The following is a 115343-nucleotide window of genomic DNA, read 5'->3' on the forward strand; positions in this document are numbered from 1 at the left end:
GCTGTGCCACTTACCTCCGGGATTACGGCATGGTGGTCGCCATACTCACAAGACTTCACAATTTTCACGGTCATGGTGCTGCCCAAGATGCTTTCAATAGTGATTTCTTCATTTTCGTTTAATTCTCCTTTTGCATAGTGAATGGCTGCCCTGGCACTTACTCCTGATCCTGTTGGCGAACGATCGACTTCGCCTTCGGCAAAAATGCAGACATTGCGAGAGTGATGCTTTGGACCCTTGGCTTTACCAATGAAAATGGTACCGTACAGGAAGCTTAGATCTTCTTCGAATGGGTGTTTCACGTCGAACTGATCCATAACCGCATATTTAATTTTACGCCCAGATTCAATTAGTTTATTATAATCCGATTCATCCAGATTTAAACCCAAATCTTCTGCTTGCACATAGGCATAAAAAGCGCCGCCATAAGCCAGGTCAAACAGAACTTTGCCTAAGTCGGGGACGTTAACAATTTGATCTTTTAGAGCCATAAAGGAGGGCACATTCTGAAAGGTAACACGCTTTACTTTCCCATTTTTTCTGAAAGCCTGACAGGTGATTTGTCCCGGAGGGGCATCAATTCGGATGATGGGATTGTTTTCTTCACGTACGATCATCCCTGTATCCAGAACCAGTGTAATCAGTGCAATCATGGCATGGCCGCACATGGTGCTGTAACCCTCGTTGTGCAAAAAGAAGGTCCCGAAATCCCCATTTTCAGTGGTGGCTTCAGTAATTATGGCGCCATACATGTCGGCATGTCCCCGGGGCTCCCACATGGTTCCTGTGCGGATGTAATCAAAATTATCGCGAAAGTAGCGATGCTTTTCAAGTATGGTATTGCCTTTGATCTCTGGGAAACCATGTGTGAATACGCGTAAGGGTTCGCCTCCGGTATGCAGGTCGATGGTTTTAATTTTTAACCAGTCTTTTGGGGCTTCCCATTTCCAATCGTCAAGTATGTTCATTGTTTAAGGATAAAGTAAAAAGGTTAAAGTGAGAAGAAGCTGATAACATCTATATCTCTATTTTAGTTCCGATGTTTAAATTGATGGCTTTGCGATATATTTCCCGAGCTATAATCAGGTCAAACAGAGCCATCCCAACTGACTTAAACAGACTCGTTTCTGGTTTGATTTTCTGCTTAGATTTAATCAGTTTACTGATAGGAATGATTTGATTGTCGGTTATCAAGCCATTTTTAAGTGGCGTCGCAATATCTCCAGATTCTTCCTTGGCAAAGGGAGTGTCTACATATAATGTATCCAGAAGAGGGTAGAGTTGTTCAGGAAATTCATGCATGTCGGGTTTGTAGGACCCAATGCCAATAAAATGCTTGCCCTTTAACAGGTCTCTATCTTCAGGGATAACAGCTTGTTTCGATGTGGTGGCTGTAATAATAATTTGACTTTTTTCAACCAATTCCCGATTGCTATTACACGTTTTTAGTTCAACATTAGGCAATTCTATGTGAAGCTTTGCAATGAATTCATTTACTTTCTCTTGTTGCATATCGAATACGTAAAGCGCTTTGATAGGACGAACTTTACAGGCAAAGAGAGCCTGTGTAAAGCCTTGCATGCCCGTGCCAATAATTCCTAATGAGTCTGCACTCTCAGGTGTGGTGTATTTGATTCCAATTCCACCGACTGCTCCTGTTCGGAATGCGGTTAGTGCTGCACCGTTTATTAGAGCTAATGGTTCCCCATTTTGACCATCGTTTAAAATCATACTGCCGTAAATGGAAGGTCGATTTCTTTTTGGATTTTCCGGGTTAACACTAACGAGTTTGGTTCCAAAAAACTGATCGGTAAAACAAGGCATTAAAAGGAGCGTGTTATCCCCGTGGTGTGCATGCATGCGATTGGGCATATGAAAATCCCCAGCCTCAAAAAGCAAAAAAGCTTCTTCTATAGCAGCCAACGCTTCTTCTACGGAAAGTGCTGACCAGATTTCTTTTTGATTTAGTATGAGCATGAGGTTAAGGGTAAAAAAGGATAAAGGGAAAAAGATAGTTGTCAGTTTTCTGTTATTGACAAGCGAAAACTGACAACTAATAATAATTATCTCATAGCTTCGACGTCTGCTATGGTTTTAGGAATTGGTTTTCCCAGTAAACGAGCGCCATTTTTAGTAATTAAGAAATCTTCTTCGTTGCGGCAACCACCAAAGTCTTTGTATTGTTCCACTTTGTCGTAGTTTATAAATTCAGCAAAGCGGTTTTCAGCTTTCCACATATCAATCAGCTCAGGAATAAAATAGATGCCCGGCTCAATGGTCAGAACAAAATTTTCTTCCAATTCACGTCCTAAACGCAAGGATTTAAGGCCGAATTGCGTGCTTTTAGCTTCACCGTTATAACCAACATAAACCTCACCCAGATTTTCCATATCATGTACATCCATACCCATCATATGACCCAATCCACATTGGAAAAATAGTGCATGAGCACCTTGTTGTACTGCTGCGTCCAAATCACCTTTCATAAAGCCCATTTCTTTCATGCCTTCAGCAATTGTTCGACCAGCCTTTAAATGAATATCCTTAAATTTTACTCCCGGAGCTAACATATCAATAGCAGCTTCGTGAGCATTAAGAGCAATCTGATAAATTTCCTTTTGGCGAGCGGTAAATGTTTTGTCTACAGGGAAAGTACTTGACATGTCGCCAGCATAATGCATGCTGTTCTCAGCACCACAGTCGAGCAGTAACATATCGCCACTTTTTAGGGTATTGCCATGATAATGGTTGTGCAGCGTTTGACCGTTGATGGTGGCGATAACCGGAAAGGACAGTTGTCCGCCAGCAGCAATAGCCACTTGTTGAACGGCCGCAGCAATCTCGGATTCTTTCATGCCTGCGCGAGCCATACGCATTGCAGCCAAATGCATTTCAGCAGTAATGTTTACGGCATCCTCAATTAATACAATTTCTTCCTGACTTTTGTAGTTTCTTTGATTTACCACAGCTTTTATAAAGTTGATAGATTGCCCCGCATTGGCTTGAGATGGCATTATACTTAAAAGCTCAAATAGTTTAATTTGATGTTCCGGGCGATAAGGTGGTAAATAATGGATTTGTCTTCCCTTTGCTATTGCAGTCTGAAGGTAATCCTTTAGTTGAGAGGCAGGTTTTGTTTCGTGAATTCCAACATACTCTGATTTTTCCTTAATCGTAGGCTGGCTTCCCATCCAAACAATATGATCTATTGTCAATTCGTCACCAAAAATGATCTCACGATTTTCATCGATATCGATAATGGCATTTAAGCCAGCATAGTCAGATCCGAAAAAATACAGGAAGGTACTATCCTGACGGAAGTGATAGGTGTTGTCGGCATAATTCATGCCTGACTCATCATTCCCCAGAAATAGGAGTATACCAGATTTAACATCAGATTTAAGCTTATTGCGTCTGTTGATATAAGTTTCTTTTGAAAACATATTAGTGGATTTTTGGGTTTGTTTAGACTTGTTATATAGCTTCTTAAGATAAGAATGGTTCAGCTAATTATTGCGTGTTTTGCTCAGTTTATAGAATACAATAGTCCCATGTAAAGAGTATAATCTATTGAATCTTAATGAACAAAATGATGAGATGGTGTGGGGAAGAGTTAACAAATCCAGCATTCGTACAAACCTTTGTACGAACAATTATAGAGAAGTATGAATTCGTTATAGCAAATCATTTAACTGGATGTTAATTGAGGAGTAAATTTATAAAAAATATATTGCTTTTAGCCTTTATATCCTTTAAAATGAGTTTAAACTGATTAAGGTTTAAGCTGGTTCATTTTCAGTATCTTGTTGTTGTGTTTTTATAAAAATTGGAGAATTAGAGGCACAATAACAGGAACTAATATTGTTAATACAATTCCGCTAAAAACAGCAATAATGGCATACTCTTTACCCGAATATTGAACAATAATAGGCATGGTGGTATCCATAGCGGTTGCCCCGCCCGATGCAATGCCGGCAAGTTTTCCAAAATATCTTACAAATAGAGGTGTAGCCAGTAGGGTAAGGATTTCTCGTATAATATTTGATAATAAAGCAATAACGCCCAGGGTTTCACCATGAAATTCTGTTATCATCACTGATGAAAGACTGTAATAGCCAAAACCAGCTCCCACAGCCATTGCTTCGCCAAAATTGATGTTGGATAAAAACACCGATACGGCTGATACACCAATTAATGAGCCTACTATCACCGAAAGGGGGACGAGTATGATTTTAATATTGACTTGCTTAATCACTTTCCATGAATCACGATCGGTCCCGATACCAATTCCAACTAAAAACATAAGAAGGTAAAGGGCATATATACTGAAGTTCCCCTCTAAAAGGGTAGTGGGTAAAAAGCGAGTTAGGCCAAGAATTAAGCCCAAAACAAAAAAACTAAGAATAATTAAACTGCCTTTCATAATTATAATTGACGCTTGTTGATTTCAGATTTTGAGTTGAAATACAGATATTGGATTATTTTCCGGTTTTAAAAAAGAATTTATAGGTTGCCCAGGCACAAATTAATGACCCCAGTATCGCACCTAGTGTCAGGATGAGAGCCTGCAAACCTATAGAATGAAGATTGTTGATTATTTTATCATTCGTACCTACGCCTATCCCTAAGAGAAATAACAAGAGAAAAATAGCGAATGAGGTTAAAATGCCCACAACTTTTATAACTTTTGGGCGGTTTCCAATAAATAGGCCAATTCCTATTCCTAAAATCATAATAGATAGGACAATGATGATGTCGAGTAGCATAATTGAATCAGATATTATCAATCAATAATTGAATTGTTTCGCAAAATAAACAAAATACACTGCAAAGATTTATGTTGCATTGAAAAATATTGAGCGAAGTTAATTAAAACCCCGCTCAATAAGCCAACTACTTACTTATGAAAAAAAAAGCTTGTTTATTCGATCGCATTATTTGAGTTAATTTCACTTTCAGGAATAGGGAAAAAGTGTGTTGCATCGCTAACCCCTGTTCTTCCGTGATCAGCCATTGTTGTGTTAAGTTTGCCCCAACGTCTCAAATCGTGGAAACGTGTTCCTTCCATTGCCAACTCGCAAATCCTTTCATGTTCAATCTGTTTAGTCACATCCGATTTTGATGATCCGGTCATCGCTGGCATTCCTGCACGAGCTCTTACAACATTGATGTGAGGAATTGCAGCTGACGTTTCATCCAATTCGTTAAGGGTTTCAGCATACATAAGTAAAACGTCTGCATACCGAAGCAATGGAATATTATTCCCAATTGCGGTTGAATAAAATTCATCTTCGCTTTTTGGAAGGTATTTTCTAAAACCAGTCTTGTCATAAGGTACACCGTTGTAATCCCACCATTCTTTGTATGTATAACTGTACACACGCGGATTGGCTGCATCATTGAAATATTCATCATCGAAGAATAGAGTCTCGTACAGACGGTGATCAAATCGGCCATCTGTAGCCGTTTTGCCTTCTTTTTTGAATTCTTGAAGAAGGAAATCACTACCGGCAATCTCATCCCATCCACCTAAACCAGCGGGTTTTAACCAACGGTGATATGGAAACTTAAACCAAGAACCATTATCTGTATTGGTTGATAATTGTAGTTCGAATAATGCCTCGTCAGAGTTTTGGTTTGTTCCATCAAACATAGAGATGAATGATGCTTCTAAATTATCTCCTTTTTTTGCAACAACCGGTTCGAATGCCGTTTTTGCAGCTTTGTAATACTTCGCAGCATCAGAATTGCTTTCACTGGCACAGAATAGGTTTGCTTTACCTAAGAAAGCTAAAGCTGTCCATTTTGTTGCACGCCCCATATTTTCAACAGAGTTACTTTCAGGTAGGTGGATTGTTGCGGTTTCAAAATCTTTGATAATGAAATCCCAGCATTCGGCTCTTTCGCTTAGGCCTTTATCTATGCCGGACAGGCCTTTAGGATAGGCATCACGTAGAATAATTTTTTCCCAGTTTAATAGTAACTTGAGATGGTAATAGCCTCTAAGAAAATGAGCCTCTGCAAGAATTCGATCTTTTGCATCAGTACTAATTTGTTCTTCAGTCATTTCACCAACCTTTTCGATAACCTGATTGGCGTAATTAATGCCTTTGTAGTGGATATTCCAATATTGCGTTGTTTGTGTATTACCTGCTGTTGAATTAAAATTGAAAATAGAGAACCAATCTTCATAGTTTAACGCATCGTTACCCAGTTCGATTAAATCTGAGGGGAATAATTCTACCGTAAATTTTATTTCAGCAAAGCCCCAATAACTGGTTGCACATTCAAGTTGAGAATAGGCTGCAGCAAGTCCTGCTTCGGCATCACTTTCGTTTCTCCAAAAACTCTCTCCCGTTAACTGATCGGGAGATTTCACGTCTAGATAATCTTCATTACAAGCACTGAAAGACAGGCCGATGCAGATGAAGAATAAATATATATATCTGTTCATTTTTTTAGTATTTATTAGAATGATAATTGTATTCCTGCAAAGAATGATTTATTGATAGGGTAGAGACTTCTATCAATACCTGTATTAAGAACATTGCTGCGTCCAACTTCAGGATCGATACCTGAGTAATCTGTGATTGTGAAAACATTCTGAGCATTAAAGTAAATTCGACATTTGTTTACACCTAAACGATTGATCATCGATTTTGGTAGGGTGTAGCCGAGTTCAATATTCTTTAAGCGAAGAAATGAGCCATCTTCAAGGTAGCGGTTTGATTCCCTAGTGTTTAAATTTGCATCACCAAGTACGGCTCTAGGAATATTTGTGTTTTTGTTAGTTTCTGTCCAGGCATTTAGTGAAGAAGCTAAGAAATTTTGCCCAGCTGACATATTTTCTAAGTAATAGCGATTTCCATTATACAGTTCGTTTCCCTGAACGCCATAAAACATCATTGAGAAATCAAAACCTTTGTATGATGCATTAAAGTTGATTGAATAAGTGAAATCCGGAATGCCAGAGCCAGAATAGACTTTATCTTTTTCATTCAATTCTCCGTCTCCATTGGTATCTTTAAAACGAATATCACCAGGTTTAGCACTGGCTTGAAGTAAATCACCTTCTGAATTTTTATGAGCATTTACCTCATCCATTGATTGAAATATGCCATCTGTTTGATACAAGAAGAAAGCGCCAATTTCGTAACCAACTTTTGTTTGTGTTGGGAAATGTGAGTCGCCGTATTTTAAGCCTTCACCAAACAAAGCCTGATCTTCGCTAGATAATGTAACGACTTCATTTTTAGTTGTTGTAAATGTCGTGTTGATACTGTATTTGAAATCACCATCTTGCTTGTAGTAGCCTAATTCGAACTCAAGTCCTTTGTTACTGATTTCACCAACATTTAATATTGGGCTGTCAAGACCTGCAGAACCAGGAAGCTGACGATAAATCAACATGTCTTTAGTCGTTGTGTTATAGTAGTTAATGGTACCGTTGAATTGATTGCCAAGCAAGGTGAAATCCAAACCAAGGTTTTTTGAAATGGTTGTTTCCCATTGCAATTCTCTGTTTTCGAGTCCGGTAGCAATAGAGCCAGTCCATGGATTTGCTCCGGAACCACGTACAGCTCCCAGTTCATAATCGTTACCTGTGCTGATAAGAGCTTGATGATCGTAGAAACCAAGAGTTACCTCATTACCTAATTTACCCCAGCTGGCTCTTAGCTTTAAATTGTCGATAAAGTCATAATCAGACATGAAATCTTCTTCAGTCAATCGCCAGCCAAGTGCTACTGAAGGGAAAGTTCCATATCGTGAATCAGAACCGAATTTTGATGATCCGTCACGTCGAGCCGTTACTTGTAAAAGATATTTGCTGTCGAAAGAATAGTTTACACGACCTAAGATTGATGTGCGGGTATACTCATTTCTACTTCCGTAGGCCGCATAAGTACCTCCTTTACCTGCATTTAAAGTCATCCAGCTTGGATCTAGGAATCCAGCCATTTCATCTTTGGTTTTAACTTCATCACCCTCGGCAGAATAAACGGTGTTTTTACCAGTGACATTCGCCCCAATCCAATTGTTAGTTTTTTTAGAAGCTGTATAACCAATTACTGAAGATACAGAATGCTTGCCAAATTCTTTTTGGAAGTTCAGCAGGTGTTCCATAATTTGAGAGCGGTAGTTGTTGCGTTCTTCACCGTAGTAGATCCAATCTTCACTATCCTTAGGAGATCGGTCGAATTTTGTATGATAACTCCATTTATTATCATTACTATTAATCAAACCTAGGTTGACTTGATAGGATAACCAATCGGTGAATTTTAAACGTCCTGTAATATTTGCTGAAAAATATTGAAGGTCTGTTTCACCTTTCATATTTTGATGATTGGCATATGGATTGGCATTAGCTGGCATATCACCAGAAGTTAGTTGCACATCACCATTTTCATCAAACGGATTGATTAAAGGCGTTAGTTTATATGTATCAGATAATGAAAACTTCTGTCCTTCAGAGTTTGTTTCTGCATACGAAATGGTAGCATCTACACTTAAGCGACCTTTGGTCATACCTAATTTAGCACGAAGCGTTTTTTTAAGATAGTCACTACCAATTAAAGTTCCTTCTTCATCGTTCCAACTGCCTGATATGCCATAGTATCCTAGATCGTTACCTCCATTAATACTTAAATTGTAATTTTGTTGAAGAGCTGTGCGTGAAACTTCATCCTGCCAGTTTGTATTTGCAGTGATTGGAGAAGTAACATAATCAGGTAGCGCTTTTTTGTCTGCATCAGCTGCATACATATTGTAATTGTCGTACATCATTTTGTGTACCTTAACATAGCCTTCAGAATCTAACAAGTCCAGCTGGTCTATAGCTTTAGTTTGTCCGATATGCATATTAAAGTCAACATTGATCTTACCCTTTTTACCTTTTTTTGTTGTGATTAAAACCACCCCATTGGCTGCACGAGAACCATAAATAGCAGCTGCAGCACCATCTTTAAGAATTTCAAATGATTCAATATCATCAGGGTTTAGTAGAGACATTGAACCTGGAAGTCCATCGATAATGTATAAAGGTTCGTTGTTCCCAACAGTACCAATACCACGAATTGTAATACTTGATCCAGCACCTGGTGCTCCACCATATTTGGTAATTGTAACACCAGCAACTTTACCTTGCAAAGCGTTTACTGCATTTGACGATGGTGTCTTTTTTAGATCTTCACCTTTCACCGAAGATACAGCACCTGTAAGATCACTCTTTTTCTGAGTGCCGTAACCCACAACGACAACTTCGTCCAGTCCCAGGTTCTCAAATTCTAAAATGATATTTAGACTGTTGCTTTTAACAACCACTTCTTGAGTTGTCATTCCCACAAATGAGAAAATAAGAGTTTGGCCTTCTTCTGCTTGAATAGAGAATTTTCCATCGAAATCGGTACTTGTTCCTATCGCTGTTCCTTTAAGTACAACTGAAACACCTGGGATTGAAAGACCATCATCTGCTGAAGTGACAATACCCGTTACGGTATTTTGTTTTTGTTCAACACCATTGAAACCAGAAGTTTGTGAGGCTTTCACCAGAATAGGTGAAAATAGAATTGCCACGATGCATAGTTTCATGAGCCATGAAACACCGCGTTTTTGCGCATAGTGGAAGGGCGCAAAAGAGTTTGCATTTTTTTTCATAAATTTAGGTTCGTTAAAGTTAATGGCAGTTGTGTTCTTTTTTGCGATGGAAACAACTTAGCCTGTTTAATGTTTGGCAGGGATTGTTGGTAGCTTTCTCTGCCTTTTTTTGCAATTATATTTTGCTGTAGAGCTGATCGTGATGAACAATCGATCTCAATTTTTACGGTTTTCTTAATGGGTGATTTCATCCTGATTTAGGATGTTGTGAGAGATCTCTAGTGTGGTGAATTATTAGAGATAAGAGAGCTTTTTGTCTAGTAAATCCAACATTCATACAAACCCTTGTATGACCTGTTGTGCTGTTTGTAAAATTTTGCTAGTTTAATCATAATTACCAAAACTGAATTTGTTAATAGTAGCTATCTTTAATTTGTTTGATACAAATATATAAAAATACCTACCAGTTCCTACCAGTATGGCAAATAAAAATATTAATTTATAAAAGCGATTTATTTGTTTTAGCTTGTAATACTAGTTTTTACAGAGGTTTTAATGATGAGAAGAAAATGATTATTCTTTTGTGATATCATATGATTCCAGAAATGTATCTCCATTTTCAGAATTTGCAAGTTGTTTAAATTGTTTGGGTGTGTAGTTGTACTCTTTTTTAAAGCACCTTGAAAAATACTTAGGGTCATTAAAGCCCACATTAAATGCAATTTCAGAAATGGTGTAGTTGTGCTTAACCAGAATCATGGCTGCTTTCTTTAATCTCAGACAGCGCATAAAATCAACCAGGGTTTTGTTGGTAATTGATTGAAATCTACGGTATATGTTCGAATAACTCATATTGAGAGCATTCGATAAATCTTCCAGTTTAAAATCAGGATTAATCAGATTTTTCTCAAGTTCAATCAGGATTGATTCTATAAATTTTTCGTCGGGTGATTCAACTTGAGGGGCATCAGTCTGTGTCAGTAATTCTGTTCTGTATTTTTGAATCAGGTTTTTATGTGATTCAAGAATATTATTGACTTTAAAGATCAGCTCTTTCACATTGAATGGCTTGTTGATGTATTCAATGGCTCCATATTTTAAACCCTCAAGTTTTGATTGAGTTGTATTTCGTGCTGTAAGGAGAATGATTGGAATATGTTGAGTCGTTTTTGTATTCTTCAATTCTTTACAAAGAGAAATACCATCCATGATTGGCATCATGATATCGCTAATGATCAGATTAGGCGTTGTTTCTTTCAAAATAGAAAGGGCTTCTTTTCCATTTTCAGCAGTGAATACATTATAATAAGGACTAAAGGTATCTTTTAGTAAAAGCAACATCTCATAATTGTCCTCAACGATTAGGAGTTTAATTTTACTATTAGGATTGATGCTTGGTGTGTAGAGATCTTCCTTATTAGAGTCATCAGTTTGAATCATCTCACTTATATCTGTTTTATTGATGATCTCATCGGCATTTAAATGTTCACATCCTAAAGGAATTTTTATACTAAATTCAGTCCCCTTGTTTACGGATGATACGACATTGATTTCACCCTTGTGCAAAGTAATAAGTTCTTTAGTCAGGGCGAGTCCAATTCCTGTTCCCCCCACTTCTTTTCCTTCCTTTGACTGGTAGAACATGTCAAAAATATGTTTTAGATTTTCTTCATCTATTCCAATACCCGAATCAGATATTTTTAGAAAGAAATCTTTATAGCTGCTTTGAATTTTAAATTGAATATGTCCTTCACGTGGGGTGAATTTAAAGGCATTAGCGAGTAGGTTATAGATCACATGTTCCAGTTTCTCCTTGTCGTACCAAAGCATAATATCATCTTGTTTCGATTCAAAAACAAAGTCAATATGCTTAAATCGTGCTTGTTCTGTAAAAGAAAGTGCTATGTTTTCGCAATGTTTCGAGATATTATTTTCACTTGCGCGTAATTGTAGTTTGCCTAATTCGCGATTTCTTACGGTCATTAACTCAAGTGCAATACGCGACAGGCGTTGGGCGTTATTATGAATAACCTTTAGGCGTTGTTTTAAGAGAAGGTTGCCTTCGGCTCTTTCTATCATATTTTCGATAGGAGCCATGATGAGGGTTAAGGGAGTCTGAATTTCGTGCGACATCTTTGTAAAGAAATTCATTTTCAGAGCATAGAGTTCGTTGTTCTTTTCATTTTGCCATTCTTCCAGCATGAGTTTCTTTTTCAGTCGGGCCCACATAATCGAGTAGCGAATGATAAAAAAGAGAGCAACTATCAGCGCAAAAGTGTAGATTATATATGCCCACCATCTCTGCCAAAGAGGAGGGAGAATCCTGATTTGCATGGCTTGTGGGGCAATATCCCAGTTATTTCTTTTTGTTCCTGCTTTTACTTCGAAGGTATAATCCCCATATGGAATATTGGTGTATGTTGCAATTCGCTTATTTTCAGTAGTGATCCAGTCTTTGTCAAAGCCCTTTAGTCGATAGGCGTAAAAATAATTGGGATCCAAATGATCATTAATCACCGAAAATTGGAAAGAAAATGAAGTTTGCTTGTGATTAAATTCTACCGATTTGATATTTTCTATTCCATCTATCAATTGGTCAGGGATAATCTCGTTAGCATCTCTATTTACGACTTTAAGATGGTTGATTTTCAATCGGAACTTTTTTGTGTTGATTTTCATCTGTGAGGGATCAAAGAAGTTTAAACCTCCAACGCCTCCAAAATAAAGATGATTATTTTGATCTTTACTTGCGCTTCCTGAAAGAAAAGAGTTTTTTAAAGTTCCGTTTTTCCAGCCATAAAAATAGTCTTCGTGTTTTTGCAGATCCAGATGTGAAATTCCATTTGATCTAGACACCCATAGATTTGATGAATCGGTGACAAGGACTGCCGATACCCTGTGAAGATCTTCATTACTAAAGCCCTCTATTGGAATTGTTTTTTTCTCTGAAAGACTAAATTTTATCAATTTGGAATAGGAGTTTATCAGATAGAGATGACCATGAAGGTCTGCAGCACCATGTACAACACTGTTCTCGGATAAATTGTTTGTATTTGCTAATTTATATGTGGTAAATTTAGATTGGTTTAGTGTCTTGTTTTCCTGAAATAAACAGATACCTCCTTCGAACATACCGACCCACAATTGGTCAAATTCATCTTCGATAAATACTTCGGGAACACTCCCTTTTAGTCCATTTTTATTGTGGGGAAAAAATGCAATTTGTTCACCACTTAAAGAGAAAATTGAGATGCCAATATTACTGCCAACCCAGAGTCTGTCTTTTTTGTCGATATGTAAAGATCTGACATCAGTGGCAAGTTGTCCCTTTCCATTTGTTACATCAACGGATTTAAAATAATTTGTCGTTGTATTAAAATACATCAAGCCATTGAGGTATGTTCCGATCCATTTATTATGATTTTTATCTTCGACCATTGCTTGAATGTAATTGCCTTTTAAGCCGTGTGCACTCTTTGTTTTTGCAATGTATTGTTTATTGGTGTTAGCTTTCTTATTTATTTGGGTAATGCCTTCTCCGTCTGTTCCGATCCATAAATCACCATTTTTGCAATTGAGAATAGATAGAACGCGAGTTGGTGAACCTGAAATACTACCGGAATGATAGCCAACTGTTGTTGATTCGTTTGCCAGAATATTAATACTTCCATAGTTTGTAAAAACCCAAATGTCATTATTCTGGGTCTCTCCAATACCAATTACCGTGTTACTTTGAAGTGAGAATTTATTGGTTTTAGAATGGTTGTAGATTTTGATTTGTTTTGTTTTTGGGCTTACCCGGTACAATCCTCCGCCATCAGTTCCAATCCAAATCAGTCCTTTGCTATCTCGAAACATTCGAATAAGCATATTGGTTGGAATAAAATGTGATGTTTGGGCTTGATTATGGAAGTGTTCGTAGGATTGATTTTCTAAATTATAATAGAATAAGCCATAGAGTTCTGTCCCTATCCATAAATTACCATCAAAATCGGTCGTTAAGATTAATTTATTAAATGGGTTGTTGAATGGGCCTTTTAGTTCAGTCAGTTTTTTGTTTGAAAGATCACCCTTAAAAATCCGACCTTTATTTGTACTGAACCAAACGGAGTTGTGCTTTGCCATTGAAATGGACGTAATCGTTTCATTGGAGGAGTGAATATTGAATTCGGTTCGAGTCGAGTCAATTAAAGATAATCCGGTGAGGGTTCCAAAATTACTACCCAACCAAAGTCTGCTTGAATCGATACTGAAGGCTTCAAAATATTGATGTTCCTGAAGGGGGTGAAAATCAGAAAACTGAGCATGAAATTTACCCGATGTCATGAGTTTGGAAATTGAACCCAGTTTGGATACACCCCAAATATGTCCCTTTTGATCTTTTCTTAGTCCCAATGTTGAACTCTGCGGAACCTTTTGACCAAAAACTTCCTGAAATGGGTATTTGCGGTATTCATAACCGTCAAAGCGAAGAATGCCCAGATGAGAGTTTAGCCACAGATAACCTAAAGAATCTTCAATCACATTTGTAGCAATGGTATTCTGACGATCGACTTCAACATCCAGATGAATAAAATTCGTTGATTCTTGTGCTTTGGAAAATAAAAAAGAATGACATATCACTATAAGCAGAATGAGCTTAATCAGTTGTGAATTGTTCTTTGTCATGAGGGGTGGTTTAGGTTGTTACTAACAAAACAAAAATAGAAATCTGGCTGTCGTCTTCCAAGTAAATACCGGTGAATGTCTGCAAAAAAAAACGCTGTATGTGTTTCTGATATAGGCTTGTGGAAAAATGTCTACCAATTAGCCTAAAATGTCCACTTTTTTAATAATGCAATTCTACAATTTTGGAACACTCATCATCAGGCAAGTCGACTAACATGAAATCTTGTGTGGTTGATGATGAAAAAAAAAACCTAATTAAAACAAAAACCTCTATGAAAAACATTTTGTTGACTATTTGTTTGTGTGTGTTGGGGCTTGCCTCGTATGCACAGGACGGAGTCGTTAAAGGAAAAATTTTGGACAGTAGTGGACTACCTCTTCCGGGTGTAAACATCTTGGTAAAGGGAACGACCAATGGAACCTCTACTGATTTTGATGGAAATTATGAGTTGAAATGCGCTATGGGAGATGAGTTGATTTTTTCTTTCATGGGATTTAAAACGCAAACGATTACTGTCGAATCCTGGCTTATCAATCGTACTCTCGAAGATGATGCTGAGATGCTCGATGAGTTGGTTGTTGTTGGTTATGGTGTTCAGAAGAAGTCAAATATGACCGGATCTGTTACCAATATCAAGGCAGATGATCTAAAGTCGGTGACAACACCGAATATTGCCAACATGCTACAAGGGAAAGCAGCCGGGGTATATGTAAGTGCAAATTCAGGTTTGCCAGGAGCGGCACCAAAAATTAGAATTCGAGGTAAATCAACTTTGAGTGGTAGTGTTGACCCTCTTTGGGTTGTTGATGGTGTGATTCAATCTGAAGCTCCGGATTTGAATGCTCAGGATATCGAATCGACAACTGTCTTGAAAGACGCTTCGGCAACGGCACTATATGGTTCACGTGCAGCTAATGGCGTAGTTCTGGTAACAACACGAAGTGCAAAAGAAGGTCAGTCTAAAATCAACGTTTCAGTTAAGACAGGTGTTAGCCAATTATCATTGGGCAATTTCTCTATGATGAATGCTGCTGAAATGACAGATTACATTAAATCTTTTGGAAATGGATATGCTGATCTTGATTGGTTTACTGAGGATGCTCAGGCAATTGATACCGATTGGTTTGATGAAGGTACAAAACTGGGTGTCGTTCAGGATTATGGCATTTCGTTCAGTGGTGGAAATGACAAGATGAAGACTTATATTTCTGGGAACGTATATGATGAGTCAGGTGCCGTAAAGGGCTATGATTATACACGATATTCTGGCAGAATGAATGTTGATTATAAAATTAGAGATTATTTGACTTTACATCCAAAAATGAGTTTTACGTATAAGGATATTTCTGACAAACAACAAGGTGTTGGGGAAATGTTTTTGAATATGCCATACGATCGTCCTCGCGATGATAATGGTGATATCATCAATCCTAAAGATGAAAGTGTCGGTTGGATTGGTCGTGACAGAAGTAATTCTATTTACGATTTGCAGTGGAACTATTCGGAGTCTTCAACTTTAAAACTATCTCCTTATTTAGGTTTTGATGTCAATATTGCTCCGGGTTTAACTTTTGTATCATCGAACAGTTTCGATTATCAGCATCATAATTCAATGTCTTATACCGATCCGATGTCCAATTCAGGGAAAAATGATAAGGGAGCAATATCGAATTATCATTGGAAAAGTATGAATCGTTTTTCGAATCAGTTGTTACGATTTACAAAATCGATAGATGAGCATTTCTTTACCGTGATGGCTGCTTATGAGTACAACGATTATAAATGGTCAACAACAAAAGCTCAGAAAAATGGTATCGTATCGGGTACCAGTATTTTAGATGCAGGTGCTGAGATGAAGAATATTGAAGGATCTCAGGATAAGTATGCCTTTAAATCTTATTTGTTTAATGCCAACTATTCGTATGCATCTCGTTATATGGGACAGTTTTCTTTCCGTCGAGATGGTTCTTCTAAGTTTGGTAAGGATACGCAGTTTGGTAATTTTTATTCGATTAGTGGGGGATGGAACATTCATAATGAAGATTTCTTTGACATCAAAGAGATTAATGTGTTGAAATTTCGTGCCAGCTATGGTGTTTTAGGTAATACTCCTAGCGATTATACGGCTAGTGGTAAAAGTAATTATCATCCAAGTAAGGAGCTTTATTCAATTACGAATCAGTATAATAAATATCCTGTGGTTTCAGCCGATCAGTTAGGCAACGATGATTTAACCTGGGAAAAGACTTATAGTACAAACTTTGCTCTTGATACCCGTTTTCTTGATCGTTTTGATATCAATATGGAATATTACATTAAGGATACTAAGGATCTTCTGTATTATGTGACTTTACCAGCTACAGCAGGATTTAAAGGTTATTGGGAAAATATTGGAGCCGTTAAAAATCAGGGGTTTGAATTCATGTTTGGAGCGGATATTTTTAAAGGAACTGATAATGGTTTTGCTTGGCATATTGATGCCAATATTGGCATTAATACCAATGAAGTTCAGGAATTGTATCAGAATAAAGACTACACATCGGGGAATAAAATCCGACGCGAAGGTGAAGATATCGATACCTGGTACATGCGTAAATGGGCTGGTGTAAATACCGAAGATGGTAAGCCTCAATGGGAAATCGTTGGTGAAGATGGTGAAAAAACATTAACAAGTAACTGGAATGATGGAACTATACAGATGGTAGGATCAGCTACGCCTGATTACTTTGGGGGTTTATCTTCGGTTATGACATACAAAAACTTTAGTTTAAGTATGAATATGGATTTTGTTCAGGGAATTGATATTTATAACTCAAGCCGAGAATTGTATGATAATGACGGTGCTTATGCAAGTTTTAATTCCATGTCATTAAAATCGGGATGGAGCAGATGGACAAAACCTGGTGATAAAGCAACTCATCCTCAAGCGATGAATGGGGGTAATAGTCTTTCCAATAAGACATCATCTCGTTATTTAGAAGATGGTAGTTATATCAAGTTACGCAATGTGACCTTGAATTATTCGTTCGCAGGTTTAAAAACAAAGACTTTTTTGAATAATCTAAGTGTTTACGCTTCAGTTGAAAATGTGTTTACGATTACTGACTTCTCGGGTGTCGATCCTGAAGTAGGTGATGAGAATTCTGAAGGTGAGACTTCTCAGTATGGCGATTATGCAATTCCAAGACGATTTATGTTTGGATTTAACTTCTCGTTCTAGAAGATATAGTTGTTGTAGTCATTATATTTCAAATACCAATTGATATAATATCCTAACCAATAGTGTTTAGACAAATGAAGTTTTTCTTCAATATTTTAATGTCTCTAAGCTTTTGCAGGATACTAAATTTTAAACAAATGAGAAAAATATATAAATATTTTGCTGTTTCACTATTCGCACTTGGTCTGAGTTCTTGTGAACTGGACATGGTGCCGTATGAGACAATTGAAAAGGACGATGTGTATTCATCGGAAAATGCTATTGAAGCATTAACTCTTGGAAACTATGCTATTTTAAAGGGATCTGGAATCGCTGATGGTCAATCATGGGTAAACAATTACTTTCGATTTGGAGAGTACTCCGGAGATAATGTAGCTCTAAGTGGATCGACGACTGACCCATTGTTTTACATCTATAATTTTAAACGTCAAGCAAAGGGGGATAGAAAACAGTCTGTATGGACAGCTGCCTATAAAGCGATTGTTGGTTGTAATATCGTAATCGATAGGGCAGTAGAAGGTGAGAGTGCTGAGATGGACAATGTGATTGGTCAGAACTATTATTTACGTGGAATGCAATATTTCTATCTGACAACACTTTTTGGTCGTCCTTATAATCAAAGTCCTGAGACAAATTTGGGTGTGCCTATTAAGCTGTCTACTGATGTTAACGATCAGCCTTTGCGTTCAACTGTAAAGGAGTGTTACGAGCAAGTAATTGCAGACCTAAAGAAAGCAGAATCGTTAATGCAGTCTGAAAAGTCGGCTAGTTATGCTACAAAGGAAGCGGCACAGGCTTTATTATCACGCGTTTATTTATATATGGGTGATAACGATAATGCTATCGCTTATTCTGATTTAGTAATTAATTCGGGTCGTTATTCTTTGTTATCGAAGGATGATTTAAGGGTTTATCCAACTTTTACACCTGATGAGAATCCTGAGACAATTTTTGCTTTGCGTTTTGTCGATGGAGCTGATAATTCAGGAGAATGGGACGATTGGTATGCCTTTTCAGGTATGTATGCTGCGGTTGATGCTGAAGGGAAAGCTTCATTAGATGGTTCTGGTTGGGGTGAATTGTATGCATCTGTAACTTACAGAGATATTGTTGAGGAATGGCCTGATGATGCGCGTTCAGCCTTTGTAACGTCAATGGTTTTAGACAAAAACTCTGAAGACCTTTGGGGTGTTTGGTATGGTTTAAATTCTTATAAAGATTCGGATTCAGATGAGCAGAAGAAATTGAATGGTCTTTTGTTTCATCAGGATTCAGTAAGTGCTGATCGTACTGTTTTGTATCAAAAATTAGCTTCTGATCAGGGAACTAAAAATATGGAAGTGCCTATTACTACTGTTGTTGATGCAAAAACAGGAGTGACGAATTATTCTGTGATACCGTATCAGATTAATAAAGAAACAGGAGCGACACAGTTGTTAAGTGCTCCGGTTAAGTTACGTATCAATCAGAAGTTGGCGACTCGTCAAACTTATCCTAAATATTTTATTACAAAATGTTCGGGGCAGGAGAATAAAGGTCATTTGTGGTCTCCAATTATCTCTCGTTTGGCTGAAATTTATTTAAATAGGGCAGAAGCTTATGCTAAAAAAGGTGATATTGGTAATGCTCTTGCGGATGTAAATATCGTTAGAACAAGAGCTATAGGACCAGAGGCGGCCTATACACCTGCTGATGTAACAGCTGAAATGAGTCTTCTAGATTTGGTTTTAAAAGAGCGTCGTTTGGAGTTGGCTTATGAAGGCCATCGTAAGTTTGATGTTTTCAGAAACAATAGAAATCTGGATAGAGCTTATCCGGGAACTCACCTTCGTGGTAACGATCCTTTTTTCGAAGTTCGATACGATTCCAATGAAATTATAGAGTATATTCCTGAGGGAGAAATATTAGCTCAACCAGACTTGCAGCAAAACCTGTAAGTTGATTTTTTCAGGAGAGGTTTTAGGACTTCTCCTGAAATTTGATTAGTGGAATGGGGTTATTGAATTGAGGAACCGGAGCGTGAGATGAAATAATTGTGTAATCATAGATACAATGAAGATTAATACATATACAAAACTATTTTTATTGCTGTTGACTCAGTGCCTATGGGCGTGCTCGTCTTGCTCTAAACAGGATTCTTATACGAAAACAAATGATGACATGCTTTTGAGTGAGCTCAAAATAAGTGTCCCATTAACAGGAAATGCATGGTTGGTTGACGATGTTTCTTTAAATGAGAGTATGATTTCGGAGAATGGTTTAATAAACTGGACAAAAGAAAGCTCTCTGATCAGAACCTTTGTTAGAGTAAACCGAAAAGGTCAATTGAGTCTGGGTTTAAAGGCCAAATCTTTGAAAGGGACTTCAGTTGTGAGAGTTACTATCGGAGATGAATTCAAAGAAATTACAATCAAAAATCAAACTTCTGAAATTGTTCCTGTTGGACGATTTAATGTAGCTAAGAAAGGTTACGTCCAGATTGATATACAAGGTGTGTCAAAAACTGATCAGTATTTTGCTGAGGTTTCACACTTGGTTATTGGTGGAGAAGCCACTTTGGATGGAACTGATTTTGTCAAGGATGACTTTTACTGGGGAAGACGTGGACCATCAGTCCATTTATCTTATCAGATTCCGGAAGATGCGGGAGATATTCGTTGGTTTTATAACGAAATTGAAGTGCCTGAAGGAAACGATGTCATTGGTTCGTATTATATGGCCAATGGTTTTGGTGAAGGTTATTTTGGTATTCAGGTCAATTCTGAAATTGAGCGACGTATTTTATTTTCGGTTTGGAGTTCTTATGTGACGGATAATCCGAATGATATTCCCGATGACGAGAAAATTACGTTGTTGAAAAAGGGTTCCGATGTAAAAACCGGTGAATTTGGCAGTGAAGGTTCTGGAGGACAAAGTTATCGAGTATACAATTGGAAAGCAGGGAACAAGTATCGTTTTCTTTTGGGAGCTAAACCCAGTGTCGATAATTCCACTGATTATACAGCCTACTTTTTTGCGCCAGAGATAGGTAAATGGGAATTGATTGCCAGTTTCCGACGACCTAAAACGACAACTTATATTACTAATGCCCATTCATTTCTCGAAAATTTCATGACCGAAATGGGGCAGTTTACCCGTATGGGTACCTATTCCAATCAATGGTTCAGAAACACAGATGGAAAGTGGTTCGAAGTGATTGATGCTAAATTTACAGCGGATGCTACTGCTCGTAAGAATTCGCGTTTGGACTATGCGGGTGGTGCAGAAGGGACTTGTTTCTTTTTAAAAAATTGTGGGTTTTTTAGTGACAAAACAACTATGGATACTTATTTCAAAAGAGATGCTATAGGTGAAGCACCTGTTATTGATTTTAAGAATTTACCATAGACCATGGAAATCATGCAGTGGTTAGTAATTAGAGGAGATGAAACCGAAGAATAGGTTTGGTAGCTTTTGTAAATGGCTTTAGGTTGAGTCTCCTCTTTTTTTTAATATAGATTCAAATAAAGTGAATATAAGCTGATCTTAAAAGGGTCGGCTTTACTCAATTTTTAAAAGAATGACTTTTTTTGTTTAGATTGGTGAGATTAAAAGTAAAAATAATAGGCCTGATTGCGATGCTTGGACTGTTTGCCTTGTATCGCTCAATTGAAAAGTTGGATATCTACACGTCGACTGATTCATATTGTATTAGTTGTCATGTTCATACATCTGCAGATCATTCCTGGGAATTGTCGTCACATTATAGTACAAATTCCATAAAGAGGACTGCCTGTGTTGATTGTCATTTGCCTCCCAAAGAAAGTATAGACTATTGGCCTCAGAAGATAAAAGCCGGAACAAGGGATTTGTATAGCTATTATTTTAAAGATCGCGCTAAGATTAATTGGGCTGAGAAATCGGAAATTGAAAACGCAGTAAGATTTGCCCCAAAAGAATCTTGTATGAACTGTCACGAGAACCTGTTTCCATTTGATTTATCTAAGAAGGGCGAAAAGGCACATTTGTATTATCGTAGAAATGAAGCTGATTTGCATTGTATCAATTGCCACAAAGGAGTTGGTCATGGAGATTCTAAAACCATGTATGAACCCAATACCTTATTTCTAAAACGTCAGGAGAATATCGAGCCTATTCATACAAGGTCAGCAAAAGTAGAGGGGTTTAAAAACTATATTGAAACCATTCCAGGTTCATCTGTTTCTTTTGATATGATTGCTATTCCATCAGGAGAATTTGAGATGAGCATTTATCCTAATAATAAATTCAAACACGCGCCCCTTGTTCGAAAGAAGATTTATTTGTCGTCCTTTTTTATGGCTAAAGTAGAATTGACTTGGGATGCTTATCGGGCTTTTTTAACCGATGTGGAATCAGAAGGACGAGAACAGGCTCAGGTTAACGATTCAATTGAGATTGATGTGATAAGTGGCGCAACACCACCGTGGGGGGATCCTGCTCAGGGATGGGGAATGGGCCATCGTCCTGCCATAAGTATGACCTGGCAGGCAGCTAATATCTATTGTCGGTGGCTTTCAAAAAAAACAGGGAAAACATACCGTTTACCAACTGAAGCAGAGTGGGAATATGCCTGTAGAGCCAATTCTGACTTACAAGATAATTGGACTGATGAGGAGATCGCCAATCGAATAATATTTAGAGACAATTCTAAAGGGAAAACGCACTTGCCCGAAGGCATGAAAGCTAATGCATTTGGTTTGGTTAATATGCTGGGTAATGTTAAAGAATTTTGTTCGGATTGGTATGCTGATAATCCTTTTGAGAATGATTCATTTGTAGTCAATCCTGAAGGTCCGGAAACTGGGACAGAAAGAGTTATTAAGGGTGGATCGTATCGGTCTGGTAAAGAGGATGTTCGTGCTGATTATCGGGAAAGCACACAGCATGATAAATGGTTGAGAACCGATCCCCAAATGCCCAAAAGCATCTGGTGGTATTCCGATTGTCGGGATGTGGGTTTTAGACTGGTTTGTGAATGGGATGGAGACAGTAAAAAAACAATAAATGAATATTAGATCTTTTTGAACGATGAATATAGCTAAAAACGCAAGACGTGAATTTTTGAAAAATGCCAGTACTATAGGCATGTTTTGTGCACTTGGTGCTACAGGTCTTATTCAATGTGAATCTAAAAAAGAGAGGTTTTATACCTATCCACCTTTACTTAATCAGGCTCCTGATGGGCCAGTTTTGAGAGCGGGGCTTATTGGTTGTGGCTACCGGGGAACGGGGGCAGTTCTCAATTTTCTGAATGCCGGACCCAATTTGGAGATCACTGCTCTAGCTGATGTTTTTATCGATAAAATAGAGCTCTGTAATAAGATACTGAAGGAGAAAAAGGGTTTTGAAGTCCCACAAGAATATTGTTTTGTTGGATTTGATGCTTTTGAAAAGGTGCTTGACAGTGGTGTGGATGTGGTGATTCTTGCTACTCCACCTAATTTTAGACCGGAACATTTGGCTGCTTGTGTTAAGGCGCGTAAACACGTGTTTATGGAGAAGCCCATTGCCGTCGATCCGGTTGGGGTTAGGTCAGTTATGATATCGGGAGAAAGGGCGGATGCTTTGGGGCTGTCAATTGTGACGGGTACCATTAAGCGTCATCAAAAAGATTATATTGAAACCTTCAGGCAAGTTGCAAAAGGTGAGATTGGAGATGTTGTATCGGCCAACAGCTATTACAATGTGGGGAAACTATGGCACAAGAAGCCTAAATCAGAATGGACTGAAATGGAAGCCATGATTCGTGATTGGGTGAATTGGTGTTGGCTTTCGGGCGACCATATTGTGGAGCAAAATGTGCATAATCTTGATACCGTAAATTGGTTTGTGGGCAAACATCCAGTAAAAGCAGTGGGCTTTGGGGCTCGTCACCGTCGATTAACAGGCAATCAGTATGATATGTTTAGTGTGGATTTTCTTTACGATAATGATGTGCACTACCATAGCATGTGCCGACAAATAAACGGTTGTGAGAATAATGTGTCGGATCAAATTAGAGGAACGCAGGGGTATACGAATTGTAAAAATACCATTTATAACCACGACTCGAGTATTAAATGGGCATTCGATTATGGCAATAAAGATCAAATGTTACCGATAAGTCCCTATGATCAGGAACATATTGATTGGGTGACCGCCATCAGAACAGGTCAACCTGTGAATGAAACACAAGCTATTGCTGAGTCGACTATGACAGGTATTATGGGACGAATTTCTGCTTACACTGGCAAAGAAACAACTTGGGAGGAGATGATGAACTCTGACATATATCTTTCTCCAAAGCATTATAGCTTTGGAAAAGTTGATGTGGATAAATCTGTTCCTGTACCTGGTTTGTAAATGAGCATAATGTTAAGTTTTTATTGCTGTTCTATGTAATAAACGAATTGGGAGATCAATTGTATAAAAATGTGTATAGGTTTAGTGATGTGGCAATAAACATCCAAATCACATAAGGGACAATTAAAATTGATTTAAACCCGAGAGCTTGTTTGTAATAAACAAAGAAAAATATGATGAGTAGTAATAGTGAAATGATAATCATTAATCCTCCAAGGATATTGTGATAGTAAAAATAAACAGGTGCCCATAGGCTGTTTAAGAGCCATTGTAAACTATATAAAATGATAATCTTTTGAGTCTTTTTTGTGGATTGAAATAAATAGCTCATGTAATAGGCAAAACAGATCATAATAAAAGTCCAAGCTATGCCAAATAACCATCCGGGTGGAGTCCAGGGCGCTTTATTTAAGTGCTGATACCAATTTGAAGGGACACCATCACCTGTGAAAATTCCAGCTATAAATAATGCCGTAAAATTGAGTATGAGGAATAGAGTTAATTTTTTGTTCATATATGATCTTTTATTTGGTTAATTGTTTAAGTAGCCCTCTGAAAATAAAGCCGTGAAAGGGGTAGATGATATACCAATACAATCTGCCAGGTAAACCTTTGGGACGATAAGTTGCAGTTTGAATGAGTCTATTGCCATCAATTTTAAATTCAAGCCAGGCTTCTCCAGGAAGCTTCATTTCTGCAAAAAGGAGTAGGCGCCCTTCCTCTTTATTCGCGTAGAGCACCCGCCAAAAGTCAACAGCATCTCCTGCTGTTAATTTATCTTCGTTTGTACGTCCTCTTCTTAAACCCACGCCACCAACAAGACGATCCAAATAGCCTCTGAATTTCCATAGATGATTTGCATAGTACCAGCCGGTTTTGCCACCAATTCGCCATATTTTATCCAAACAAGCTTGTCTGTCAGCATAAACCCGACTTCGCTGATCGGTTAAGCAACCAAATTTGGGGACGTTAATAAAGTCAGAGATTTTAATATTGAGTCGGCCACTGATTAAGGAATCTTTCCAGCTTGAAACGACCTCATTACTTTCAATTTTTAAAAAAGCTTTTGATAAGGCTTCTTTGTAACTTAGAGGTTTAACATCCAGAATTTGATTGATTTTACTGTCCCTGCAAACGACCTCTATTTTCATACTATTGACTAAGGCGATGGCTAACTTGTAAGAGGTGGTTGTCACAAAATAGAGCCAATAGGATGAGAGTCGAGGTGTCATCACAGGCACAATAATGATTCGGCGTATCAATTTTCGGACCCGGGCATATTCAAGTAACATCTCTTTGTAAGTGAGAATATCCGGGCCTCCAATATCAAAATCGTGATTGTAGGTGTCCGGATTCAGCAGGCTTCTTGACAGGAATGTAATAACGTCCCTAATGGCTATGGGTTGACATTTTGTATTGAGCCATTTGGGGGTGATCATGATGGGGATTTTTTCAACTAAATCCCGAATGATTTCAAAGGAGGCACTACCCGAGCCGATAATGATTCCAGCTCGTAATGTTGTTAAGTTGTATTTGCCTTTTTGTAATTCTAATTCAACATTTCCTCTCGATTTCAGATGTTTTGATAGAACAGATTCATTGATAATACCACTAAGGTAAATCACCTGTTGGGCTTGAGTTTTATTAATCGCTTGTCTGAAATTGATGGCCGACTGTTTTTCTAAAACTTCATAATCGCTTGAAGAAGACATAGAATGAACCAAATAATAAGCCGCAGCGATATCATCAGGAATTTGCCTGAGTGAGGCAGAATCTAAAAGATCAACCTGAATGACTTCGATATAAGGTAAAAGTGATGGAGGAGGATTGAAACGTTTCTTGTCACGAACACAGCAAATAACCTCATGTCCATTCTCAATCAGAATAGGTAGGAGTCTTTTCCCAATATAACCCGTTGCCCCAGTAAGTAGAATTTTCATGTGATTATGTCCTAGTTATAAATAACTTAATTTCAGTATGTTTTGTTCATCTTTAGTATGTCATTCAATATAACACTATTTTGAGGAGTATCCTATAATAGCTGTTTTCAATCTTTTTTATCAGGCTAATAGTTGATTTTTGGATGAAATTATTTATCAATTATAATTTAAACTTATGTAAATTTTGTTTGTGTTTGTGATTTTCATAAATTTGATATTCTTTAGTAAAAAAATGATTTGATGAGGGATAAGAATTTGACCTGACTAATCCCTAAAATAAGGTAAGGCGTAATTTTATAAGTAATATCATGAGTGAACAAACAATTCAAATTGTTGATACCCGAAGCAATGGAATAGGAACTGCAGGTTTTGTATTGGCATTGCTAACACTTTTTTTCGGTTGGATTCCTTTTATTGGCTGGGTAATGTGGCTGTTAGGACTCATTTTTAGTGCCATGGGTATTTCTAAAGCTAAAAAGGTAAATAAAGGAATGGGCTTGTCTGTTGCCGGGTTGATTATTAGTTTGATTGGCGTAATTATGGTTTTCATTATTGCTGGTACTTTAGCGACTATTATAGGTTTGTCAGTTTAAAATATTGGCAGAGCTAATTTTTTATTAATGGAGCATTATTGGATAAATAGTGCTCTTTCGTATTTTTTATGAGTTCATAAACGATTTTAGATTGGATTATCTCTATCAGATGAACTCACAACATGATATTACAACTAGAATGAAGAATTTAATCCTAATCTTGGGTCTGCTAATTACAATTTCCGGTAGTGGACAAGAAGTGAAAAAAGGGAATTGGAATGTCGATTTGGATTTTCTAAAAGTTGAGTTACCAAAGAAGCATAAAGACTTTTACTCAGTAAAGTCTGAAAAAGATTTTCAGTTGGGTATCGATAAAATTTCAGTGCAAATTGATGAGCTGACAAATTTTGATATTGCAGTTAAATTGCAACAACTTGTAGCTGGTTTTGGCGACTCCCATACTCGAATAAGTTGGAATAAATATCTCGATAGAGAGAAGATGCTTCCGTTACATTTGTATTGGTTTAACGATGGCATATTTATATTGCATACAACAAAGAAGAATCAGAAGTTATTGGGGCAGAAAATCACAATGATTAATGATAAACCCATTAAATCAGTTGTTGATTCGTTGAGTACATTAATAACTTTAGATAATGATGCTCTTGTCAAAAGTGTGATGCCTCATTTTCTTATTTCAACTCAGCTTTTGGAATATTTTGGGATTGTAAATAATGAGGGGGTGAAATTGAAGCTCGAGAATCAACAAGGAGAATCCTGGGTTTATAATATACAGCCTGCTCATCTGGATCGGAAGAATAGAGTCACGTTTCAATTTGATTCTTTAGCCCTGTGTCATCGAAATGAAAGAGCTTATTTTTGGGATGAGTATGTGGCCAAGGATAGAATATACTATTTGCAATATAACAAATGTAGGAGTCAGGAAATTGCAAGAAAACAGGGGCATCGTCAAACTGCAAAAAAATTACCTTCATTTAGTAAGTTTAAGAATAGAGTTTTAAAAACCATTAAGGATAAACCCATTGATAAATTGATATTTGACATGCGTTTTAATGGGGGTGGAAGTTCAGTTCAAGGAACTGAATTTATTGAAAAACTTTCTCAAATGAAGGAAATAAACCAAAAAGGGAAGTTGTTTGTTGTTGTTGGAAGAAAAACATTTTCCTCAGCCATTCTCAATGCGATGGATTTTGAAAAGATGACCGATGCTATTTTTGTAGGAGAAGAAACGGGAGGTAAGCCGAATCATTTTGGTGAAGTTAGAAGTTTTAAACTTCCTAATTCAGGTTTAGAAGTCAACTATTCAACTAAATATTTTAAAAAATCTGATAAGTATATCAACACCTTTGCACCTGATTATATTATTAAAGAGAGTTTTATTGATTTGAAAAAAGGGATTGATCCGGTATATAATTGGATAAAGAAGCAATAAATTTATTGTTATTATAAGTTCGCAGTTAAAACTGACAAATGAAATAATCCCGACTCGCATTGCTAGTCGGGATTATTGTTAAAATCTAGTCTGTATTATTTTAATAATAAATGTTGAATTAGATGTCAAAATAAATCATTCAAATTTATTATAGATGTCTTCTAGTTTAAAGGAATTAATCTGGCAACCCAACCACCACCAGGGGCCAATTTAATGGTCAGCTTATCTGTTGCATTAACTGTTTTTACTTCTTTTTTATAATCGATGGCATTACGGTCGGCATTATCACCATCACGATAAAGAATCATTTTATAATTCCCTTCAGCCAAAAAGGATAAGTCAAAGGTTAATTCGCGTTTGTCCCAATCTGTCATAGCACCTATATACCATTCTTTTCCAGTTCTTCGGGCAACAACGATATAGTCTGAGATTTTGGCATTCAGAACTTTGGTTTCATCCCAAACGGATGGCACGGCAGATAGAAATTCCATACATTCAGGCTCTTTCTTGTAGTTCGATGGGGTATCGCAAAGCATTTGTAAAGGGCTTTCGTAAACCACATACATACCCAACTGATGGCATCGGGTTCCCATGCTCATAGGAGTATCAAAAATAGGTTTGTAATCCTTTTTCTGTGCATTATGCATCGCTCCGGGCGTATAATCCATAGGACCAGCTACCATTCTCGTGAAAGGCGTCGTCAGGTTGTGTTCCGGGGTTTGACGCATGCTCCACTTGTATTGCTCACCACCATTCACTCCTTCACGAGTCAACACATTAGGGTATTTTCTTCTGATTCCGCCTGGCTTATAGGAGCCGTGAAAATCAACGAGTAGTTGACGTGCAGCACATTCACGAGCAATTTTATGGTAATAGTTCACCATCCACTGGTCATCTTTATCCATAAAGTCGACTTTAATACCCTTAATGCCCCATTTTTGAAACTGATCAAGGGCCACTTCCAATTGGTCGTCTAGGGTTTTCCAAACCACCCAGAGAATGATACCCACACCTTTTTCTTTAGCGTAAGATGTCAGTTCTTCCATGTCGATTTCAGGAACGATTTTTAATAAATCTCCCAGTTCGTACCAGCCTTCGTCCATAATGATATATTCCAAACCATAGTCTGCGGCAAAATCGATGTAATATTTATAGGTTTCGGTATTGACACCTGCACGGAAATCAACGCCGTAAATATTGTTGGCATTCCACCAATCCCAGGCAATTTTTCCCGGTTTAATCCAGCTGGTGTCATCAATCACACAAGAATCAGCCAGTAACCATGAAAGTTGATTGGTGATTAGGTCGCCGTCATTTTCAGCAATAGCTACATATCGCCATGGGAAAGTCCTGCTACCTTCTGTTTTAGCGATATAATTTTGTCTGCTTCTTACGAATACATCTCTGTCGCCAACCTGCTCAGTTTTATTTGGATAAGCCGGGAATGTTGATACCAGACTGTTACCATTTGCACCATTGAACCACATCCCAGGATAGTCTTCCAGATCGGTTTCACCAATTAATATACTTGGTGCATTTTCCGATGTCATGAGTACGGGTAGAGAACCGAGGTCTTTCGACGAAAGTTCACCCAGTGAGGTGAAATCGTAATACACTTGATTGTTTGAATGGAAGCTTCTTTCCCTGGGCCAGTAAACAAGTTTATTATCAGGGAAATTATACTTGCCAGTTTCCGATTTTACGGTTATTTCACCTGGTAACCGGGTTTCAAAACGGTAAGCAATTCCGTTATCGTAGGCTCTGAATATCAAGTCGAAACTTTGTTTGAAAGACAATTTCAATTCATTGTAATTTTCGATAATGATTTCATTCTTTTCACGCACTTCAGGCCTAAGTTCACGATTAACTGTCGAACTGTTTTTCTTTGTCACAACCGGATTTTCTCCCAGAATAATGCCTCCTTCGAGCTCCATGGCGATTTCTGTTGGGGCAATCAAGGATGTTTGATTGTGTTTGACGGTAAACGTGAGTTTGCTTCCGGTTTGAATGCTGACGCTTATCTTTTTATTGGGCGATTTTAGTTTGTAATCTTTTGCAAATGCCGAGCTTATTAAGAGGCAAAAACTTAATAAGCCAATTAGTTTCTTGTTCATAGGTTCTTCTTATTTATTTAATTCGTATTTTTTACTGGTTTTGCAAGTATGTGTCTATCTTGTTTATAATTAATGTGTTTGTGCTTTTTTATGATATTGTTGATTAATCGGTTAAATATTCATGTCCCAATATTAAAAAAACACTTGCTGTCCAGGTGTAGGATAAATCTCTAAGCCCTTCACCCGTTTTGGCATTGAAATTCTCTGCAAAGCCACTTTTTGAGCATAGGTCGCAAAACCTTTTTGCAATATCGGTTGCCAACTCATGTTCTCCGCATTTATTCAATCCATCAACAATAATCATAGTTGATGGAGCCCATATTGGTCCTTTCCAGTAACCATCATCCTGATAAAGAGGACTGTTAATGTTTTCTGTTGCTAATCCCCATTGGGTGAGATAGCCATTGTTTTTCATCTCATTAATTAAAATTGATTGTATTTCTGATGGCAGTTTGTTCCCTAGAATTATTGGCAAATACGCCATCAAACTTTGACTTTTTTCGTTGATATGACCATTGTCGATGTTTGTTGTTACAAATTTTTTACCGTTCCAAGTATTCGAAATCATTAATGACAACAAATTATCTGATCTGAGCTGCCATTGCTTAGCCTCTACATTGTAACCTAATTTTAAAGCCAAATCATGCAATACATCCATTTGGATGATCAAATAGGCTGATAGATTAGCACTCTCTCGATTTGCACGTTTAAAAGATTCGCCATTAATATCAAATTCACTTCCATTATCCCAGCCTGAATCGTTTCCATGACTATATTCAGGTATTCCATTTTTGTTAGAATCTCTGTGATCAAACCAAAAGTTTGTCCATTTTTTTAGGGAATTGTATGCATATTCTAGTTGAGGAATATTTAATTCTATTTTTTTCATTATTTTTTTTAGAGCCCAGCCATGAATGGGAGGCTTCAAGTATGATGTGATCGTTCTCGAATAGCCGTGTACATCGGGAATTTGTCCGTTTTCATCTTGAGCATCAAACAGTATAATATAATTATCCCATGCGGTTTTTGGCATTTTGTAGGAGCAAGCCATGGCATTAAAACAATGATCCCAACTCCAGATATAATGCATCCAATTTTTTGACATGAGAATCCCAGGTCGCTTGTAATTACCTCCTTTATCTATCACACATGACCACAGAATATACGAAGCAAGTTCTCGTGACTTTTTATATTTTCCTGGTAACGATGGCATTTGGTCTAGCCAATTGTTGAATAAGTCCTGTGAGCTTTTTATACAATCTTCAAATTTTTTATTCACACTCGAAGAATTCCATGTACTGTCTGTTGCCTCAACACTTATTTCATAATCATCATTCCCAGCTAGGGTTGTAAGACAGAATATTTGTTGATCTTTCAAATAATTGATTGAAGCATTTAAGCCAGTGATTATATATCTTGCAACTCCAAATTTGTTGTGGTTTTCAATATGATATACATTCTCACTTTTTTCAGTAATAGTTAATTTTCTATTAACAATAAGAGTACTATCGAGTAATAATATCATTGGCTTATACCAGCCTTTTAATCTGAATTTTTTTTTCGATTCAAAGCAGGCTTGCCCTATTACATTTTCATTATTTAACAATGACATTTCACCTGGGGTAGCAATGGCATTAGGCTCAATAGTATCTGAGTCTGATATGTATCTGATTTTGAATATTGTATTATCAATTCCAAAATCAGAATATCGTATATCAGTTAATGCAATACCATTTGTGTACTGGTTGTTACATACCGAAAAACCAGATTTAGGAAAACTAAAAGGTGAATCCTTTACCTTAAATTCAATAGGTTTATTTTCAGTATCTGTTTTTTTAATACAAGTCTGAAATCCAATTGAAATTGCAAAAGCAAAAAACGGAATTGATAAAGCTTTAATTCTAAGATTCATTTTCAATAATTGTTTATTAAAAAGCATATTTTTTGGATGCTTTTACTTTGTAAGCTCTAGAATTTGTTCTTTATAGGGTGTTGGGTTAGCCGAAATCCAGACCTCTGGTTTTATGTCTAAGTTTTCCTTGTCAAACCCCATAACATAAACCTCAATATCTTTACCAAGCATGCTTTTATCCAAGGGTAAATAGTAAGTGTAATTGCTGTCTTGTCTTGAGTTTACAAATTCCCATGTATTCGATGGAAATGAAACCGCACGATCGGGACAACCTTTATATTCACCGTCTATTTTTGCCGCTGCATAAGCCCCTTCGATACCGTGTTTGCCATTAATGGCGATTGAGAGATACGATCCTTCTGGAATCTCATCCAATTTGAAGCTGGCTTTCCACGTTTTTTGTGTTTCCATTTTCTTTGCGTGAGCAAATAAGTTGGAGGCGGTCCATTTACTTCGGTCCAGCAATTTTCCATCTTTTTTTGCTTCTATTTCAACGATTCTTCCCGGTTGCGACCAAAGTCTCAGGTAACGGATTGGTTCATCGATATTGATTAACATTTCTTCGCCAGCGTAATAGGTGATGGTTTTCCAGTTTCTGAGATCTGATGATACTTCGGCGTAGTTGCCCTCGTCTCTAAGGTGAGGTTGAAGTGAAAAGTCGTTTGGTACTCTAATTATAATTTGATCCAAATCGGTGATGCGTCCCAGGTCAAGACGGAAACATCCTCCCTTAACTTTCTGATCGATATTGTATTTTCTACTAGGCCAAAATCCTGTTTTCATATCGTCATCAAAGAGATTTTTGTCCCATATACCTCGTTCTACAAAAACGGGTTGATTGAAAAAGGCATCTCTGGCTTTTTGTACCTGAGGTATATTTGTAACTCCCGATCGTTTTAGCGATCGAACCTCCAGTGCATTGTTGTCAGCCGCAAAACAAGTTGCTTCGTATAAAGCCTGAGCGTCTTCGGGTGTGTTTGTCTCTTTCAGATCTGCGAGTTTGCGATGAGCTTCTTTTTTCAGTTTTTCCCCTTCGAAGTTGATATTAACTGATTTCCCTTTGATTAAGGCTTGTGCAGGTTTGCCATTGATAGTGGCTGTTTTGTATTTGCCTGCATTTGTGAGTTGTATTTTCGAACGACTACCTGGCATACCCAAAATCTTTATTAATACAGGTTTGTTGGGAACGTTTCGAACGATCTGATAATCTGTCCCTACTATACCGGGTTCGGTATATGGCTGCGAGCTGGCTAAAAGCAGGCAGGAGCGAAAGGGCTCTACCCGAACTTTAACTTCGCTTCCTTTTGAGTAGTGTCCCATTATTTTTTCAGTGGGATGGAATTGTCTTAACTCAATATCTTTATTGGTGTTTAAACCTATTTCTTCATCCAATTTAATGGTGTAGGTAATGGGTTCCCAAGTCAGGTTCGATAGCGTGATTAAACGCGTTTTATCATTACCTCGCGAAACGGCTGATTTTCCATATTTCTCTTCGTTTAGGACTTTCCCATTAACGAGTATCTTTCCATATTTTCGGTGGATGTTGTAGATTCGTGCCAGTTTGGCAAACTCATTATCATTAAGCAGCCAAGGGTTGCCATAAATTTCAGGTGCCAATATCATACTGCGGTTGAATGCCTGCATAATCAGATCGTCATCCCAATAATCGATACAAGAAGAGATACAAGTACCATGATCTTCGGTTAATCTTTTTAAGCCCGGAACTAAACCTCTGTCAAGAGCTCCGGCGCGGTGGTGGGGAGCTGTTGTGTTGTTTGTTGTAAAGACATCGATATAGGTTTCCTGACCTCCCCATAGGAAAGTGGTGGCATAGGGCTTGCTCTTTTTGAGACCCAAACGATGATTTAAAAGAATCAGATCAGGACTGTACTGACGGCATTTAGTCATCATCTCGATAAAAGCATCTTCCTTTTCGGGACGCAAAGGACCACAAACAGCATCGAATTTGAATAGAGCAAACTCATAGTCTTTACAAAGACTGACCATTTGATTAATACGAGCTTGTTTTTCAGATTTTGTATCACCAAAACCATCGGGACCACCCCATACACCTAAACGGGTGTTAATTGATTTGGCTTTTTTGTAAAGCGGATCGAAACCATTGGGAAATTGTTTTTTAAAACGTTCTGAATGAATACTTCCATAAAATCTTTTCCCATCAATCGCACCTGCATCGAAGGCGTAGATGTCCAGAACCATGCCATACTCTTGGTTGAGCCATTTGAAAAAATCAAGATTGATTAGGGTTTGCTCCTCTGTAGTACCTTCGTTGGTATTGTTTATCCATGAAAAATACTGAGCTCGGGAAGGCGTTTCCTCATCGGCTCCGGGAAATACCTTTTCCTGTGCCACAACAGATTGAAAGAGGTATAAGAATAGTATCAGTGCTAATGCTTTGTTCATTTGTTTTAAAATTGATTAATCAGTTTCAAATTTTGAGATGATGATTGCTTGTTTGTTAGATTATTAGGGGTTTGCGGGGTTATTTAACTGCTAAATCTCTAACATTATATTTTAATAAAGTCTCTGGTCCAATACCAACATATTCATGAGGTCTGTTTAAATGTTTTACGCGCCCCGCTATAATATCTTCGTACCAAGCCAACCAAGGGTATTTGTATTTATATGTTTCGGCACTGTGAATTACTAATCCTTGACTATTTTTTTCAGGAAGTTCTGACCCTAAATTTTGATAAAAACCTTCGCCTACAGTATGAAGCCATTCATGACACCATACACCTGGATCATTATTTTTATACCATTGCAATCGGTCATAGACACTATTGCTTCTATAATCGTCGAATTTTACAATCACATAACCTGCCTTAATATCAAGAGCTAGAGGATCGAGCCATGCTAAGCCAAAAAAGTTAGCCGCCATCTGACAGTCTCCATCTTTTTCTCTATAAAAGCAAAAGACGGCATCGTAATCACCAGGCTTAATTTCAGGTTTTAAAGAGGCTATTGTCGAAGGATCAATTAGTAAGCCTGAATTGGATTCATCAAGATTTAAAATTTCTGGGTAGTCTTCTCTAACAAGCTCCCATTTAGTCGTGTTGTATGAGAATTTTTCAAAATGTTCCTTAATACTCCAACAAAAATAATCGTAGGCCTGATCTAGTTCTTCTTTGCTATATGACGATGTACAATCGTCGTGAGCGACTGTCTCAACACCTATCCATAGGGCTTTCCATTTCTTAGGTTCAGGTTGATCCGATTCGGTTAAATTAATCGAAGTGACTTCGTCGGTAATTTCAATTTCTGTTCTTAAATAAGTTCGGGTCTCATCCATCGCTACACCAATAACATGAGTTCCGTTAGGGAGAAAAACTTCTTTGGGTGTTTTGGATCCTATGTATTTACCATCGATATATATATATCCTTCGTATGGACTTGTGATGCTAATTTTGGGAGAACTAATTTCGGTTTTTTCATCATCAGAATTGCATCTGAAAAAACAGAAAGCCAAAATACATAGTGAGTATAAAATATTTAATTTCATTTTTACGTGGTTTTTCGCAAATGATGTTATTCGTTTTTCATTCTGACACCCAAGTCTTTCAATAGAAATAAAGAAAGACTCAAGTGTCATCATGAATTCAATTGCAAATTCTCGTCAGTGTTGTGTTTTATCAGAGTTATTATATCGAATTATCAAACTTTGTTTTCTACCAACCAGGGTTTTGTTCTAAATGAGTAATATCTATTTCAGCTTGTGGAATAGGCCATAGGTAATGTTTGTTGGTATCAAAAACACGAGTTCCCCACGAAAGGGTCACATTTTCACCAGAATCAGGATCAATGTAGCTTAAACCTTCAGGTACACCTGGCATTACATTTTCTGCAATTTTCCACCTTCTGATATCCATTAGACGCAAACCTTCGAATGCTAATTCCACTCTTCTTTCACGTCTGACAATCTCTCGCAATTCAGTCTGAGTCTTGCCTGAAGCGATTATTGGCATGTTAACATCGGCACGTTGGCGGATTTCGTTAATGGCATCGTATACCGATTGATCGATATCATTAGCTTCAATCTTAGCTTCGGCATAGGTTAAAAGAACCTCGGCATATCTAATTAGAATGTAATGGATAGAGCCGTTCCAATAATCACCATTATCAACATCATCTTCGGAAATGTATTTTAACCAGTTGTAGCCCGTGCCTGTCTTGTTCCATTGGCCACTTGTATTGTCTGTTAAGTCGTCGCCGGCTACGATAGTTTTTCCAGGGTAAGTGGCTCCTGGAATGGTATTGAATACGCCATATCTCCAGTCATGACCGGGATAAAGAATGGAATAAGTTAAACGCGGGTCACGGTTTGCATAAGGGTCATTAGCATCAAACAAAGCCGATTCTGCGATTGTCTTTCCATCGGTACATTCGTAACTGTCTACCAGAGACTGTAAAGGACAACCACTACTCCAACCGCCTACTGAGTTAGGGCCGTAGTTTTGCATAGTGAAATTCCATTGTTTCTCTTTTAGCTCCTGAAGGTCAAATATTACCTCAGAATTCCCTATGCCTTCGTAGGTAAACATTTTGCCATAGCTGGGATAAATGGTATAAACACCAAGATCCATCACTTCTTTGGCTGCTGTGGCTGCTTCAGCCCATCTTTCCTGATATAAAAGGATACGAGCCTTGAACGATAAAGCAGCACCTTTAGTAATGCGCCCCACATCCTCACTTGAGTAAGATGTAGGTAAATCGCTGGCCAATATTGTTAATTGGTTCACAAGATCATTAAGAATGGTCGTTTTGTCGGTTCTTTTGCACGCTTCAGAAGCGATCTTTTCACCATCGGTATCAATAGCAGGAGTTGTCTCCTCTGGAGAAATACTAGAGGTTAGATAAGGGACATCGCCAAACAAATACACTAAGTCGAAATAGAAATAGGCTCTAAGAAATTTGGCTTCGGCCAATAAACGTGCTTTATAATCTTCATTAATATCGGTAACGCCATCGGCACCTTCCAATATTCTATTTACTCTTTGAATTCCTCTGTAACGTTCCATCCAACGGCTTTCTACATACCAGTCGTAAGATGAAGCAGTGCCATCAGCTAATCGATATCCAGCATTCCAGGAGTGATGATCCAATGCATTATCGGTTATAGCTTCAATTCGAAGCAAATCGGTTGAGTAACCGTAATCTGTTCCCCAGTTGTTAAAGCCTATAGATGCATAAGCCGCATTAACAGCATACACTAAATCTTTTTCTTGTTTGAAGAAATTTGCAGAGGATACTTGATCACTCGGTGTGCGTTCCAAAAAATCATCGCTACAGCCTGTCAAAATCGACAATAAAGCGATAGCTATTAGTAATATATTTTTGTTCATAATTTTAAAATTAGATATGAGTATGAAGACATGAGGTATCAGATGATTTACAGCTGAGCTTATAAGTTGTGTTAAATAATTATTCGTCAGTGAAAACCTCTCATGCTCGTTTCATATGTGTGTTGCTTAAATCATTAAAATCTCACTTGCACACCCAATGTGTATGTTGATACAGGAGGGTAATAATTTGGGCGACCATCATAAGTTTCTGGGTCTAAACCAGACTCGACATCAGTAATTGTAAACAAGTTAGTACCACCAGCATAAATGCGAAGCTTGTCCAGTTTTAATTTCTCAAGTATTGGTTTCGAAAATGAATAACCAATCTGTAAGTTCTTTAATCTAAGATAAGAGGCATCGCGTATCCAGTAATCGCTATACAGGTAGTTGTTCTTGTTTGAGGCTGCCTGTAATCTTGGGAAAGTTGCATCCGTATTTTCAGGAGTCCAACGATCTAATACTCTTTTTGTTGTGAAAATCTCATAAGCAGGACCTTCGTTAGGAGCGCCATAGAAATAGTTTTCAGCTTTGGCTACACCTTGAAGGAAAGCAGAGAAATCGAAGCCTTTGTATTCTGCTGTCAGGTTAATCCCGTAGCTGTAATGTGGAATTGATGAGCCAATTACCTTACGGTCTTCGTCGTTGATTTCGCCATCGCCATTCTGATCGACTAACTTGATATCACCAGGTCTTAGTTCTGACTGATTAGGCTGAGTGGCGTGCTCGTCAATTTCTGCTTGTGTTTGAAATAATCCGTCAGATTCATATCCATAAAAGGCATTTAATGATTCGCCCTCTTTTTGTATGGTCCAACCGTTAATAACAGGTTCGCTTCCTGCGAAATCAATTAATTCGTTTTTAACATCTGATATGTTGAAGCCTATTGAATACTTAAAGTCGTTAATCGTGTTACGGTGAGTAATTGCAAGTTCCCAACCCGTATTTCTCAATTGACCCGCATTGATTTCCGAGGCATCTAAACCCGTTAGGTAGGAGATAGGTAAAATCATCAACACATCTTTGGTGTCTTTTTGGTACCAATCGGCTACAATCTCTATTTTATTATCAAGTAATGATAAATCAAAACCCAGGTCAATCATTTCACTTGTTTCCCATTTGATATCCGTATTGGCATAGTACCATTGTGCATATCCATTGACCTCATTATCATTAAAATTATAAGGGAAATCGGCATAAACTGTTGAACTAAATTTGTAGTAGCCAATGTTCTGATTTCCTAGTTGTCCCCAGCTGCCTCGTAGTTTTAGGTTGTTTACGATTCCAAGAGAATTCATAAAATCTTCCTCGGTTACTCTCCAACCTGCCGAAAATGAAGGGAACACACCCCATTTATTACCTTTGGAAAAACGAGACGACCCATCGTATCGAACATTAGCTTCGAGTAAATATTTGCCTTTGAAAGCGTAGTTAACACGACCCAAATAAGACATCAATGCCCAATCTTCCTGATAACCACTATTGGTTTGTCCTTCGGCATCACCTGTATTAAGTTCTGCAAAATCATCGCTGTAAAGATTGTTTCGATACCCTTCTAAGCTGTATGCAGTGTACTCTGTCGCTTCTGCCCCTGTTAATACATGAATGTCATGATCGCCAATTGTTTTTTTGTAATCGAGTAAGGCTCTTAAATTGATTTCCTGATTGCTCCAACGGCCATCCCAGAGTTTGCTTGGTGTCCATTTTTGAATGACTTTATCAGGATCTTCGGGATCTCTGAAATCGTAGGCAACCTGGTAGTTTTTGTACTTTTTATTGCTCGTTTTATAAGAAACATCCGTTTTAAGAGTAAGGCCTGATAGTAGCTCAAGATCTGCTCCTACTTTAAGGTTAAGATTCTCTGTTACTGATTCATTCTTTCCACTAACTTCAAGACATGCCAAGGCATTGGTGTTGTCTTTATTTAAGCCGTACACCCCATTGGGGTATTTTAATACTGTAACAGGAGAGGTTCCCACCATTGCCGAAATGGCAGATCCAAGTCTGTTTGGCTTTTCGTTATCACGACGATTGTATGAAAGATCTGCGCGTACTTTAAAATTGTCCTTTACCTGAAAGTCGGTATTCAATCTTAAACCATATTTTTTCGAATTTACATTCTTCAACATACCATCCTGATCCATATGGTTTAGGGATAAAGCAAATTTCGATTTTTCGCTACCACCACTAATCCGAAGCGATTGGTTAAAAATCGGAGCGTTATCAAAGAGTTCTTCGAAAAGATTGATGTAAGGGTAATTAATTGGGTCATCTCCAGCAACTGTTTTCTGGATATAATCATCTGAGTATTTAGGGTCTAATCCTGCATTAACTAAGGCCTCGTTAACCAGGTTTAAATAATCTTCAGCCCCTACAAGCTCAGGAAGAGTAGCAGGAGTTTGCCAGCCGTAATAGCCATTGTATTCCACTTTGAAATCTCCTGCTAAACCGCGTTTTGTTGTAATTAAAATAACACCGTTAGCTGCTTTAGCTCCATATATGGCTGATGCAGCAGCGTCTTTAAGCATCGAGATGCTTTCAATGTCATTAGAGTTTACATCATTTATCGACATTTCTATCCCATCGATAAGCACTAAAGGATAAGTCCCCGATGATATTGAGCCGATACCTCTAAAATTAATATTGAGGTTCTCTTCACCTGGTATACCGCCTCGGTCGATAATAGTAACACCTGTTGATACACCTTGTAAAGCCTGACGAACATCAGTCATTGGTTTTTTCACCATCTCATCGCCCTTTACAGACGTGATTGAACCCGTAAGATTGGCTTTTTTCTGAGTGCCGTAACCCACGACGACAACTTCGTCCAGTCCCATCGTATCTTCCAGCAGGGTAATATCAATTGTTGTGTTGTCTGTTATTACAATCTCTTGATTTAAGAAACCAATGAAACTGAAAACCAGCACCGAATTTTCTGGTGCCATTATTTTAAAATTTCCGTTGATGTCTGTTGTTGTACCTGTTGTCGTACCTTTAATAAGGATGTTGACACCGACGATACTGACACCATTTTTGTCCAGAACCTGGCCCTGAATCTCTTTGTTCGGGTCTTGTTGTACGGCTGTTTCCGTGTTGCGGTAATTAATGGATGCTGATGCTGGAGTGGTAGTTAGTAGGGATGCCACAATGCACAAGCCTGTTATCCATGAAGAACGTTGTTTTAGAAGGCTGCGCTGCCTAGCTAATTTTTTCGAAATTTCTTTCATCAGATTTAGGTTAGTTAAGAAATAATTTATCGTCATTCAGATCTGGATATTGGGTGAATTCTTAGGTATTTTCTTTTGTTTTTTTATTATCCGGAAGGGAAAAATAAAAGACATGAATTCCAATCCACTCTTGAATGAACATCCCAAATCAAGGGAAATACGGGAGGTTTAAACTGTACAGAATGACCAAAATTCTATACAAAATGACCAATTGGGATAAAAAATCTAGTTTTTAATAGATGTGAGGGGCCTTTTTGTTTTTTCTTGAATCTGAGGTGTTAAATGGGATCGGATTTTTACTAAAATCTGTTGTTTTGGGGGAACAAAAGAAGCAGCTTTCCGACATTATCATTTGGATACTTCTGTTAAAAGATGAGGCTGAGGATCAGATTGTGAAGCAAAGCGGGGTGGTTTAAATCGATTTTTGATTTAGGAGTTACCGATAATGTTTTTGTTATTCAGCAATAGCATATATACTATCGTAGTGCTCTTTGTATTCCGAAGGGGCTATGCCATACTGTTGCTTAAAGCAGCGCGTAAAATAGGAGGGCGTGTTAAACCCCACTTCATAAGCAATTTCATTCACACTTAAATTAGGTGTGATAAGCATTTGAGTTGATTTCTGGAGTCTGATGAATCGAATTAATTCGTTAGGAGACAGGTCTGTAATGGTTTTGAGCTTTCGATAGAAATTTGATTTGCTCATTTGCATACTTAAGTAAAGCTCGCTTACTCCAAAAGAAGTATTTGAAAGGTTTTCTTCAATAATTTTGATGGCCTTTTGCATAAAATCATCGCACATCCATTCATTATAAATTTTGTCTTCGGGTGTCTCGATCAGTGAGCAACTTTCACTTTCTTCAATAGGATTTGGAGTTTGTTTCCGTTTAAAGAATATGATAATTGTACCCGTTAAGCTGACAATTAGGAGTAGCCACCAGTTTAGGCCCGATTTATTTGAATTTTCAATATCGAAATTAATCGTTTGATAAGACTTGTTAAAAAGACCATCAGCATTTACAGCACTTATATTTATTGTGTAAGAACCTTTTTTCAGATCAGAAAAATCAAGTATGGCATTGTTTTGAGCAATCAAGTGCCATACCGAATCGGGATGCGAAAATCTATAGGCAATACTATTATCATCCTGATGGTTAAACGAGTAATTATTCACTTGAAATACGGCCGGATTTTTCAAACTGTCTCTCTCTACTTCAAATGCTGCTGGGGGTAGATATTCACCAGGAAATGGCCTGATGGATACAAGGCCATCATTACTGCCCCAATAGAATTCATCTTGTGATGTTTGCAATATTTTTCCATGATTAAAACTGTTGGCTTTTGCTCCTCCAGTGATTTGATAAGTCGAAAAAATCTTGCTTTCAGGCTTGAATTGATAGATTCCCATACGTGAGCCCAGCCAGAGGTTTCCTTGTTGGTCTTCCTTTATAGAAGTGAATTCGATAACTTTTTGGGGAGGATTATAAAAAACAGGTGTTTTGTTTTCGTTCTCGATAAATGCCAATCCTTTTGATGTGGGAACCCAAATGCCTTGATTCTTTGAAAGGAGAATGTCAGAAACTTCTGTTTCGAGCTTGATCTGAGTCTGATTAAAAAATAGTGACATGTCATCTGATACAATCCACTTGTTGTTTAAAGAGTCCATCTTAATATTTATCGAAGGGCGGCTGTCTATTATCTCTGTGTGTTTGGTTTTGAAATCGTATTTAAAAGTTCCTTTGGCAGAACTAATGTACAGTTGATTGTTGAAATGCTTTAGTGAATAGATGTAATCCATTTTTTCTAAACCAGCCTTTGAAGAATAGATTTGCCCTGACAGTCTAATCTGATTGAAGTTTCTTGGCGGGTATTTGGCTACAATAATACCATGATATCTGGTACCAATATAGAGGTTGTTTTTATTTTGTAATAAAGCTTCAATATAGAGCGTGTCCATATTTTGATTCAGGATTTTAACCGGAACTAATTCTTTTTTTTCTTTGTTGAGCAGATATAAGCCTTTGCCTGAAGTCCCAACCCAAATTTTACCATCTTCACTTTGAGTGAGAGCATTGATATATCCTGCTTCAGGATTGTGAGGCTGTGATTTGTTTTTATACTTATTATACGTGATTTTTTTTCGGTCAATTCGATCAAGACCAGCACGGGTGGTTCCTATCCAAATGACACCTGAATGATCTTTGAATAGAACATTGATGTGTGCATCAAAGTAATCGTTAAATATTTTATTATCCTGCCCGATGTAATCTTTTAAAGCAAATTTTTCATTTTTATGATACACTTGTTGGATAAACTGACCATGGGTTCCCAGAAGTAGTTCGTCTTGCGGAGAAATATCAAGGGATGAGAACGTGCCTGAAATAACATGTTTAGCTCTGTCTTTGGAACCAAGCCAAAGTCCCTTTTCACTTAAAATAACGGGTGTTCCGTCACGTTGAAAGCGTATGGCTTTTATTGATTCATTCGTAAGAGTTGCAAAAAACTGGCTAAGTTCAAGTTTATCCACTTTTAAATTGGCTTCCCATATTCCATTGTTATTGGTTCCTAGCAGAATTTTATTGTCCGGAGATAGCTGTTTACAACTGATGGGCCTTTCGTGAACTTTTTGCCCACTATGGGTTTGTGTGTTGTACTCATAAATCCCTTTTAAACTACAGATAAAAGTTTTTTTCTTGATTCGAAAAAGGGCAGTGGCAGGTGAATTCTCATTTTCGGGCAAGAGAATTTTTGTGAAAGTTTTTTCTGTAATTGAAAAGATATAATTCCCTTTGTTTGTCCCCAATAGGAGCTGATTGGTATTAATTTGATCAATAAAAACGATGGTGTTCGAAGCTAGTGAATCCGAGTTTTTAAAACTGATGAATTTGCTACCATCATATAAGCTTAATCCCTCAAGGCATCCGATCCATATACGGCCCACTGAGTCTTGAAATATTGAGAGGATTGTATTGTTTGCAATACCGTGTTCTGTTGTGTATTTGTGAAAATTCTGAAAATGCTGATCAGCCTGCAGTTTTGAGCTACAGATAAGGAGAAGTAAGAAGATAGAAGTTAGAAATGCTTTTATCATTGTATTGTTTGCATTAAAACTTAAAGATAGAAAAATAAGAGATGTTCCCAATCTACCAAATTGAAAGAACATCATCTTACTTTACGAACCTAAATTTAAAAAACTATTTTATGGTATTTTACCCATATCAAGCTTCATCGTAAAGCAAGTGAAATTAGGTGTTTTTGACTAGTACAAAATGACCAGAATTACAAACAGAATGACCAAATGGCCTTTAAATGCTGGGATATTAGATGTTAGTCTGTTTTGTTGTTTTATGATGCCATTTTATAATCATGTTTTTGATTTAATTCGATTGAGAGTGTGTTATGATCGTTTAAAATAGAGATGGAAGTTTAATTTTGGTGCCAATATCCCAACCGTTTTCTTATAAATATGAAAAAAAATCCCAACCGTATTGATTGGGATTTTATTGTTTGTGTTATAAAATTAGGCTTCAGTTTTGAGAGGTTTACGCAAAAGGAGATAGGCTATCAGATAGAAGAAGATGGCAAGAGTTAATCCACTTGAAAAGCCGTAATTGAAAACAGGTATTAGAACCAATGTGCTTCCAATAACCGATGCGGCTCCATTAATGGCAAATCCCCAATCGATAAGTTCACCTGTTTTTGCACTTCCTTTTACAAATGGCATTCCCATAAAGAAACCCAGAGGCGCAATTAGTATACAAGTGACGATGATACGCCACATAATACCCAATTCTGTTAGCGATGTTGTGATATATGGGAATATTAATATTTCAGCAAGCAGCCATAAACCTGTAAACAGGAAGGGTGTATGTTGTTTAAATTTAGGACTCATTAAACTGCCAAACCCAGAACTGGCAAGGAGGATAAACAATATGGTCATAAAGGTGTAAGAAGAGGATCCAATAAAAAGGGTATACTTCTGAATTAAAACAACCTCAACAGCCATAAAAGCAATACCAATGGTGAAAAAATAAAACCAACCTGCTGCTTTGAGTTTGGCTCCTTTTTTGACGTAGGGCAACAGATTAAGTGGTAATATCAGGATGATAACAATAGAGAGAATAACCAGTAAGATCACCTTGGAAAGGGGAAATCCCTGAAATTCGTAAGGCAGAAGTCGTGTTTTTACTTTTTCAAGAGAAAGATTTTTCATCATGCCCAGTTGTGCAGTAAAGGGTTTGTTATCGTAGCATGGTGAGATATTGGTTCTTGATTTAGCTTGTTGTTTTTGCCATCCATTTGTCACAATTTGATTAACCATATTTTCTTTTACTGAATCAACAGCAGGGTACAATTGTCTATAGTACGGATACATTTCCTTATTTGATTCATAAACGGCATTCTGAATTAGCTCTTTACTCAAAGGCTGTTTTCCCATTAGAATCAGATGACGGCGCATGGTAGGCAAATGATACACTGCTAAATGAGAAGCAGGATCTTTTACGCCTTCGCGTTCAAGTGCTTCAAGTACTTCGGAAACCATTCGTGGTACATAAAACTGATGCTCCATTAATAAATATCCTTTAGGGGATAGGGCTTTGTAATAATCCTGGAAAGCTTCCGTTGTAAAAAGATAATTTTCAGCTAAGGCAAAGGACCCTGAAGCCAGAGCTGCAAAGGTGTTGGAGCTTAGGGAATAGATCACGTCGAAATGATTGTCGAAACGACGAACATAGGAACGTGCATCTTCGCTAACCACTTTTACGCGAGGATCGTTGTAGAGGTTGCCAGTAAATTCTTTGAGGAAGCCTTTGGTCATCATCTTGTTGATAAAAGGATTGACTTCAACCGCGTGCACCTCTGTTGCGCCATCTTGTAGAGCTTGTAGCACATCGCCGCCAGCTCCGGCACCCAGCGATAGAAATCGGCATGAATCGAATTGTGTTGTTAGATTAGTGGCGGGAATAGAGAATGGAATTTTAAGGGAATCGGGACGTTCCCAATTACCATCGAATTTAATTACAGGCGAATTGGCTGCATCATCAATATTTAAACCCCAGTTGTTATCATCGTATTTAAATACTTTTAGTCGGGCCATGGCATCCCAATGGGTATAAATCACTTCGGCACGTTCTTTTTTAGGTCGTGTTAGCAGTTCAGAGCTATAGGGTAAAGCGCCAAAAGTGGAAATAAGAAGTAGGATAGGAATGATTTTGAACCATCTGGAAATAAAAATTAATGCCGAAAGAAGTACGGGTAGGGTGATCATCAGTGCGGCTTTGTCGGTGCCCATTGTATTCATTAACAAGACTGAGAAAACGACGCCCAATGCAGCACCTATTAGGTCCGCCATGTATAGACGAGGCATGTCATTGTGTGTTTTTCTAAAGATGCTACTCAGGATAATACCACCTGTGAAGAAGGAGGAACCTAAAATAAGAATGGTGGCAAGTAGTTTGATGATCATCCAATTATTACTCAGTAATTGAGTGAAATCAAGTTGCAAATGTAGAACCAGTGGGGGACCAAGCAGCATGAGTCCTGCTGTTAGACTTAATAAACCACCGTAATTATTGATGTTTGTGAGCCATTTACTCATGCGTAAGCTTAATGCACCGAGTCCTAAGCCCAGAATACTAACACTCAGTATGAGGAAAGCAAAGGTGTAAAAATATTCAGCAGAGAAAATTCTCGACCAGATAATCTCCATGGAGATTAAGGCCAGCGACAAGAGAAAGACAATTAGATTTTTACTTGTGAGTTTCATTGATTTGTAAATTAATAGAGTTTGGGTTAATTAGACCTTTAAGTTAACAATAAATAGGCCTAGTTGCGTATTAATCTAATAATCAATTTTTTTGTTTAAAAGAGTAGCTGCTTGTTATGGCAATTTGTGTTCGGATATGGATGATTTGTTGTTCATAATCGGACGATTTTTGTCATTAATAGTCGATTTATCTTGTCTGATTGTGTTTATATTAAAAATGAAATTGGTATCGGGTTTGGTGTTCATACACTTCACCCGGATGAATAAGTCCATGTGGGAAATTGGTTTGATTTGGCGCATCGGGGAAGTCTTGAGTTTCGAGAGCGATGCCTGAAAAGGGGCCAAATTTATCATTCCTCTCTACATTAATGAACTTGCCTGTGTAAACCTGTAGTCCTGCAAAATCGGTAGATATATCCATTCTGATATTCGATTTTTCTTCGTAGAGTTCTGCAACTTTCATTAGAGTTTCGCCCTCTGTTTTTAAGACGTAGCAGTCGTCATAATTCTCAATTATTGCTATATCTCTATTGAGTTTCTTTTTAGAGTTAAAATCGTAAGTTGAATTTTTTACTTCTGCAAAATTCCCGGTAGGAATGAGTTCGTAATTGGTTTCAATAATCTTATCAGAATCAATTTGTAGCTCATGATTTAGGATGTTTTCTTTGCCTCCTGTAAAGTTGAAATAAGTATGTGAGGTTAAATTTATGGGGCAAGTTTTGTCGCAAGTTGCCGAATAATAAATGGCTAATTCATTGTCATTATTTAGCTCATAGATCACATTAATTTTCATATTTCCCGGAAAGTTCTGATCCCCATCCTTGCTATGTAGACTAAGCTGTAATTTTGATTCACTGAGTATTTCTGCCTCCCAAATTTGTTTGTCGAAACCTGAATGTCCACCGTGCAATAAATGCTTGCCGTGGTTGGTTGGTAATTGGATTCCTTTACCAGCTATAGTCACCTTTCCCTGATTGATTCGATTTGCAAATCGACCTATGATCGCTCCGAAATAGGGATAGTCTTTCAAATAGACTTCAGATTGATAGTCTTCCAAAGAATCGAAACCCAAAACAACTTCTCGATCTTCCGATTTTAAAGGAAGTTTTAGTGAGGTCAGAATAGCCCCATAGTTTGTGATTTTTGCGCACACACCATTTTTATTTGTAATTACAAATAGTTTAACCGTTGGGTTTGTTTGGCTGAATGCTTGGGTTTGAATCATCTGTGTGAATGCTTTGTTTTGGTTATTAGAATCTTATCTTTGGATAGAATTCTATTTTTTCTTTTCAATTTTAAATGCCGAAATTAGAAGAAATTATTTCACAATCAAAGATGTTACTTAAATTATTGTTCTCGTACTGGTGGCTACCTGTTGTTAAAGTGTTATATTTGTATGTTCTAGTATTATTTTAAGTATTTCATCCCATTTATCTGGGATTATAAACGCATTTTATGTTGAATCAAATTTTTAAAATTTCTTCCGATTCCGGTATTCCTAAATATAAGCAATTAATCAACTCATTACTGGAGGCTATTGAGACAGGTGTCATACAAAAGGCTGATCGCTTACCTTCAATTAATGCAATCTGTAAGGAATTCGCACTATCGAGGGATACGGTTTTAGTTGCTTTTAACGAACTCAAAGCACGTGGAGTCATATCATCTGTTCCGGGTAAGGGCTATTATGTGGAGAGTACGGTCACTCAATTTAAGCATAAAATTTTCCTTTTATTCGATGAATTGAATGCTTTTAAAGAAGTACTTTATAATTCTTTTCTTGAGAGTTTAAAAGGGCAGGCTGTTGTCGATATCTATTTCCATCATTTTAACAGACAGGTGTTTAAGGATTTGATTGAAGCAAGTAGTGGTGCTTATACCTCTTATGTAATAATGCCTGCAAAGTTTAACGACGCCTATTCAATTCTTAAACAGTTGCCTGAGGATAAGGTTTATATTCTCGATCAAACGAATGCAAGCCTGAAAAAACATTATCCATCCGTTCATCAAAATTTTGAAAAAGATATATTTTCAGCTTTAAATTTTGGTTCGAAAGAACTTGAAAAATATCAGAAACTTTTTCTCGTTTTTCCAGGAGGGAAAGAGCCTCTGGGGCAAATGAAAGGTTTTCAGAAATTTTGTGAACAGAATAAGGATAAATGGGCTAGTGAAGTTATTTCAAGCTTGGATAATCATCGAATTAATAAGGGGGAAGTTTATATCGTACCCTCTGATAGGGATTTGGTTTCTCTAGTGAAAGCTGCAAAGCTTAATAAACTGAATTTGGGAATCGATTTGGGTATTATCTCCTATAATGATACTCCGCTTAAGGAGGTCGTCGCTGATGGAATAACAACGATATCAACAGATTTTGCTGCTATGGGTGAGCATTTGGCAAATATGGTTTTAAATAAAGAAAACCTGCAATTAGAAAATCAGTCCTCTTTAATTAGAAGAAAATCATTATAAATTGTTGTCAGATATTTAGGCGGGTCTTAGGATCCGCTTTTTTTGTTTTTAAACTTAAGTTGCTCAGATTTGGATGTGTATAAAATATAATTAACTTTGCCTACCAGTACCAACCAGTATGATTTTTAACAGATGGATATTAAGAAATTAAAAGAGCAGTTTTTCAACCTTTATGGTAAAGGTGACTGCAAAATATATTTTGCTCCGGGTCGGGTAAACTTGATAGGAGAGCATGTTGATTATAACGGAGGGCGAGTTTTTCCTTGTGCTTTGAGTTATGGCACTTATCTTATCGTTCGCGAAAGAGAAGATGATTCCATCTTTTTTGCCAGCGAAAATTTTGAATACAAAATCCGAATCACGACAGATCAGATTCTAAGGGGAAACGATGAATGGGTGAAATATCCCATGGGAGTGATTGACCAATTTCAACAGAAAGGTGTTAGAGCCAAAGGGATGGAACTCTTGTTTGCAGGAAATATACCTAATGGGGCAGGTTTGTCGTCTTCGGCTTCTGTGGAGTTAGTGATGGCTGTAGCATTTAATGAGCTGACTCAATTGAACCTAAATCAAGTTGAACTCGTGAAAATGTCACAAAGGGCAGAGAATGAATTTGTGGGTGTTAATTGTGGTATAATGGATCAGTTCGCTATTGGAATGGGCGTGAAAAATCATGCTTTAGCTCTGAATTGTGATACACTGGAATATGATTTAGTCCCTCTTGATATGGATGGCTATAAACTGGTGATCGGGAACACCAACAAGCAAAGGGGCTTGGCCGATTCGAAATATAATGAACGTCGTTCTGAGTGTGATCAGGCTGTTGAGTTACTTCGAAAAGAAAAAGAAATTAACTTCCTATGTGAACTTACAGAATCTGAATTCGAGAATTTGAAACATTTGATTGGAGACGAGACTCTTTTGAAAAGAGCGAAGCATGTTGTTAGTGAACACGGACGGGTGACCAAAGCCGTTCTCTGTTTAATTGATAAAGATATGGTCCGTTTCGGTCAGTTTATGAATGCTTCTCACGATTCTCTTCGTGATGATTACGAGGTGACTGGCGTTGAGCTGGATACCATGGTTGAAGAAGCCAGGAAGATTGATGGCGTTTTAGGTTCTCGCATGACAGGAGCTGGATTTGGAGGGTGTACAGTTAGCTTGGTGAAAGAAGAAGTTGTGGACTCGTTTATTAAGACGGTGGGTGAGAATTACAAAAATAAAGTTGGTTTGGATGCCGATTTTTATGTTGCTGAAATTGGTGATGGTGCCAGAAGATTGGAATAAAAGATGAAAATGAACAAATTTAATATGGAGGATCATCCTCATCGAAGATACAACCCTTTAACGAGCGAGTGGGTCTTGGTTTCTCCTCATCGGGCGAAGCGTCCCTGGCAGGGACAGGTTGAAAAAGTTTCAGAAGAACAACGTCCTGAGCATGATCCTAATTGCTATTTGTGTGCCGGTAATGAGCGTATTGGTGGTGAAATAAATCCAAATTACAGAGATACTTTTGTTTTTACTAATGATTTTGCGGCATTAAATATTGATGCTCCAGCCGGTGAGGTGCAAGATGATGACTTATTCAAAGCTAAAAGTGAGCAGGGGATTTGTCGAGTGATTTGTTTTTCCCCCCGACATGATTTAACCATTCCTCAAATGGACGTTTCAGCTGTTAAAAAAGTTGTGGATTTATGGCAAGAGCAATATCTGGAGCTTGGCAACCGATCAGAAATCAACTACGTGCAAATATTCGAAAATAAAGGTTCTGTGATGGGATGCAGTAATCCACATCCTCATGGTCAGATTTGGGCGCAATCTTCTGTGCCTGATGAGCCAGCAAAGGAGTCTGTGCGTTTTAAAGCTTATTTTGAAAAGCATTCCAGGACTTTATTGGGTGACTATCTTGAAAAGGAATTGCAGAAAAAAGAGCGAATCTTAATCGAAAACGATCACTTTGTGGCTTTGGTTCCTTACTGGGCAACCTGGCCTTTTGAAACCATGATTGTTTCGAAACGAGCTATACAGCATTTGGGACAGATGGATGAGAATGAGAAAGAGGCCTTAGCAGCCATTTATCGGGATTTAACGATACGATACGATAATTTATTTGAGGTGTCTTTCCCTTATTCTGCAGGTATTCATCAAGCGCCAACTGATGGTATAGAGCATCCGGAATGGCATTTGCATATGCATTTTTATCCTCCTTTATTGCGATCGGCAACGGTTAAGAAATTTATGGTAGGATACGAAATGCTGGGCAACCCTCAACGCGATATTACGCCCGAAACTAGTGCTGAAAGATTAAGATCTTTATCAGCTCTTCATTATAAACAAAACTTGATTTAGGAAAGTTTGCTGTAAATGTTAAATTTATAGATCAGTAAAAGAGTAGATTTCAGTCAAAAATAAACATTCAAAATAAGAAGGTATGAATAATACATTTTCATTTTTAGATTACGCGATTTTCATCATCTATGGAATCGTCATTATTGGCGTCGGTTTATGGGTCTCCCGCGACAAAGAGGGGCACCAAAAGAATGCTGATGATTATTTTTTAGCAAGTAAATCTTTACCGTGGTGGGCTATTGGAGCCTCGCTGATTGCTGCTAATATATCGGCGGAACAGTTCATAGGTATGTCGGGGTCTGGTTTTGCTATTGGTTTAGCTATTGCTTCATACGAATGGATGGCAGCGATTACTCTAATTATTGTTGGGAAATATTTCTTGCCGATTTTTATCGAAAAAGGTTTGTATACCATTCCTGAGTTTGTTGAAAAACGTTATTCAACCAATCTGAAAACCATTCTAGCTGTTTTTTGGTTGGGGCTCTATATTTTTGTGAATCTAACCTCAGTCCTTTATCTTGGTGCTTTAGCTATGGAGACCATTATGGGAATTCCCATGATTTATGGCATTTTTGGTTTGGCACTTTTTGCCGCGAGCTATTCTCTCTACGGAGGACTTTCGGCTGTGGCCTGGACTGATGTTATTCAAGTTGTTTTCTTAACCCTTGGAGGTTTGGTTACAACTTATCTGGCATTGAATCACATTTCAGGAGGCGAAGGCGTTTGGAAAGGTTTTCAACATATCTACGAAGCTGCTCCGGATAGTTTCCATATGATTTTAGATAAGGCACATGCTCAATATGTCAACCTTCCTGGAATTGGTGTTTTGATTGGTGGTATGTGGGTGGCAAACCTTTATTACTGGGGTTTTAATCAGTACATTATTCAAAGAACGCTTGCTGCAAAATCATTGAGAGAATCGCAAAGAGGAATCGTATTTGCTGGGGTTTTAAAATTGATTATTCCTTTGATTGTTGTTATACCGGGTATTGCAGCCTATGTAATGGTTAATGATCCATCCATTTTGGCTCGTTTGGGTGATGCCGCTCAAAACAGTACGCCTACTATGGAGGCTGCAGATAGGGCATATCCCTGGTTATTACAATTTTTGCCTAGTGGGCTTAAAGGCGTTGCTTTTGCGGCTTTGGCTGCTGCCATTGTTTCTTCATTGGCATCTATGTTGAATTCAACTTCAACTATTTTTACAATGGATATTTATAAGCCTTATTTCGATCCCAAAGCATCTGATAAAAAAACGGTAAATGTGGGTAGACTTTCAGCTGCAGTAGCATTGATTATTGCCTGCATGATTGCACCTTTTTTGAGTGGTTTAGATCAGGCTTTTCAGTACATTCAGGAATATACAGGAATGGTTAGTCCAGGAATATTAGCTGTATTTATCTTAGGTCTTTTCTGGAAAAAAGCAACCAATAAGGCAGCTATATGGGGAGCTGTACTTTCGATTCCAGTGGCTTTATTCTTTAAAATTGCACCTAAGGGTTGGGTTGCAGGAACTTCTATCGAAGGTATTTTCCCTAATTTACCTTTCCTTGATCAGATGGGACTGACTTTTCTGATTTCAATCTTATTTATTGTTGTTTTGAGTTATATCCAAAACAGGGGTGTTGATGATTCAAAAGGTATTGTGATTACCCGGGAAACTTTTAAAACAGGTAAAGCCTTCAATATTGTGTCTTATGCCATCATTATTGTTTTGGTTGCATTATATGCTTTGTTCTGGTAAACAATTTTAAATTGAATAGGTATCTAATATGTAGCAAAAAGGAATATTTCTTGGCTGGCTATTCCTTCAGGCATATCTCTAAATGCTTATTCAATTGATATATGAAAAGGTGGATTCTTAATTGGATCCACCTTTTTTTGTCAACCTATTTCAGGATGAGACATTATAAAAGAAAAAGGGGCTGATCCCAGAGAGGAATCAGCCCTTGTTTTATTATTTATAGTTGCTTAGAAAAGCTTTTTGAATAAATCCTTTGCTTTCTTTTCCAGTTCTTTTTTACTTTTCTTTTTTAGCTCTTTTAAAGCAGCATCTTTAGCCTGTTTAATGGCTTTGCTTAGGTCTAAGTTTACCTTAGGATCCTTAGTCGTCCCCGTAATTTTAACAGAAACATCCAGTTTGTCAATGGTTTTGTTTCCTGGTATTTTGTCAAGGAATTTAGTCACATCACTCCCCAATTCTTCTTTAGGTAGTTTCATGTCCATGGTGAAGTTTAGTTTCCCATCAACCGATTGTGTACCGTATATGGTTGCCTGATGACCTGCAATTTTTGTGTTGAATGGTTTCACAATGATATTTCCGTTTGTAACAACAAAATCCATATCGAATTTAGAAACGGAGATACGTTTGTATTTATCATTTTTCAGAGCCTTAGCTAATGCGATAAAAGCCTTACTATCTTTAATGATGATACCTCTTGAGTGGAATGCACCTTTACCGTTTAAAGTATTCGTTACAGGTTTCATCTGCTCATTTAACTGAGATCTAATCTTTAAATCAGAAGATACTTTTCCTTCGCAGTTTAGTGCCATAGGAATCATTTCCTTAACCATACTTAAAGACTCGTAAGTCGATTTGATATCAAAATCCTTCACATCTAAACCAAAATCGAAGTTTGGCTTTTTGATATCCTTTGTGCTGTAAGAGCCATTCATGGTCATTTGCCCTTTAAGCATGTTCATCGAAAGGTTGGTTAGCTTTGCAACTGAATTTTTAACGACGATTAAACCCTTAACATCTTGAATCAGCATTTTATCAAACTTGATTTTTTGCATGTTTGCAATAAATTTGATATCCAAATCAGCTGGAACAGCAATTACAGACATTGGAATGGTATCAGTCGTTTTTGCAGTGGTAGTTTCTTCTTCGGTCATGAACTCATTTAAGTCGAAGCTTTTTGAATTCATAGTGAAGTTCCCCTTGAGTGTTTTCCCTTTTAGGGCATAAGGAATGTAATTTTCAAGTCGACCTTTTAATTGTACATCAGACTTCCCAATACGTGAATCGAACGAGTTTAATCTGATAAACTGAGGTGTAAAGCTCAATACCGAACTGACGATGCGAATACCCTGTGGGAAATCAGGAGTGGTGAATTCAAAGTCCTTAAGCTTTAAATCACCTTTAGCCATAAACTTTTCGTATTCTTCCTTTTCAATTGCTGATAAACGACCATTGAAACTGATATCAGAAGTGACAACTCCTGCAATTTTAATGCTATCCATAGGAATGGCGTGGCGAATCTTAGCAAAATCGATAACACCTTTACACAATCCACTAATTTCAGGATCGCTCATTGGTGTTTTTATATGAATCTCAGCATCAATAGGGTTGTTGGCTACTTCAAAATGGAAGGCATTTACATCGGTAACAAGAGCATCCAAATCACCACCCGGGTGGTTGACTTCTGCATCAATCTTAATATTATTAATGGTTTCCGGTAGATCAGGGTATTTGATATTGCCATCAGCCACTTTAAGTTCCGCACCAAAAGCAGGCATATGATTCTCTCTGTACTCCCCTTTAACAAAAGCATTCAAAACCAGGTTTCCTGACGTTTCCAAACCTTTAACGTCTTTCATAAAAGCTTCAGGAACCATAGATAATAAGGATTTGAAATCCGTCTTTTTGGCATCCAGTTTTAAATCCATTTTATAAGCATCTTCGAGCATTGCAAAATTACCCGTCATGCCAAATTCCAAATCGTTTAGAGTCAGTTTGTTTTCCTTGAAATTAAAAATCATATTCTCTAAATCAGCACCTAAAACAGCCTCTAAGCCCAGTGTTGCCTCATTCAGGTATTTGATCCCTTCAAGATCGAAAGTGATTCCAGTTGCCTTAGAATTAAGATTCAAGTTGGTTTCTTTAGCTGAGAAATCACCGTTCAGATTTAAGTTTAAATCATCAAGTAGTAGATTTGCTTTTAGTGTGGCATCGTGATATTCTAAAGCGAAATTTTCTACACGTACTTCTTCGAATATAATTTTGAAGTCAGAAGCTTCGGTGCTTTTTTCTTCTACGACGACTTCTTTGCTTTCAGCTTTAGAAATATCCCAGTTGGCTTTACCTGATTCATGAACTAAAGCATTTACCTTTGTTTGGGCTAATACGATGGCGCCAACATTAAGTTGTTTGCCTGAAATGGCAGAACCCAAATCAACTGCCGTATATAAACTACCCACATAGGCTAAGGTGTCATTTTCAAATTCACCCTTACCAACGACAGAAATGCCTTGTATTTCAACGAATAATTTGGGGAAACTTTTAAACATAGATAAGCTAACATCTGCAATCTCAATTTTTGCATCTACAGCTTTATCCATTTCTACTTTCACACGATCCAGAATCTGATCTTTGAAAAGGTAGGGGAGTAGAGCCAATAGTAGTATCAGAACTAGAATTATTCCTCCAAAGATTTTTAAGAATTTCTTCATTTCAGTAATTTTATATTTACAAAGTTGATTTAACAAAAGGGGAAAATGTTTCAAATACTAAAATTAGGCTTTTTTAGCTTTAGAACAATTTACCTGCTCATGTTTTAATGAAATTTAAGCATAAAAGCCTTCAAATTAAAAGTCTTTAAAATTTTTTCGTTTTGTATACGGTTTAGATTCAGCTTCGTATAATAGATAAAGGGGTTTGTGCGTTTTTTTACAGTAAAAATGCTTGCAGCATTAGAAAAAAAAGCCTTATATTTGCATCGCAATTAAGAAAAGGACGTGTAGCATAACTGGATAGTGCACCTCGTTACGGCCGAGGAGGTTGGGGGTTCGAATCCCTCCATGTTCACAGAAAGGGCTTATACAGATAACGATTTGTATAATTGAAATCAGAAGAAAATCCGTAATTCTGATTGAAAAATAATATAATGGACGTGTAGCATAACTGGATAGTGCACCTCGTTACGGCCGAGGAGGTTGGGGGTTCGAATCCCTCCATGTTCACTTAATGATGATTGAATTTCCCACCAAGTAGGAGGGATGAGAACCCAAAGGGGTTCGTAATAGATTCATGACGAACGTAGTGAGGAATTATCCCACCATGTTCACAATTTGAAAAACATACTGGACGCGTAGCATAACTGGATAGTGCACCTCGTTACGGCCGAGGAGGTTGGGGGTTCGAATCCCTCCGTGTTCACAGAAAACTCACTAGGAAACTAGTGAGTTTTTTTTGTTTTTTATTGGTCAGTTTCATTATGATTACACGAAACGATATTTTTAATTTTAAAGGGTCTTTTTTGTTGAGCTTCGTAATAAGTTCGCATTTGTATTTCAGAAATGATACCAATGGTAATGAGTTGAATGCCACCAACGACTAATAATAGTCCCAATATTAATATGGGTTTTCCCCAGATATCTTCTCCCATCAACTTTAGAACGAGGAGGTAAAGATTAATAATGGCTCCCACTGAGAAGATTAGAATGCCGGTACCCCCAAAAATATGCATAGGTTTTTGCATGTATCGGGTTAAGAATACCATAAAAATAAGATCGCTTAAGACTTTGAATGTTCTGAATATATTGTACTTGGATTTACCAAATTTTCGGGCATGATGTTTTACAGGCATTTGCGTAATACTTGCGCCATTAAAACTTGCAAGAATTGGTATAAACCGGTGTAATTCGCCGTAAAGGCCTAAATCTTTTGCAATTTCATTTTTATAAAGCTTAAGCGTACAACCATAGTCTTTGATGTTTACCTGTGTGAGTAAGCGAATGAGATAATTGGCAATCTTGCTGGGAATCAATCGTAAGAATAAACCATCCTTTCGTCTATTTCGGATCCCTGCCACAAGATCCCAATCATCTGCTTCTGCTAATTGTAACATTTGGGGTATATCTGAAGGGTCATTTTGTAAATCGCCATCCAATGTGACAATGTATTTTCCGGTGGCGACGGAGATTCCTGCTGCTAATGCTGAGCTTTGTCCATAGTTCTTTCTAAGTTGAACCATTGTAAAGCGTTCGTCGTTAATTTGTAGAATCTTGTGCCTGGTGGAATCTGTTGAGCCATCGTCAACAAAAATGACATCAAAGGGATAACCGTTTAAAGCCTCAATAATTTTTTCGCTTAAAGGCTTAATATTTAGTTCCTCGTTGTAAACACAAATAACCAGACTGAGCTTTTTCATACAATTAATTCCTTTTTTTATTCATTAAAATTACGGTTGTTCTATTCTCGAATACGTCTTTCTGTTCGAATATTTTTAGAGCAAACTCTTGATAGTTTACATCACGTAAACTCTTGAGAGTGGATATGACACAGGCTTTCGGGTGATTTTCAAGAAAATATTTAAGACTTTCGATATTATCGAGTTGTTTGATTTCACACTTTAAATAAAAAGGATAAGAGGGATTGAATTTTTTATAATAGGCAATCGGTTCGTTTTTATCGATGAGAGGCAGGGACATGCTTACCGGGTTTTGTTTGGCAATTTGTTGAAATATAATCCCCGAGAGGAAAAAAGAAAAGATAATAAAGGAATAACTGATCAAATGAATCACAAAAATGAATTTCTTTTTTTTATAATATTTTAAGGCAAAGACAGCTCCAATAAAGCCTGTTGTAAGCAAAAGTAATTGGGGAATAAGAACAGTGAATTGCTTCTCAATAGTCAGACCGATATAAGCTGTCGCAAGAAGTAGTATGGATAGGATAATTAGTCCAATAAGTTCTGGTTTGGGGTTAAACTGTTTGATTTTTGCTAGAAATGAAGCAATAAGTACGGCAAAAAATGGGTATGCAGGAGCCGTGTAATTGGGCAGCCTTGTTGATGATAACGTGAAAAATATGAGGATGACAAGTCCTGCTGTAAGTGCAAATATGAGTACATCTTCCTTTTTTTGTTTGTATATATGGTTTATCGATCGGAACAGAAATAGGGAAAATGGGAATAAACCAAAAAAGACAAAAAGGGGTGTCATTAAAAAAGTAAAACCATGACCTTCCTTTGTAGAAGAAAATCTTTCCATGTTATGTTCCATAAAAAAGCCTCTGGTCCATTCTCCATTAGTCTTATAGTCGACTAAGAGGTACCAGGGGAGAACTATTAAAGAAAAAATAATGAGGCCTTCGAATGGTTTTAGGCGAGCAATCGATTTTAAATTAAAATTTTTGGTGATTAACAAATAAACCAGCATAATTAATCCGGGAAATAAAACGGCAATGGGACCTTTGGTTAAAACTCCCAGTGACAAACAAATATACATTCCCCATATAATCAATCGGTTTCTGCTTTGAAGTGACTCAAAAAAGAGAAATAAAGAAGCAGTAAAGAAAAATACAAGATAGGGATCGGGCACAGCCATATGAAAGAAAATGCCATAATGCAATGATGATAGAAGTATCAGTGAGCTGATGTAAGCCGTTTTAATTCCCAGCCATTTCTTTGCGAAAAAGTAAGTTATGAGTAATGTTAAGGCTCCAAAAATGATGGAAAAAAATCGGGATGACCAAGATGAAACGCCAAAAATTTTGTAAGATAAAGCCATGAAAAAGTAGTGTAGGGGAGGCTTATCTGTTCGTAATTCGTAGTTAAAGGTCGGAACAATATAATTTTCGCTTTCCAACATTTCCCTGGCACACTCCGTATTTTTTGCTTCATCCAATATATAAATCGAACCATTAATACCCACAGTGCTAATAAGTATATATATGAGAAGTATCAAAATAGGAACTCTATTCTTGATGTGGATATTTGGAATTGATTTTAGCATTATTTTTTTCGTTTAATTGGTACAGTATTCAGGTCATTTTTCAAATCCTTATTCATTCTGAATGAAACGTCTTAATGATGAATTGAGTCTGCTGTTTGATTTCCAATTTAATTTTGTCTCGAATAGCCATATAATGAGGACCGTTTCAAGCACTCCCAGAATCGCACCAAAATAAACGTCTATAAAAAAGTGTTGCAGCAGATAGACACGTGAGATGCAAACCAGTCCGGCTATAAGTAAGGATAAATAGCTTAAGATATGATTCTGATAGATCCAGATGAGTAGGCTGGCGACGACAAAAACGGTCATTGCATGACCGGAAGGGAATGCGTTTTTATAATAAAAATGAATGCCATGGGGTATGTGAATTTCGCTTACCGAAAGATAAAATAATGGGCGCATTGAATTTACAAACAGCATTTTTTTAAATATATAGGCAAGCAAGCCAGAGTTAATTAATAGGATGATACTAATTAATGAATAGTAGTATTTTTTGAATAACAAGAGAAAAGAAAGCACCATGATTAAGCTGCCATCACCCAGTAGGGTTATCCATAAAAAAAGGTGGTCCAGAAATGGGCTATGTATTGAATTGAGAAACAAGGTGAATTCAATACTTGAGAAGGCAGTTAGAACATAAGCTCCAATTAGAAGGAAAAAACAAAAAATGAGGCCACTGTAAATTAGTTGCTTAGAAATCTTTCTCATAAAACGCTGTGTTTTAGTGCGAACAAAGCATGAAATGTGTCTATTTAGATACAAGTTAAAATTTTTATTTGTTAAATGCTCTTATTTTGAGTTACTTATTATATCTTTTTTTGTAATAAATCGATTTGTATTTGGAGGATTGTGTGAAATGGAAATTGTTTGTTATTTCCATGGAACCTACTTTTATATAACGTTAAAAGGAGGATGTTTTAATTGAAAGGTAAGCCGACCGAGGGCTTGTAATTTTAATTACTTCAGATTATTATATTACATTTATCGTATTCATTAATTGTGAGATTTGTTTTTAGATTTTTAACTCAATTCATGCTTAAGTATTTATGCGATTCTACGTTTTTATTTTTTTCCTGTTTCCTCTACAAATCTTTGCGAGCAACCAATTAAGTGATTCACTTAAAGAAAACACGAGGCATGAATATGTGTTGAATTTAAAAAATACGGTCATTCCTATATCGCTTTTTACAATTGGGTTTATAGGAATCGAAAGTGATGCTCTAAAGAGTTTTAATAGAGAGGTTAGGGAAGAAGTGAGAGAAAATATTGATAGACAATTTACTGCCGATGATTTTTTGCAGTATGCTCCCGGAGCCATGGTATATGCAAACGATTTGCTGGGTGTTAAAGGTAAACATAAGCTTCAGAATCAATTACTCATTCATGGGACATCGCTTTTTATTATGGGAGCTATTGTGAATACCTTAAAGTATTCCGAAAAAGTTGAAAGACCAGATCATTCATCTTTTAATTCTTTTCCTTCTGGTCACACGGCAATGGCTTTTGCAAATGCTGAGTTTTTATATCAGGAATATAAGGATAAATCAATTTGGTATGGGATAGCGGGGTATACGATTGCAAGTTCAATAGGTGTTTTTAGAATTGTGAATAACAGGCATTGGGTTACCGATGTATTGGCTGGGGCAGGGATTGGCATTTTTAGCACAAAGCTGTCCTATTTTTTATACGATCGTGTATTTGCGAAAAAAAATAATAAAACTAAAACAACCCTTATATCACCTTTTTACAATTCAAAACAATTAGGTTTGTGTTGTTCTATAACTTTTTAGTCATCAGTATGTTGTTGAGGTATGTTGCGAATAGTTTACAAATCCGGATCAGATTAAGAGCCTTCATTGGGTTTAAGTATTCTTCGCGATGTTAGGTAGTGTTTTAACCAATAAGTCATCTTTAAATTGGATTTCATAACGCCTCTTTTTGTTGAAACGTGTATGAATAGATTTTCGCCCATATATATGCCTACATGCCGATAGGTATTGTTGGGTTTGAAAAATACCAAGTCGCCAATTTTTAGTTTGTTTTTCGATACCTCCACACCTTCCTTAAGCATTTGTCTGGTTGAGCGGGGAAGCTCTATATTGAAAGTCTTTTTGTATGTAAGCTGTACAAAACCAGAACAATCAAAACCTTTAGCAGAGGTGCCACCATATTTGTATGGCACCCCTTTATACTTTAGGTATTCTTTCTCAAGTTTGTTTTTTATAGTCGGTTCCAGTTCTTGAGCTCTGTTTATATGTACGATTGTATCCTGTTCGATAGATGGTTCTTCTGCTTCCTGTTCTATTATTTTCACACCCGAGTTTTGTTTTCTTACTGTTTGTTTTTTTGTTTGTTGGGGGATGTGTTTATGTGTTGAACAGGAAGCAATAAAAAGACTGATAACAATTAGGAATAGGATTTTTTTAGGCATAAAATCAGGCTTCGAATAGGATTTAAAATCTGCGATGTATAGTCATGTTAATCTTATCAACGAAGTTAAAAGCAAAATGTTATCCTGTATTGTTGATTAGCTCGTTTTTTTGTATCGATTTGCTGCAAAACTCAATATGGTTATCGAATATAAGCTGAGAATGCTTAATTCTTTAAGAATATCCATAAATCCGGAACCCTTTAGCATGATCATTCTAATGATTTTGATAAAATAGGCCACTGGATTTAGAAGGTTTATTTTTTGTCCCCATTCCGGCATACTTTCGGTTGGTGTAAACAAACCACCCATAAGGATGAAAATAATCATAAAAAACCAGGCTATGAACATGGCTTGTTGTTGCGTGTCTGTTTGTGTTGAAATAAACAGACCAATTCCCAATATGGTCAGCAGGTAAATAAAAGCAACCAAATAAATTAACCAAACTGAGCCTAGAACCGGTATTTTGAATACGAATGCTGCAATGATTAGACCAATGCCTAATTCGAAGAAGCCGATAAATAAGAAGGGGATTAATTTTCCGAGTAGAAATTGATATTTTTTGATAGGGGTGACATTAATTTGTTCAATGGTGCCAATCTCTTTTTCACGAACGACATTCATCGCTGATAAAAACAGGCCAATGACGGTGATTAATAAGACCAATATTCCCGGTAACATATAAGGGATATATTTCATCTCAGGATTAAAGAGGTGAGAATACGTGTTTTGAACCTGCTGAACGGCTTGGTTTTTCATCATCGTCTGAATACTGGAGCCAAGCTTTAGATTATAATCCTGTATAACAGAAAGAATGTAGGCATTATACAACCCTGCAGCACTGGCATCTATGGCATTTACAAGGACCTGAACTGAGGCAGTTTCTTTTTTGTCGATAGCATTACCAAAACCATTTTCAAAATACAAAATAGCATCCACTTTGTCTTCAAAAAGTTTATCTTCTGCTTTCTTTATCGAGAAGTCAACATTCTTGATGGTGAAAAATGGTGACGCTTCAAATTTTGATATAATTTGTCGGGAATGACTGGATAAATCCTGATCAACAATATACAAATTGGTATTTTTCATTTCGAAGGTTGCTGCAAAAACCAGGACGCAAAGTTGAATGATAGGCATTGCAAAGATGATGGGCAGCATACTTTTGTTTCTAAAAATCTGAAGAAACTCCTTTTGTAAGATATATTTTATTGTTCGCATGTATTCGTCCTAAAAGTTAAAAATAATGGATTCCGTAAGATTGCAAATTACTCTAATCTGATCTTAAATTTTTTGACACTTAGGCCTATTAAACCTGCTGTCATTCCAATGAGAATGAGGGTTTCTTTCCAAACAAATTCCAAGCCGGTTCCCTTTAGCATGATGTTTTTAATAATGACAATAAACCATCTGGGTGGAATAATATTGCTGATAATTTGCAAAGGCAGTGGCATATTTCGTAAGGGGAAAATAAAACCTGAAAGCAGGATTGTAGGCAGCATTAAAGCGAACATGGATAGCATCATAGCAACTTGCTGACTATTTGATACGGTGGAAATATAAATTCCCAGCGATAGAGCTAGCAGTATGAATAATAAACTTTCTGTCATAAGTAGTGCAAAACTACCTAGTACCGGCACTCCAAATACGAAATATCCCACGCCTACAATAACTAAGGCGTTAATGAAAGACAAGATTAAGTAAGGCGTAACTTTCCCCAGGATAATTTGTAAGGGGCGTAGGGGAGACACCAAAAGAATTTCCATGGTTCCCAGTTCTTTTTCCCGTGCAATCGATATGGAAGTCATCATGGCTGAAACCAGCATTAGGATTGTTGCCATGATGCCCGGTACAAACATATATACGCTTTCCAACTTCGAATTAAAGTACATTCTTGTTTGAGGGGTGATCTGATTCGGGACCTGTTTGCCCCTGTTTATCTCGACATTGTAATTCTGAAGGATACCCTGAAGGTAGTTGACCTCCATATTTGCCATATTGGGATCAGAGGCATCTGTAAGTATTTGTACTGAGGCTTGTGATCCTTTGATGAGCTTCTTTCCGAAATCCGGTTCAAAAACTAAGACGACTTTTGTTTCACCTTTGCGGAAGGTTTCGTCAACCTGCGTAATATTATCAAGGTTTTCAACCAGATTGAAATAACCTGAGGATACAATTTTGTTGATAATTTCAGATGTATATTCATCTTTAGAGTGGTCAAGCACAGCCATCTTAACATCTTTAAGGTCATTGGTAATTACAAAGCCAAAAAGTAAGAGCTGTACAATGGGCATCCCAAATAAAATAAGCATCGACCTTTTGTCTCGGAAGATGTGGTAAAACTCTTTTTTTAGAAAACCGATAAAACGTTTCATAGTCTTTTTTTTTAGTTGATAATGATCAACTGCTTTTTATTCCTGATAGTTACTTTTTCTTGCCAGTAGAAGGAAGACTTCATCCATATCTTTGGCTTTAAACTGTGTTTTTAGTTTTTCCGGAGTGTCCAACGCCTCAATTCTCCCGTCAACCATAATTGAGATTCGATCACAATATTCAGCTTCATCCATATAGTGTGTTGTTACAAAAACGGTAATACCATCTCGTGAGGCTTCATAAATAAGATCCCAAAATTGTCTTCTGGTAACCGGATCAACACCTCCGGTGGGTTCATCCAGAAATACAATTTCCGGATTATGGAAAATAGCAACTGAGAATGCCAGTTTTTGTTTCCAACCCAGGGGCAGTTCACCTATGCGTTTATTTCTTGCATGAACCAGTCCCAGTTTTTGTAGCAACTCATCGGCTTTTGCCTTGATTTCTTTAGATGACATGCCGTAAATTCCTGCATAAAAACGGATATTCTCAAATACCGTTAAATCCTCATATAAAGAGAATTTTTGACTCATGTAACCGATATTCTTTTTTAGCTCCTCCCTTTGTTTGTAAACATCCAAGCCTGCAACCATGATCTCACCGGATGTTGGATACGAAAGACCACAGAGGATCTTCATCGCAGTCGTTTTACCCGCACCATTTGCGCCAAGGAAACCGAATATTTCCCCTTTGTAAACATCAAAGGACAAGTCGTCGTTTGCAGTAAAGGCACCAAATTTCTTGTATAAGTTCCGTACTGATATTACTTTTTTGTCCGTATTCATGTCTGTACATTATTTTGCTGACTTAAAGCCATAAAGCAATCCTCGATGCCAGCGGTAATTTTTTTGATTTCAATTCTGTTTTGTCCTTTTGACATCAGATAGTCTTTAAGTTCTGAGGGTGATACATTCTCTCGCTTATCGGTATAGTGAATGTTTTGACCAAAAGGGAAAACTGAATTGGCAAATGGATAAGCCCTTAAGTCCAAAAGGAGTTGGTAGATATCCTGACCTTGTATGGCATATAAATCCTTCTCAAAGCTGGAAATGATACCATCAGGTGTGTCTATACTTAATATTTCTCCGTTTTGCATGAGTGCAACCCTTTCGCATAAGTTCGCTTCGTCCATATAGGGGGTTGCAACAATAATGGTGATCCCTTTTGCTTTCAGATTCTTCAACATCTGCCAGAATTCTCTTCTCGAAACCACATCAACACCTGTAGTTGGTTCATCCAATAACAATATTTTGGGTTGATGGATGAGTGCACAACAAAGGGCCAGTTTCTGTTTCATTCCACCGGATAATTTCCCAGCTAATCGGTGTTTGAAGGGTTCAATTTGCAACCAAATATCCCGGATCATATCCATATTGTCTTCGATTTTCGTATCGAAAACTGTTGCAAAAAAATTGAGGTTTTCCAGTACACTTAAATCCTGATATAGAGAAAATTTACCGGGCATATAACCCAATAGATTTCGGATTTGCTTGTACTCTTTTACCATATCAAAACCGCAGAGTGTCGCTGAACCCGAATTAGGAAGCAATAGAGTTGCCAGTAGACGGAAAAGACTTGTTTTTCCAGCACCATCAGGCCCTATTAAACCAAATAATTCTCCTGGTTCTATGTCAAGATCAATCTTTTTGAGAGCCTCAACATCACCGTAGGATTTCGATAGATTTGTTATGCTTATCTTGGATTTCATATGCTACTTGAATCTGATTTCGCCCGGCATGCCAATTTTTAATCGCCCGTCATTTTTTACTTTCACCTTAAGTGCATAAACCAATTTCACGCGTTCTTCTTTGGTTTGAATGATTTTGGGTGTGAATTCTGATTGTGAAGAAATCCATGTTATTTTTCCTGTAAGGGTCTGGTTTTCTTCTTTGTCTTTATCAATCAACACTTTAACTTTCTGACCAATTTTAACATCAGAAAGCTGATCGCCGCTGATATAAGCCCTTAGTTCAAGTGTGCTCAAATCGGCTAGTTTGAAGAGTGGCATTCCCATATTCACCATTTCGAATTCTTCGTGATATTTCTCTAAAACCGTAGCAGCTTTGGGTACATAAATGATGCTTTTTCGGATCAAATCGTTTAGAGCCTCTATTTTGTGATCTACTTTTTCCAGTTCGCCCAATACCTTGGCATTTTCAGTTTTAACTGCCTGTATTTGTTTTTGAGTAACCTGAATTTTTCCATTGATATCGTCGACCTCTTTGCTGGTTGCTGCCCCCTCTTCAAACATCCTCTCAATTCTCAGTTTATCCTTTTTAAGGATGGTGATTTGTTCCTGATAAACAGCGATGCGCGAGAGTATATTCTTAATGCCTGAAGCGATGGATTGCTTTTGCGCTTTAAGCTGTTCTCTTTGTAGAAATAGTTGAGTGGTATCGATGAGTCCGACTTGTTGGGGTTGTTTGAAAACATCACCTTCATCCAGATTAAGAGCGAGTATTTTCCCACTGTTTTCTGCTGAGATCATGTACTCGGTCGCTTCAAAATTTCCGTATGCATCTGATTCCGTTCCATTCTGATTACAGGCTGATGCTAAAAATGCTAGAGTGATGCTTATTCCGATAATTATATTTGGTTTCATATGATTGTAATTTGAAGTATGTTTAAATGCCTTTGATTCTTTGGTATTCAGACAACGATTGTTGTAACTGAATCAGATGATAAGCCTTGTTTAGTTTTGCTTGAATTTCTTTGTTTAATTCATCCAGATAATCACTGGAAGTAATGATGCCATTGTCCAACTGTGAGGCTGAGCTTGCACTGATGGCTTTTTTTAAGTCAATGATGGCGTCATCTTTCTCGAGTAAGATTTTAATCTTTTTTAATTTGATCCTTTCATTTCCCAATTCGATTAGCTGATTCTGTGTAAAGCTTAGTTCCTGAGTGCTTACAATATCCTTGCGGATTGTGATTTCTTTTTGTTTGCGACGGTTCGATTTCCAATCGAAAATATGCCAGGATATTTTTGCACCCAACATATAATAGGTATCAAACTGATCTGTCAACTGGTTGTAGCCGGGGTTTCCGTACCCCAATTGACCAAATCCGGAGATGACGGGGTAGCGGTCTTTTTTTACGAGTTCTTTCTGAGCTTCGAGTAATGATTTTTGACTTGAATACATCTGATATTCCGGTCTTACTGTATTCCTTGTGTTTAAATTATTTATTGATTCGATACTAAGACTGCTGTCCTGAAGTTGTGTATTGACATCAATTTTTCGTCCCATTAATTCGGATAGAACATGAAAAGAAGTTGCCTCATATGCATGCAATTCCTGAATCTGTTGATCGATTAGCAATAGTTCAGATTCCATTACTTTTAGGTTGGCAGGGAGAAGAACTCCATTTTCAACAGCGGATCTAATCTGTTTTATTCGATTTGAAATGGTTTTGTGCTTGTCGAGAAGTACCAGCTTGTTTTTACGAACCAGTTGTATGCCAAAGAATGCGTCATTGACTCTTTTGCGCAATTGATAGAGTTGAATTTCCAGATTTTGAATTTCGACTTCTGAAGCCTTTTTCTCCAATTCAATTCTATCTTTGGTTTTTCCACCGTCATAAATCAGCTGCTCAATATCAATATTAAGAGCATATTGATCTTTAGGCGCCTGAGGTGTAATCATTCCCGGGAAAGAAATACCTGTGACATCGGACTGATAAGAGAGTTTCCCATTTGCATACAGCCTGGGTAGATAGGATGTTTTGAGATTTTCAATATTCAGTTGTGAAGATTGGGTTAAAAGATCTTTTCCTTTTACTAAAGGAAAGTTTTCCTGCACTTCTTTCTGGCATTGCTCCAAACTAAGAACCTCTTCCTGAGTCCATCCAATTTGAAAATGAAAGATGAGGGCCAGAAGAAGTGTGTATTTGCTATTTTTCAAAAGTGAGTTCATTTGGCTTGTTTAAATTTTTATCGATTGAATAATAAAGTCGGCAACACCGTCAGCTCTTGATTTAAGAATCTGATCCATATCATCATTTTTGTATAAAAATTGTTCTGCTATGGGGCGGCTTGCAAAGGGGAATATAGAGAGACTGATAATATTTAAGATTAATTCTCTTGGGTCAATGGGCCTTATTTTGCCCGTTTTTATAGCAGCTTGAATTTGTGCCACAGTTTTTTGTTTTCCCTCTGTAACCCCCTCAAAATTAATCAGATTTATTATTCGACTAGGGTCTGTATTAATCTCATTGATTATAAAGTTGGGGATAAAAGGGTATTGGCTCATCACTTCGTTGTAGAGCTTACAAATGTTTCTGATTTTCTGAAACAATTCAGAATCATCTGCCAAAAATGCAGCTAAGGGACGAATCAGTTTTTTAAAGGCTTCTTCAAAAACTTGTTTGAACAGCTTTTCTTTGCTTCGATAGTAATAATGTAAGAGTGCTTTATTAATACCGGCACGATCGGCTATTTCCTGCATTCTGGCTCCGGATAAGCCTTTTTGTGCAAAAATAGTTCTAGCTGCATCAAGAATATTTTCCTGAGTCTCAATTATTTTCTTTTCCATGATTTCTGTAGTTTTTAACCAGATGGTTAATTAGATTTTAAAAAATAACCGTTCGGTTTAACTGTTTGGTTAATGCAAATGTAGAGTATAAATTCACAATCGCAAATTAAAAGTGATATTTTTTAACCAACTGGTTAAATTTGATGGTTAAAATCTTAAACGTTTAGATAAAGAAATTTCATTTAAAATTAGTAGAAAGATATAACAGGAATTGGTGTGTGAGATTCTCTGTTGCTTTATGGCTTCAAAAGTGATAACTTGTAAGAACCAGAAGATTAACAGAAAAATAAATGTAAACAGATAAAAGGAGGATTAAAGAATGACAACAAATCCAGCTAAACTGGCCAACCCGGATGATTTGGTTTTCTATGTGAAATATCACATCAAGCCTGATTGTGTTGAAGAATTTCAGAAACGTTGGTTTGCGCTTGTAGATCATATGCGTCGTGAACCATCATTTGTGAGTGCTTTTGTACATCAGGACACAGCTGATCCTACAAAGTTTAGTATGTACGAACGCTGGACAGAGTCATCGAAAGAGGATTTTATGACCTACCAAATGGCAGCAAAGGCTTATCGTGAAGCGTATGAGAAAAGATTGCCGGAGATGAGTTCGACTCCAAGATTAATCCATATTCTGCGTCCGCTGGCTTCCTGGGCAAATCCAAAGTTTGAACCCGTAGAAAATGATTTGATATTCTATGTGAACTTTCAAATTAAGCCTCATAGGCAAGCTGAATGGAAGGAAGCTGCTTTGATTGTGTTGAATGAGATGGCTGAGGAGGGGGCTTTTGTTTGTGCTTTTCTACATCAGGATGCTGAAGATTCATCCCGATTTACTGTTTATGACCGTTGGAATAAACCTGGGCGGACAAACTTTGCTGATGAGCACCGAAAGCTTTTGGAGTCCATTTTGCCTGATGCCGTTTTAAGTTTTCGAACATTTCGTATTCTTAAGCCCTTAGGGAATTGGGTAGGTGTTTAAGTCCATATTAAGATGGACTATACAGCATTCTACAGTCTGAAATATTAGATTATTTGTAGAATGCTATATGTTGCTTTAGACAGATCGATTTGTTTTAATTTTATAAGCGATAGAAGTTGATAGTCCTCCTAATAAAGCAGGTGTCAACCAACCCATTTCGTACGAGGTCATGGGAAAGGTTAATAGCCAATTTCGGGTCTCAGAAAGAGTATCAAATGATTGGCAGACAAACATCAGAATACTAAAAGCAAGAGTACTACCCACAACACCAGAATAAACTCCTTTGTAAGTGATGTATTTATCGAATAGATTGAGAATGATTAATACCAATATGGCCGGGTAGATCATATTCAAAATCGGACCTGAGAAGTAAACGATCTGTTCAACACCTAAATTGGCAAGAACAAAACTGACTAAAGTGATCGTAACGACATTAAATCGATAGCTCAGCTTATTGTCTGTTAATTCACTAAAATATTCTGCAACCGTAGTTGTTAAACCAACGGTTGTCGTAAAACAGGCAAATATGACTGTTACGGCAACCATCCAAACTCCATATTGACCAAACATTCGGTCAACCAGAGCCATAAAGGTTTCAGTTCTGTTCAATCCTTCGGGTATGCTGCTAGCACCATTAGCTCCTAAATAGATTAAGCCACCATATACAAAACCAATAATACTAAAAGCGACTAGGCCTGATTTGATGGTTATTTTTATTTGTGATGAGGTATCGGTATAGCCTTTCTCCTTTAAACTTAAAAGGATAATGCCTGCAAAGATAACAGCAGCTAAACCGTCCAGTGTTTGATATCCTTCAAGAAAAGCATAAGTATATACGTTTGATAATCGAGCTGTTGCCATTGTATCTGATGGCATTAGCATGTTTTTTACTATAATTGATACCAAGGCAATAAGTAAAATAGGGGTCAGGTAAACAGCTATTTTGTCAATAATACCTTTGGGATTGATCACAAAGAGTAGGGAAATTCCAAAATAAACCAGAGTGAAGAGGTATTGTGGGATATTTGGAAAGATAGGCAATATTCCCATTTCATAGCTGACTGCTCCTGTTCTTGGTAAAGCCAACAGGGGGCCAATAATCAGCATGATAATGATGCCCATGATGATACTAAATTTTGGTCCGACCTTAGACGCAAAGGAATCGAATGTGCCCCCCGATTTTGCTATGGCAATAATTGCCAGTATCGATAAACTCACATCGGTAGTGAAGAAGCCCATGATGGCTTGTAGCCATGAATCTCCACTCACAACTCCCAATTGAGGTGGAAATATCAAATTTCCTGCTCCAAAAAACATCGCAAACAGTGCTACGCCAATCACCACAATATCCTTAAACTTTTTCATTAGATCTTATTTTTTTATAGAGCGCGAATGTATTAATTGATTGGTGAAATAAAACTAACAATTGTCATTAATTTGAGGTTTGTGTGGGAAATAAACGCTTATAAATGGGAATGAATGCATTCAACTGATGTTTGTAACATATGCTTCTTTTGTCGATGAAGTGCCACCTGACTTTTAGTGCAAAAAATCACTTCAGTATATTCACAAAAAAAACTCACCAGATCTAGGTGAGTTTCTCGTATTTTGTATTGGAATAATCTTATTTGTGAACTTAGGACTCAAGACGGTAAATCTCCATGATGTCCTTTAATATTCTATTGAAATTTATTTTCATATCGATAATATGTCCTGTGTGGATATCGAAAACCCAACCATGAATAGTGATTTGACCATGGCGAAGAGCTTGTTGCACTTCGGCTGTTTTAATCAGATTTACGCATTGTTCCTGAACATTTAATTCAACCAAGCGGTTGTACTTTTGTTCTTCATCATCAATAGCATTCAGCTCATCCTTGTGCAAACGATAAACGTCGCGAATGTTCCTTAACCAGGGATTTAAAATCCCCATGTCTTTAGCCTGCATAGCGGCTTTTACACCACCACAATTGTAATGTCCACAGATCACCACATGTTTTACTTTAAGATAGCTAATGGCATAATTAATGACTGACATCGCACTTAAATCGGTATTGGATACCATATTGGCAATATTTCGATGGACAAACATATCTCCGGGTTCAATACCCATTAAATCTCCGGTTGTAACACGGCTATCAGAACAGCCGATATATAAAATTTCCGGGGTTTGTTCGCCAGCTAGTTTTTTGAAATATTCAGAGTCTTTACTGAGCTTTTCAGCAATCCATTCCCGGTTATTATTAAAAATGTGCTTGATGTCCACCTTATAGAATTTTGGTTAATCAATTTAATTTCAGAATGTTTATTTGCGTCATTACTAAATTTTAAATGCCGACAAATTTGTGGTTTTCATTCTTGTGAGACTAAATATAGTAAAGTTCTTTTATTGTTAAGGTGAGTTAATCAGATAAAAAGATGAAAACCTCCGTTTATGTATTTATAATCAATAGAATCGTAAAAGAGGGAAGGAGGAGTATAAAACAAAAACCGCCTTGCATATGCAAAACGGTTTTGTTTGAATTTCATAATTCATTTAATCTTCATCGTCGAGGATGTTTTTCACGCGTCCCACTTCACCCGTTTCAAGTTGAACCTTGATGCCGTGAGGATGATGGGGTGATTTAGTAAGGATGCGTTTCACAACACCTTCAGTTAAGTCGCCACTGCGCTGATCCTGTTTTTGAACAATCTCAACATATAAGCCTATTTTGATGTCTTTTCTGTTTTTACCATCAGGGTGGAAATCTGCCATAATTCAGTTTTTTGTTTGGACCGGCAAGATAGCTTTTCTATTCTTTTTATTCTTCACCGAGTTCTGAAAGTTTCAAAACGGTTTTCCAATTTCGTGTTGTAGCCTGGCAAGCGAGTTTTTTTTCAAAGAGGGTATTTGTTAACTTTGAGTCACTGTATTTTCCTTCACAACAGATAAAGATATCTTGTCCGATATTGACAAATTTATCAGCTCCAAAACCTATCGTGTTTAGTTTTTTTATTTGCTCTTCTTCAGGATTTTTGTCTAGTAGAGTTAAATGTAGCCGATCTATGCTGATGTCACTATTTTTAAAAAAAGGATTTTTTTCAATGGTTTGCTTCCATTCATTGAGATTTCTGACCATTACGGGTACTTCAAATTGATAGTGATCAAATATTGCCTTTTGTATTGTTGCAGCTAGTTGTGAGTTCTCTTTTTTATCATTGCTATCAAAAATAATATTTCCACTTTGGATATACGTGATACAGTTTGAATAACCCAGGTTTGAGAAGAGTGTTTTCAAATCAGCCATAAGCACTTTGCGCTTGCCGCCCACATTTATACCTCTCAAAAGAGCAATGAATTTTGTCATGATATTTTATTCAGAATTAAAAAAACAGGATTGGTGTTTCTCAAATTTATCAAATCTGAGTTATAAACAAAACAGAATATGTGTGTAAATAGGATGGCTTTGTTAACAAGTTTGTATTTGAGTTGGATTTAGAACAAAAAAAAAGGAAGCCGAAGCTCCCTTTCTTATATTTTAATAGGTTGAATCCCGATTAATGAGAAGCCCCTTTTGTTTTTAGTTTGTCACCAGTGTCTTTTGCAACGGCTTTTTTCCATTTTTCGCTATAACCTGGTTGTGTCATTTTAGGATTTTGCTTGTTACCATCCTTGGTTTTGATGTTACCATCCATAAACTTAGCAAACAGATAACCATAGAAGTCTCTCCACTCATTTGTAAGGTTATCACCTTGGTTACATGAGAAGTCTGTTAAGAATTCGATAGCGGTAGCTTTGTCTGCTTTAAACATACCTTCAGCAGCCATATCGATAATCTTTGTGAAGTTTTGGTATTTAGCTTCAAGAGCGATTTGTTTTTCTCTGATTTCAGGATGAATCTCTGAGTAACGTGTGTAAGCCAAGTTAGATACCTGGTTGAATACCCAGAATGCAGATTTGTTGGTGAAATCCATCATCTTACCATTACCAACAGCAAAGGTTTCAGGAACACGAGTTGCACCGCAATACATAGGGAAATAAACTGTAGAAGCAGCATCATCTACACCAAACCAGTTGATTCCACCTACAGCATCAGGTAACCAGTTACGAGATTGAGCAATGAAAGAGAAACCTGTTTGTTGAGTTGCAGTTGCACGCTCGTTGCAATAGGTTACGCCGTCAACTTTCCATGTTAATGGTCTCCAACGGTAAGGATTTCCGAAAGGACCAGCTCCCATATCTTTAGACATGTCTAATTCTGTTCCTTCAAGGTGGTCTCTCATGGCATCCATCACTTCCGACAATTCCACTTTATGGTCAGGTTTAACCCAAAGAGGCATGCGATTGTTTGCATAACCTTTTTTGTCAAATTTGATATTTCCTTTTGCGTAATCGAAATACTTGGCCATACCATCGTTTACACGGTTGAAGAAAGTCCAAACACGCATTTCGCAGTAACGAGCACCACCAAAATCAACGGGTGCATATGAATCTGAGAAACTAAAGTCTTTGTTTTTACCATCTTTAGGATAAAGACCTTTTTCTTTGGCGAAAGAGATCATATCCTTAGCATAAACATTAACGATTTCAGGATTGAAAATCTTATCCATTTTATCAGAAGAAATGGATGTTTTTCCTTCAAGAGGGAATTGAGTGATACGTGCGTGATTAGCGTGTCCACTAACGTAACCGTCAGGAATCATACGAGCAGCCCAAACAGCACCTTTTTCGCCGTTGCCTTTACCAATCATCTCCAGAATCCAAACCTCATCTTTATCAGAAATAGAGAATGATTCACCTGAGCTGTAGTAGCCGTATGTTTCGACCAATTCGGTCATTACTTTAATTGCTTCACGAGCTGATTTAGCACGTTGAAGAGTTAAATATATCAAACTACCATAATCAATGATAGCACCTTCCTGAGAACCCAATTGTTCAACGCCACCATAGGTTGTTTCGCCAATAGCCAACTGAAATTCATTCATATTTCCCACTACTGAGTAAGTATGAGCGACCTGAGGAATTTGACCTAGGTATTTTCCCGTATCCCACTCGTATACATCAACCATTGTACCTGGAGCCCAATCGGCAGCCGGACGGAAGTAAAGCTCACCATAAAGAACATGTGAGTCTGCAGCATAGGAAATCATGTTGGAGCCATCAGCACTGGCACCTCTGGTTACAAGGTAATTGGTACATGCACTGGCAGTTGAAGCTGTAAAAATAGCTAGCAACATGAACAGTGATGCGAAAATCGATAACTTTTTCATTCTAATTGTTTTAGCTGGTCTAAAGACAGTTAATATTTGTTTTTTGTAATAATGTATTTGTTAATGGTCATCCGTATCGATTCTTAAAAATGAGACATCAGGACCGAATGAATTTGTACAAAAATAGCAAAAAATGGGAGACTAGAAAGTGATAAATGCCTTGTTGACATGTGTTGGATAATATGATGTTGCTGACTTGGAGTATGAGGTTTTGGTGAGCTTCTGTGGGAAAAGGGCAAAAAAATAAGTGTATCTCTTATTGTTGAGGGATACACTTACTTAAATATTGGTGTTTTATGCAAACACAGCAGGAATCAGAATCGTTACTTTTTGAAGGCATAGCTTTTGGAGTTTTGGGTTCTATTCTCGGCTATTTGAACATTGTCTCCAGCAACAAAAAGCTTTTTTGATTCAACTAGAAATGTTTCTTCAACTCTTGAGTTTTCACTAACTAAAACCAAACTGTATTCACCATCTTCTAAATGTGACAGATCAAATAGTTTTTGTGAGTTAGATTCAGCTTCAACCACTTGGCTGTAGTAGATGTTACCCGCTTCATCGTATATTTTCAATCTCGCATCCGTTTCTGATGGGTTTAGTATTGACACGATAGAATAATCAGTGTTTAAATACGGGTTGATACGAAGGTGACCGCCTGCGAAAGCTGAACTCAGACTTAAAACAAATAGGGCAACGAGTGCCAATCCTCTCAATTGTAATTTTAAATTTCTCATTTTAATAAAAATTTTGGTTAATAATTAATTGTTTCGATCAAACGCTTTAAGTGGTTTCGTTTGACATTGTAAAGCTATGAACTATTCTTAGAATAGATCCAAATAAAATGGCGTATGAAGGGTGAAAATGCGAGTTTTTTCATTTCAAACGGTTTCGGCAAGCCCCGAAAATGTTTGCGTTCGAGAAGTTTATTAAAGAAAATTATCATTAATAGACTTGTTTTAGGCATTTCTCAATTATGATAACGTTTTCGTAAAATGAAGGGAAGAGGCTAAAACGTCGATTTAGGGAAAATATTAAGAGAAAAGGATATTTGGGATCTTAAAATAAAGGGAAAACCTGCGATGATTTGTGAAAGCATGAATTCTGATTCTGCAAATTAGTCGCAGGTTGTTATTCTAAATGTGGGTGTCATTTAGTCTCTTTTATTGCCGCTAAACCAGTCTTTAAAATCGTTGACTTTCTCGCGCGATACAATAAGGTCTTTATCTGAATTTTGGTTGAGTTTGACTTTTAGTCTTGAGTTGGAATGAATATTGACACCCGATATGGCATTGATGTTGACAATGAAGGAACGACCTATACGGAAAAACTCATTGGGGTTTAAAAGCTCTTGCAATTCTTCCATTTTATAATCAATAATATAGTGTTTACCATCTTTAAGCAGAATAAAAACATCACGCCCTTCACTATAGAAAAGATCGATTTCGTTGGCGGTGAAGGAGCGAAGCTTGTCTCCAACTTTTATCATGAATCGAGTCTTGTAGTTTTTCTGAATTTTAGATAAAACCTGACTTAAATCTTCGAAATTACGAAGTTTTGACTCAGAGGTCAGTGATGCACGCATATTCTCCAGTTTTTTCATACTGGTGAACAAATCGTCAAAGCTTACGGGTTTCAGCAGATAGTCAATGCTATTAAGTTTAAAGGCATTTAGGGCATATTCATTATAAGCCGTTGTAAAAATAATTGGGGTTTGGACTTGTACACGGTTGAAAATTTCAAAGCTTAGGCCATCAATTAAGTGGATGTCAAGAAAAATAAGATCGATTTTATTGTCAGGATTTCCCAACCAGATACTGGATTCAGTTACCGAATCAAATCGCTCGACTATCTCAATGTTAGAGTCGTACTTCTTGATTAAGCGCTCAAGCTTTTCAGCGGCTAAAATTTCGTCTTCAATTATAATGACTTTCATGCTGCATTATGACTTTGTGCTTCTTTAAGCGAGAAGCATTGTTATTGTTTTTGATATTGCTTTCTCTTAATGATTTTCCAATTCAATTTTTGGAATTTTCACCTTGCAGAGAGTATTGCCCTCCACACAACTTGCTTTCAGATTGCTATAAAAATGGATACTGTGGTTAATGCTATCCAGTAATGTTTCCGGATTAACTGCACGTTTCAATCGAGCCGACGATTTATAGCTAAAACTAATATATTCTTTTTCCTCTTCAATTTTTATCTTTAGTTCGGTATTGGTATTCACGAGTTGTGTTTGTTCTATGAGGTTGATGGCTTGAAGAATTGTATTGGGAACAATCATAATTTGTTTTGCATCGTGCTCTAGTTGCCATTCGATATGCAGATTACCTGAATACAAGTAGTTTTGAATTTCCTGATAGTGTTCAACTTTTTTTATTTCATCTTCGAGGCTGATAATTTCAGAATATCGGTTGCCTAAAATCCTCCGGTAGAAAAGTGCCAGATAGTCGATGTGTTTCTCGGCCTGATCGATATGTTTTTTTCGAATCAGGCTAATGATGCCTTCCAATGAACTATACAGGAAATCAGGATTGATTTTATTTCTAAAGACTTCAAGTTCGTATTTAATGTTTCTTCTGTTGACCTCTTCTTTTTGAAGCAGGAGTGAATTTTGTTTGTCCAGAAATGTGATACTGATATAGAAGAGGTGGAAAAGGATTCCGTCAAGAAGAAAAACAATAAGGAGAGATACCAGTTGAGAGCTGAAGCCACTCATTCCAATATAATAATTAAAATAGAGCCACAAACATATCGATACCTCTGAAAGGGTAATGATGAAACTACCCGAAAACATAAGACCTGTTTTTAACCAGGGTGTTGAGGTGAATCGCTTGTTTTTTTCAAACGTATTTATCCAAAATCGATAGCTTTCGAATAAAATATAGTTGACCAGAATCATGAATACCAATTCATCGGGTTGAAAATTATTGATGATTTCTGACAATCGGTCGAATACCAATAGAAGCAGCATGTATACAAAAAGTCCTGCGACAAGAGGTGCGAATATTCTGTATAGTGATTGATTTAGGTATTGGGTTTTCATTGTATAGTCTTAGTGGCTGTTTTAAGTATTCAGTAAATTAAAAGTAATTTGTTAGTTCATGTTTTGATTGTTATTACTAATGAGCGGTAAGCTTACTGTAAAGAAATCTGTTTTCTCAAGCTTGATATTCTCATTGGTGAAAAACGCGTAACGCTGTTTAATGTTTTCAATCCCAATTTGAAATGATTCTGCTTGTTTTCGTAATGGGTTGATATTATTGCTAACATGCAGGTAGTTGTTTTTGCACACTAATTTTACTTCTAGCGGAGAATTTGGGGAGATTAGGTTGTGCTTAATTGCATTCTCGACCAGCATCTGTATACTCAAGGGTGGTACAAGACTACTCTGAACGACTTCTGGTAATTCAACACTTAGCTTGTATGAGTCTTGAAATCGCATTCTAAGAATGTAATTATAGGCTTCAACAAAGGCCAATTCTTTTTTTAGAGGGATTAGAGCTTTGTCGTTCTGATCCAGAATAAAACGGTAACTCTCAGCAAATTTTCGAATAAATTCTTCTGCTTTTTCAGCATCTTTATAGAGTAAGGATGAAATGGTATTGAGCGAGTTGAACAGGAAATGTGGGTTGAGCTGCGATTTTAGAGCTTTAAATTGCAAATTCATTTGATTGTTAATCATCTCTACAGACTTAATCTCTTCTTTTTTAAGGGCATTAAAAGAAAAGATCATAAAATCGAGAATAGTATAAATAAACACGAAAATGAACAGAATCAGCAAGGCTTTTAGAAAATCATCTTTATGTTCCAGCCAAAACGTCTCGTAAGTCATACCCGTGTGTAAAATCATGTCGAAAAGCTCGAGATAGACTATGATGAGAATACAGCCAGCTATAAATAAACTGAGGCTTTGTGATAGAAAACGTAAACTGTGCTTTTTTTTCCAACTGACAACTTTATTAAGCAGTTTACCAATCCCAAATGCCGAAAAACCAGCTAATAAGCCAAAAATGGCAGAGATGAAAAATAAGAGAAATTCCTTTTGCAGAGAAGGTAAATCGCCTACCTGACTATAATGAATAAGCATGTAGCTAAGTATTCCTATAACCGGACTAATGATGATAAAACGCCAATTTTTAGACATCGTATATAAAGTGTTTGGAATATCTGAAAGGTACAAATTGAGCAACAATAAATGAACTCAATTTTAAAATAACTTCATGGCTACTTTAAATGTAGAGCCATGAAGTATTACAAACTAGAAAACTTACTATGAAAATTTTAATATCGTTTGTGTGAATAAATGGCTTTCATAATTCTGCCATAATCATACTCAGAGTTTATTTCCTGAGTTGATTGTATCAAAGCATCTTGAATTTTTTCGTTATCCAAGTCTAACTTATTTATTGCTTCCATGAGGAAAGATGCATGCTCGTAGTCCGATGAAATATTATTCGATTTTTCAATCAACTCGACCTGTTGTTTTGTGGTTAAGCCCTCTTTATTTAGCATCATTTTATAGAGTTGACTCAATTCGTATGAAGACGATATCTTCTCTGAAGCCTCCATCAAAAAGTCAAAACCTTCATCACCAAGCTTATCATACTCCATAAAGTTCATTAATATTTCTTTATAGGAGTAGTCTGATGAGATATCATCCATCATTTCTTTGAATTTGGCCTTATTTTGTGGGGTTATCATTTCATGTTTAATCATGTTTTTCATGATCTGAGTATTTTCATAATCCGATGATATGCCCTGGCTTATTTCTATAATCTTATCAATATTGTCAAGATCAAATAACTTTTCATTAATAACCGTTTTGATAATAATGCCTTTTTCATAATCAGAATCAATGTCATCGATTTTGTTCAGAATAAGATCCAATTTAAAGTTCGAGTTTTTACCCTCTGAAATAGCCAGCTTGATAAGATTCGACTTTTCGAAGTCCGAGTCGATATTATTCAATGCCGAGATAAATAACTCAAAACTGGTTTCGTTCAGTTTGTTGTTTTTGAATACCGCATTCAATATTTGTGATAATTCATAATCAGATGAAACTTTGTGCAGACTATTAAAGAATTCCTGTGAAAGCAAACTATCGTCAATAAAGGCCTCACTGTGATTTTTAAAGATTTGAGATAGTTCGTAATCAGAATCGATATATGCAGGGAATTTCTCCAGGAGTTCTTGCTTTTCCTTTTTATCCAGCTCATTATTATCGAGTAGATAGTTGACCATACGTGATTTGAAGTAGTCACTATCTGTTTCTTCCAATTCGGAAAGGAAAGCCACAATACCACCTTTTTGGTAAATTTTGTTGACACGGTTTTTTAGATCTAAACCTGAGTTTCGTACAACATGAGGAAGAACCTCTACCATCCATTCACGTCCTTTGGGTTCGAAAGCAACTTGTTTGTTGCCTTCAAAATAGAGTCTGTCCAGTTTGTTATTGCTTGATCGAAAATAAAGTTTACGTTTCATGCCAAAACTGACCATGCTTATCTTAAGATAACCATCATCGCTAATACTGATCACATCAGTGTAGTCATCATTGAATTCGATTTCACCATGCGTTGCTACTTTGATGTTTTCAGCATTCCAACTTGATCTCACAGAGCTGGTTAAATCTTTATCCTTTATGGTTGGATTCGCAACTGCCTGAGTGATTGACACGATCAGAATCAGAGCAAACAGACTTGTGATTTTAAGGAGCGTTTTCATATGCAAGGGTTTAATTTTTACAAAAATAAACGAGTGAGCCACATGTGTTTTGAATTGTCTCACATTTTCTAAGAACAATATTCAGGAAAAGTTCAGGAAATTAAAAGACAATTGACATCAATTGTTGAATATCTGTCATGAATTGTAAAGAATATGTAATTCTGAAGAAATTAGCCCTGAAAAATAAGGACGGGGGAGGGGAAAATAAAAAACCACTCCCGGAAAAAGGAGTGGCTTTTATATGTTTGTTTGAAAAGATTTAAGTTGTGTCTTAACTTAAATTAATTGAGCTGTTCAGATTATTCTGATACAACTTCGAAAGCGATATCTACTTTCACTTCTTTATGAAGTTTTACTGTAGCAGTATATTTACCGATTTCTTTAATAGCATCTTTGATTACGATAACTTTTCTGTCAATCTCAAATCCTTTAGCTTCTAAAGCTTCAGCAATTTGAATATTGTTTACAGAACCGAAAATCTTACCAGTAGTACTAGTTTTAGCACCTAAAGTTAAGGTTACAGCTTCAAGTTTTTTCGCAAGCTCAAGAGCTTCGTTTTTGATTTTTTCCTGCTTATGAGCACTTTGTCTCATATTCTCAGCATGCATTTTTTTAGCAGACTCGGTTGCTAAAACTGCCATTCCTGTAGGAATCAAATAATTTCTTCCGTAACCATTCTTAACAGTTACGATATCGTTCTTATATCCTAAAGTATGGATATCTTGTTTTAAGATGACTTCCATTTCGTTTCCTCCTTCTTTAAAAGATTATTTCATCATGTCAGTTACGTAAGGTAGAAGTGCTAAATGACGTGCACGCTTTACAGCTGTAGCTACCTTTCTTTGATATTTTAAAGAAGTACCAGTGATACGACGTGGTAAAATCTTTCCTTGCTCGTTTAAGAATTTCTTAAGGAACTCAGGATCTTTATAATCAATAAATTTGATCTTGTTCTTCTTAAAACGACAGTACTTTTTCTTTTTGATCTCAACAGTTGGTGGAGTCAAATATCTGATTTCTGATTGATTCTGTGCCATGACTATTTCTCCTCTTTAGATGCTTTAAGGTTTCCTTTTCTTTTAATTGAATACTCGTATGCGTATTTATCAAGTTTGAAAGTTAAGAAACGGATGATTTTCTCGTCACGTCTGTAGTTAAGTTCCAATTTCTCGATTAATTCACCTGGAGCTTCAAATTGTAGCAATTGGTAAAAACCAGTGCTTTTCTTTTGAATAGGATAAGCCAATTTGCGCAGTCCCCAATTCTCCTCATTTGTAATCTTACCACCATTGTCAGTAATAAGAGCCTTGAATTTTTCTGCCGCTTCCTTTACCTGAGCTTCAGATAAAACGGGAGTTACAATGAAAACGGTCTCGTAATGATTCAACATAATTTAAAAATGTTTAATTAATAAACTAATTATTAATAGTTTTACTAAGCCGCAAAAGTAGTTAATCTTTTTTAATATTCAAATTCCCTTAGGCCATAAGTTTTTCTAGTTGATTTCTTCCTTTTCATCTCCCAAGGTTTTTTTTGAGTCTAGCTTATTTTTGATTAAATTGTATAATGAACTTAATGATAAGTGGACTGGCTGTTGTGTGCTCAATAACTATTGATTTTACAGCTAAATCTCACCGATTGTTAATTCACAGATTTGTTCCATTATTTATTAGTCGTAATGGTAGACGTATTATAGTATAAACCATTTCTAAATCGACACGTATGAAAGACAGGATTGTAACTTTAGCAACTTGCAGCTATACTCGGGCAGAATTATTAAAGAGTTGTTTGGAATCAGAAGGGGTTGAGTGTTTCTTGAAAAACATCAACTTATTGCAGTCAGCAATAGGAAGTGGTGTTAAACTCAGGATCCGTGAAGAGGATTTGATTAAGGCTTTACAAATTATCGAAGATTTTAAGTTGAGCTATGTTGAAAAAGATGAAGACACACTGGGCTTTGATTCTCAAATAGTTTTAAATCGGATAATGGTTCCTGTTGATTTTTCCGACACAACACCACGCATCTGTGATTATGCTTATAATCTGGCTGTAAAATTTCAAGCTGATATTCTGTTGTTTCACACTTATTTTGCTTCCGCAATCGAAACGGTTCCTTTCTCCGACAGTTATACTTATAATGCCACTGTTGTTGAAGTTTTAGCTGAGGTTGAGAAGAATGCCACAAAGAAAATTCAGGAGTTAAAAGATTATTTAATTGCCAGAGTTAAAAAAGATAAGGTGGATGGGGTCGAGATCGATGTGGCTTTGTCAGGTGGTATTGCAAGTTCTGAGATTATAGGCATGACTAAAACATATAAGCCAGATCTTTTGGTTATGGGTAGTCGCGGAGAGACCGCTGGAACATCCAATCTTCTTGGGTCTGTTGTTTCTTCAATCATTGATAATGTTAATGTGCCGATGTTGATTTTATCAGACAAAGGAGAAAATCCGGATTTAGATAAGATTAAAGAGGTGATGTATGCAACTAATTTTGATAGGGCTGATTTTAAGGCTATTGCAACACTTAAGTTTATTACTGCCCCTTTCTTAATGAATTTACATTGTGTTCATTTTGAGGAGGATACTGAGAAGTATTCTCTGGAAGAGCATCGGATGGGAATGTTGCGAAAGTATCTGAAACGCACATTGGGGGATGATACCATCCAATGTGAAGTCTTTAAAAATGAAGATAAAATGAAGGGGATTGAAGCCTATGTGCAAGATAATAATATTGGTCTGATTGCTATTATGGCTAGAAAACACAATTTGCTTGAGCGACTATTTTTTGGTCAGATGTCGCGTAAGCTTTTTGTAAAAACACACATGCCAATTCTCATTTTTCATTAAATAATACTGTCGTCTGATTTTTCGGTGTTGAAAAAAGGGGTATCGAAACTGTATTGTTTCGACACCCCTTTTGTAATTCCGTTTAGAACAAGCCTTCTGTAGAAAGGTATCGCTCTCCCGTATCGTAGTTAAATGTTAAGATTCTGGCATTTGCTCCAAATTCCTCTTTTTTCTTATTTATAGCTGCTAAAGAGGCACCCGTTGAAATACCAGCCAGAATTCCTTCTTCTTTGGCTAGTTTTCTGACCATAGAGAAAGCTTCTTCTTGCGATACCTTTATAGCACCATCAAGGACGTTAAGATTTAAATTTGCAGGAATGAATCCAGCTCCAATTCCCTGTAGGGGGTGAGGTCCTGGAGCACCACCACTAATAACAGGGGAAGCTTCCGGTTCTACGGCAAATACTTTTAAGTTTGGAAATTTGGCTTTTAATATTTCGCCCACACCTGTGATGTGGCCTCCTGTTCCCACACCTGTAACAAGATAATCTATTCCGTCAGGAAAATCATTGATGATTTCCTGAGCTGTTGTTTGTCTGTGGATTTCTACATTCGCTTCATTGTCGAATTGTGAAGGCATCCAGCTGTTTTCGTTGGCCTGAATCAATTCTTCAGCTTTAGCGATGGCACCTTTCATACCCAATTCGCGAGGGGTTAAAACAAATTCAGCCCCATAAGCAGACATCAGTTTTCTACGTTCAATCGACATGGAATCAGGCATAACAAGGATCAGTTTGTAGCCTTTAACCGCTGCAACCATAGCTAAGCCAACACCCGTATTCCCCGATGTTGGTTCAATAATAGTGGCGTCTTTTTTTAGTATGCCATCTTTCTCGGCCTGTTCGATCATCGAAAGGGCAATTCTATCTTTAATACTACCACCAGGATTGTTGCGTTCAAGCTTGATCCAGGCTTTTGTGTTTTGTCCCAGTACCTTGTTGATTTTTACAACAGGCGTTTTTCCGATATTCTCTAAAATAGTGTCTAATTTCATGATTGTTTATTTTTTTAGTTTGTGAATTTTAAATTTGAAAATCGATGATATTGCTTTCATCGATATTTGATCTGACCTTTATTTTATGTGTGTGATAAACCAATGAATTCGAATCAACACTTGATGTCAACCACACATTACCTCCAATGATGCTGTTTTTGCCAATGATGGTGTCTCCGCCGAGGATGGTTGCATTTGAATAAATGATAACATTGTCCTCAACGGTAGGGTGACGTTTCTTTTTTGCCAGACTCTTTTTTACTTGCAAAGCACCAAGCGTAACCCCTTGATATATTTTAACATTGTTTTTTATTAGGGCAGTTTCACCAATAACAACGCCGGTACCGTGATCTATAAAAAAGGATTCTCCAATTTGCGCACCAGGATGAATGTCGATACCTGTTTTTGAATGAGCATATTCGCTCATTAGTCTCGGAATAATAGGAATTCCGGCTTTATGGAGTTCATGGCTGAGTCGGTACACCATAATGGCAAAAAAACCGGGATAGGAAACAATGACTTCGCCCAGCGTTCTTGCTGCAGGGTCGAAATCCTGAATGGCCTGAGCATCTAATAAGAGTTCTTTATAAACCTTAGGTAGAGTTATCATAAATTGTTTTGATAAATCATCAATCGATTTATTGAGCTTTTCTTTGACGGGAAGAAGCAAGAGTTTTAAATGCGTTTCCAATTGTACCAAAAGAGCTTCCTGTGCGCAATGACTCTTCGACCTTCGGGCACTGATTGGAAACAAGGTGTTCATGGCTTCTTCAACAAAATTTTGACTTAAATCTCTACTGGGAAGATCGAGTTCGTTAATTTCGCGTGAAGCTTGGAGCTCTTCCATAACTTTCGATAGATAGTTCATTCTTATCTGATTATAATATGTAATTGTAAAAGGAGAATTTGGGGTGCAGAAAAACTGCCCAATTTAAATTGAAAGTCTATAAAAAAGGATAAAACCTATAGAACTAACAACAGGGGGTACAACAGCAGCAACAACAACAGTTTAAGTTGCTGGTCGAGAAAGATGTGTTTGAGTTGAAAGAGTTTAGTCGTGTAGACGCAAACAAATACATCTCAAAAACAGATTGAGATGTTGAATATGATGCGATATGACTATTGTGTTCTCTCATTTGGAAATAAATTCTGAGACAAATCTAAGGAATATTTTTCAATTTAATACTTCTTTGTCCGAATTGTTTTATGAAGTGTAATGATATGAACATAGTTTAAACGTTTTATCATTTAAACATTCACTTTTAGTGCCATGGATTTAAATAAACACCAAACCTTCTCACCCTGAAAGAGTTTAAGTGATTGACGCGATGTTTCGGTGATGGTTACTAATAATTTAAAGCCTACATCTACGAGACAATAGGTTTGATTTCCATGCTTGATAATTTGTAAAATAGTTCCCTCAAGTTGATTGCGAATGGAAACATTTTTTATCTGATTCAGGGCAATGGCAATATCTTCAGGACGAAGAGAAACATTGATTTCATCTCCTTTTTCAAAATGTTGCAATTGCTTATTTCGTTTGATCTTGATTATGCCCTTTGGGGTTGTTTTGCTTAATTCGAAGTAATCCGTATCAATGTGTTCAATTTTGAAAGGAATCATGTTGTTTAATCCGGATTCTTCCATAATATCGATAAGCAAATCCTGTTCGATCAAATCGAGATAATTGCCTTGTGCTATAATTTGCCCATCTTTTACAAGGAGTAGTTTTTGACTTAGATTTAAAAGATCCGGTAAGTCATGACTAACCACCAGAATAGGCAGTTTCAGTTTCTGATTTATTTTAATGAGATAGGGGATAATCTGCCGGCGTAATGATGCATCGAGGGCAGAAAAGGGTTCATCCATGAGTAAAAGTCGGGGTGAAGATAGCAGGCTGCGGCCAATGGCAACGCGTTGTTTTTCTCCACCAGATAGTTGTTTGGGGAATTTTGTGAGGAGAGTATCTATTTCCAGTAATTGAACAACCTCTTCGAGACTGATTTGTTGTTTGTCTTTTTTAATATATCGAGTGGCAAAAAGTAAATTTTGGTGCACATTCATGTGTGGGAATAAGCGCCCTTCTTGAAATACGTAACCTATTTTTCTCTTATGCGAAGGCGTGAATGTCTTTGTTTCACTATCGTCTAAAATATCATTGCCAATTGCGATCTGACCTTCGTCAAGTCTTTCTAATCCGGCAATCAGTTGTAAAAGACTCGATTTTCCAGCACCTGAAGCACCAAAAATCCCCGTAATGCCATCTGAAAAGTTGGCCTTCATATCTAAAGTGAAGTTGTCTTTAGACCATTTTATATTGATAGAAAGTGTTGTCATGCCTTGTATTTGCGATGATGTAGTTTTTTTACGAGTAGTTCAGAGCCCGCTATTGCAATAAAAGAAAAGAGTACAGCAACAATGAGTAGGCGAAACGCACTTGTTTCCTGACCTGGAACCTGAATGGCAGAATACAAGGCTAAAGGTAAGGTTTGTGTTTCTCCAGCTATATTTCCTGCAAAAATAATGGTTGCACCAAATTCACCCAATGAGCGAGCAAAAGCGAGTATAAAACCTGATATTAAACCCGGTAGGGCTAATGGTAAGGTGATTCTGAAAAAACTTTGCCAACGATTCGCACCCAGCGTTTTTGCGGCTTCTTCGTAAGCCGGATCGATCATCTCAATAGATAAACGCATACTGCGTACACTCAGAGGGAAAGCAACAAACATTGATGCAATAACGGCAGCGTAATAGGAGAAGGCTATTCTAATTCCTAAAACCTCATTTAAGAATTGCCCGATAAGACCATTGCGCCCTAAAAGAAGCAGAAGAATAAAACCTGTCGCTACGGGAGGAAGGACTAAAGGTAGATTGACGAGACCTTCCAATAGAAATTTGGCTTTAAACTTACGCCTTGCAAGAAACCAACCTGTGAATATGGCAAATGGCAGACAAAGTAAGGCGCTCCAAAAAGCGACTTGTAGAGAGAGCGTGATAGCTTCCCACTCGGTATTTGTAAATTCGAAATAATTAGTCATTGATAATAAAAGCATAATCTTTCCAAATCTTTCTGGACTCAGCCTGTTTTAGAAAATTCTGGAATTTTAGAATTCTGGAGTCGGGGTTTGTGCGATGAGCTGAATAATAGAGAATAGGAGATGAACAGTCCTCCGAAAACTCATATAGGCAACGAACTTTGTTTGATTTTTTAGCATCCGAAAGATAAACAATTCCCATATCAACTTCACCCATCTCAACCATAAGTAAGGTCTCTCTTGCATTTTTGCAGGGTAATAGTCTTGATTTGAAAGTTTCCCAAAGTTTATAATGTGTCAGGATTTCTTTGGCATATTTCCCTGCCGGAACATGATCGGGATTTCCTATGGCTAAACGACCGCTGAATAAGGATAGCATTTGTTTGGGCGTAGCGTTTTCGAATGCGTCAATTTTACTTTCTTTAGGCACAATGATGGCCATCTTGTTTTTTGCTAAGTTTAATTTTGATTCAACTTGTAAGAGGTTTTTCTCTAAAAGGTAGTTGACCCAATTTTCGTTAGCAGAAAAAAAGAAGTCAAATTCAGCCCCTTGTTCTATCTGTCTTGCGAGAAGTCCCGAGGATGCAAAATTTAAACTCAATTCGACACCTGTTTTTTCATGGTACAGTTCTGACGTCTTATTTAAGACATCTTGCAGGCTGGCTGCGGCAAATATATTGAGCTTTTCTGCCTTTTTTTCAGAATTGCATGCTGTTGATATTAAGCCCGTAATCAGGCAAAAAAAGAGAATGTGGGTGCGGATTGTATTCATAGCTCTAATATAGTTTATAAAACAATACACACACATTTGTAGTCCCGATAATGTACACTTTGCTTGTGAATGAATATTGGTTTGTCGTATCTAAGCCATTTATTACTTTCAGCTGAGAACTTCTAATGAAAAAAAAATGAAATTTTATTATTGTTCAGAGCATTTTTCATTTTGACGAATGATTGATTTTTTATTAGATGTTGATTTCATTTGAAGCTGTGATTTGATATAAATTATTGATCACGGATTTTGGCATTCAGATGTGTTTGGGTTTTATCTTAAGTGACGTTTATAGTGTGTGATATTAATATGATAGTGTTAATTATGTAGTTGATGTTGAATGTTTTATTGTTTGTTGTTGTTTCGCTATATTTTATTGATTAAGCGCTTCTCATAGAAAGGGATAAGAGATGTTAAATCTTTCTTTTGTATTTTATTTTGTATCTTAAAGGATATTTTTGGTTTTTGATGAAAAAAAGGTTTTTGATTACTTATAGAATCGATATATTTTTATTTTCTTTGTGCATACAACTTTTCCAATTAATAATATCTGATGAATACAACAAAAATTTTTTCGACTCTAATTCTATTTATTTTCTTATCATTTGCAGCTTTTGCCCAGACTAATGATACAGAGCAAACTCAAACGCAAAAGACTGAAAGTACACAATCTGCAGTTAAACCTCGTGCCTATATTAAAGATGCTTCCATTAAGGAGCAATTTGAATTTATGATGGATAAGTCATCCAGATGGAAGAGCTATAAGGTGATTGAAATTGCATGGTTGAATAAATTTGAGTCCGGTTTTGTCGATTCATTAAATGCGATTAGAAATGATTATTTAAGTGCCAGAAAATTGGTAGCAGATAGAGATAAAACAATAAAATCGTTGGAGTTAGAATTGAAAGAGAAAAAAGATGCTTTAACGACTATTCAGAATGAAAAAGATAGCATGTCCTTATTGGGAATTCAGATGTCAAAGGCAAGCTACAATTTATTTATTTGGAGTTTGGTTGGAGGTTTGTTGGTGTTAACAGGTTTCTTCTTTTTACTTTTTAAAAGAAGCAATTCGGTCACCAAAGAAACCCACATTAGATTGGAAGAAGTGAGAGAAGAATTTGACACGCACAGAAAAAATGCACTTGTTCGTGAGCAAAAACTGGCTAGGAAACTACAGGATGAAATAAACAAGAATCGTAACTTAGGTATGTAATATTACCTTCTTAGAAATATAATGGAGCTTCAATCTTTCGATTGAGGCTCTTTTTCTATACCTACATTTAGGTATTTTTTTAAGCTATTGCGGTTAATAGGACTTTTTTGTCTTTTTTTGTAATGGAGGACAGTTTTTTATTAGATCAGACTTTCCTTTAGGCCAAATTAATCACGCATTTGATGTTTCTGAAAAAAAAACTCATTGGTATATTGCCCATTCTACTTATTGCAGGATTTGTCTTATTGAAACTATTGCAGTTTGTTGAAATCGATTTCTCCCAACAGCGAGAGGGGCTGCTTCATTTTGTTGATGTGGAATTGACAGAAGATGAGGCTGATCGGCTTGATCGTGATTTTATTCCAGGTATTGAATACATTAGTAATCTGACGGGAACCTGGGCTGTTCGTTTCTTATTAGCAGCTTTTTTGATGTCGCCGGTAAGTCTTCTTATCGGTCGAAGTTTCCCATTGTATTTTCGCCAGTCTGTTGGGATTGCAACAGGTGTGTTCACAATGCTTCATGTGTTTGTGTTTATTTATACTGAAAGTTTTTTGTCTGTTTTTTCCCGAGCTGAACTTATTTTAGGTTTTCTAGCTTTTCTGATTATTCTCAGTCTGACTCTGACTTCGAATAAAAAAGCGATGAAATTATTGAAGCGTCGGTGGAAGCGCCTTCACCGATGGGTGTATTTAGCCGTTTTATTGGTTATGCTACACCTCATTATTCTTGATCATTCGTGGTTGGTTTATGGAATTCTGTTTGCTTTCGGATTTGTTTTTAGAATAAAGTCGGTGAAGCGTTTTATAAAAACGAGATTGTAAAGTTTTCAAATAAAAAAAAAGAGGTATTCCTTGGAACACCTCTCTTATATTTTCGTTTGAATTGAATCTACATTTCAAAATCTTCCATATCGCCATTTTCACCTCTGGCTCCGCGTTTCTTCTTGTAGTTGTTGATTTTGTAACTTAGGTTTAGTTTAATACTTGGCCATTGCATATCAAATTTGCTGTAGTTATAAAAACCAGGACCTTCACTTATATTTTCGTGCTTAGCAGTGTTCAGTATATTTCGTAATTGAAGTGTTGCCGATAGCTTACGTTTCATGAAATCTTTTTTCAATCCAATATTGGCCATCACGAATCCCTTACGCTCACCTTGCGCTTTTTTACTTGCAGAATTGTATATCACATTCACTTGAAAACGGGTTGTTTTATTAAACATGATGGTTGAATTATTTCTCAAACTCCAATTGAAACTCTCGGTAGAGAAATCTTGCACAGTTGGTTCCTTTTCGCTATTGTAAGTTGTGTAATCTCCCTCTTCTTTATAATGGTACACATTACCTATCAGGTCGTTTTTAAACCATTTGGCAAAGTTTAAATTCAGCATGGTTTCTATACCTAAAGAATAGTCCGTACCAACATTGTCAAAGCTTGATAACATCACATTATCCTGATAAACCGATCGGATGCGCTCCATGACATTATGAGTTACACGGTAATAGGTTTCGAATGAGATCGATTGTTCCCCAATTCGTTTCTGATAGCCCAATTCGTATGAGTCGATATATTCAGGTTTTAAATCCGGATTACCTTTTCGAACGTTATAGGCGTCGCTCCATGTAATGAAGGGTTCAAGGTTCCAGCCTCTGGGGCGCTGAATACGTCTGGTGTAACTGGCCATCAGTTGATTCCCCTCGCTTAAATCGATTTGTGTATGAATGGTTGGAAAGAAATCCCAACGATTGATTGTAAAGCTTTCAGTTTCTCCCTTATATTTTATCTCTCTATCGGTGTATTCACTTCTCAAGCCTAATTGATAACCCAATATGCCTGTCTGATTAGCATAAAGGGCATAAATGCCGTGTACATCTTTTTTATAGTCAACTTCGTGACTGTATTCAGGCTGTGGAATATATCTTGCATCTGTATAGTCGGACTGAGTGGTGATATCTTCACTTTGGCGAAGTTTGGCCTGATAACCAGCTTCGAATTTGCTCTTCCCACCCAATGGAAGCGTATAATCTGCGCGGATATCCAGATGAGATCCCGGCCCTTTTTCTGTGGATTCTTTACCATCTACAATAGCTCCATTCTGCTTGCGTTCTGTTTTCGATTTCTCGTCACCATCGCGATACGAATAGTTCACTTGAGTCAATAATTGATGGCCTTTACCTTTGAATTTGCGTAGATAACTGAAATTGGCATTGTAGAATTCCATATCGCGATTCCAATTGTCATAGCTTTTGTATTTTTCGACCGAACTTGTACTTCCATCAGAGAATTTTGAATATTCAGTATAGTTAAGATCTGAGCCCATATCCATTTGTCTGCCACCATAACGCAAACCCAAAGTAACTGAATTCTTGTCGTTGATTTCGTAATCAAAACCGGTACGAATGCCATAGCCTAAACGTTCTCTGTCTGACTCACCATCTGATAAGACATATATTGTAGAGTCCGTTTTAATTGTCCGATTCTCGCTTTCTCTGTCACCGGAGAAATTACGATTGCCATAATCCATTCCAAGGTGGAAATTGAATTTGTTCTTACGCAAATTGACTAAGAAATCAGCTCCGTGGTTATTAAAGGTTCCCACATTTAAATTGACAACACCTGACAGGCCTTTCAAATTTCCTTTTTTTGTGATGATGTTTATAATTCCTGATGAACCTTCCGGATCGTATTTGGCAGAAGGATTGGTGATAATCTCGATATTTTCGATTACACTGGATGGCATTTGAGTCAGAATATCAGCTGCTTCCAAAATGGATGGACGCCCATCGACTAGAACGGTAAAGTTGCTGCTTCCTCTCAGGCTAACGTTACCTTCAATATCAACGTTGATTGAGGGGACACTCTCAAGCACATCAACGGCATTCCCACTGGCAGTTGTTAGTTGACGGCTTACGGGAACCACTTTTTTATCAATTTGATATTGTACGGGTAAACGTTCTGCATTTATGACAACTTCACCCAGGGCTTCGCTTGCCTGACTGATGAGTACTTCTTTTAAATTGGCTACTCTATGGTCGCGATTGATAGGAATATTTCGAATGGTTTTTTTGTTGTATCCAATAAAAGAAACCTCAACATAGTATAAGCCGGGTTTCAGTTGTTTCAATTCAAATTCACCCTTTGCATTGGTGATTGTTCCATTAATTAAAGTGGAATCAGCCATCGTAAATACTGAAACAGTGGCGTATTCTACGGTCGTTTTTAAGTCTTTATCTTTCACAATACCTTTAATTGTACCACCCATTGCCCCTTTTGAGTTTGGTACTGGCTGCATAGCCTGACTCAGGCTGACTAGCATTGTAAAAACAAATAGTAATAGAGATTTCTTCATGTTCTAAGTTCTTGTTTTAAGATGAACTGTATACAGTTCATCGGTTGTCGAATTCGTTAGTAGGTTGTGTTTTTATCTGAAAAAAGATCCACAAACTGGACTTTTTGATAGTAACATGTGTTTAGACAGAGAAAAATGCAAAAGGTTTAGTCACATTTTCACTTTCGAATTCAAAATTATCATATTATATGAATGCCTCTTCGCAGAACTGATCTTTTAATAGGTTTTAACAATTATTTAACGAATTGCCTTCTGTTCTGATCTGTTAGCTTTTAACAGATTTGATTGTTTACAAATCATAAGGCTTACTGGTTGGCTTTCAATAAAATTCTTAACTTCATTATCTTAAGAAATTAAAGTGAATTAAAAGCGATTATAATGAAGAATACAACTGACTCAAAATCCAATCAAGATATACGTGTTACCAAAACACCTATTTTAAACGAAGGCAGTCCTGAAGCTAAAAGAAAAGAGATACTAGAATACTTTCAGAAGAGTTGGGAGCTTGATGATCGTTTGTATGAGTCATTGAAAGGGGAGGAAGCGTTTTATTTGCGAGCCGATCCTTTGCGTCACCCTCTTATTTTTTATATCGGGCATACGGCAACTTTTTTTATCAATAAGTTGATATTAGCTGGTGTCATCACCGAAAGAATAAATCCAAGATTCGAATCGATATTTGCAGTGGGCGTAGATGAGATGTCGTGGGACGATTTGAATGAGGCGCATTACGATTGGCCTACTGTTCGGGAAGTTCGCAATTACCGAAAGCAGGTGAAAGCAATGATGGAAGAATTGATTCTTGAGCTTCCTTTAGTTATGCCCATCAATTGGGAAAACCCATTCTGGGTGATTCTAATGGGTATTGAACATCAGCGTATTCATATTGAAACGTCCTCGGTTTTGATTCGCCAATTGCCTGTTGACCGGGTGAAGGATAATCCACTTTTTTCAATCTGCGAAAAGGCTGGGAGCGCTCCTGAAAATGAATTGGTAAGGGTGAAATCGGCTAAAGTGTCTTTAGGTAAAAAACGGGATGATGCTTTGTATGGCTGGGATAATGAATTTGGAACGTTTGAGATAGATGTCAATGCGTTTTCTGTATCAAAATTTTTGGTTTCAAACCAGGAATTTAAGGCTTTTGTAGAAGATGATGGCTATAAAACGCAGCAGTGGTGGACTGGGGAGGGCTGGAGCTGGGTTCAGTTTAAGTCTTGTGAATATCCGGTTTTTTGGATAAAGGATGGCAAAAATTGGAAGTTGCGTTGCATGTTGCAAGAGATTGCTATGCCCTGGAATTGGCCGGTAGAGGTCAATTATTTGGAGGCAAAGGCATTTTGCAACTGGAAGTCTCATCAAACGGGTAAGAGTTTGAGAATGCCAACTGAGGCTGAATATTATGCCCTTCGAAACAGTTTTAATATTCCCGATCAACCCTATTGGGAAAAGGCTCCGGGGAATATAAATTTGGAGTATTACGCTTCATCTTGTCCAGTTGATGCCTTTGATTTTGGAGGGATATTCGATGTGATTGGTAATGTGTGGCAATGGACTGAGATGCCGATTTCAGCTCTGGATGGTTTTGAGATCCATCCTTTTTATGATGATTTCTCCACACCAACATTCGATGCCAGACACAATTTGATAAAAGGCGGTTCGTGGATTTCAACCGGGAACTTAGCCATTAAAGATTCACGTTACGCATTCCGCCGTCATTTCTTTCAGCATGCGGGTTTTCGATACATTGAATCGGAAGAAGAGCTTATTATTAAGGATGATTATTACGAGAGTGATGAATTGGTGTCGCAATATTGTGAGTTTCAGTATGGGCAGACTTATTTTGGAGTAGAAAACTATTCTGTAGCTTGTCTCAAGCTATTGCAGGAACATCTGAAAACGATCAATAAGGGGGCTGCTCTGGATTTAGGTTGTGCCACAGGACGAACCAGCTTTGAGCTGGCCAGGTATTTCGATAAGGTTACAGGTTTGGATTTTTCTGCACGTTTTATTCGTATTGGTACGCAGTTGAAGGAAAGTGGCAAATTGAATTATAGTCGAATAGAAGAAGGTAAACTGGATACTTTTCAGGAGATAAAGTTGGCAGATTATGGTTTGGCTAATTTAAGCGAAAAGGTTGAATTCTTTCAAGGGGATGCTTGCAATCTGAAACCTTTCTTTACGGCTTACGATTTGGTTATTGCCAGTAATCTCATCGATAGACTTTATAATCCGATTAAGTTTCTACAAGATATCCAAACCCGAATTAATACGGGGGGATTACTCGTTTTAACCTCTCCATACACCTGGTTGGAAGAATTTACGGATGCGGAGAATTGGGTAGGAGGCTACCGAAAAAATGGAGAGCCTTATACTACGCTCGATGGATTGAAAGAGCAACTGTCTGATTGTTTTGATTTGGCTGAAGAGCCTCAGGATGTGCCTTTTGTTATTCGAGAAACAGCTCGCAAATATCAACATACGATAGCTCAAATGAGCATTTGGCGTAGAAAGTAATCGTTTAGATATATAAAATGGGCTTCTCATTGTGGGAAGCCTTTTTTATTAGAAGCAGACTTAAAATGATCCTATATGATTTTTTTGCATAAAGAAATATAAGGCTAGAAAATCAGATTAGATCATATTTTATCCGCGTCAAAACCTATGGCTTAAATCAATTAAGAAAACTATATTTGTCATCTAAATTATAGAGATGAAGCTATTTTATGCATTAATAAGATTGATAGAGAAAATTATTCTTTGGTTTTATCCGCCTTTCAAGAAGTTTATGCCGGAGCAAACATTTAAGTATGCAGCAACCGGAGGAGCAAATACGGCTTTGGATATATTCCTGTATTTTATTTTTTATCATTTTGTTCTCAATAAAGAGATCGTTGATCTGGGCTTTTATGCCATCTCACCTCATATTGCAGCATTTATTATGTCATTTACGATAACCTTTCCTATTGGTTTTGTATTGGCAAAATACATCAGTTTCCCGGGTTCATTTCTCCGAAAACGCGTTCAGTTTTTTCGCTATGGCTTAAGTGTTATGGGAAGTGTGCTTCTGAACTATATTTTTCTGAAACTTTTTGTAGAACACTTTGGCTGGTACCCAACGCCGTCTAAAATGCTGACTACCCTAATTGCCATTCTATTCAGTTATACGGCTCAGAAATACTTCACCTTTAAGGTTGAAATCAAAAAGTAAAACGTGTTTAAACATTTTTTATTTGGGTTATTAAGGGTTGTTGTTGCTATTAGTCAGTAAACTATTCTGTTAAAGAAATAATTTTTTACTCTCTTGATATTTCGGATCTTTATTAGTGGAACTTAAGATTGATCTTATTCCCATTTATTCTTTCGTTTAACATCATTTTCTATGAGTAATATTATTGTATTAGGAGCAGGTATGGTGGGCGGTGCCATGGCAATTGATATGGCAAAACACCATAATGTAACACTTGCGGATATCAGCCAATCGGTATTGAATGATATCAAAAGCAGACAGGTAAACCTGAAAATTCAGCAGCTTGATGTGTGCAATAAAGCAGACTTGCAAACTCTTGTGAGGAAATATGATTTGGTTATATGCGCGGTACCGGGTTTTTTAGGCTTTGAGACCTTAAAAGCTATTATTGAAGCAGAGGTTAATGTTGTTGATATTTCATTTTTCTCTGAAAATGCTTTTGACCTGGATGCCTTAGCTAAGGCAAAAAATGTAACGGCAATTGTCGATTGCGGTGTGGCACCCGGAATGGGGAATCTTATTCTGGGTCGATACAACGAGATCATGAAGTTAAGTGATTTTGAATGTTGGGTTGGCGGATTACCCAAAGAAAAAAAATGGCCTTTTTGTTATAAGGCACCCTTTTCGCCTATTGATGTGATTGAGGAGTATACTCGACCAGCAAGGTATGTTGAACATGGAAAACTTGTTGTTCGTGAAGCTTTATCCGATTGTGAATATGTGGAATTTGATCGTATTGGGACTCTGGAAGCTTTTAATACCGATGGTTTAAGATCTTTAATTTACACCATGTCGCATATTCCGAATATGAAAGAAAAAACCTTGCGTTATCCCGGACATGTGGAATATGTGAAGGTTTTAAAAGCCAGTGGCTTTTTCGATAAGGAAAAGATAGAGATGAATGGCATTTTGATTGCTCCTTTAGATTTTACCAGTAATATTCTTATCAAGGAATGGAAATTGGGAGAAAAGGAAGAAGAGTTCACTGTGATGCGAGTGAGACTAAAAGGGGAAAATTCTAAAGGAAAAAGAGAGGAGATTGTTTATAATTTGTATGATGAATATTACACGCTCACACAAACATCGTCTATGGCCAGAACAACAGGTTATACGGCTACTGCGGCTGCCAATCTGTTTTTAGAAGGTTTGTTTACCGAAAAAGGGATTATACCACCCGAGTTGATAGGTAGATATGAAAGTTGTTTTGATTATATTTTAAAGTATCTCGAAGAAAGAGATATTCATTATAAAAAAAGCTCACGCCCGATACGGAGCCATTCTTGATAAGAATATGTTTTTAGCTTAAAGTTAATTGTAAGGAGTTCGTTTTTTTGTCCAAATTACCTATTGGGTGATGATACAAATTCTCGTTGTGTCGTTTATGCCTTGACTTGTACCATCAGAACCTCGATTCAGAATCAATCCAACACGGTCTCTCCCTTTGAAATTATCCAAAGGAGAGTATTTATAGACTATTGAACTGCTTGATAGTTTGCGATATATCTTGCTTAATTTGGCAAAGTGGGGGGCTTCAAAAATCCAGGCTCCTTCCTCGTCTCCGAAGTTGCCTAAATCGATTCTAAGTGTGTCTCCCTCACTAATTTGAAATTCTTGTACAATCGTTGCCTCTACGATTCCTGCATTGCTGACATCTTCTTTCTCTGAACAAGAAACAAGTAATAAAAGACTGATGAGAAATATTACATTAATCTTCATTGGTTTATTTTTTGATTTATATCTAGTTAGACGAATAATATAGAAAAGGGTTGCGTAATAATATTCAGCTTCAAGTTTTCTATCATATTTATAATAATGAGATTATGTCTGTTCAAGTTGGTGTTGGATACAAAAAAAAGGACCACCTCAGGGCAGTCCTTTTTAAGATTATGGTGTTACTGTTTTAGTCTTAAATAAACAAGTTGACGTTTGATTGTTCGGCTTCTTCAAGATAAGTAGCAACGCCACCAATTTGAACCCCATCCAACAATTCAGCCTGATCAACACCCATCACGTCCATCGACATTTGGCAGGCGATCATTTCAACCCCATTGTCCATAGCCGTTTGCAATAAATCTTCCAATGAATCTACTTTCTTCGAAAGCATTCTTTTTTTCATCATCTTCGATCCCATACCCATCATGTTCATTTTCGAAAGTTTCAGATCATTGGCACTGCTGGCCATCATTTTGCCAAACATCTTACCCATCATGTCTTTCTGAACCTTAGGCTTATCGGTCTTTTTAATGATATTTAATCCCCAGAAGGTGAAAAACAGGGTTACCTTGCTTCCTGTGGCAGCTGCACCATTGGCAATCACAAGTGAGGCTAAGGCACGATCCATATCATCGGAGAAGACCACCATAGTTTTGTTTTTTGGCAGGATAACATCTGAACTGAGAGATGCTCCGTTCTTTTTTTGTTTTTCAATAACCGCTGAGATAAACCCTTTTTCAGACTCACAAGAAATCAGCTTATTACCTGTCATCTTACACCATGAAGCCACATCTTTTACAAATCCGGCATCGGTCACTTTCTGACGAAGGCGTTGTCCATCTTCAAGTTTGTCAATTTCTTTTTTTAGTTTGATAATGGGGCCAGGGCACTGTAATCCACAGGCATCAATATCGATGGTTTTGATCTCTTTTGCCCCGGCATCTTTATCTTTCCCACGATAGATGTGACCATCTTTAGCGATATAACTAGATCCGAAGATATCTTCGTTACTCTGCTTACAGGTAGCGTGCTCGTAGGTTTTGTATCCACCACTTAGGTTGACCACATCTTTAAAGCCTTTTTGCATTAGGATTCGTGCGGCAAAATAACCACGCAAGCCAACGCCACAATAAATGATAATTTTCTTATCCTTTGGAATCTCATCAATACGCTCACGTATTTTATCCACTTCAATGTTAACAGCACCTTCAATTTGTCCCAATTCGAATTCATCTGGTGTTCTCACATCCAAAATAAAGTTATCCGAAGCATTCATCTGGTGCAATTCATCCCAATGGATGATCTTCACCAAACCATCGATGATGTTTCCTGCTGTAAAACCAGCTTGGTTAACCGGATCTTTTGCAGATGAAAAAGGTGGGGCATAGGCATGCTCAATCTCCTGAAGATCGTAAATGCTTCCGTTGTTTTTTAGAACAGTCGCAATCATGTCTATGCGCTTGTCAACCCCTACGTAACCAATGATCTGTCCACCAAACAATTTTCCTGTTTCAGGATCGAACATGATTTTAATGGTGGTTGGCATAGCTCCCGGATAGTAACCTGCATTGGATGCACCGTGAGTAATATTTGAAATATACTTAATGCCTTCTTTCTTCAACACTTTTTCAGCTAATCCCGTAGAAGCAACTGTAATATCGAATACTTTAGCAATAGCTGTTGCAATTGCCCCCTTATATTTTTTAGTATGCCCATTAACCAGGTTATCGGCAAGCATACGGGCTTGTTTATTCGCTGGTCCAGCAAGGTAAGCGTTGGTATATTTTCCTGTAATTGGGTGTGGGAAAGCCATGGCATCGCCTAAGGCATAAACGTGTTCATTATTGGTTTGTAAGTATTCGTTTACCTTAATCCCTCCGTTTGGAGCTAGTTCAATTCCAGCCTCTTTAACCAATTTGGTTTCAGGACGGACACCAATAGATAGTATAACCATATCGGCATCTATTTTTCTGCCCGATTGCAGGTGGATGTTTAGTTTATCCCCTTCGCGCTTGAATTCAGAAACGCCATCCTTTAGGTAAAACTCAACATTTTTGGTTTTTAGGTGCATGTGTACTTCTGCAGCCATTTCATAGTCAAGAGGTGTCATTACCTGATCGGCCATCTCAACAATGGTAACCATCATTCCCATATGATGTAAGTTCTCGGCCATTTCAAGACCAATGAACCCTGCACCTACAACAACCGCTTTCTTTGGCTTTTTTTCATCGTAGAATGATTTGATCTTATCGGTATCTCTAACATTACGAACCGTGAAAATCGCCTCGTCCTTAATACCTGGAATAGGTGGTTTGATAGGTTCTGCTCCTGGCGAAACGATTAGCTTATCGTAGCTTTCATTATAAGAGCTATTGTTGGTTAAATCTTTGACTTCAACTGATTTATTCGCGGTGTCAATCGCAATCACTTCATTCTGGACACGAACTTCAACATTCAATCGAGCCTTAAAACTCTCAGGTGTTTGAAGTAAAAGTTTTTCTCTTTCGGCTATTACACCACCCACATAATAAGGTAAACCACAGTTGGCGTAAGAAATATGTTCGCCTCTTTCGAACATGATGATTTCAGCTGATTCGTCGATTCTTCTCAGGCGGGCAGCGGTTGTTGCTCCACCCGCTACACCTCCAACAATTAAATATTTTGTCATGTTATTCTATTTTATCTCAGTGTTTTTATCTTTATATGTAGATATCCATATATATTGGGTGCAAATATAATATATCCTCTGACTTCAATACTACAAAACGGCAATTTTGTGATATGTTCTAGAATATGTTTCTGAACATATGTTCATATTTTAGAATTTTGGTTCTATTATGAAATTCAGTTGGTGGTTAATTATTTTTGAGTATGAAGAAACTTATTTTAGGTGTTTATAAACTCATAGTTTATTATAATCTGCTTATAATAAATGCATTGATGTTTTGGTATGATGTATTGTGGATGTTGCACTTATACGAGTTAATAGAAAAAAAGTCTTTGGTATTAAGTGAGTGCAGGATTTAAACTTGGTTTGAAATTAGCTTGAAGTTTTTTTGCAATGAAGTCGGGGACTATTTTAGGACTTCTGGATATTTTATCCACAAAAACAACTGTTGAGTTGGCTTTGCTTAGTATGTGACCTTCTTCATTAGTAATTAGAAATTCAAAGTAGAACCGGGTTTTGGGTATTTCTTTTACTCTTGTTGTGATACTAATGAGTTCATCGTAATGAGCTGGTTTTTTGTATTCAATATTAAAAGTTATCACTGGCATCATGATCTGCATATCTTCAAGATATTTGTCATTTAACTCAAACTTTCTTAACAGTTCAGTTCTGGCTTGATGACAGTAAGTTACATAGTTAGCATGATAGACATAACCCATCTGGTCAACCTCACTGTATCGGGGTCTTAGTTGTATTTTATCTTGTATCATATGGTTGGGTGTAAATCGATTGTATGTGTACTTAATTGTATTTTATGCCAAAGTTTCTTTATTTCTTTAGAAATATTGGAGTTTGGTTGATATTCCACAATGGTTTGTTTGTTGATCATGGCGTGAACCATGGCTTTGTCAAATGGAATTTTAGCCACTAAAGGGATATTCTTTGTTTTTAGGTAATTTGCTATAGATTGACTTAGTTCAAGGTTTAAATCAAATTTGTTGATAAGAGCAAATACAGGAATTTTAAACGATTCGATCAGCTTAATAAGACGATCAGCATCGTGTAAGCTTGATTTGCTAGGTTCAATTACAATTAAAGCTAAGTCGGTTCCTGTTAATGAGGCGATAGCTGCACATCCTATACCTGGAGGTCCATCGTTAATGATCCATTCTTTTTGATTCGTGAGTGCAATTTCTTTGGCTTTTTTACGAACCTGAGTGACTAGTTTGCCGGAGTTTTCTTCACCGGGACCCATTTTAGCATGCACTAAAGTACCAAAGCGCGTATTTGAAACGTACCAGTAATTGTTAGTGTATTGTTCGGATCGAATAGCTTGCTCAGGACAAATGCGTTCGCACAATCGACAACCTTCGCACTGAAAAGGATTAATAACGAGTTTTTCAGCCGCATTAGTGTGTATCGCGTCGAATCTGCAATGGCTTAGGCAAATATCACAACGTTTACATTTTGAAGTATCTATTTCAGCTTTCCAACCACTTGCGAAGGCATGTTCTTCTATAATATCAGGATGTAGTATCAAATGTAGATCGGCAGCATCAACATCATTGTCACATAAAACGGCCGATTGTACTAAGCCCGATAAGGCTGCAGTGATAGAGGTTTTACCTGTTCCTCCTTTTCCACTTAAAATCGTCATTTCCATCATGCGTATACCCTTTTTATTAGTTTATCTGTTATGATCTCAAATTCCTTTGATATTTTTTGAGGTATTGTTTTCAACAAACTGCCATTGGCATAATTGGTCGCATACTCTTGGTCAAAAGGAATTTCACCCAATATCTCTATCTGTTCTTGTTTTAAATATGTGTAGATATCCCGATTACCAATTCCGGCCTTGTTTATAATAACACTGTAGGGTTTTTGTAATTCTTTGAGTAATTCTACCATCAATTTTAAATCGTGTAAACCAAATGGAGTTGGCTCTGATACGAGAATGATGAAATCTACATCACTGATAGTTTCAACTACAGGGCATGATGTTCCCGGAGGTGCATCGTAGAGAATAATTTGACTTTGTTTAGACGCTTGTTTTTTGACCTCTTTTATCACAAGTGTTTGCATGGCGGAACCTATCTTCAATTCCCCTTCAATTAAATTGATATGATTTTTTTCATGATAAAAGTTCATTAGACCTATGGGCTGTTCAGTTTCTTTTATAGCAGACTGCTCACAGGCGACCAAGCATGCACCACAAGAGTGGCAGAGGCTTGAGTTTACTTTAGCCATTTTAATTGATGGAATGATACTGATGGCATTAAATTCGCAATAATCAGCACATTTTTTGCAGAAGTTACATTGGTTTTTGTCTATTTTGGGAACCCGTTGAGTGATTATTTTTGAGTTTTTCTTTTTTGCATTGGGAAAGAAAAGAATATCATTGGGTTCCTCTACATCGCAATCGATGAGCTGAACCTGATTTGTAAATTGTTTTCTGATAAAGTGTTGCATGCTGACTGAAACGCTTGTTTTACCAGTACCACCTTTTCCACTTGCGATGGCAATTTTGTATGGCATTGTATATGGGTATTAAATGTATAATCGGTGCAGTACGTTTACACCGATTATTTGAATTGAGTGATTAATGATCACAGTAATTCGCTGTAAAAGTCAAGTTGTTATTTAGATAGGCATCAATCAATTCTGTTGCAGATAGTTTTGGAGCTCCCACAAAAACATTAACGCCGTTTTGGTTGAAAATCTGAATGGCTTTTTGCCCCATTCCACCAGCTATTATGTCGCTAATACCTCTTTCTGCTAACCACATAGGTAGTAATCCTGGCTCGTGTGGAGGAGGAGTTAATCTTTCTTCAGAAACCAGATTTCCATCCTCAATATTAAGAATAGCAAAATAGCTACAATGTCCAAAGTGGGCATCTAGAATATTTTCGTTGTTAACAGGTATCGCAATTTTTTTATTCATCTGTTTATTATTTATTGGGTTAATATTTTGTTATTGTATAGTGAGTTAAATAAAAGAGAATGTCCAAAATATTTAGATTCTTAATTTTAATAACACGGATATGACTTTTTTCCAAACCTAATTTTTTGTGTCTTTTAAGAATCCTTAGTTGTCTTAATACAAGTTTTGGACAAACTCTTTTTTCCAATCCTGAGAAATTAATTAATTAGCTTTCCCTCGTCTCTGATTTCTTCGGCTTCTACCCAGGCCTAAATTGTTAGTTTCCTTAGGGTTCTCGTCGTCTGTGTGTTCAGCCATACGTTTTTTATTGGCATTACATTTTCCCAGACCTCGACCGCTTTGGGGACCTTTCCCCTCAGGGCCCATTCCATCAAATCTTGGCATAACTCCTCCTTTTTTACGATTAAACAATAATCCTCTTAATAATTTCTTGTATGCTTGTAGAATCTTGAATAATGACCATTTGTATATTCAGTTCTTCCAGTAGTTCTTTTGCCTTAGGGCCAAAATCGCCAGATATAATTTTATCAACCTTTAACTCGATCATTAACTCGGCTGCTTTTGTTCCGGCACCATGATTAGAATTGATAAACTCATTTTTAATAAATCGGCTTTCTTTAGTTTTACTATCTAATAGACAAAACCATTCAGCTCTACCGAAGCGTTTGTCAAACTGTGACGTTAATTCATTTCCTGAAGATGTGATAACGATATTACTCATGAGCTTTATTTTTGATTGTTTAATGATTCAATTTCTTTTGATGAACAAATAGGACAGATATTCTGTTTTAAGTTATTAGGTATAGTAAACCTTGCATGACAGGCATTGCATAGAAACCAATTGTTATCCATTTGTGTGTTACCGTAAACGGCTCTAATCTCCTTTATTTCTACGAATGCCATTGCTATTTTTCGTCTTGCACTTTCATATATCCTCGCAAAGGTCGGTCTTGAGACTCCCATGAGCTCAGATGCTTCTTTGTGATTCATTAAATCGTAATCTGCTAACTTAATCGCTTCATATTCTTCGTAAAGTAATTCTATATGTTCTTTGCAACTGTTGTGTGTTCCGTATGGTTTGTAGCCTTTAAACTCTGGTGGAGCTACTACTTTTCTAAGTCTCGTTCTTCTGGGCATAAGGCATTTAATATTTATATTGAGAATATTCTCACTACAAATATATTGAGAATATTCTCATTTCGCAAAAACAAGTTTGCTTTTTTTCTATTTGGAAGAATAAATTATACGATATTATTTAAGTCAGGATTTGTGATTAATTCTATTTTTTTCGACTAAATGTTCATTTGTCCTTTTATTATTGCCGAATTGCTCTATTTTTGCAGAAAATATATGGGCTTGATTCTATGGATGGTTACATGTATGAATTTGAAATAGAATTACAGAAGGTTAAGAGATGATTGATTTGATTGCATTTGATGCAGACGATACATTATGGGGTAATGAAAACTATTTTTATCAAACCCAAAATGAATATGCTCAAATATTAAGTGATTATGGGTGTAAGGAAGCGGTTTTAGAGCGTTTGCATTCTACTGAGATTAAAAATCTGAAGTTGTATGGCTACGGTGTGAAGTCTTATACGCTTTCGATGATAGAGGCAGCACTGAGTCTATCTTTTAGAGAAATTCCAGGCGAATTAATTGCTAAGATTTTGGCTCTTGGAGCTAAAATGTTGACTGAACCTGTGCAGCCCATGAATCAAGTTCAGGATGTGCTTGAGAAATTGTCTCACAATCACGATCTGATTACAATCACTAAAGGGGATCTGCTGGATCAGAACAGAAAGATGAAGAAATCTGGTTTGGAAAAGTATTTTTCTGATGTGATTGTTGTGAGTGAAAAGAATGATGAAGCTTATCAGCAAATAATTGATAGGAAAAAGATTCAGCCTGAAAACTTTCTGATGGTTGGTAACTCGATGAAATCGGACATTTTGCCAGTTCTTAATATCGGTGGCTATGGTGCTTATGTGCCTTATCAGTACACCTGGGATCACGAGCAGTTGGCTGAACCTGTACAGCACGACAAGCTATTCGAATTGAAAGATATGAAAGAGATTCTGGACTTGAAATTCTTTAATTAGAATAGTCTAAATGAGATATATAAAATCCCTGTTTCTGTTGAAGCAGGGATTTTTTTTGCCTTTAATCATTTAATCAAATCAAGGCATCAAATAAGACCTCTACAGGATGCATTGCATCACGTTGGCTGCCATCCTTAATCTGATGACGACAAGAAGTGCCCGAAGCTGCCAAGAGAGTTGTGGGTTTTGTGTTTCGAACGGCGGGAAGGAGTTTGAGTTCGGCAATTTGCATGCTTAGCTGATAGTGTTCAGCTTCGAAGCCAAAGGAACCCGCCATGCCACAACAACCGGAATCAATTTCACTTGCAGAATAGTTCACAGGGAAGGATAAGATTTCCTTAACAGGCAGGGTAGAGGCCAGTGATTTCTGGTAGCAATGCCCATGGAAACTCACTTCTTTAGTTTCATCAGTAAACTGTTCTTTTTTAATTCGTCTGGCTTGCATTTCTTGCCAAAGAAACTCTTCAATCATTAGGCAATTCTCAGAAAGTTGAATCGCTGATGTTTTCAGTTCTTGATTTGCGAGATTTTTATATTCATCCCTAAAGGTCAGAATAGCTGATGGTTCAATTCCAACGAGGGGCGTTTCTTTGCTGATAATACCTTTTAGGAGCCTGATGTTTTTATTGGCAATCGTCTGTGCCTGTTTGACCAAACCTTTTGACAGATAAGTTCTACCACTTTCCAAATGTTTGGGGATGATGACCTCGTAGCCCAGTTTTTCCAATAATTGAATGGCTTTTATACCGATTTCTGTGTCATTAAAATTGGTGAATTCATCGGCAAAGAAGTAAACCTTTTTTTGTTTTCCATTATTCGAATGATTATGCTTTTTTGCCCAGGACTTTAATGTTGTTTGATGCAGTTTGGGAATGCTCCTTTCTTTGGCAAAACCGAGTTGTGTTTTTATAAAGCTTCCAAATTTGGGGTGTTGATTCACGTAATTATATAGCTTAGGTGCTACACTTCCCAGTTGATTGATCTTGTTAATATTGGCAATTAATCTGGTTCTTAATGGTACGCCCTTGCTTTGGTAATAATGCTGCAAAAATTCAGCCTTAAGCCTAGCCATGTCCACATTCGAGGGGCATTCCGATTTGCAGGCCTTACAAGAGAGGCACAAGTCCAGAACGTCGTAAAGTTCTTTGCTGTTGAATGGGTTTTTAGCTTCAGAATACGATAAAAATTCTCTTAAGAGATTAGCACGGGCACGAGTTGTACTTTTTTCATCCAAACTGGCCTGATAGCTGGGACACATGGTTCTCCCCGTTTTGTGTGTGTTTCGACAATCGCCCGAACCATTGCAACGCTCAGCAGCACGAATGATCCCCCCATCTTCGGAGAAGTCGAAATAGGTTTTCAGTTCTTTTGTTTTCTGATTGTTATTGTACCGCAAATGGGTATTCATTTTAGGTGTGTTTACAATTTTATCAGGATTGAAAATATGATGAGGATCCCAAACGTCTTTAATCTCTTTAAAAACCTGATAAATGGTATCACCTACCATTAAGGGAATAAACTCCCCACGTAAACGACCATCGCCATGCTCACCACTGAGCGATCCCTTATATTTTTTTACCAGTTTGGCTGTATCTAAAGCAATACTGTGGAACTTTTCTCTATCAGTTTCTTGTTTTAGGTTCAGAATAGGGCGCAGGTGGATTTCACCAGAACCAATATGAGCGTGAAAGACACAGGAAAGCCCGTGTTTACTTAAAAGCTTTTTGAACTCAGCAATATATTCAGGGAGCACTTCAGGTAAAACAGAAGTGTCTTCAATCACGGAAACAGGCTTGGCATCGCCGTGTAGATTAGAAAGGACACCTAAGGCTGATTTTCTCAGATCCCATACACGCTTGATATTTTCTTTTCCTCTGACTATGGGAAAGTGGTAGCCAAGTTGATTCTCTTTGAAATCAGCTTCCATGGCTTGAGCAATTTCATCGATTTCATCCTGACTTTCTCGGGCAAATTCAATGATCAGCAAAGCTCCGGGTTGATCTTTAATAAAGAACCGGTTTTTAGCTTGAAGCATATTGCCTTCGGAAAGTTTCAGTATGGTTGCATCCATTAGTTCGACTGCACCAGGTTTGTATTTCAAAGCAATTAAATTGCCTTGCATAGCCTCTTCAAGAGAGGTAAAATGGGCACATATTAAAGCTTGCTCTTCAGGAGGGGCGGGTACCAGATTGAGTTTAATCTCAGTGGTGAAAGCCAAGGTTCCTTCAGAACCAGCTAGTAGTTTGCAAAAGTTAAAAGCCTTGTAGTTTGAATCGAACGCTTGTGAGTCAAGTAGTAAATCCAGAGCATATCCCGTGTTGCGTCGGTGATTTTTAGTATCCGGGAATTCTTGTCGTATAGCTTTCTGTATTTCTGGATTTTCAAGTTTTTCACGGATATGTTGATAGATTTTTGTTTCCAAGCTGGCTTTGACTCCTTTGTTCTTGCACTTCGCATGAAATTCTTCATCGCTTAAAGTGGAAAAACTGGCTTCTGATCCATCGCTCAGCAGGGTTTTTACCTCTAAAGTATGATCGCGAGTACTTCCATAAATTAAGGAGTGTGAGCCGCAAGAATTATTGCCTAACATGCCCCCAATCATACAACGAGACGAGGTAGAGGTTTCGGGACCAAAAAATAAGCCATAGTCTTTTAAGTAAAGATTAAGTTCATCGAGGATAACTCCAGGTTGAACGCGAACCCATCTTTCTTCTTTATTTAATTCCAAAATTTGAGTAAAATGCCGGGAGATATCTACCACAATACCATCACCAACGACCTGACCTGCCAATGATGTGCCGGCTGCTCGTGGTATGAGAGATAAAGCTTCTTTGCGGGCAAATAAAATGAGCTTTTTTAGATCTGATTCGTTTTTAGGATAGGCAACGGCCAGAGGTAATACTTTGTATGCTGATGCATCGGTAGCGTAGATTAAACGTGTACTTTGATCTCTATGAAATTCACCTTCGAATGTTGCTGAAAAGCTTTGGAATTTATCTGTTGTTTGCATGAATCTATTTCAAGTTTATAAGATACTGATATCTTTTAAAGGCTTTGTTTTATTCGATAGCTAAAGGAACACTTAACGGTATAGATATTCTAGCTAAATTCCCTCTAAGATATTAAAAAATCTTCTTATCAAGAATGAATATTAATACACTTTAAAATGTGTTAAAATGGACGCTTTCCAAATGCATTTTGGGCATTTATATCTAATTTCGCAATGTCGAGATTACAAAAACACATAAATTACTGACTCACAATGGACTTATTGCAAAAGATTAAGGAGAATGCAAAGCTGCATGGTAAAAAGATTGTTCTTCCTGAAGGAACTGAAGAAAGAACTTTGCAAGCTGCAGATATCCTTTTGAAAGAAAAAATTGCACAGATTATTTTGATTGGAAATCCTGAAACAATCAAATCTGAAGCTAGCAGAATGAATTTAGAGAACATCTGCAATGCGATTATCATCGATCCTGAAAATCATGATAAGATGGAAGCATACGCTGAGATTTTGTTTGAACTTCGTAAGAAGAAGGGGATGACTATGGAGCAAGCTATGGGGCTTGTTAAAGATCCGCTTTACCTGGCAACACTAATGATTAAAGCAGGTGATGCTGATGGTGAAGTTGCCGGAGCTTTAAATGCGACAGGTGACGTTTTACGTCCGGCATTTCAGATTGTGAAAACAATGCCAGGTTGTTCAGTTGTTTCAGGTGCTTTTATCCTGATCTTAAAAGATAAAACATTTGGTGATAATGGTATGTTGGTTGTTGCTGACTGTGCTGTTCATCCCAATCCTACAGCAAGTGAATTGGCTGAGATTGCTGTTGCAACAGCAAAAACAACAAAAGCGATTGCGAATATGGAACCTCGTGTAGCAATGTTGAGCTTCTCTACTATGGGATCGGCTAAGCACGAAATGGTTGATAAGGTTGTTGAAGCAACTCGTTTGGCTAAAGAAATGGCTCCGGAATTCTTAATTGATGGTGAAATGCAAGCTGATGCTGCTATTGTTGAGGCGATTGGTGCGAGCAAGGCTCCAAATTCTGAAGTTGCTGGTAGAGCCAATGTATTGGTATTCCCAACACTTGAAGTTGGTAATATTGCTTACAAACTGGTACAGCGTTTAGCGGGTGCAGAAGCAGTAGGTCCGGTATTGCAAGGTATGGCTGCTCCTATCAACGATCTTTCAAGAGGTTGTTCAGTTAGCGATATTGTAAACTTGGTTGCTATTACAGCAAATCAGGCTGCAGGCATGTAAGTTGAGAAATCAGAAATAGAATCTTAATCAAACAAATAATAAACAAAATCTAATGAACGTTTTAGTTTTAAATTGCGGAAGTTCTTCATTAAAGTATCAAATTTTGAACATGGGCGAAGAGGCAACTCTTTTAGCTTCTGGTCTGGTTGAACGTATTGGTCTTGACAATGGTGTATTAACTCACAAGCCTGAGGGGAAAGATAAGTTCAAAACAGTTCAGGATATTCCTAACCATTCTGTTGGTATTAACTTAGTCCTTGCTGCTTTAGTTGATGCTGATCATGGTGTAATCTCTGACATTAAAGAAATTAACGCTGCGGGTCATCGTGTGGCTCACGGTGGTGAATATTTCCAGGATTCTGCTTTTGTTACTGAAGAAGCGAAAGCCAATATTAAGGCTTGTTGCGAGTTGGCTCCACTTCATAACCCAGCTAACCTTGAAGGTATTTTAGCAATTGAAAAATTATTGCCAGGTTTGCCACAAGTAGCTGTTTTTGATACTTCATTCCACCAAACTCTTCCAAAAGAAGCTTTCATGTATGGCCTACCATACGAATGCTACGAAGATTTGAAGGTTCGTAAGTATGGTTTCCACGGAACATCTCATAAATTTGTTGCAAACAAAGCTTGTGAAATCTTAGGTTGGAATATTGAAGATAAAAAAATCGTTTCTTGCCACTTAGGTAATGGTGCTTCTGTTTGTGCTATTGATGGTGGTAAATCTATTGAAACTTCAATGGGATTCACGCCTAATGAAGGTCTTTTGATGGGAACTCGTACTGGTAATCTTGACCTTGGTGCGTTATTATATATTGCTGAGAAGAAGGATTTATCGATTCAGGAAACCAATAACTTGATCAATAAAGAGTCAGGTTTGGCAGGTGTTTCAGGTATTTCTTCAGATATGAGAGATCTTGAAAATGCGGCTGCTGAAGGAAACGAAAGAGCCCAATTGGCTTTGGATATGTTCGCGTACCGAGTGAAGCGTTTTGTAGGTTCTTATACCGCTTCTATGGGTGGTGTTGACTTGATTCTTTTCACTGGTGGTATTGGTGAGAATGATGCTGTAACTCGTGAAAAAGTTGCTGGTAAATTCGATTATTTAGGAATGAACTTCGATTTCGAGAAGAATAAAGGTCTTCGTGGAAAAGATGCGATCATTTCTACTGAAGATTCTAAAGTGAAGTGTATGGTTGTAACAACCAATGAAGAGTTGGTTATTGCTAAGGATACACAACGTATTGTTTCTGCACTTTAATTGGCTTAAACATATTTTCAGGAAAGACTACCTTTAAAGAGGTGGTCTTTTTTTGTTTTCTTTCAGCTGGGTTTTGTTTAACAATGTTGTATATTAGATTGTTATTAACCGTAAAAATTGACTCATGAAAAAAATATGCTTTTTAGTCGTAATGCTTTTTGTTATAAATATGGTTTCCGCCCAGGATCTTGAAGTTGAGAAGCAAGCCATAAAAAAAGTAATTCAGACCTCGTATGTTGAAGGCTTGCAGAATGAGGGTGATCTTACTAAAATAGATCAAGGGATTCATCCGGGCTTTGTTCTTTTGGGAATAGGTGAGGAGGAAGAAATGTGGAAACTGCCTATTGGTAAATGGAAAGAGAAAACTGAAATGAAATTGAAAGAGGGGAAACTACCCAGAAAGGAGAATCCTGTATCCATTAAATTTTTGTCCATAGACATAACCGGGACGGCAGCTGTAGCTAAAATTGAATTTTACGTGGGAGAGAAGCTAACCTATATCGATTATATTTCTTTATATAAATTTAAGGGAAACTGGAAAATGGTGAACAAGATCTTTTATAAACTACCATCATAGATCTGTAATTTTGAATAAGAAAAAGGCGATTAGGATTCTGAATTTTAATCGCCTTTTTGTTTTTAATGTAGTGTTTCATTAGGATCCCTTTTGAGTTTCCAGCGCTTATGTGTCCATAACCAATAAGCAGGATCGCGTCTGATCTGTTCTTCGAGTAGTTGCGTGTGTTTTTTACTGATTTCACCGTAGCTCGTCGAACAAGGATTTTCTTCAATAATTTGTAAATCAATCTCGTAGTAGCCGCGTTTAACTCGGGTCATATTCATGAAAATAACAGCATAATTAAACTCAATCGCATATTTCTCTGTTCCAAACATGATAGCCGTATCCTGATTTAAAAATCGTGTCCAAAATAAATTGTTTTTTGACTTCTTAGGGCACTGGTCACAACCAAAACCAATGATTAGATTTCGATCAGTATTATTCTTAAGATAATCTTTCCCTTCTTTCTTTGGGATCAGTTCGATTCCGAATTTCGATCTGGATTCGATGAATTTTTTGTTGAAGAATTTGTTGCTTAAGGGTTTATAAAGGGCAGCCGCCTGATGCTTGAGAGAAAGGTTTAAACAAGCAGCTGCCATTTCCCAGTTGTTGTAATGACCTGAGGCCAATACAATACTCTTATTATTTCTGTAAAGATTATCCAGGATTTCTGGATTTGTAATTTTACAACGATCTAAAGCCTGCTTTTCGCTGATACTAAAACATTTGAGGCTTTCAACGATGAAATCACAGAAGAAATGATAAAACTTTCTCGTAATTTGTTTAATCTCAGTTTTGTTTTTTTCCGGAAAAGAAGCCTTTAAGTTTGATACGACTATAGACTTTCTGTACGATAATAAATAATAGCAGACTAGAAATAAAAGATTCGATATCAGATATAATAATCTAAGTGGAAGTAGAGAAAGCGGTTTTATTATCAGATAATATAAGATTCGTGTCATTTTACATTATTGTGTTAGGGGGCGGCAAATATAGATAAGAGAATCTCATAAACGAAAAAAAAAGGCTTAGAACCATTAGAAATAGTGGCATTACATCATAATTTAAATAATTGATAAGCGATTTAAAAGTTGGGGCAAATCATTAAATTAATAGACGAAAATGACAATGGAAGTTTTATAAAAATATATCTTTGTGGCAAATTGAGAATTATGATTAGATCTACAGAACAAGCATTTAAAACGATTGATACAAAGGCTCAGGGAATTCCTTATGAGGCGATTGATTATTTAAGAAATTTGGATTCAGATGAGGCACTAATCAAGAAGTTGAAATATGCCTTTGAGAATGCTTACAACGGTAAAGTGTACTATTCTGATGATTTGAGAATTATGCTACCCGCACCTTTGTGGTATGCTGTTGTGGCGGAAAAACACTTGCATTTGGACTATGCTGATGATTTATTAAATTTATTCAGTGTTGAGGAAGATTGGGATTTAATGAATGAGCAAGCCGTTTATTTAGTGGGGCAGATGGCGAAACAATTTCCCAATGAGTTTGTAGATAAAGTTTTGGAATACATCGAAGGAAATATCGATAAGGAAAGCAAAACGCCATATATTTTTAGTTTCGAAGCTTTGTATTACGCGACTGATAAGCAGTTCGATCGCATATTTGCGATTCTTGATTTGGAAAACTTTCAGTGGTTGGATCATTATATCAGAATTCTTGGAGATATTCAACACCCGGGAACATTAGATAAGTTTAAAGCCATGTTGCCAAAATTTGAAGGAAAACACACGGCTGTGGAATTGCAGTTCTATATCGATGTGATGGAAGGGCGAGTAACTGATTTTGTAAAAGGACTTGCTTTTTGTGAAATGCGCGATACAGAATGGAAAAACCATTATCAACAAATGGAAGCTATCTTTTCACAATCTGAGGCTCCAATCCAAACCAACAAAAAAATAGGGCGTAATGACCCTTGTATCTGTGGGTCAGGTAAGAAATTCAAGCAGTGTTGTATGAATTAAATGCATATCGATTAATGATCTGTGATTTCAGATTTTAATAATATAAGAAAAGAGGATGTCAAAATGGTTTTGGCATCCTCTTTTCAATTGATATTCGGTATGATCTATAAAGATTGAATCAGACGTCTTTTACGTCAATATCTTTGCTTATCGTCTGGCTTTGTCGAGCAGTTTAAGATCGGCAAGTGCAATAGCCGTAACCGCTTCAATAATCACAGGTACTCGAATTGCAATACAGGCATCATGTCTTCCTTCAATCAGCAAGTCTTCCATTTCTGATTTGGAAATGTTCATGGTTCGCTGACTCACACCTATTGATGAAGTTGGCTTGATGGCAACTCTAAAAACAATTTCATTACCATTGGTAATCCCACCATTGATACCCGCAGCATGATTGGTTTCAGTTTTTCCTTCAGGACTTATGATATTGTCATTATGCTCCGATCCGGTCATTCTTGCAGCTTCGAAACCTGAGCCAAACTCAATCCCTTTGGTTGCAGGGATAGCAAAAACAAGATGGGAAATCATCGATTCTACAGAATCAAAGAAGGGTTCACCCCATCCAATTGGTAAATTATTGGCTCTACACTCAACAATTCCACCAATAGAATCATGGTTCTTGATTGCCTTATCCAAAGCGGCATCGAAATCGGTTGATCCACCAATTTCTGTCAGATTGGCTTCGATATTAACATCACCAAGAATCTTTTTGGCAACTGTTCCGGCAACAACTAAGCCTAAGGTGATTCTTCCGGAGAAATGACCACCACCCGTGTAATCATTGTTTTTGCCAAATTTGTGTTGTGCTACAAAATCGGCATGACCTGGACGAGGTGTATCAAGTAAATTGCTGTAATCCTTCGATTGTGTATTTGTATTTTGGAATAAAATAATGAGCGGTGCACCTGTGGTTTTGCCTTTAAAAGTACCACTGAGAATGCTTGGTAAATCTTTTTCGATACGTGGTGTTGTGCCTTTAGCGCCTGATTTACGACGACTCAAATCAGGGAGTAAATCATCTTCGGTCATCGAAATGCCTGATGGACAGCCATCAATCGTAATACCGACACCTTTGCCGTGAGATTCTCCGAATATGCTGATTTTGAAAATTCTTCCGAATGTATTCATAGGGATAATCGTTTGTATAGGCTGGATAGAATCCAGTTGTGGTTTAATAATTTGGTAATAGTGAAAACAAAGATAGCAATTTTGTGAATGAGCAATGTGCTATTGGGCTAAATTGGTGTTTCATAAATTTGGATTATACATTTTTGATATTATTGTATTTGTTTAGTCAAAATCTAACATGTTTAGGAAATTGAGCTTTGTCATGGTTTACTATAGCCTTTTTAGTATTTTAGCCAACTAGAAAAGAACTATTACTAACATAAAACAAACACAAGGTGAAAAGAACATTTCTTTCATTATTTGCAGCGAGTGTTTTATTAAGCTCATGCAATTGCGACAAGTGTGATAAAACTGAGGCAAATGGGAATCCATTTTTCTCAGAATATAACACACCACATCAAACAGCTCCGTTTGATCAGATTAAATTTGAACATTATAAGCCAGCTTTTCTTGAAGGAATGAAGCAAGAGCAAGCTGAGGTTTTAGCCATTGCAAACAGCAAAGAGGAGCCTACTTTTGCAAACACAATTGAAGCTTTCGAAAAGACAGGTGAATTATTGTCTAAAGTGAGCAATGTTTTTTATGCACAAAAAGGTTTTAACAACAACGATTCCATTGCAAAGTTGGCAAAAGAAATGTCTCCATTGTTGACTAAGCATGGTGCTGATATTAGCCTTAACGAAAACCTATTCAAGAGAATTAAAACGGTTTACGATAAGAAAGATGATTTAAAGCTTTCTGTTGAGCAAAATACGTTGCTTGAGAAAATGTACCAAGGATTTGTACGTAGTGGTGCTAATCTTGACGCAGATAAGAAAGCAAAACTTCGTGAGATCGATGAAAAGTTGTCATTGCTTACGATGCAGTATGGCGATAATGTATTGGCTGAAACCAATGCTTTCGAATTGGTTATTGACAATAAAGAAGACCTTGCTGGTTTACCTGAGTCAGTTATTGGCGCTGCTGCTGAAAAAGCAACTGCTGCTGGTAAAGAAGGTAAATGGATGTTTGGTTTGGATAAGCCATCAATGCTTCCTTTTTTACAGTACTCTGACAAGCGTGACTTGAGAGAGAAATTGTATATGGGATACGTAAACCGTGGTAACAATAACAATGAGTTCGATAACAAGAAGAATGCTCAGGAGATTGCCAACCTAAGAATCGAGAGAGCTAAGTTGTTCGGATTTAAAAACCATGCTGCTTATGTTCTTGACAGAAATATGGCTAAGACTCCAGAGAAAGCGATGGAGTTATTGAAC

Annotated in this window: 87 protein-coding genes and 3 tRNA genes (2 of these 90 running past the window's edge); 28 read left to right on the forward strand and 62 right to left on the reverse strand. The window is 37.1% G+C overall.

The window, feature by feature from the left end; genetic code table 11:
- The 8 genes from EV201_RS00450 to EV201_RS00485 all read right to left on the reverse strand — a co-directional run.
- On the reverse strand, positions 1-968 hold the 5' portion of the coding sequence (locus EV201_RS00450) for a proline racemase family protein (RefSeq protein ID WP_130305441.1). Its footprint begins 73 nt before the window's first position; the window shows 968 of its 1041 coding nt (coding positions 1-968); its start codon is at positions 966-968; its stop codon lies beyond the left edge, outside the window.
- Between the two features lie 49 nt (positions 969-1017).
- Complete coding sequence (locus EV201_RS00455; protein WP_130305442.1) at positions 1018-1977, reverse strand: ornithine cyclodeaminase family protein; 960 nt, start codon at positions 1975-1977, stop codon at positions 1018-1020.
- Positions 1978-2063: 86 nt separating this feature from the next.
- Complete coding sequence (locus EV201_RS00460) at positions 2064-3443, reverse strand: aminopeptidase P family protein (protein ID WP_130305443.1); 1380 nt, start codon at positions 3441-3443, stop codon at positions 2064-2066.
- Positions 3444-3817: 374 nt separating this feature from the next.
- Positions 3818-4423: a LysO family transporter gene (locus EV201_RS00465; RefSeq protein WP_129254470.1), complete on the reverse strand. Its 606-nt coding sequence runs from the start codon at positions 4421-4423 to the stop codon at positions 3818-3820.
- Positions 4424-4478: 55 nt separating this feature from the next.
- Positions 4479-4766, reverse strand: coding sequence for a LysO family transporter (locus EV201_RS00470; RefSeq protein WP_207224356.1), 288 nt, complete (start codon positions 4764-4766; stop codon positions 4479-4481).
- Positions 4767-4921: 155 nt separating this feature from the next.
- Positions 4922-6454, reverse strand: coding sequence for a RagB/SusD family nutrient uptake outer membrane protein (locus EV201_RS00475; RefSeq protein ID WP_130305444.1), 1533 nt, complete (start codon positions 6452-6454; stop codon positions 4922-4924).
- Positions 6455-6468: 14 nt separating this feature from the next.
- Positions 6469-9654, reverse strand: coding sequence for a SusC/RagA family TonB-linked outer membrane protein (locus EV201_RS00480; protein WP_130305445.1), 3186 nt, complete (start codon positions 9652-9654; stop codon positions 6469-6471).
- 513 nt (positions 9655-10167) lie between these two features.
- Complete coding sequence (locus EV201_RS00485; protein ID WP_130305446.1) at positions 10168-14262, reverse strand: hybrid sensor histidine kinase/response regulator transcription factor; 4095 nt, start codon at positions 14260-14262, stop codon at positions 10168-10170.
- Positions 14263-14534: 272 nt separating this feature from the next.
- On the opposite strand from EV201_RS00485, the gene EV201_RS00490 reads away from it, so the two are divergent.
- From EV201_RS00490 to EV201_RS00510, 5 genes are all read left to right on the forward strand, one after another.
- Entirely contained in the window at positions 14535-17483 is a 2949-nt protein-coding gene (locus EV201_RS00490; protein ID WP_165389547.1) for a SusC/RagA family TonB-linked outer membrane protein, read from the forward strand.
- Positions 17484-17620: 137 nt separating this feature from the next.
- Positions 17621-19420 (forward strand): RagB/SusD family nutrient uptake outer membrane protein, encoded by a 1800-nt coding sequence (locus EV201_RS00495; protein WP_130305448.1) that lies wholly within the window; start codon positions 17621-17623, stop codon positions 19418-19420.
- Between the two features lie 115 nt (positions 19421-19535).
- Positions 19536-20870, forward strand: coding sequence for a DUF3472 domain-containing protein (locus EV201_RS00500; RefSeq protein ID WP_130305449.1), 1335 nt, complete (start codon positions 19536-19538; stop codon positions 20868-20870).
- A gap of 194 nt (positions 20871-21064) precedes the next feature.
- Positions 21065-22519, forward strand: a complete 1455-nt coding sequence (locus EV201_RS00505; RefSeq protein WP_130305450.1) for an SUMF1/EgtB/PvdO family nonheme iron enzyme — start codon at positions 21065-21067, stop codon at positions 22517-22519.
- Positions 22520-22532: 13 nt separating this feature from the next.
- Positions 22533-23846 (forward strand): Gfo/Idh/MocA family protein, encoded by a 1314-nt coding sequence (locus EV201_RS00510; RefSeq protein ID WP_130305451.1) that lies wholly within the window; start codon positions 22533-22535, stop codon positions 23844-23846.
- 55 nt (positions 23847-23901) lie between these two features.
- Here EV201_RS00510 and EV201_RS00515 read toward each other — a convergent pair whose 3' ends face one another.
- Entirely contained in the window at positions 23902-24360 is a 459-nt protein-coding gene (locus EV201_RS00515; RefSeq protein ID WP_130305452.1) for a TspO/MBR family protein, read from the reverse strand.
- 10 nt (positions 24361-24370) lie between these two features.
- Positions 24371-25786: an SDR family oxidoreductase gene (locus tag EV201_RS00520; RefSeq protein ID WP_130305453.1), complete on the reverse strand. Its 1416-nt coding sequence runs from the start codon at positions 25784-25786 to the stop codon at positions 24371-24373.
- A 308-nt stretch (positions 25787-26094) separates the two neighbouring features.
- On the opposite strand from EV201_RS00520, the gene EV201_RS00525 reads away from it, so the two are divergent.
- Together EV201_RS00525 and EV201_RS00530 are read left to right on the forward strand one after the other, a co-directional pair.
- Complete coding sequence (locus EV201_RS00525) at positions 26095-26379, forward strand: hypothetical protein (protein WP_130305454.1); 285 nt, start codon at positions 26095-26097, stop codon at positions 26377-26379.
- A 139-nt stretch (positions 26380-26518) separates the two neighbouring features.
- Positions 26519-27772 (forward strand): S41 family peptidase, encoded by a 1254-nt coding sequence (locus tag EV201_RS00530; RefSeq protein ID WP_165389548.1) that lies wholly within the window; start codon positions 26519-26521, stop codon positions 27770-27772.
- A 161-nt stretch (positions 27773-27933) separates the two neighbouring features.
- On the opposite strand, the gene EV201_RS00535 is transcribed toward EV201_RS00530, so the two are convergent.
- The 9 genes from EV201_RS00535 to EV201_RS00575 all read right to left on the reverse strand — a co-directional run bounded on the left by EV201_RS00535 (position 27934) and on the right by EV201_RS00575 (position 47377).
- A complete protein-coding gene (locus EV201_RS00535) occupies positions 27934-29886 on the reverse strand; it encodes a glycoside hydrolase family 97 protein (protein ID WP_130305456.1) in 1953 nt (650 codons plus the stop codon).
- A gap of 103 nt (positions 29887-29989) precedes the next feature.
- Positions 29990-31798 carry an amylo-alpha-1,6-glucosidase gene (locus EV201_RS00540; protein ID WP_165389549.1) on the reverse strand — a complete coding sequence of 603 codons (1809 nt, stop codon included), beginning with the start codon at positions 31796-31798 and terminating at the stop codon, positions 29990-29992.
- Positions 31799-31840: 42 nt separating this feature from the next.
- The gene (locus EV201_RS00545) at positions 31841-34222 is read right to left on the reverse strand and encodes a hypothetical protein (RefSeq protein WP_130305458.1); all 2382 of its coding nucleotides are present in this window, start codon (positions 34220-34222) and stop codon (positions 31841-31843) included.
- Between the two features lie 79 nt (positions 34223-34301).
- A complete protein-coding gene (locus EV201_RS00550) occupies positions 34302-35321 on the reverse strand; it encodes a PEGA domain-containing protein (protein ID WP_165389550.1) in 1020 nt (339 codons plus the stop codon).
- Positions 35322-35487: 166 nt separating this feature from the next.
- Positions 35488-37161, reverse strand: a complete 1674-nt coding sequence (locus EV201_RS00555) for a RagB/SusD family nutrient uptake outer membrane protein (protein WP_130305460.1) — start codon at positions 37159-37161, stop codon at positions 35488-35490.
- Between the two features lie 134 nt (positions 37162-37295).
- Complete coding sequence (locus EV201_RS00560; protein WP_165389551.1) at positions 37296-40385, reverse strand: SusC/RagA family TonB-linked outer membrane protein; 3090 nt, start codon at positions 40383-40385, stop codon at positions 37296-37298.
- 454 nt (positions 40386-40839) lie between these two features.
- Complete coding sequence (locus EV201_RS00565; RefSeq protein ID WP_165389552.1) at positions 40840-43476, reverse strand: two-component regulator propeller domain-containing protein; 2637 nt, start codon at positions 43474-43476, stop codon at positions 40840-40842.
- 429 nt (positions 43477-43905) lie between these two features.
- Positions 43906-46152, reverse strand: a complete 2247-nt coding sequence (locus EV201_RS00570) for a spermine/spermidine synthase domain-containing protein (protein WP_130305463.1) — start codon at positions 46150-46152, stop codon at positions 43906-43908.
- Positions 46153-46363: 211 nt separating this feature from the next.
- Entirely contained in the window at positions 46364-47377 is a 1014-nt protein-coding gene (locus EV201_RS00575) for an aldose epimerase family protein (RefSeq protein WP_130305464.1), read from the reverse strand.
- A 230-nt stretch (positions 47378-47607) separates the two neighbouring features.
- Here EV201_RS00575 and EV201_RS00580 point away from each other — a divergent pair, with 230 nt between their 5' ends.
- From EV201_RS00580 to EV201_RS00595, 4 genes are all read left to right on the forward strand, one after another.
- Positions 47608-48621: a GntR family transcriptional regulator gene (locus EV201_RS00580; protein ID WP_130305465.1), complete on the forward strand. Its 1014-nt coding sequence runs from the start codon at positions 47608-47610 to the stop codon at positions 48619-48621.
- A 132-nt stretch (positions 48622-48753) separates the two neighbouring features.
- Positions 48754-49908: a galactokinase gene (locus tag EV201_RS00585; protein ID WP_130305466.1), complete on the forward strand. Its 1155-nt coding sequence runs from the start codon at positions 48754-48756 to the stop codon at positions 49906-49908.
- A 9-nt stretch (positions 49909-49917) separates the two neighbouring features.
- On the forward strand, positions 49918-50970 hold the full coding sequence (locus EV201_RS00590) for a UDP-glucose--hexose-1-phosphate uridylyltransferase (RefSeq protein WP_130305467.1): 1053 nt from the start codon (positions 49918-49920) through the stop codon (positions 50968-50970).
- Positions 50971-51052: 82 nt separating this feature from the next.
- On the forward strand, positions 51053-52714 hold the full coding sequence (locus EV201_RS00595; RefSeq protein WP_130305468.1) for a sodium/sugar symporter: 1662 nt from the start codon (positions 51053-51055) through the stop codon (positions 52712-52714).
- 227 nt (positions 52715-52941) lie between these two features.
- Here EV201_RS00595 and EV201_RS00600 read toward each other — a convergent pair whose 3' ends face one another.
- Positions 52942-55422: an AsmA family protein gene (locus EV201_RS00600; protein WP_130305469.1), complete on the reverse strand. Its 2481-nt coding sequence runs from the start codon at positions 55420-55422 to the stop codon at positions 52942-52944.
- A gap of 281 nt (positions 55423-55703) precedes the next feature.
- On the opposite strand from EV201_RS00600, the gene EV201_RS00605 reads away from it, so the two are divergent.
- From EV201_RS00605 to EV201_RS00615, 3 genes are all read left to right on the forward strand, one after another.
- Positions 55704-55777 (forward strand) — tRNA-Arg (locus EV201_RS00605).
- Positions 55778-55858: 81 nt separating this feature from the next.
- Positions 55859-55932 (forward strand) — tRNA-Arg (locus EV201_RS00610).
- 122 nt (positions 55933-56054) lie between these two features.
- Positions 56055-56128, forward strand: a tRNA-Arg gene (locus EV201_RS00615).
- A 40-nt stretch (positions 56129-56168) separates the two neighbouring features.
- Here EV201_RS00615 and EV201_RS00620 read toward each other — a convergent pair.
- From EV201_RS00620 to EV201_RS00630, 3 genes are read right to left on the reverse strand one after another with little or no spacing between them, the layout of a single operon-like run.
- Complete coding sequence (locus EV201_RS00620) at positions 56169-57122, reverse strand: glycosyltransferase family 2 protein (RefSeq protein ID WP_130305470.1); 954 nt, start codon at positions 57120-57122, stop codon at positions 56169-56171.
- A 4-nt stretch (positions 57123-57126) separates the two neighbouring features.
- Complete coding sequence (locus tag EV201_RS00625; RefSeq protein WP_130305471.1) at positions 57127-58707, reverse strand: ArnT family glycosyltransferase; 1581 nt, start codon at positions 58705-58707, stop codon at positions 57127-57129.
- Between the two features lie 48 nt (positions 58708-58755).
- Positions 58756-59415 carry a phosphatase PAP2 family protein gene (locus EV201_RS00630; protein ID WP_130305472.1) on the reverse strand — a complete coding sequence of 220 codons (660 nt, stop codon included), beginning with the start codon at positions 59413-59415 and terminating at the stop codon, positions 58756-58758.
- 437 nt (positions 59416-59852) lie between these two features.
- Here EV201_RS00630 and EV201_RS00635 point away from each other — a divergent pair, with 437 nt between their 5' ends.
- Positions 59853-60497, forward strand: a complete 645-nt coding sequence (locus EV201_RS00635; protein ID WP_207224357.1) for a phosphatase PAP2 family protein — start codon at positions 59853-59855, stop codon at positions 60495-60497.
- A gap of 53 nt (positions 60498-60550) precedes the next feature.
- Here EV201_RS00635 and EV201_RS00640 read toward each other — a convergent pair whose 3' ends face one another.
- From EV201_RS00640 to EV201_RS00675, 8 genes are all read right to left on the reverse strand, one after another.
- Positions 60551-61138 carry an NlpC/P60 family protein gene (locus tag EV201_RS00640; protein WP_130305474.1) on the reverse strand — a complete coding sequence of 196 codons (588 nt, stop codon included), beginning with the start codon at positions 61136-61138 and terminating at the stop codon, positions 60551-60553.
- 96 nt (positions 61139-61234) lie between these two features.
- Positions 61235-62353 (reverse strand): ABC transporter permease, encoded by a 1119-nt coding sequence (locus tag EV201_RS00645; protein WP_130305475.1) that lies wholly within the window; start codon positions 62351-62353, stop codon positions 61235-61237.
- Positions 62354-62400: 47 nt separating this feature from the next.
- Positions 62401-63507: an ABC transporter permease gene (locus tag EV201_RS00650; RefSeq protein ID WP_130305476.1), complete on the reverse strand. Its 1107-nt coding sequence runs from the start codon at positions 63505-63507 to the stop codon at positions 62401-62403.
- Between the two features lie 36 nt (positions 63508-63543).
- Positions 63544-64290: an ABC transporter ATP-binding protein gene (locus tag EV201_RS00655; protein WP_130305477.1), complete on the reverse strand. Its 747-nt coding sequence runs from the start codon at positions 64288-64290 to the stop codon at positions 63544-63546.
- Complete coding sequence (locus EV201_RS00660) at positions 64287-65213, reverse strand: ABC transporter ATP-binding protein (protein ID WP_130305478.1); 927 nt, start codon at positions 65211-65213, stop codon at positions 64287-64289. The genes EV201_RS00655 and EV201_RS00660 overlap by 4 nt, the downstream gene beginning before the upstream one ends.
- Positions 65214-65216: 3 nt before the next feature.
- A complete protein-coding gene (locus tag EV201_RS00665; RefSeq protein ID WP_130305479.1) occupies positions 65217-66107 on the reverse strand; it encodes an HlyD family secretion protein in 891 nt (296 codons plus the stop codon).
- Positions 66108-66129: 22 nt separating this feature from the next.
- Positions 66130-67419, reverse strand: coding sequence for a TolC family protein (locus EV201_RS00670; protein WP_130305480.1), 1290 nt, complete (start codon positions 67417-67419; stop codon positions 66130-66132).
- Positions 67420-67428: 9 nt separating this feature from the next.
- Positions 67429-68037 carry a TetR/AcrR family transcriptional regulator gene (locus tag EV201_RS00675; RefSeq protein WP_130305481.1) on the reverse strand — a complete coding sequence of 203 codons (609 nt, stop codon included), beginning with the start codon at positions 68035-68037 and terminating at the stop codon, positions 67429-67431.
- A 319-nt stretch (positions 68038-68356) separates the two neighbouring features.
- On the opposite strand from EV201_RS00675, the gene EV201_RS00680 reads away from it, so the two are divergent.
- Positions 68357-69022 (forward strand): putative quinol monooxygenase, encoded by a 666-nt coding sequence (locus EV201_RS00680; protein WP_130305482.1) that lies wholly within the window; start codon positions 68357-68359, stop codon positions 69020-69022.
- 75 nt (positions 69023-69097) lie between these two features.
- On the opposite strand, the gene brnQ is transcribed toward EV201_RS00680, so the two are convergent.
- The 13 genes from brnQ to rpsF form a co-directional block, all read right to left on the reverse strand.
- Positions 69098-70387, reverse strand: coding sequence for a branched-chain amino acid transport system II carrier protein (brnQ, locus tag EV201_RS00685; protein WP_130305483.1), 1290 nt, complete (start codon positions 70385-70387; stop codon positions 69098-69100).
- 271 nt (positions 70388-70658) lie between these two features.
- Positions 70659-71288, reverse strand: a complete 630-nt coding sequence (locus EV201_RS00690; protein WP_130305484.1) for a carbonic anhydrase — start codon at positions 71286-71288, stop codon at positions 70659-70661.
- A gap of 270 nt (positions 71289-71558) precedes the next feature.
- Positions 71559-71777 (reverse strand): YwbE family protein, encoded by a 219-nt coding sequence (locus tag EV201_RS00695; protein ID WP_130305485.1) that lies wholly within the window; start codon positions 71775-71777, stop codon positions 71559-71561.
- A gap of 46 nt (positions 71778-71823) precedes the next feature.
- A complete protein-coding gene (locus tag EV201_RS00700; protein WP_130305486.1) occupies positions 71824-72369 on the reverse strand; it encodes a DUF1697 domain-containing protein in 546 nt (181 codons plus the stop codon).
- A 190-nt stretch (positions 72370-72559) separates the two neighbouring features.
- Complete coding sequence (locus EV201_RS00705) at positions 72560-74272, reverse strand: dipeptidase (protein WP_130305487.1); 1713 nt, start codon at positions 74270-74272, stop codon at positions 72560-72562.
- A 323-nt stretch (positions 74273-74595) separates the two neighbouring features.
- Positions 74596-75006 (reverse strand): hypothetical protein, encoded by a 411-nt coding sequence (locus tag EV201_RS00710; protein ID WP_130305488.1) that lies wholly within the window; start codon positions 75004-75006, stop codon positions 74596-74598.
- A gap of 416 nt (positions 75007-75422) precedes the next feature.
- Complete coding sequence (locus EV201_RS00715; RefSeq protein WP_130305489.1) at positions 75423-76205, reverse strand: LytR/AlgR family response regulator transcription factor; 783 nt, start codon at positions 76203-76205, stop codon at positions 75423-75425.
- Positions 76206-76271: 66 nt separating this feature from the next.
- Positions 76272-77315, reverse strand: a complete 1044-nt coding sequence (locus tag EV201_RS00720) for a histidine kinase (RefSeq protein ID WP_130305490.1) — start codon at positions 77313-77315, stop codon at positions 76272-76274.
- Positions 77316-77366: 51 nt separating this feature from the next.
- Complete coding sequence (locus EV201_RS00725) at positions 77367-78416, reverse strand: sensor histidine kinase (protein ID WP_130305491.1); 1050 nt, start codon at positions 78414-78416, stop codon at positions 77367-77369.
- A 137-nt stretch (positions 78417-78553) separates the two neighbouring features.
- Positions 78554-79996 carry a hypothetical protein gene (locus tag EV201_RS00730; protein ID WP_130305492.1) on the reverse strand — a complete coding sequence of 481 codons (1443 nt, stop codon included), beginning with the start codon at positions 79994-79996 and terminating at the stop codon, positions 78554-78556.
- 299 nt (positions 79997-80295) lie between these two features.
- The gene (rplI, locus tag EV201_RS00735; protein ID WP_130305493.1) at positions 80296-80739 is read right to left on the reverse strand and encodes a 50S ribosomal protein L9; all 444 of its coding nucleotides are present in this window, start codon (positions 80737-80739) and stop codon (positions 80296-80298) included.
- A 24-nt stretch (positions 80740-80763) separates the two neighbouring features.
- The gene (rpsR, locus tag EV201_RS00740) at positions 80764-81033 is read right to left on the reverse strand and encodes a 30S ribosomal protein S18 (protein WP_129254426.1); all 270 of its coding nucleotides are present in this window, start codon (positions 81031-81033) and stop codon (positions 80764-80766) included.
- A gap of 2 nt (positions 81034-81035) precedes the next feature.
- Positions 81036-81386, reverse strand: a complete 351-nt coding sequence (rpsF, locus tag EV201_RS00745) for a 30S ribosomal protein S6 (protein ID WP_207224358.1) — start codon at positions 81384-81386, stop codon at positions 81036-81038.
- A 332-nt stretch (positions 81387-81718) separates the two neighbouring features.
- On the opposite strand from rpsF, the gene EV201_RS00750 reads away from it, so the two are divergent.
- Entirely contained in the window at positions 81719-82843 is a 1125-nt protein-coding gene (locus EV201_RS00750; RefSeq protein WP_130305494.1) for a universal stress protein, read from the forward strand.
- Between the two features lie 82 nt (positions 82844-82925).
- Here the strand turns inward: EV201_RS00750 and cysK are convergent, their stop codons facing one another.
- The 5 genes from cysK to modA all read right to left on the reverse strand — a co-directional run bounded on the left by cysK (position 82926) and on the right by modA (position 87644).
- Positions 82926-83837, reverse strand: coding sequence for a cysteine synthase A (gene cysK, locus EV201_RS00755; protein ID WP_130305495.1), 912 nt, complete (start codon positions 83835-83837; stop codon positions 82926-82928).
- Positions 83838-83865: 28 nt separating this feature from the next.
- The gene (epsC, locus tag EV201_RS00760) at positions 83866-84705 is read right to left on the reverse strand and encodes a serine O-acetyltransferase EpsC (RefSeq protein ID WP_130305496.1); all 840 of its coding nucleotides are present in this window, start codon (positions 84703-84705) and stop codon (positions 83866-83868) included.
- Positions 84706-85085: 380 nt separating this feature from the next.
- The gene (modC, locus tag EV201_RS00765) at positions 85086-86174 is read right to left on the reverse strand and encodes a molybdenum ABC transporter ATP-binding protein (protein WP_130305497.1); all 1089 of its coding nucleotides are present in this window, start codon (positions 86172-86174) and stop codon (positions 85086-85088) included.
- Entirely contained in the window at positions 86171-86890 is a 720-nt protein-coding gene (gene modB / locus EV201_RS00770) for a molybdate ABC transporter permease subunit (protein ID WP_242610437.1), read from the reverse strand. Before modB ends, modC begins: the two co-directional genes overlap by 4 nt.
- On the reverse strand, positions 86868-87644 hold the full coding sequence (gene modA / locus EV201_RS00775) for a molybdate ABC transporter substrate-binding protein (RefSeq protein WP_165389553.1): 777 nt from the start codon (positions 87642-87644) through the stop codon (positions 86868-86870). The genes modB and modA overlap by 23 nt, the downstream gene beginning before the upstream one ends.
- 553 nt (positions 87645-88197) lie before the next feature.
- Between modA and EV201_RS00780 the strand changes: the two genes are divergently transcribed.
- Together EV201_RS00780 and EV201_RS00785 are read left to right on the forward strand one after the other, a co-directional pair.
- Positions 88198-88857 (forward strand): tRNA (guanine-N1)-methyltransferase, encoded by a 660-nt coding sequence (locus EV201_RS00780; RefSeq protein ID WP_130305499.1) that lies wholly within the window; start codon positions 88198-88200, stop codon positions 88855-88857.
- A gap of 182 nt (positions 88858-89039) precedes the next feature.
- Positions 89040-89681, forward strand: coding sequence for a ferric reductase-like transmembrane domain-containing protein (locus EV201_RS00785; protein WP_130305500.1), 642 nt, complete (start codon positions 89040-89042; stop codon positions 89679-89681).
- Between the two features lie 67 nt (positions 89682-89748).
- Here EV201_RS00785 and EV201_RS00790 read toward each other — a convergent pair whose 3' ends face one another.
- Positions 89749-92208, reverse strand: a complete 2460-nt coding sequence (locus EV201_RS00790) for a TonB-dependent receptor (RefSeq protein WP_130305501.1) — start codon at positions 92206-92208, stop codon at positions 89749-89751.
- A 378-nt stretch (positions 92209-92586) separates the two neighbouring features.
- On the opposite strand from EV201_RS00790, the gene ovoA reads away from it, so the two are divergent.
- From ovoA to EV201_RS00805, 3 genes are all read left to right on the forward strand, one after another.
- Positions 92587-94722, forward strand: coding sequence for a 5-histidylcysteine sulfoxide synthase (gene ovoA, locus EV201_RS00795; RefSeq protein WP_130305502.1), 2136 nt, complete (start codon positions 92587-92589; stop codon positions 94720-94722).
- 196 nt (positions 94723-94918) lie between these two features.
- On the forward strand, positions 94919-95416 hold the full coding sequence (locus EV201_RS00800; protein WP_130305503.1) for a GtrA family protein: 498 nt from the start codon (positions 94919-94921) through the stop codon (positions 95414-95416).
- Positions 95417-95587: 171 nt separating this feature from the next.
- The gene (locus tag EV201_RS00805; protein ID WP_130305504.1) at positions 95588-96739 is read left to right on the forward strand and encodes a saccharopine dehydrogenase family protein; all 1152 of its coding nucleotides are present in this window, start codon (positions 95588-95590) and stop codon (positions 96737-96739) included.
- A gap of 60 nt (positions 96740-96799) precedes the next feature.
- Here EV201_RS00805 and EV201_RS00810 read toward each other — a convergent pair whose 3' ends face one another.
- The 9 genes from EV201_RS00810 to EV201_RS00850 form a co-directional block, all read right to left on the reverse strand.
- The gene (locus EV201_RS00810) at positions 96800-97171 is read right to left on the reverse strand and encodes a hypothetical protein (RefSeq protein ID WP_130305505.1); all 372 of its coding nucleotides are present in this window, start codon (positions 97169-97171) and stop codon (positions 96800-96802) included.
- Positions 97172-97361: 190 nt separating this feature from the next.
- Positions 97362-99836 carry an FAD-dependent oxidoreductase gene (locus EV201_RS00815; RefSeq protein ID WP_130305506.1) on the reverse strand — a complete coding sequence of 825 codons (2475 nt, stop codon included), beginning with the start codon at positions 99834-99836 and terminating at the stop codon, positions 97362-97364.
- A 338-nt stretch (positions 99837-100174) separates the two neighbouring features.
- Complete coding sequence (locus tag EV201_RS00820; RefSeq protein ID WP_130305507.1) at positions 100175-100606, reverse strand: acyl-CoA thioesterase; 432 nt, start codon at positions 100604-100606, stop codon at positions 100175-100177.
- Positions 100603-101502, reverse strand: coding sequence for a P-loop NTPase (locus tag EV201_RS00825; RefSeq protein ID WP_130305508.1), 900 nt, complete (start codon positions 101500-101502; stop codon positions 100603-100605). Before EV201_RS00825 ends, EV201_RS00820 begins: the two co-directional genes overlap by 4 nt.
- The gene (locus tag EV201_RS00830; RefSeq protein ID WP_130305509.1) at positions 101499-102371 is read right to left on the reverse strand and encodes a nucleotide-binding protein; all 873 of its coding nucleotides are present in this window, start codon (positions 102369-102371) and stop codon (positions 101499-101501) included. Before EV201_RS00830 ends, EV201_RS00825 begins: the two co-directional genes overlap by 4 nt.
- A gap of 64 nt (positions 102372-102435) precedes the next feature.
- A complete protein-coding gene (locus EV201_RS00835) occupies positions 102436-102777 on the reverse strand; it encodes a NifB/NifX family molybdenum-iron cluster-binding protein (RefSeq protein ID WP_130305510.1) in 342 nt (113 codons plus the stop codon).
- A gap of 201 nt (positions 102778-102978) precedes the next feature.
- Entirely contained in the window at positions 102979-103161 is a 183-nt protein-coding gene (locus EV201_RS00840) for a DUF5320 domain-containing protein (RefSeq protein WP_130305511.1), read from the reverse strand.
- A 19-nt stretch (positions 103162-103180) separates the two neighbouring features.
- On the reverse strand, positions 103181-103498 hold the full coding sequence (locus EV201_RS00845) for a NifB/NifX family molybdenum-iron cluster-binding protein (protein WP_130305512.1): 318 nt from the start codon (positions 103496-103498) through the stop codon (positions 103181-103183).
- Positions 103499-103503: 5 nt separating this feature from the next.
- Positions 103504-103914, reverse strand: coding sequence for a DUF134 domain-containing protein (locus EV201_RS00850; protein ID WP_130305513.1), 411 nt, complete (start codon positions 103912-103914; stop codon positions 103504-103506).
- Positions 103915-104191: 277 nt separating this feature from the next.
- Between EV201_RS00850 and EV201_RS00855 the strand changes: the two genes are divergently transcribed.
- A complete protein-coding gene (locus EV201_RS00855; protein WP_130305514.1) occupies positions 104192-104881 on the forward strand; it encodes an HAD family hydrolase in 690 nt (229 codons plus the stop codon).
- A 73-nt stretch (positions 104882-104954) separates the two neighbouring features.
- On the opposite strand, the gene EV201_RS00860 is transcribed toward EV201_RS00855, so the two are convergent.
- Positions 104955-107891 (reverse strand): FAD-binding and (Fe-S)-binding domain-containing protein, encoded by a 2937-nt coding sequence (locus EV201_RS00860; RefSeq protein ID WP_130305515.1) that lies wholly within the window; start codon positions 107889-107891, stop codon positions 104955-104957.
- A gap of 252 nt (positions 107892-108143) precedes the next feature.
- On the opposite strand from EV201_RS00860, the gene pta reads away from it, so the two are divergent.
- The 3 genes from pta (at position 108144) to EV201_RS00875 (ending at position 110980) form a co-directional block, all read left to right on the forward strand.
- Positions 108144-109145: a phosphate acetyltransferase gene (pta, locus tag EV201_RS00865; RefSeq protein ID WP_130305516.1), complete on the forward strand. Its 1002-nt coding sequence runs from the start codon at positions 108144-108146 to the stop codon at positions 109143-109145.
- Positions 109146-109197: 52 nt separating this feature from the next.
- Positions 109198-110403, forward strand: coding sequence for an acetate/propionate family kinase (locus EV201_RS00870; RefSeq protein ID WP_130305517.1), 1206 nt, complete (start codon positions 109198-109200; stop codon positions 110401-110403).
- Positions 110404-110527: 124 nt separating this feature from the next.
- A complete protein-coding gene (locus EV201_RS00875; RefSeq protein WP_130305518.1) occupies positions 110528-110980 on the forward strand; it encodes a nuclear transport factor 2 family protein in 453 nt (150 codons plus the stop codon).
- 62 nt (positions 110981-111042) lie between these two features.
- Here EV201_RS00875 and EV201_RS00880 read toward each other — a convergent pair whose 3' ends face one another.
- Positions 111043-111924, reverse strand: coding sequence for a lysophospholipid acyltransferase family protein (locus tag EV201_RS00880; RefSeq protein WP_130305519.1), 882 nt, complete (start codon positions 111922-111924; stop codon positions 111043-111045).
- Positions 111925-112134: 210 nt separating this feature from the next.
- Here EV201_RS00880 and EV201_RS16595 point away from each other — a divergent pair, with 210 nt between their 5' ends.
- Positions 112135-112956: an SEC-C metal-binding domain-containing protein gene (locus EV201_RS16595; RefSeq protein ID WP_278043086.1), complete on the forward strand. Its 822-nt coding sequence runs from the start codon at positions 112135-112137 to the stop codon at positions 112954-112956.
- A gap of 147 nt (positions 112957-113103) precedes the next feature.
- On the opposite strand, the gene EV201_RS00890 is transcribed toward EV201_RS16595, so the two are convergent.
- Complete coding sequence (locus EV201_RS00890) at positions 113104-114084, reverse strand: chorismate synthase (RefSeq protein WP_130305520.1); 981 nt, start codon at positions 114082-114084, stop codon at positions 113104-113106.
- A gap of 275 nt (positions 114085-114359) precedes the next feature.
- Between EV201_RS00890 and EV201_RS00895 the strand changes: the two genes are divergently transcribed.
- Positions 114360-115343: the 5' portion of a M3 family metallopeptidase gene (locus EV201_RS00895; RefSeq protein WP_130305521.1), read on the forward strand. Its footprint extends 1137 nt past the window's final position; the window shows 984 of its 2121 coding nt (coding positions 1-984); its start codon is at positions 114360-114362; the stop codon falls past the right edge of the window.

The sequence above is a fragment of the Ancylomarina subtilis genome (assembly GCF_004217115.1).
GTDB classification, from domain to species: domain Bacteria; phylum Bacteroidota; class Bacteroidia; order Bacteroidales; family Marinifilaceae; genus Ancylomarina; species Ancylomarina subtilis.

What these genes read in the sequence shown, in the direction of transcription:
- EV201_RS00860 (WP_130305515.1), bottom strand. Translation starts at nt 107,891, where the DNA reads ATGCAAACAACAGATAAATTCCAAAGCTTTTCAGCAACATTCGAAGGT.
- EV201_RS00495 (WP_130305448.1), top strand. Translation starts at nt 17,621, where the DNA reads ATGAGAAAAATATATAAATATTTTGCTGTTTCACTATTCGCACTTGGT.
- EV201_RS00845 (WP_130305512.1), bottom strand. Translation starts at nt 103,498, where the DNA reads ATGAGTAATATCGTTATCACATCTTCAGGAAATGAATTAACGTCACAG.
- EV201_RS00500 (WP_130305449.1), top strand. Translation starts at nt 19,536, where the DNA reads ATGAAGATTAATACATATACAAAACTATTTTTATTGCTGTTGACTCAG.
- EV201_RS00455 (WP_130305442.1), bottom strand. Translation starts at nt 1,977, where the DNA reads ATGCTCATACTAAATCAAAAAGAAATCTGGTCAGCACTTTCCGTAGAA.
- EV201_RS00535 (WP_130305456.1), bottom strand. Translation starts at nt 29,886, where the DNA reads ATGAACAAGAAACTAATTGGCTTATTAAGTTTTTGCCTCTTAATAAGC.
- EV201_RS00490 (WP_165389547.1), top strand. Translation starts at nt 14,535, where the DNA reads ATGAAAAACATTTTGTTGACTATTTGTTTGTGTGTGTTGGGGCTTGCC.
- EV201_RS00585 (WP_130305466.1), top strand. Translation starts at nt 48,754, where the DNA reads ATGGATATTAAGAAATTAAAAGAGCAGTTTTTCAACCTTTATGGTAAA.
- EV201_RS00620 (WP_130305470.1), bottom strand. Translation starts at nt 57,122, where the DNA reads ATGAAAAAGCTCAGTCTGGTTATTTGTGTTTACAACGAGGAACTAAAT.
- EV201_RS00850 (WP_130305513.1), bottom strand. Translation starts at nt 103,914, where the DNA reads ATGCCCAGAAGAACGAGACTTAGAAAAGTAGTAGCTCCACCAGAGTTT.
- EV201_RS00630 (WP_130305472.1), bottom strand. Translation starts at nt 59,415, where the DNA reads ATGAGAAAGATTTCTAAGCAACTAATTTACAGTGGCCTCATTTTTTGT.
- EV201_RS00590 (WP_130305467.1), top strand. Translation starts at nt 49,918, where the DNA reads ATGAACAAATTTAATATGGAGGATCATCCTCATCGAAGATACAACCCT.
- EV201_RS16595 (WP_278043086.1), top strand. Translation starts at nt 112,135, where the DNA reads ATGATTAGATCTACAGAACAAGCATTTAAAACGATTGATACAAAGGCT.
- EV201_RS00465 (WP_129254470.1), bottom strand. Translation starts at nt 4,423, where the DNA reads ATGAAAGGCAGTTTAATTATTCTTAGTTTTTTTGTTTTGGGCTTAATT.
- EV201_RS00555 (WP_130305460.1), bottom strand. Translation starts at nt 37,161, where the DNA reads ATGAACAAAAATATATTACTAATAGCTATCGCTTTATTGTCGATTTTG.
- brnQ (WP_130305483.1), bottom strand. Translation starts at nt 70,387, where the DNA reads ATGAAAAAGTTTAAGGATATTGTGGTGATTGGCGTAGCACTGTTTGCG.
- EV201_RS00675 (WP_130305481.1), bottom strand. Translation starts at nt 68,037, where the DNA reads ATGGAAAAGAAAATAATTGAGACTCAGGAAAATATTCTTGATGCAGCT.
- EV201_RS00700 (WP_130305486.1), bottom strand. Translation starts at nt 72,369, where the DNA reads ATGACAAAATTCATTGCTCTTTTGAGAGGTATAAATGTGGGCGGCAAG.
- EV201_RS00565 (WP_165389552.1), bottom strand. Translation starts at nt 43,476, where the DNA reads ATGATAAAAGCATTTCTAACTTCTATCTTCTTACTTCTCCTTATCTGT.
- EV201_RS00595 (WP_130305468.1), top strand. Translation starts at nt 51,053, where the DNA reads ATGAATAATACATTTTCATTTTTAGATTACGCGATTTTCATCATCTAT.
- EV201_RS00820 (WP_130305507.1), bottom strand. Translation starts at nt 100,606, where the DNA reads ATGATACAAGATAAAATACAACTAAGACCCCGATACAGTGAGGTTGAC.
- EV201_RS00710 (WP_130305488.1), bottom strand. Translation starts at nt 75,006, where the DNA reads ATGAGAAATTTAAAATTACAATTGAGAGGATTGGCACTCGTTGCCCTA.
- EV201_RS00715 (WP_130305489.1), bottom strand. Translation starts at nt 76,205, where the DNA reads ATGAAAGTCATTATAATTGAAGACGAAATTTTAGCCGCTGAAAAGCTT.
- EV201_RS00830 (WP_130305509.1), bottom strand. Translation starts at nt 102,371, where the DNA reads ATGCCATACAAAATTGCCATCGCAAGTGGAAAAGGTGGTACTGGTAAA.
- EV201_RS00725 (WP_130305491.1), bottom strand. Translation starts at nt 78,416, where the DNA reads ATGTCTAAAAATTGGCGTTTTATCATCATTAGTCCGGTTATAGGAATA.
- EV201_RS00825 (WP_130305508.1), bottom strand. Translation starts at nt 101,502, where the DNA reads ATGATGGAAATGACGATTTTAAGTGGAAAAGGAGGAACAGGTAAAACC.
- EV201_RS00640 (WP_130305474.1), bottom strand. Translation starts at nt 61,138, where the DNA reads ATGCCTAAAAAAATCCTATTCCTAATTGTTATCAGTCTTTTTATTGCT.
- EV201_RS00655 (WP_130305477.1), bottom strand. Translation starts at nt 64,290, where the DNA reads ATGAATACGGACAAAAAAGTAATATCAGTACGGAACTTATACAAGAAA.
- EV201_RS00665 (WP_130305479.1), bottom strand. Translation starts at nt 66,107, where the DNA reads ATGAAACCAAATATAATTATCGGAATAAGCATCACTCTAGCATTTTTA.
- EV201_RS00805 (WP_130305504.1), top strand. Translation starts at nt 95,588, where the DNA reads ATGAGTAATATTATTGTATTAGGAGCAGGTATGGTGGGCGGTGCCATG.
- EV201_RS00470 (WP_207224356.1), bottom strand. Translation starts at nt 4,766, where the DNA reads ATGCTACTCGACATCATCATTGTCCTATCTATTATGATTTTAGGAATA.
- EV201_RS00835 (WP_130305510.1), bottom strand. Translation starts at nt 102,777, where the DNA reads ATGAATAAAAAAATTGCGATACCTGTTAACAACGAAAATATTCTAGAT.
- EV201_RS00475 (WP_130305444.1), bottom strand. Translation starts at nt 6,454, where the DNA reads ATGAACAGATATATATATTTATTCTTCATCTGCATCGGCCTGTCTTTC.
- EV201_RS00530 (WP_165389548.1), top strand. Translation starts at nt 26,519, where the DNA reads ATGAAGAATTTAATCCTAATCTTGGGTCTGCTAATTACAATTTCCGGT.
- EV201_RS00810 (WP_130305505.1), bottom strand. Translation starts at nt 97,171, where the DNA reads ATGAAGATTAATGTAATATTTCTCATCAGTCTTTTATTACTTGTTTCT.
- EV201_RS00875 (WP_130305518.1), top strand. Translation starts at nt 110,528, where the DNA reads ATGAAAAAAATATGCTTTTTAGTCGTAATGCTTTTTGTTATAAATATG.
- EV201_RS00515 (WP_130305452.1), bottom strand. Translation starts at nt 24,360, where the DNA reads ATGAACAAAAAATTAACTCTATTCCTCATACTCAATTTTACGGCATTA.
- EV201_RS00880 (WP_130305519.1), bottom strand. Translation starts at nt 111,924, where the DNA reads ATGACACGAATCTTATATTATCTGATAATAAAACCGCTTTCTCTACTT.
- EV201_RS00460 (WP_130305443.1), bottom strand. Translation starts at nt 3,443, where the DNA reads ATGTTTTCAAAAGAAACTTATATCAACAGACGCAATAAGCTTAAATCT.
- EV201_RS00550 (WP_165389550.1), bottom strand. Translation starts at nt 35,321, where the DNA reads ATGAAATTAAATATTTTATACTCACTATGTATTTTGGCTTTCTGTTTT.
- cysK (WP_130305495.1), bottom strand. Translation starts at nt 83,837, where the DNA reads ATGAAATTAGACACTATTTTAGAGAATATCGGAAAAACGCCTGTTGTA.
- EV201_RS00750 (WP_130305494.1), top strand. Translation starts at nt 81,719, where the DNA reads ATGAAAGACAGGATTGTAACTTTAGCAACTTGCAGCTATACTCGGGCA.
- EV201_RS00480 (WP_130305445.1), bottom strand. Translation starts at nt 9,654, where the DNA reads ATGAAAAAAAATGCAAACTCTTTTGCGCCCTTCCACTATGCGCAAAAA.
- modB (WP_242610437.1), bottom strand. Translation starts at nt 86,890, where the DNA reads ATGCTTTTATTATCAATGACTAATTATTTCGAATTTACAAATACCGAG.
- EV201_RS00855 (WP_130305514.1), top strand. Translation starts at nt 104,192, where the DNA reads ATGATTGATTTGATTGCATTTGATGCAGACGATACATTATGGGGTAAT.
- rpsR (WP_129254426.1), bottom strand. Translation starts at nt 81,033, where the DNA reads ATGGCACAGAATCAATCAGAAATCAGATATTTGACTCCACCAACTGTT.
- ovoA (WP_130305502.1), top strand. Translation starts at nt 92,587, where the DNA reads ATGAAGAATACAACTGACTCAAAATCCAATCAAGATATACGTGTTACC.
- EV201_RS00510 (WP_130305451.1), top strand. Translation starts at nt 22,533, where the DNA reads ATGAATATAGCTAAAAACGCAAGACGTGAATTTTTGAAAAATGCCAGT.
- EV201_RS00540 (WP_165389549.1), bottom strand. Translation starts at nt 31,798, where the DNA reads ATGAATCTTAGAATTAAAGCTTTATCAATTCCGTTTTTTGCTTTTGCA.
- EV201_RS00890 (WP_130305520.1), bottom strand. Translation starts at nt 114,084, where the DNA reads ATGAATACATTCGGAAGAATTTTCAAAATCAGCATATTCGGAGAATCT.
- EV201_RS00780 (WP_130305499.1), top strand. Translation starts at nt 88,198, where the DNA reads ATGAATACAACAAAAATTTTTTCGACTCTAATTCTATTTATTTTCTTA.
- EV201_RS00680 (WP_130305482.1), top strand. Translation starts at nt 68,357, where the DNA reads ATGACAACAAATCCAGCTAAACTGGCCAACCCGGATGATTTGGTTTTC.
- EV201_RS00815 (WP_130305506.1), bottom strand. Translation starts at nt 99,836, where the DNA reads ATGACAAAATATTTAATTGTTGGAGGTGTAGCGGGTGGAGCAACAACC.
- EV201_RS00790 (WP_130305501.1), bottom strand. Translation starts at nt 92,208, where the DNA reads ATGAAGAAATCTCTATTACTATTTGTTTTTACAATGCTAGTCAGCCTG.
- EV201_RS00580 (WP_130305465.1), top strand. Translation starts at nt 47,608, where the DNA reads ATGTTGAATCAAATTTTTAAAATTTCTTCCGATTCCGGTATTCCTAAA.
- EV201_RS00670 (WP_130305480.1), bottom strand. Translation starts at nt 67,419, where the DNA reads ATGAACTCACTTTTGAAAAATAGCAAATACACACTTCTTCTGGCCCTC.
- EV201_RS00660 (WP_130305478.1), bottom strand. Translation starts at nt 65,213, where the DNA reads ATGAAATCCAAGATAAGCATAACAAATCTATCGAAATCCTACGGTGAT.
- EV201_RS00730 (WP_130305492.1), bottom strand. Translation starts at nt 79,996, where the DNA reads ATGAAAACGCTCCTTAAAATCACAAGTCTGTTTGCTCTGATTCTGATC.
- rplI (WP_130305493.1), bottom strand. Translation starts at nt 80,739, where the DNA reads ATGGAAGTCATCTTAAAACAAGATATCCATACTTTAGGATATAAGAAC.
- EV201_RS00570 (WP_130305463.1), bottom strand. Translation starts at nt 46,152, where the DNA reads ATGAAACTCACAAGTAAAAATCTAATTGTCTTTCTCTTGTCGCTGGCC.
- EV201_RS00625 (WP_130305471.1), bottom strand. Translation starts at nt 58,707, where the DNA reads ATGCTAAAATCAATTCCAAATATCCACATCAAGAATAGAGTTCCTATT.
- EV201_RS00720 (WP_130305490.1), bottom strand. Translation starts at nt 77,315, where the DNA reads ATGAAAACCCAATACCTAAATCAATCACTATACAGAATATTCGCACCT.
- EV201_RS00705 (WP_130305487.1), bottom strand. Translation starts at nt 74,272, where the DNA reads ATGAAAAAGTTATCGATTTTCGCATCACTGTTCATGTTGCTAGCTATT.
- EV201_RS00650 (WP_130305476.1), bottom strand. Translation starts at nt 63,507, where the DNA reads ATGAAACGTTTTATCGGTTTTCTAAAAAAAGAGTTTTACCACATCTTC.
- epsC (WP_130305496.1), bottom strand. Translation starts at nt 84,705, where the DNA reads ATGAACTATCTATCGAAAGTTATGGAAGAGCTCCAAGCTTCACGCGAA.
- EV201_RS00525 (WP_130305454.1), top strand. Translation starts at nt 26,095, where the DNA reads ATGAGTGAACAAACAATTCAAATTGTTGATACCCGAAGCAATGGAATA.
- EV201_RS00575 (WP_130305464.1), bottom strand. Translation starts at nt 47,377, where the DNA reads ATGATTCAAACCCAAGCATTCAGCCAAACAAACCCAACGGTTAAACTA.
- rpsF (WP_207224358.1), bottom strand. Translation starts at nt 81,386, where the DNA reads ATGTTGAATCATTACGAGACCGTTTTCATTGTAACTCCCGTTTTATCT.
- EV201_RS00840 (WP_130305511.1), bottom strand. Translation starts at nt 103,161, where the DNA reads ATGCCAAGATTTGATGGAATGGGCCCTGAGGGGAAAGGTCCCCAAAGC.
- EV201_RS00545 (WP_130305458.1), bottom strand. Translation starts at nt 34,222, where the DNA reads ATGAACAAAGCATTAGCACTGATACTATTCTTATACCTCTTTCAATCT.
- EV201_RS00485 (WP_130305446.1), bottom strand. Translation starts at nt 14,262, where the DNA reads ATGACAAAGAACAATTCACAACTGATTAAGCTCATTCTGCTTATAGTG.
- pta (WP_130305516.1), top strand. Translation starts at nt 108,144, where the DNA reads ATGGACTTATTGCAAAAGATTAAGGAGAATGCAAAGCTGCATGGTAAA.
- EV201_RS00695 (WP_130305485.1), bottom strand. Translation starts at nt 71,777, where the DNA reads ATGGCAGATTTCCACCCTGATGGTAAAAACAGAAAAGACATCAAAATA.
- EV201_RS00520 (WP_130305453.1), bottom strand. Translation starts at nt 25,786, where the DNA reads ATGAAAATTCTACTTACTGGGGCAACGGGTTATATTGGGAAAAGACTC.
- modA (WP_165389553.1), bottom strand. Translation starts at nt 87,644, where the DNA reads ATGAATACAATCCGCACCCACATTCTCTTTTTTTGCCTGATTACGGGC.
- EV201_RS00600 (WP_130305469.1), bottom strand. Translation starts at nt 55,422, where the DNA reads ATGAAGAAATTCTTAAAAATCTTTGGAGGAATAATTCTAGTTCTGATA.
- EV201_RS00870 (WP_130305517.1), top strand. Translation starts at nt 109,198, where the DNA reads ATGAACGTTTTAGTTTTAAATTGCGGAAGTTCTTCATTAAAGTATCAA.
- EV201_RS00645 (WP_130305475.1), bottom strand. Translation starts at nt 62,353, where the DNA reads ATGCGAACAATAAAATATATCTTACAAAAGGAGTTTCTTCAGATTTTT.
- modC (WP_130305497.1), bottom strand. Translation starts at nt 86,174, where the DNA reads ATGACAACACTTTCTATCAATATAAAATGGTCTAAAGACAACTTCACT.
- EV201_RS00560 (WP_165389551.1), bottom strand. Translation starts at nt 40,385, where the DNA reads ATGAAAGAAATTTCGAAAAAATTAGCTAGGCAGCGCAGCCTTCTAAAA.
- EV201_RS00785 (WP_130305500.1), top strand. Translation starts at nt 89,040, where the DNA reads ATGTTTCTGAAAAAAAAACTCATTGGTATATTGCCCATTCTACTTATT.
- EV201_RS00800 (WP_130305503.1), top strand. Translation starts at nt 94,919, where the DNA reads ATGAAGCTATTTTATGCATTAATAAGATTGATAGAGAAAATTATTCTT.